This is a genomic window from Streptomyces sp. Ru62 (assembly GCF_002920615.1).
Taxonomy (GTDB): domain Bacteria; phylum Actinomycetota; class Actinomycetes; order Streptomycetales; family Streptomycetaceae; genus Streptomyces.
In genome coordinates this window covers 1-110,093 of record NZ_PQSU01000001.1, presented here as the reverse complement: position 1 = coordinate 110,093, position 110,093 = coordinate 1, and the positions used below count along the sequence as shown (strand labels likewise).

At 70.9% G+C, this 110,093-nt stretch carries 120 protein-coding genes and 1 pseudogene; 55 read left to right on the top strand and 66 right to left on the bottom strand.

Annotated features, from left to right (window positions below):
• Positions 1-73: 73 nt before the first annotated feature.
• The 6 genes from rlmB to C3492_RS00575 form a co-directional block, all read right to left on the bottom strand.
• Positions 74-1,015, bottom strand: a complete 942-nt coding sequence (gene rlmB, locus C3492_RS00600) for a 23S rRNA (guanosine(2251)-2'-O)-methyltransferase RlmB (protein WP_103809721.1) — start codon at positions 1,013-1,015, stop codon at positions 74-76.
• Positions 1,016-1,104: 89 nt separating this feature from the next.
• Positions 1,105-2,508: a cysteine--tRNA ligase gene (gene cysS, locus C3492_RS00595; RefSeq protein WP_103809720.1), complete on the bottom strand. Its 1,404-nt coding sequence runs from the start codon at positions 2,506-2,508 to the stop codon at positions 1,105-1,107.
• 94 nt (positions 2,509-2,602) lie between these two features.
• On the bottom strand, positions 2,603-3,007 hold the full coding sequence (locus C3492_RS00590) for a PPOX class F420-dependent oxidoreductase (protein ID WP_103809719.1): 405 nt from the start codon (positions 3,005-3,007) through the stop codon (positions 2,603-2,605).
• A gap of 56 nt (positions 3,008-3,063) precedes the next feature.
• Positions 3,064-3,561 carry a 2-C-methyl-D-erythritol 2,4-cyclodiphosphate synthase gene (ispF, locus tag C3492_RS00585; RefSeq protein ID WP_103809718.1) on the bottom strand — a complete coding sequence of 166 codons (498 nt, stop codon included), beginning with the start codon at positions 3,559-3,561 and terminating at the stop codon, positions 3,064-3,066.
• Positions 3,551-4,303: a 2-C-methyl-D-erythritol 4-phosphate cytidylyltransferase gene (gene ispD / locus C3492_RS00580; protein ID WP_103809717.1), complete on the bottom strand. Its 753-nt coding sequence runs from the start codon at positions 4,301-4,303 to the stop codon at positions 3,551-3,553. Before ispD ends, ispF begins: the two co-directional genes overlap by 11 nt.
• Before the next feature lie 341 nt (positions 4,304-4,644).
• The gene (locus tag C3492_RS00575; RefSeq protein ID WP_003953493.1) at positions 4,645-5,127 is read right to left on the bottom strand and encodes a CarD family transcriptional regulator; all 483 of its coding nucleotides are present in this window, start codon (positions 5,125-5,127) and stop codon (positions 4,645-4,647) included.
• A gap of 626 nt (positions 5,128-5,753) precedes the next feature.
• Here C3492_RS00575 and C3492_RS00565 point away from each other — a divergent pair.
• Positions 5,754-6,437 carry a DUF461 domain-containing protein gene (locus C3492_RS00565; protein WP_103809716.1) on the top strand — a complete coding sequence of 228 codons (684 nt, stop codon included), beginning with the start codon at positions 5,754-5,756 and terminating at the stop codon, positions 6,435-6,437.
• Positions 6,438-6,528: 91 nt separating this feature from the next.
• On the opposite strand, the gene C3492_RS00560 is transcribed toward C3492_RS00565, so the two are convergent.
• Complete coding sequence (locus C3492_RS00560) at positions 6,529-7,209, bottom strand: response regulator transcription factor (RefSeq protein ID WP_014673455.1); 681 nt, start codon at positions 7,207-7,209, stop codon at positions 6,529-6,531.
• Positions 7,206-8,456 carry a cell wall metabolism sensor histidine kinase WalK gene (locus C3492_RS00555; protein ID WP_103809715.1) on the bottom strand — a complete coding sequence of 417 codons (1,251 nt, stop codon included), beginning with the start codon at positions 8,454-8,456 and terminating at the stop codon, positions 7,206-7,208. The genes C3492_RS00560 and C3492_RS00555 overlap by 4 nt, the downstream gene beginning before the upstream one ends.
• 180 nt (positions 8,457-8,636) lie before the next feature.
• Between C3492_RS00555 and phoU the strand changes: the two genes are divergently transcribed.
• The 3 genes from phoU (at position 8,637) to C3492_RS00545 (ending at position 9,975) form a co-directional block, all read left to right on the top strand.
• On the top strand, positions 8,637-9,326 hold the full coding sequence (phoU, locus tag C3492_RS00550) for a phosphate signaling complex protein PhoU (protein WP_103809714.1): 690 nt from the start codon (positions 8,637-8,639) through the stop codon (positions 9,324-9,326).
• 114 nt (positions 9,327-9,440) lie between these two features.
• Positions 9,441-9,596: a hypothetical protein gene (locus tag C3492_RS44420; protein WP_165951611.1), complete on the top strand. Its 156-nt coding sequence runs from the start codon at positions 9,441-9,443 to the stop codon at positions 9,594-9,596.
• A gap of 130 nt (positions 9,597-9,726) precedes the next feature.
• Positions 9,727-9,975: an SCO4226 family nickel-binding protein gene (locus C3492_RS00545; protein ID WP_103809713.1), complete on the top strand. Its 249-nt coding sequence runs from the start codon at positions 9,727-9,729 to the stop codon at positions 9,973-9,975.
• A 69-nt stretch (positions 9,976-10,044) separates the two neighbouring features.
• Here C3492_RS00545 and C3492_RS00540 read toward each other — a convergent pair whose 3' ends face one another.
• Positions 10,045-10,920 carry a GAF and ANTAR domain-containing protein gene (locus C3492_RS00540; protein ID WP_258055414.1) on the bottom strand — a complete coding sequence of 292 codons (876 nt, stop codon included), beginning with the start codon at positions 10,918-10,920 and terminating at the stop codon, positions 10,045-10,047.
• A gap of 444 nt (positions 10,921-11,364) precedes the next feature.
• On the opposite strand from C3492_RS00540, the gene C3492_RS00535 reads away from it, so the two are divergent.
• Positions 11,365-11,748 (top strand): hypothetical protein, encoded by a 384-nt coding sequence (locus C3492_RS00535; protein WP_103809712.1) that lies wholly within the window; start codon positions 11,365-11,367, stop codon positions 11,746-11,748.
• A gap of 30 nt (positions 11,749-11,778) precedes the next feature.
• Here the strand turns inward: C3492_RS00535 and C3492_RS00530 are convergent, their stop codons facing one another.
• A complete protein-coding gene (locus C3492_RS00530) occupies positions 11,779-13,032 on the bottom strand; it encodes an MFS transporter (protein WP_181140120.1) in 1,254 nt (417 codons plus the stop codon).
• Positions 13,033-13,221: 189 nt separating this feature from the next.
• Between C3492_RS00530 and C3492_RS00525 the strand changes: the two genes are divergently transcribed.
• Positions 13,222-13,983, top strand: a complete 762-nt coding sequence (locus tag C3492_RS00525; protein WP_014673463.1) for a phosphoglyceromutase — start codon at positions 13,222-13,224, stop codon at positions 13,981-13,983.
• An 80-nt stretch (positions 13,984-14,063) separates the two neighbouring features.
• On the opposite strand, the gene C3492_RS00520 is transcribed toward C3492_RS00525, so the two are convergent.
• The 9 genes from C3492_RS00520 to C3492_RS00480 form a co-directional block, all read right to left on the bottom strand.
• Positions 14,064-15,308, bottom strand: coding sequence for a tyrosine-type recombinase/integrase (locus C3492_RS00520; RefSeq protein ID WP_103809710.1), 1,245 nt, complete (start codon positions 15,306-15,308; stop codon positions 14,064-14,066).
• Complete coding sequence (locus C3492_RS00515) at positions 15,308-15,547, bottom strand: AlpA family transcriptional regulator (RefSeq protein WP_103809709.1); 240 nt, start codon at positions 15,545-15,547, stop codon at positions 15,308-15,310. The genes C3492_RS00520 and C3492_RS00515 overlap by 1 nt, the downstream gene beginning before the upstream one ends.
• Positions 15,540-16,841, bottom strand: coding sequence for a replication initiator (locus C3492_RS00510; protein ID WP_103809708.1), 1,302 nt, complete (start codon positions 16,839-16,841; stop codon positions 15,540-15,542). Before C3492_RS00510 ends, C3492_RS00515 begins: the two co-directional genes overlap by 8 nt.
• A 140-nt stretch (positions 16,842-16,981) precedes the next feature.
• Positions 16,982-17,227: a SpdD protein gene (locus C3492_RS00505; RefSeq protein ID WP_103809707.1), complete on the bottom strand. Its 246-nt coding sequence runs from the start codon at positions 17,225-17,227 to the stop codon at positions 16,982-16,984.
• Positions 17,228-17,236: 9 nt separating this feature from the next.
• Entirely contained in the window at positions 17,237-17,446 is a 210-nt protein-coding gene (locus C3492_RS00500; protein WP_103809706.1) for a hypothetical protein, read from the bottom strand.
• Between the two features lie 16 nt (positions 17,447-17,462).
• Positions 17,463-17,654 carry a mobile element transfer protein gene (locus tag C3492_RS00495; protein ID WP_103809705.1) on the bottom strand — a complete coding sequence of 64 codons (192 nt, stop codon included), beginning with the start codon at positions 17,652-17,654 and terminating at the stop codon, positions 17,463-17,465.
• An 11-nt stretch (positions 17,655-17,665) separates the two neighbouring features.
• Positions 17,666-18,286, bottom strand: a complete 621-nt coding sequence (locus C3492_RS00490) for a DUF2637 domain-containing protein (protein WP_103809704.1) — start codon at positions 18,284-18,286, stop codon at positions 17,666-17,668.
• Between the two features lie 34 nt (positions 18,287-18,320).
• Positions 18,321-19,697, bottom strand: coding sequence for an FtsK/SpoIIIE domain-containing protein (locus tag C3492_RS00485; protein WP_103809703.1), 1,377 nt, complete (start codon positions 19,695-19,697; stop codon positions 18,321-18,323).
• A complete protein-coding gene (locus C3492_RS00480; RefSeq protein ID WP_103809702.1) occupies positions 19,697-20,053 on the bottom strand; it encodes a hypothetical protein in 357 nt (118 codons plus the stop codon). Before C3492_RS00480 ends, C3492_RS00485 begins: the two co-directional genes overlap by 1 nt.
• 177 nt (positions 20,054-20,230) lie before the next feature.
• Here C3492_RS00480 and C3492_RS00475 point away from each other — a divergent pair, with 177 nt between their 5' ends.
• Positions 20,231-20,596 carry a hypothetical protein gene (locus tag C3492_RS00475; RefSeq protein WP_258055412.1) on the top strand — a complete coding sequence of 122 codons (366 nt, stop codon included), beginning with the start codon at positions 20,231-20,233 and terminating at the stop codon, positions 20,594-20,596.
• 22 nt (positions 20,597-20,618) lie between these two features.
• Here the strand turns inward: C3492_RS00475 and C3492_RS00470 are convergent, their stop codons facing one another.
• Positions 20,619-21,407 (bottom strand): GntR family transcriptional regulator, encoded by a 789-nt coding sequence (locus tag C3492_RS00470; RefSeq protein ID WP_028421051.1) that lies wholly within the window; start codon positions 21,405-21,407, stop codon positions 20,619-20,621.
• A gap of 109 nt (positions 21,408-21,516) precedes the next feature.
• On the opposite strand from C3492_RS00470, the gene C3492_RS00465 reads away from it, so the two are divergent.
• Genes C3492_RS00465 through C3492_RS00455 form a run of 3 tightly spaced genes read left to right on the top strand, consistent with a single transcriptional unit; the run spans position 21,517 to position 22,773 of the window.
• Positions 21,517-21,924 (top strand): NUDIX hydrolase, encoded by a 408-nt coding sequence (locus C3492_RS00465; protein ID WP_103809700.1) that lies wholly within the window; start codon positions 21,517-21,519, stop codon positions 21,922-21,924.
• Between the two features lie 46 nt (positions 21,925-21,970).
• Positions 21,971-22,399: an ATP-binding protein gene (locus C3492_RS00460; protein ID WP_103809699.1), complete on the top strand. Its 429-nt coding sequence runs from the start codon at positions 21,971-21,973 to the stop codon at positions 22,397-22,399.
• Entirely contained in the window at positions 22,393-22,773 is a 381-nt protein-coding gene (locus C3492_RS00455; protein WP_103809698.1) for a hypothetical protein, read from the top strand. Before C3492_RS00460 ends, C3492_RS00455 begins: the two co-directional genes overlap by 7 nt.
• 506 nt (positions 22,774-23,279) lie before the next feature.
• Here the strand turns inward: C3492_RS00455 and C3492_RS44065 are convergent.
• Complete coding sequence (locus tag C3492_RS44065) at positions 23,280-24,008, bottom strand: hypothetical protein (RefSeq protein ID WP_146075636.1); 729 nt, start codon at positions 24,006-24,008, stop codon at positions 23,280-23,282.
• A 1,672-nt stretch (positions 24,009-25,680) separates the two neighbouring features.
• Between C3492_RS44065 and C3492_RS00450 the strand changes: the two genes are divergently transcribed.
• Positions 25,681-26,562, top strand: a complete 882-nt coding sequence (locus tag C3492_RS00450; RefSeq protein ID WP_219822049.1) for a DUF4365 domain-containing protein — start codon at positions 25,681-25,683, stop codon at positions 26,560-26,562.
• 438 nt (positions 26,563-27,000) lie between these two features.
• On the opposite strand, the gene C3492_RS00440 is transcribed toward C3492_RS00450, so the two are convergent.
• Positions 27,001-27,648 carry a hypothetical protein gene (locus C3492_RS00440; RefSeq protein WP_146075635.1) on the bottom strand — a complete coding sequence of 216 codons (648 nt, stop codon included), beginning with the start codon at positions 27,646-27,648 and terminating at the stop codon, positions 27,001-27,003.
• Between the two features lie 578 nt (positions 27,649-28,226).
• Between C3492_RS00440 and C3492_RS00435 the strand changes: the two genes are divergently transcribed.
• Together C3492_RS00435 and C3492_RS45285 are read left to right on the top strand one after the other, a co-directional pair.
• A complete protein-coding gene (locus C3492_RS00435) occupies positions 28,227-28,598 on the top strand; it encodes a GIY-YIG nuclease family protein (RefSeq protein WP_258055411.1) in 372 nt (123 codons plus the stop codon).
• A 416-nt stretch (positions 28,599-29,014) separates the two neighbouring features.
• Positions 29,015-29,242 (top strand): annotated as a pseudogene (locus C3492_RS45285) (hypothetical protein); the annotation flags it as partial.
• Here the strand turns inward: C3492_RS45285 and C3492_RS00425 are convergent.
• Both C3492_RS00425 and C3492_RS00420 read right to left on the bottom strand, forming a co-directional pair.
• Positions 29,133-29,471, bottom strand: a complete 339-nt coding sequence (locus C3492_RS00425; protein WP_258055443.1) for a hypothetical protein — start codon at positions 29,469-29,471, stop codon at positions 29,133-29,135. The pseudogene C3492_RS45285 and the gene C3492_RS00425 sit on opposite strands and share 110 nt — an antisense overlap.
• Positions 29,472-29,810: 339 nt before the next feature.
• Entirely contained in the window at positions 29,811-30,011 is a 201-nt protein-coding gene (locus C3492_RS00420) for a hypothetical protein (protein WP_103809693.1), read from the bottom strand.
• Between the two features lie 356 nt (positions 30,012-30,367).
• On the opposite strand from C3492_RS00420, the gene C3492_RS00415 reads away from it, so the two are divergent.
• Together C3492_RS00415 and C3492_RS44415 are read left to right on the top strand one after the other, a co-directional pair.
• Positions 30,368-30,688 (top strand): GYD domain-containing protein, encoded by a 321-nt coding sequence (locus C3492_RS00415; RefSeq protein ID WP_103809692.1) that lies wholly within the window; start codon positions 30,368-30,370, stop codon positions 30,686-30,688.
• Positions 30,689-30,787: 99 nt separating this feature from the next.
• Positions 30,788-30,961, top strand: coding sequence for a hypothetical protein (locus C3492_RS44415; RefSeq protein ID WP_181140118.1), 174 nt, complete (start codon positions 30,788-30,790; stop codon positions 30,959-30,961).
• Between the two features lie 153 nt (positions 30,962-31,114).
• Here C3492_RS44415 and C3492_RS45280 read toward each other — a convergent pair whose 3' ends face one another.
• Entirely contained in the window at positions 31,115-31,549 is a 435-nt protein-coding gene (locus C3492_RS45280; protein ID WP_258055410.1) for a hypothetical protein, read from the bottom strand.
• A gap of 83 nt (positions 31,550-31,632) precedes the next feature.
• Complete coding sequence (locus tag C3492_RS00405; RefSeq protein ID WP_103809691.1) at positions 31,633-32,004, bottom strand: hypothetical protein; 372 nt, start codon at positions 32,002-32,004, stop codon at positions 31,633-31,635.
• A gap of 309 nt (positions 32,005-32,313) precedes the next feature.
• Here C3492_RS00405 and C3492_RS00400 point away from each other — a divergent pair, with 309 nt between their 5' ends.
• Entirely contained in the window at positions 32,314-32,787 is a 474-nt protein-coding gene (locus tag C3492_RS00400; RefSeq protein ID WP_103809690.1) for a carboxymuconolactone decarboxylase family protein, read from the top strand.
• A 12-nt stretch (positions 32,788-32,799) separates the two neighbouring features.
• Here C3492_RS00400 and C3492_RS00395 read toward each other — a convergent pair whose 3' ends face one another.
• The gene (locus C3492_RS00395) at positions 32,800-33,225 is read right to left on the bottom strand and encodes a DUF2000 domain-containing protein (RefSeq protein ID WP_258055409.1); all 426 of its coding nucleotides are present in this window, start codon (positions 33,223-33,225) and stop codon (positions 32,800-32,802) included.
• Between the two features lie 49 nt (positions 33,226-33,274).
• On the opposite strand from C3492_RS00395, the gene C3492_RS00390 reads away from it, so the two are divergent.
• A complete protein-coding gene (locus C3492_RS00390) occupies positions 33,275-34,072 on the top strand; it encodes an AraC family transcriptional regulator (RefSeq protein WP_103809689.1) in 798 nt (265 codons plus the stop codon).
• Here C3492_RS00390 and C3492_RS00385 read toward each other — a convergent pair.
• The 3 genes from C3492_RS00385 to C3492_RS00375 form a co-directional block, all read right to left on the bottom strand.
• Positions 34,051-35,700, bottom strand: coding sequence for a glycosyl hydrolase family 28-related protein (locus C3492_RS00385; RefSeq protein ID WP_181140116.1), 1,650 nt, complete (start codon positions 35,698-35,700; stop codon positions 34,051-34,053). The two genes, C3492_RS00390 and C3492_RS00385, sit on opposite strands and share 22 nt — an antisense overlap.
• Positions 35,701-35,823: 123 nt before the next feature.
• Positions 35,824-36,324 (bottom strand): YbjN domain-containing protein, encoded by a 501-nt coding sequence (locus C3492_RS00380; RefSeq protein ID WP_103809687.1) that lies wholly within the window; start codon positions 36,322-36,324, stop codon positions 35,824-35,826.
• The gene (locus tag C3492_RS00375) at positions 36,317-37,774 is read right to left on the bottom strand and encodes a glycosyltransferase (RefSeq protein WP_103809686.1); all 1,458 of its coding nucleotides are present in this window, start codon (positions 37,772-37,774) and stop codon (positions 36,317-36,319) included. Before C3492_RS00375 ends, C3492_RS00380 begins: the two co-directional genes overlap by 8 nt.
• A 212-nt stretch (positions 37,775-37,986) precedes the next feature.
• Here C3492_RS00375 and C3492_RS00370 point away from each other — a divergent pair, with 212 nt between their 5' ends.
• The 3 genes from C3492_RS00370 to C3492_RS00360 all read left to right on the top strand — a co-directional run bounded on the left by C3492_RS00370 (position 37,987) and on the right by C3492_RS00360 (position 41,738).
• Positions 37,987-38,799 (top strand): SAM-dependent methyltransferase, encoded by an 813-nt coding sequence (locus C3492_RS00370; protein ID WP_103809685.1) that lies wholly within the window; start codon positions 37,987-37,989, stop codon positions 38,797-38,799.
• A gap of 244 nt (positions 38,800-39,043) precedes the next feature.
• Positions 39,044-40,147 (top strand): C40 family peptidase, encoded by a 1,104-nt coding sequence (locus C3492_RS00365; protein WP_103809684.1) that lies wholly within the window; start codon positions 39,044-39,046, stop codon positions 40,145-40,147.
• Positions 40,148-40,436: 289 nt separating this feature from the next.
• The gene (locus C3492_RS00360) at positions 40,437-41,738 is read left to right on the top strand and encodes a PP2C family protein-serine/threonine phosphatase (protein ID WP_181140115.1); all 1,302 of its coding nucleotides are present in this window, start codon (positions 40,437-40,439) and stop codon (positions 41,736-41,738) included.
• A gap of 104 nt (positions 41,739-41,842) precedes the next feature.
• Here the strand turns inward: C3492_RS00360 and C3492_RS00355 are convergent, their stop codons facing one another.
• The 3 genes from C3492_RS00355 to C3492_RS00345 all read right to left on the bottom strand — a co-directional run bounded on the left by C3492_RS00355 (position 41,843) and on the right by C3492_RS00345 (position 43,476).
• On the bottom strand, positions 41,843-42,190 hold the full coding sequence (locus C3492_RS00355) for a DUF2516 family protein (RefSeq protein ID WP_181140114.1): 348 nt from the start codon (positions 42,188-42,190) through the stop codon (positions 41,843-41,845).
• A 109-nt stretch (positions 42,191-42,299) separates the two neighbouring features.
• Positions 42,300-42,911 carry a hypothetical protein gene (locus tag C3492_RS00350; protein WP_103809681.1) on the bottom strand — a complete coding sequence of 204 codons (612 nt, stop codon included), beginning with the start codon at positions 42,909-42,911 and terminating at the stop codon, positions 42,300-42,302.
• Between the two features lie 82 nt (positions 42,912-42,993).
• Entirely contained in the window at positions 42,994-43,476 is a 483-nt protein-coding gene (locus C3492_RS00345; protein WP_103809680.1) for a helix-turn-helix domain-containing protein, read from the bottom strand.
• Between the two features lie 126 nt (positions 43,477-43,602).
• Between C3492_RS00345 and C3492_RS00340 the strand changes: the two genes are divergently transcribed.
• A complete protein-coding gene (locus C3492_RS00340) occupies positions 43,603-45,972 on the top strand; it encodes an excinuclease ABC subunit UvrA (protein WP_103809679.1) in 2,370 nt (789 codons plus the stop codon).
• A 102-nt stretch (positions 45,973-46,074) separates the two neighbouring features.
• Here the strand turns inward: C3492_RS00340 and C3492_RS00335 are convergent, their stop codons facing one another.
• The 7 genes from C3492_RS00335 to C3492_RS00305 all read right to left on the bottom strand — a co-directional run bounded on the left by C3492_RS00335 (position 46,075) and on the right by C3492_RS00305 (position 54,675).
• Complete coding sequence (locus C3492_RS00335) at positions 46,075-46,572, bottom strand: HAD domain-containing protein (protein WP_103809678.1); 498 nt, start codon at positions 46,570-46,572, stop codon at positions 46,075-46,077.
• 52 nt (positions 46,573-46,624) lie between these two features.
• Positions 46,625-48,655 (bottom strand): AAA family ATPase, encoded by a 2,031-nt coding sequence (locus C3492_RS00330; RefSeq protein WP_103809677.1) that lies wholly within the window; start codon positions 48,653-48,655, stop codon positions 46,625-46,627.
• Between the two features lie 48 nt (positions 48,656-48,703).
• Positions 48,704-49,321 carry a TetR family transcriptional regulator gene (locus tag C3492_RS00325; protein ID WP_181140113.1) on the bottom strand — a complete coding sequence of 206 codons (618 nt, stop codon included), beginning with the start codon at positions 49,319-49,321 and terminating at the stop codon, positions 48,704-48,706.
• Positions 49,322-49,331: 10 nt separating this feature from the next.
• Positions 49,332-51,590: a phosphotransferase family protein gene (locus C3492_RS00320; RefSeq protein ID WP_103809675.1), complete on the bottom strand. Its 2,259-nt coding sequence runs from the start codon at positions 51,588-51,590 to the stop codon at positions 49,332-49,334.
• 187 nt (positions 51,591-51,777) lie between these two features.
• A complete protein-coding gene (locus C3492_RS00315) occupies positions 51,778-52,713 on the bottom strand; it encodes a winged helix-turn-helix domain-containing protein (protein WP_103809674.1) in 936 nt (311 codons plus the stop codon).
• Positions 52,714-53,053: 340 nt separating this feature from the next.
• Positions 53,054-53,797: an HAD family hydrolase gene (locus C3492_RS00310; protein WP_374938315.1), complete on the bottom strand. Its 744-nt coding sequence runs from the start codon at positions 53,795-53,797 to the stop codon at positions 53,054-53,056.
• Positions 53,797-54,675 carry a winged helix-turn-helix domain-containing protein gene (locus C3492_RS00305; protein WP_181140112.1) on the bottom strand — a complete coding sequence of 293 codons (879 nt, stop codon included), beginning with the start codon at positions 54,673-54,675 and terminating at the stop codon, positions 53,797-53,799. Before C3492_RS00305 ends, C3492_RS00310 begins: the two co-directional genes overlap by 1 nt.
• A gap of 130 nt (positions 54,676-54,805) precedes the next feature.
• Between C3492_RS00305 and C3492_RS00300 the strand changes: the two genes are divergently transcribed.
• Positions 54,806-54,994 carry a hypothetical protein gene (locus tag C3492_RS00300; protein ID WP_014673494.1) on the top strand — a complete coding sequence of 63 codons (189 nt, stop codon included), beginning with the start codon at positions 54,806-54,808 and terminating at the stop codon, positions 54,992-54,994.
• 23 nt (positions 54,995-55,017) lie between these two features.
• On the opposite strand, the gene C3492_RS00295 is transcribed toward C3492_RS00300, so the two are convergent.
• Together C3492_RS00295 and C3492_RS00290 are read right to left on the bottom strand one after the other, a co-directional pair.
• Complete coding sequence (locus C3492_RS00295; protein WP_103809671.1) at positions 55,018-55,932, bottom strand: winged helix-turn-helix domain-containing protein; 915 nt, start codon at positions 55,930-55,932, stop codon at positions 55,018-55,020.
• A gap of 360 nt (positions 55,933-56,292) precedes the next feature.
• A complete protein-coding gene (locus tag C3492_RS00290; protein ID WP_103809670.1) occupies positions 56,293-56,895 on the bottom strand; it encodes an aerial mycelium formation protein in 603 nt (200 codons plus the stop codon).
• 161 nt (positions 56,896-57,056) lie between these two features.
• Here C3492_RS00290 and dtd point away from each other — a divergent pair, with 161 nt between their 5' ends.
• Positions 57,057-57,482: a D-aminoacyl-tRNA deacylase gene (gene dtd, locus C3492_RS00285; protein WP_103810013.1), complete on the top strand. Its 426-nt coding sequence runs from the start codon at positions 57,057-57,059 to the stop codon at positions 57,480-57,482.
• Here dtd and C3492_RS00280 read toward each other — a convergent pair.
• Positions 57,479-57,682: a DUF397 domain-containing protein gene (locus C3492_RS00280; RefSeq protein ID WP_103809669.1), complete on the bottom strand. Its 204-nt coding sequence runs from the start codon at positions 57,680-57,682 to the stop codon at positions 57,479-57,481. The genes dtd and C3492_RS00280 overlap by 4 nt on opposite strands.
• Positions 57,664-58,506 (bottom strand): helix-turn-helix transcriptional regulator, encoded by an 843-nt coding sequence (locus C3492_RS00275; RefSeq protein ID WP_103809668.1) that lies wholly within the window; start codon positions 58,504-58,506, stop codon positions 57,664-57,666. Before C3492_RS00275 ends, C3492_RS00280 begins: the two co-directional genes overlap by 19 nt.
• 169 nt (positions 58,507-58,675) lie before the next feature.
• Between C3492_RS00275 and C3492_RS00270 the strand changes: the two genes are divergently transcribed.
• Positions 58,676-59,077 carry a hypothetical protein gene (locus C3492_RS00270; RefSeq protein ID WP_103809667.1) on the top strand — a complete coding sequence of 134 codons (402 nt, stop codon included), beginning with the start codon at positions 58,676-58,678 and terminating at the stop codon, positions 59,075-59,077.
• The gene (locus C3492_RS00265) at positions 59,074-59,385 is read left to right on the top strand and encodes a hypothetical protein (protein ID WP_181140110.1); all 312 of its coding nucleotides are present in this window, start codon (positions 59,074-59,076) and stop codon (positions 59,383-59,385) included. The genes C3492_RS00270 and C3492_RS00265 overlap by 4 nt, the downstream gene beginning before the upstream one ends.
• 99 nt (positions 59,386-59,484) lie before the next feature.
• Here the strand turns inward: C3492_RS00265 and C3492_RS00260 are convergent, their stop codons facing one another.
• The 4 genes from C3492_RS00260 to C3492_RS00245 all read right to left on the bottom strand — a co-directional run bounded on the left by C3492_RS00260 (position 59,485) and on the right by C3492_RS00245 (position 61,867).
• Positions 59,485-59,772 (bottom strand): DUF1416 domain-containing protein, encoded by a 288-nt coding sequence (locus C3492_RS00260; protein ID WP_043441578.1) that lies wholly within the window; start codon positions 59,770-59,772, stop codon positions 59,485-59,487.
• A 46-nt stretch (positions 59,773-59,818) separates the two neighbouring features.
• The gene (locus C3492_RS00255; RefSeq protein ID WP_030653589.1) at positions 59,819-60,664 is read right to left on the bottom strand and encodes a sulfurtransferase; all 846 of its coding nucleotides are present in this window, start codon (positions 60,662-60,664) and stop codon (positions 59,819-59,821) included.
• Positions 60,665-60,787: 123 nt separating this feature from the next.
• Entirely contained in the window at positions 60,788-60,868 is an 81-nt protein-coding gene (locus C3492_RS46765) for an Ms5788A family Cys-rich leader peptide (RefSeq protein ID WP_350751515.1), read from the bottom strand.
• Between the two features lie 261 nt (positions 60,869-61,129).
• The gene (locus C3492_RS00245) at positions 61,130-61,867 is read right to left on the bottom strand and encodes a DUF2993 domain-containing protein (protein ID WP_103809666.1); all 738 of its coding nucleotides are present in this window, start codon (positions 61,865-61,867) and stop codon (positions 61,130-61,132) included.
• Between the two features lie 145 nt (positions 61,868-62,012).
• Here C3492_RS00245 and C3492_RS00240 point away from each other — a divergent pair, with 145 nt between their 5' ends.
• The gene (locus C3492_RS00240) at positions 62,013-62,276 is read left to right on the top strand and encodes a DUF3099 domain-containing protein (RefSeq protein ID WP_103809665.1); all 264 of its coding nucleotides are present in this window, start codon (positions 62,013-62,015) and stop codon (positions 62,274-62,276) included.
• Positions 62,277-62,315: 39 nt separating this feature from the next.
• Here C3492_RS00240 and C3492_RS00235 read toward each other — a convergent pair whose 3' ends face one another.
• Complete coding sequence (locus C3492_RS00235) at positions 62,316-62,678, bottom strand: DsrE family protein (protein WP_103809664.1); 363 nt, start codon at positions 62,676-62,678, stop codon at positions 62,316-62,318.
• A gap of 235 nt (positions 62,679-62,913) precedes the next feature.
• Between C3492_RS00235 and C3492_RS00225 the strand changes: the two genes are divergently transcribed.
• The 6 genes from C3492_RS00225 to C3492_RS00200 all read left to right on the top strand — a co-directional run bounded on the left by C3492_RS00225 (position 62,914) and on the right by C3492_RS00200 (position 68,314).
• Positions 62,914-63,489, top strand: coding sequence for an FABP family protein (locus tag C3492_RS00225; protein WP_103809662.1), 576 nt, complete (start codon positions 62,914-62,916; stop codon positions 63,487-63,489).
• 372 nt (positions 63,490-63,861) lie between these two features.
• Entirely contained in the window at positions 63,862-64,530 is a 669-nt protein-coding gene (locus C3492_RS00220; protein ID WP_103809661.1) for a hypothetical protein, read from the top strand.
• 15 nt (positions 64,531-64,545) lie between these two features.
• Positions 64,546-66,234, top strand: a complete 1,689-nt coding sequence (locus C3492_RS00215; protein WP_103809660.1) for an N-6 DNA methylase — start codon at positions 64,546-64,548, stop codon at positions 66,232-66,234.
• An 8-nt stretch (positions 66,235-66,242) separates the two neighbouring features.
• Complete coding sequence (locus C3492_RS00210; RefSeq protein ID WP_258055442.1) at positions 66,243-66,872, top strand: restriction endonuclease subunit S; 630 nt, start codon at positions 66,243-66,245, stop codon at positions 66,870-66,872.
• A gap of 29 nt (positions 66,873-66,901) precedes the next feature.
• Positions 66,902-67,339, top strand: coding sequence for a Fur family transcriptional regulator (locus C3492_RS00205; protein ID WP_030653614.1), 438 nt, complete (start codon positions 66,902-66,904; stop codon positions 67,337-67,339).
• Positions 67,340-67,348: 9 nt separating this feature from the next.
• Positions 67,349-68,314 (top strand): folate-binding protein YgfZ, encoded by a 966-nt coding sequence (locus C3492_RS00200; RefSeq protein ID WP_103809658.1) that lies wholly within the window; start codon positions 67,349-67,351, stop codon positions 68,312-68,314.
• A 12-nt stretch (positions 68,315-68,326) separates the two neighbouring features.
• Here C3492_RS00200 and C3492_RS00195 read toward each other — a convergent pair whose 3' ends face one another.
• The 4 genes from C3492_RS00195 to C3492_RS00180 form a co-directional block, all read right to left on the bottom strand.
• Entirely contained in the window at positions 68,327-69,511 is a 1,185-nt protein-coding gene (locus tag C3492_RS00195; protein ID WP_103809657.1) for a serine hydrolase, read from the bottom strand.
• 75 nt (positions 69,512-69,586) lie between these two features.
• Complete coding sequence (locus C3492_RS00190; RefSeq protein WP_103809656.1) at positions 69,587-70,939, bottom strand: hypothetical protein; 1,353 nt, start codon at positions 70,937-70,939, stop codon at positions 69,587-69,589.
• Between the two features lie 3 nt (positions 70,940-70,942).
• Positions 70,943-71,197, bottom strand: a complete 255-nt coding sequence (locus tag C3492_RS00185) for a MoaD/ThiS family protein (RefSeq protein WP_030653626.1) — start codon at positions 71,195-71,197, stop codon at positions 70,943-70,945.
• A gap of 57 nt (positions 71,198-71,254) precedes the next feature.
• Entirely contained in the window at positions 71,255-72,103 is an 849-nt protein-coding gene (locus tag C3492_RS00180) for an alpha/beta hydrolase (RefSeq protein WP_181140109.1), read from the bottom strand.
• Positions 72,104-72,283: 180 nt separating this feature from the next.
• Here C3492_RS00180 and C3492_RS00175 point away from each other — a divergent pair, with 180 nt between their 5' ends.
• From C3492_RS00175 to C3492_RS00150, 6 genes are all read left to right on the top strand, one after another.
• The gene (locus C3492_RS00175; protein WP_103809654.1) at positions 72,284-73,063 is read left to right on the top strand and encodes a response regulator transcription factor; all 780 of its coding nucleotides are present in this window, start codon (positions 72,284-72,286) and stop codon (positions 73,061-73,063) included.
• 108 nt (positions 73,064-73,171) lie between these two features.
• Positions 73,172-74,194 carry a LacI family DNA-binding transcriptional regulator gene (locus tag C3492_RS00170; protein ID WP_103809653.1) on the top strand — a complete coding sequence of 341 codons (1,023 nt, stop codon included), beginning with the start codon at positions 73,172-73,174 and terminating at the stop codon, positions 74,192-74,194.
• A 188-nt stretch (positions 74,195-74,382) separates the two neighbouring features.
• Entirely contained in the window at positions 74,383-75,366 is a 984-nt protein-coding gene (locus C3492_RS00165) for a S1C family serine protease (RefSeq protein ID WP_103809652.1), read from the top strand.
• 25 nt (positions 75,367-75,391) lie between these two features.
• On the top strand, positions 75,392-75,616 hold the full coding sequence (locus tag C3492_RS00160; protein WP_103809651.1) for a hypothetical protein: 225 nt from the start codon (positions 75,392-75,394) through the stop codon (positions 75,614-75,616).
• 119 nt (positions 75,617-75,735) lie between these two features.
• Complete coding sequence (locus C3492_RS00155) at positions 75,736-76,470, top strand: response regulator transcription factor (protein WP_103809650.1); 735 nt, start codon at positions 75,736-75,738, stop codon at positions 76,468-76,470.
• On the top strand, positions 76,467-77,921 hold the full coding sequence (locus C3492_RS00150; RefSeq protein WP_103809649.1) for a cell wall metabolism sensor histidine kinase WalK: 1,455 nt from the start codon (positions 76,467-76,469) through the stop codon (positions 77,919-77,921). The genes C3492_RS00155 and C3492_RS00150 overlap by 4 nt, the downstream gene beginning before the upstream one ends.
• A 7-nt stretch (positions 77,922-77,928) precedes the next feature.
• Here C3492_RS00150 and C3492_RS00145 read toward each other — a convergent pair whose 3' ends face one another.
• Positions 77,929-78,417 carry a MarR family winged helix-turn-helix transcriptional regulator gene (locus C3492_RS00145; protein ID WP_103809648.1) on the bottom strand — a complete coding sequence of 163 codons (489 nt, stop codon included), beginning with the start codon at positions 78,415-78,417 and terminating at the stop codon, positions 77,929-77,931.
• Between the two features lie 108 nt (positions 78,418-78,525).
• On the opposite strand from C3492_RS00145, the gene C3492_RS00140 reads away from it, so the two are divergent.
• Positions 78,526-79,434: an NmrA/HSCARG family protein gene (locus tag C3492_RS00140; protein ID WP_103809647.1), complete on the top strand. Its 909-nt coding sequence runs from the start codon at positions 78,526-78,528 to the stop codon at positions 79,432-79,434.
• Positions 79,435-79,592: 158 nt separating this feature from the next.
• Here C3492_RS00140 and C3492_RS00135 read toward each other — a convergent pair whose 3' ends face one another.
• A complete protein-coding gene (locus C3492_RS00135; RefSeq protein ID WP_103809646.1) occupies positions 79,593-81,377 on the bottom strand; it encodes a bifunctional UDP-sugar hydrolase/5'-nucleotidase in 1,785 nt (594 codons plus the stop codon).
• A gap of 175 nt (positions 81,378-81,552) precedes the next feature.
• On the opposite strand from C3492_RS00135, the gene mshD reads away from it, so the two are divergent.
• The 4 genes from mshD (at position 81,553) to C3492_RS00115 (ending at position 86,708) form a co-directional block, all read left to right on the top strand.
• Complete coding sequence (mshD, locus tag C3492_RS00130) at positions 81,553-82,479, top strand: mycothiol synthase (protein ID WP_103809645.1); 927 nt, start codon at positions 81,553-81,555, stop codon at positions 82,477-82,479.
• Positions 82,480-82,877: 398 nt separating this feature from the next.
• Positions 82,878-85,238: an RNA degradosome polyphosphate kinase gene (locus tag C3492_RS00125; RefSeq protein ID WP_181140108.1), complete on the top strand. Its 2,361-nt coding sequence runs from the start codon at positions 82,878-82,880 to the stop codon at positions 85,236-85,238.
• Complete coding sequence (locus C3492_RS00120) at positions 85,219-86,277, top strand: CHAD domain-containing protein (protein ID WP_103809643.1); 1,059 nt, start codon at positions 85,219-85,221, stop codon at positions 86,275-86,277. Before C3492_RS00125 ends, C3492_RS00120 begins: the two co-directional genes overlap by 20 nt.
• 17 nt (positions 86,278-86,294) lie before the next feature.
• On the top strand, positions 86,295-86,708 hold the full coding sequence (locus C3492_RS00115) for an NUDIX hydrolase (RefSeq protein ID WP_103809642.1): 414 nt from the start codon (positions 86,295-86,297) through the stop codon (positions 86,706-86,708).
• A gap of 3 nt (positions 86,709-86,711) precedes the next feature.
• Here the strand turns inward: C3492_RS00115 and C3492_RS00110 are convergent, their stop codons facing one another.
• Positions 86,712-86,897: a hypothetical protein gene (locus tag C3492_RS00110; RefSeq protein WP_103809641.1), complete on the bottom strand. Its 186-nt coding sequence runs from the start codon at positions 86,895-86,897 to the stop codon at positions 86,712-86,714.
• A 490-nt stretch (positions 86,898-87,387) separates the two neighbouring features.
• On the opposite strand from C3492_RS00110, the gene C3492_RS00105 reads away from it, so the two are divergent.
• Positions 87,388-88,251, top strand: coding sequence for a hypothetical protein (locus tag C3492_RS00105; RefSeq protein WP_103809640.1), 864 nt, complete (start codon positions 87,388-87,390; stop codon positions 88,249-88,251).
• A 117-nt stretch (positions 88,252-88,368) separates the two neighbouring features.
• Complete coding sequence (locus C3492_RS44410; protein ID WP_014673530.1) at positions 88,369-88,530, top strand: hypothetical protein; 162 nt, start codon at positions 88,369-88,371, stop codon at positions 88,528-88,530.
• 5 nt (positions 88,531-88,535) lie between these two features.
• Here C3492_RS44410 and C3492_RS00100 read toward each other — a convergent pair whose 3' ends face one another.
• On the bottom strand, positions 88,536-88,841 hold the full coding sequence (locus tag C3492_RS00100; RefSeq protein WP_103809639.1) for a metal-sensitive transcriptional regulator: 306 nt from the start codon (positions 88,839-88,841) through the stop codon (positions 88,536-88,538).
• A gap of 215 nt (positions 88,842-89,056) precedes the next feature.
• On the opposite strand from C3492_RS00100, the gene C3492_RS00095 reads away from it, so the two are divergent.
• Together C3492_RS00095 and C3492_RS00090 are read left to right on the top strand one after the other, a co-directional pair.
• Entirely contained in the window at positions 89,057-89,677 is a 621-nt protein-coding gene (locus tag C3492_RS00095; protein WP_015493282.1) for a DUF47 domain-containing protein, read from the top strand.
• Between the two features lie 7 nt (positions 89,678-89,684).
• Entirely contained in the window at positions 89,685-90,683 is a 999-nt protein-coding gene (locus tag C3492_RS00090) for an inorganic phosphate transporter (protein ID WP_103809638.1), read from the top strand.
• A 237-nt stretch (positions 90,684-90,920) separates the two neighbouring features.
• Here the strand turns inward: C3492_RS00090 and pstB are convergent, their stop codons facing one another.
• From pstB to pstS, 4 genes are all read right to left on the bottom strand, one after another.
• The gene (gene pstB / locus C3492_RS00085; RefSeq protein ID WP_103809637.1) at positions 90,921-91,697 is read right to left on the bottom strand and encodes a phosphate ABC transporter ATP-binding protein PstB; all 777 of its coding nucleotides are present in this window, start codon (positions 91,695-91,697) and stop codon (positions 90,921-90,923) included.
• A 73-nt stretch (positions 91,698-91,770) separates the two neighbouring features.
• Positions 91,771-92,832 (bottom strand): phosphate ABC transporter permease PstA, encoded by a 1,062-nt coding sequence (gene pstA / locus C3492_RS00080; RefSeq protein ID WP_103809636.1) that lies wholly within the window; start codon positions 92,830-92,832, stop codon positions 91,771-91,773.
• Positions 92,829-93,833, bottom strand: coding sequence for a phosphate ABC transporter permease subunit PstC (pstC, locus tag C3492_RS00075; RefSeq protein ID WP_103809635.1), 1,005 nt, complete (start codon positions 93,831-93,833; stop codon positions 92,829-92,831). Before pstC ends, pstA begins: the two co-directional genes overlap by 4 nt.
• 114 nt (positions 93,834-93,947) lie before the next feature.
• Complete coding sequence (gene pstS / locus C3492_RS00070; RefSeq protein WP_181140107.1) at positions 93,948-95,081, bottom strand: phosphate ABC transporter substrate-binding protein PstS; 1,134 nt, start codon at positions 95,079-95,081, stop codon at positions 93,948-93,950.
• Between the two features lie 322 nt (positions 95,082-95,403).
• Here pstS and C3492_RS00065 point away from each other — a divergent pair, with 322 nt between their 5' ends.
• On the top strand, positions 95,404-96,975 hold the full coding sequence (locus tag C3492_RS00065; RefSeq protein WP_103809633.1) for an FAD-binding oxidoreductase: 1,572 nt from the start codon (positions 95,404-95,406) through the stop codon (positions 96,973-96,975).
• An 80-nt stretch (positions 96,976-97,055) separates the two neighbouring features.
• Here C3492_RS00065 and C3492_RS00060 read toward each other — a convergent pair whose 3' ends face one another.
• The 4 genes from C3492_RS00060 to C3492_RS00045 form a co-directional block, all read right to left on the bottom strand.
• Positions 97,056-97,763 carry a phosphatase PAP2 family protein gene (locus C3492_RS00060; RefSeq protein WP_103809632.1) on the bottom strand — a complete coding sequence of 236 codons (708 nt, stop codon included), beginning with the start codon at positions 97,761-97,763 and terminating at the stop codon, positions 97,056-97,058.
• 230 nt (positions 97,764-97,993) lie between these two features.
• Positions 97,994-98,995, bottom strand: coding sequence for a bifunctional lytic transglycosylase/C40 family peptidase (locus C3492_RS00055; RefSeq protein ID WP_103809631.1), 1,002 nt, complete (start codon positions 98,993-98,995; stop codon positions 97,994-97,996).
• A 113-nt stretch (positions 98,996-99,108) separates the two neighbouring features.
• Positions 99,109-99,879 (bottom strand): serine protease, encoded by a 771-nt coding sequence (locus C3492_RS00050; RefSeq protein ID WP_103809630.1) that lies wholly within the window; start codon positions 99,877-99,879, stop codon positions 99,109-99,111.
• Positions 99,880-100,046: 167 nt separating this feature from the next.
• The gene (locus tag C3492_RS00045) at positions 100,047-100,973 is read right to left on the bottom strand and encodes an oxidoreductase (protein WP_103809629.1); all 927 of its coding nucleotides are present in this window, start codon (positions 100,971-100,973) and stop codon (positions 100,047-100,049) included.
• A gap of 89 nt (positions 100,974-101,062) precedes the next feature.
• Here C3492_RS00045 and C3492_RS00040 point away from each other — a divergent pair, with 89 nt between their 5' ends.
• From C3492_RS00040 to C3492_RS00010, 7 genes are all read left to right on the top strand, one after another.
• A complete protein-coding gene (locus C3492_RS00040; RefSeq protein WP_103809628.1) occupies positions 101,063-101,665 on the top strand; it encodes a TetR/AcrR family transcriptional regulator in 603 nt (200 codons plus the stop codon).
• Between the two features lie 554 nt (positions 101,666-102,219).
• Positions 102,220-102,528 (top strand): hypothetical protein, encoded by a 309-nt coding sequence (locus tag C3492_RS00035; RefSeq protein ID WP_014673544.1) that lies wholly within the window; start codon positions 102,220-102,222, stop codon positions 102,526-102,528.
• 141 nt (positions 102,529-102,669) lie between these two features.
• Positions 102,670-103,494 (top strand): hypothetical protein, encoded by an 825-nt coding sequence (locus tag C3492_RS00030; protein ID WP_103809627.1) that lies wholly within the window; start codon positions 102,670-102,672, stop codon positions 103,492-103,494.
• Positions 103,484-104,803 (top strand): hypothetical protein, encoded by a 1,320-nt coding sequence (locus tag C3492_RS00025; RefSeq protein WP_103809626.1) that lies wholly within the window; start codon positions 103,484-103,486, stop codon positions 104,801-104,803. Before C3492_RS00030 ends, C3492_RS00025 begins: the two co-directional genes overlap by 11 nt.
• Entirely contained in the window at positions 104,800-106,356 is a 1,557-nt protein-coding gene (locus C3492_RS00020; protein ID WP_103809625.1) for an SCO6880 family protein, read from the top strand. The genes C3492_RS00025 and C3492_RS00020 overlap by 4 nt, the downstream gene beginning before the upstream one ends.
• A 14-nt stretch (positions 106,357-106,370) precedes the next feature.
• A complete protein-coding gene (locus C3492_RS00015; protein ID WP_103809624.1) occupies positions 106,371-107,783 on the top strand; it encodes an ATP-binding protein in 1,413 nt (470 codons plus the stop codon).
• A gap of 63 nt (positions 107,784-107,846) precedes the next feature.
• Complete coding sequence (locus tag C3492_RS00010) at positions 107,847-109,523, top strand: type IV secretory system conjugative DNA transfer family protein (protein ID WP_103809623.1); 1,677 nt, start codon at positions 107,847-107,849, stop codon at positions 109,521-109,523.
• Here the strand turns inward: C3492_RS00010 and C3492_RS00005 are convergent.
• The gene (locus C3492_RS00005) at positions 109,520-110,086 is read right to left on the bottom strand and encodes a GNAT family N-acetyltransferase (RefSeq protein ID WP_258055440.1); all 567 of its coding nucleotides are present in this window, start codon (positions 110,084-110,086) and stop codon (positions 109,520-109,522) included. The genes C3492_RS00010 and C3492_RS00005 overlap by 4 nt on opposite strands.
• Positions 110,087-110,093: the final 7 nt, after the last annotated feature.

The window sequence follows — 110,093 nt, the reverse complement described above, 5'->3', positions numbered from 1 at the left end:
GCCATACGGCCGCCAGAATTCCCCCGTGACGGTGAATTTCCGGACGGGTGTTCAGACCCGCCCGGACGGGTGTTCAGCTCCGTCGGCGTGCGGCCTCGTACAGCACGATCCCGGCCGCCACACCCGCGTTGAGCGACTCGGCGCCGCCCGGCATCGGGATGCGGACACGGAAGTCGCAGGTCTCGCCGACCAGACGGGACAGGCCCTTGCCCTCGCTGCCGACCACGATGGCGACCGGGCCCTGAAGGGCCTCCAGGTCACCGAGTTCGACCTCGCCGTCCGCCGCCAGACCGACCACCGTGAGGCCGGCCTTCTTGTATGCCTCCAGTGTCCGGGTGAGATTGGTGGCGCGGGCGACCGGCGTACGGGCGGCCGTACCGGCGGAGGTCTTCCAGGCGCCGGCGGTCATGCCGGCCGAGCGGCGCTCGGGCACGACCACGCCGTGGCCGCCGAAGGCGGAGACGGAACGGACGACGGCGCCGAGGTTGCGCGGGTCGGTGACCCCGTCCAGGGCCACGACCAGCGGGTCCTCCCCCTCGTCGGCGGCGGCGCCGAGCAGGTCCTCCGGGTGCGCGTACTCGTACGGCGGGACCTGGAGGACCAGGCCCTGGTGGTTGAGGCCGTTCGTCATGCGGTCCAGCTCGGGACGCGGGGCCTCCATGAGGTTGATGCCCCCGCGCTCGGCGGCGAGCTGGAGGGCCTCGCGGACGCGCTCGTCGTTGTCGATGAACTGCTGGACGTACAGGGTGGAGGCCGGGACGCCCTCGCGGAGCGCCTCGACGACCGGGTTGCGGCCCACCACCAGCTCGGAGGTGGACCTGCCGCCGCCCCGGCGCTGCTGTGTGCGGCCCTGCGCGCGGCGGGCCTTGGCCGCCGCGGCACGCTGCTTGGCGTGCCCCTTGCGCATCTCGGCGGGCGGGGTCGGCCCCTTGCCCTCCAGGCCCCGGCGCCGCTGGCCGCCACTGCCGACCTGCGCGCCCTTCTTGCCGGACATGCGACGGTTGTTCGCGGCCATGACCTACCTGTCTTCGTGAGCTTTCGTACGTACGTCTTATGCAGTGTGCCGCCCGGAGGGCCGGGCGGCACAATCGATCAAGCGGGGGGCTAGCGCGGACCGAGGCTCCAGCGCGGGCCCTGCGGGCTGTCCTCGATGGCCAGCCCGGCCTGGCCGAGCTGGTCGCGGATGGCGTCGGCGGTGGCCCAGTCCTTGCGGGCGCGGGCGGACTCGCGCTGGTCGAGGACGAGGCGCACGAGGCTGTCGACCACGCCGTTCAGGTCCTCGCCCCGGTCGCCGCCCTCGCCGGCCCAGTGCGGGTCGAGCGGGTCGAGGCCGAGGACGCCGAGCATGGCCCGCACCTCGGCGAGCCGGGCGACGGCGGCCTCCTTGTCGTCGGCGGCCAGCGCGCTGTTGCCCTGCCGGACGGTGGTGTGCACGACGGCGAGGGCCTGCGGGACGCCCAGGTCGTCGTCCATCGCCTCGGCGAAGGCGGGCGGGACCTCGGCGGCCGGCTCGACCGTCTTCCCGGCCAGCTCGGTGACCCGCTGCACGAAGCCCTCGATCCGCCCGAACGCGGACTCGGCCTCGCGCAGGGACTCCTCGCTGTACTCGATCATCGAGCGGTAGTGCGGGGTGCCCAGGTAGTAGCGCAGCACGACGGGCCGCCACTGCTTGACCATCTCACTGACCAGGACGCTGTTGCCGAGCGACTTGGACATCTTGTCGCCGGCCATGGTCACCCAGGCGTTGTGCACCCAGTACCGGGCGAAGTCGTCGCCGTAGGCCTTGGCCTGGGCGATCTCGTTCTCGTGGTGCGGGAAGATCAGGTCGAGGCCGCCGCCGTGGATGTCGAAGGCGCTGCCCAGGTACTTGTGGGCCATCGCCGAGCACTCCAGGTGCCAGCCGGGGCGGCCGGGTCCCCAGGGGGTTGGCCAGGTCGGCTCGCCCGGCTTCGCCGCCTTCCACATGGCGAAGTCGCGCGGGTCCCGCTTGCCGGTCTCGCCCTCGGCGGACGGCTGGAGCAGGTTGTCCAGCTCCTGCCGGGACAGCTCCAGGTACTGCGGGAAGGACCGTACGTCGAAGTAGACGTTGCCGTCGGCCTCGTAGGCGTGCCCGCGCTCGATGAGGCCCCGCATCATCTCGACCATCTCGGTGATGTGGCCGGTGGCGCGGGGCTCGTAGGTCGGCGGGAGGCAGCCGAGGGCGGTGTAGCCCTCGTCGAACGCGCGCTCGTTCTCGTACCCGATCGACCACCAGGGCCGGTTCTGCTCGCGGCTCTTGGTGATGATCTTGTCGTCGATGTCGGTGACGTTGCGGATGAACGTCACCTCGTAGCCGCGGTACGCGAACCAGCGCCGCATGATGTCGAAGTTCAGGCCCGAGCGGATGTGGCCGATGTGGGGTGCCGCCTGCACGGTGGCGCCACAGAGGTAGATCGAGACACAGCCCGGCTTGAGCGGGGTGAAGTCACGGATCTGCCGGGCGCTGGTGTCGTACAGGCGAATAGTCACGACTCCAGAGTAGTGGGCGCCGGGCAGTGCCATGCGCCTTCCCACCGGGAACGCGCCTCACCGCCCGGGCCCGCCCCGCCAGGCCCCGCCGCCGTCACAAACGTCCCACGACCTTCCGCGGCCGGATCCGCACGACCACCCGCTCCGCGTCCTGGCCCGACGCGGGGTTGAAGTCCGCGTAGTCCTTGCCGGTGTACTTGCGGCTGAGTTCGTCGATGAGTTCCTGGCCGCCCTCGGTCGTGGTCTCGACGGTGCCGCGGATCTCGGCGTACTCGTAGGGCTCGTCCGGGTTCACGACGACGACCGACACCCGGGGCTCGCGCTCCAGGTTGTGGTACTTGCGGCGGTCGACCGTCGTGGAGATCAGGAGGTCGTCGCCGTCGCGCTTCACCCAGACCGGGGACATCTGCGGGCTGCCGTCGGGCTGGACGGTGCCGACGACGACGAACACCTTGCCGTCGAGCACGGACTTCAGGCGGTCGGACAGTACGGCGGACATGGGCACCCTCCGGAGTACACGATCACTGGTGGTCGTGTGGGTACCCTGCCACGCCGTCAGCTCACGCGCACCACGAGTGCCGTGGCCACCGCCATCAGCCCCTCCTCGCGGCCGGGGAAGCCGAGCCCGTCGGTCGTGGCGCCGGAGACCGACACGGGCGCGCCGGCCGCCTCCGAGAGGATCTTCTGCGCCTCGTCGCGCCGCTTGCCGATCTTCGGGCGGGGTCCGATCACCTGGACGGCGACGTTGCCGATGGTGAAGCCCGCCGCGCGCACGATCCGGGCGGCCTCGGTGAGCAGGGTGACCCCGGACGCGCCGGACCACTCGGGGCGGCCGGTGCCGAAGTGCTGGCCCAGGTCACCGAGCCCGGCGGCGGAGAAGAGGGCGTTGCAGGCCGCGTGGGCGACGACGTCGGCGTCGGAGTGGCCGGCCAGACCGGGTCCCTCGCCCTCCCACCTCAGGCCCGCGCACCACAGCTCGCGGCCCTCCTCGAAGGCGTGGATGTCGGTGCCGATGCCGACCTGGGGAAGCACGGAACCGGCCTCAGAAGCCATCGGTCAGCCTCCTGCGCGCCAGGACCGCCTCGGCGAGGATCAGGTCGAGGGGGCGGGTGACCTTGAAGGCCTCCTCGTGGCCGGGGACGGCCACGACCGGCAGCCCCAGCTGCTCCACCATGCTCGCGTCGTCGGTGACGTTCTCGGTGACGCTCTCGTGGGCCCGGACCAGGGTCGCCCGGTCGAAGCCCTGCGGGGTCTGGACGGCCCGCAGCCGGGCCCGCTCGGGGGTGGCGACGACCGGCTCCGGGTCGCCGGCCACGGCCGCGGGCGCGACCTCCTTGACCGTGTCGGCCAGTGGCAGCGCGGGCACCACGGCGGGGGCGCCGTCGCGTACGGCCTCGATGACCGCGTCCACCGTGTCGACCGGGACGAGCGGCCGGGCCGCGTCGTGGACCAGGACGATCCGGTAGTGCGGCGGCAGGGCGTCCAGGCCGATGCGGACCGACTCCTGACGGGACTGGCCGCCGGGGACGACCTGGAAGTCCGTCCTCTCCGGCAGCGCGTGCGCGTCGAGCAGCGACTTGACCTCGGCAGCGCCGTCCGGCGGGGCCACGACGACCACCAGCGAGACATGGCGGGACGCGGCGAGGGCGCGGACCGCGTGGATGAGCATGGGTGTGCCGTTCAGCGCGCGGAGCGCCTTGGGGGCGCCCGGACCGAGCCGTACGCCCCGGCCGGCGGCGGGAATCACGGCGGCGACGGGGGTCTGCGCGGGCGTGGGGCGCGATTCGTCAGACATCGGTTCCTGTCAGGTTTGTGTGCTCGACCTAGGTGGGTATGGCCTGGAGGAGTGCCGGGCGCGACGCCTTGACCGGACCCTTTCCGTGACCCTGGTCGAGCGATCCGCCCGGGCCGGCACATCGAGTACCGGCACATGGGGTACCGGGGGATCGCGTATCGACCGGGGATCGATTATCGGGGGATCGCGTGTCGGGGGGTCGGTCCACAGGCTTCCCGAGGAGCACCCGCTGCGGGGACGCAACATGCCGCAGCGCCCGGCGACAGGATCAGTGTCATCGGGCACCGCGGCATTTCAGTGTGCTGAGCGTGCCGGAAGCGAAGGTTCGCCGCCGTTGCGCGTCAGGAGGCGAGCACCTCGTCGAGCAGGGCCTCGGCCTTGTCCTCGTTCGTGTTCTCCGCGAGAGCCAGCTCGCTCACCAGGATCTGGCGGGCCTTGGCGAGCATGCGCTTCTCACCGGCGGACAGTCCACGCTCGCGCTCGCGACGCCACAGGTCACGCACGACTTCCGCGACCTTGATGACATCGCCGGAGGCGAGCTTCTCCAGGTTTGCCTTGTAGCGACGGGACCAGTTCGTGGGCTCCTCGGCGTACGGCGCGCGCAGCACCTCGAAGACCCGGTCCAGCCCGTCCTGACCGACCACATCACGCACGCCGACGAACTCCGCATTGTCCGCTGGCACACGCACCGTCAGGTCACCCTGGGCGACCTTCAGCACCAAGTAGGTCTTGTCCACGCCTTTGATCTGGCGAGTTTCGATGGCCTCGATCAGCGCGGCCCCGTGATGGGGATAGACCACGGTGTCGCCAACCTTGAACGTCATGTGACAGGTACCCCTTCCGTGGCTATCCAGGGTAACACGGATACGGCGTCTTCTGAATGGCGTTTTCGCAGGTCAGGGCATATCTCGGGGCTTGACAACAGCAACCGGAACGTGCTGCGGGGAGCCTCCGGAACCGGGTATTCGCAGGTGGGAGGGGCTCTCCGGGCGGGGTGAAACACGTACGTCACACGCCCCGGGAGGCCGTTCGAAGTGGCGGAACATCCCGGTTTGTCTGGTCTCAAGCGTGCGACTTCCGCTACTCCGTTCGGTGGCCATGGCCGGATGCGAGACGAATCCAAAATTGATCAACGGCTGCCGGAGGGGCGCTCCGTGATCAATATCGGGGAGGCTCGCGCATTCCTTCACGGAAATTTTGCGAGCGTCGTTGTGAGGGGCCGAGAGGGGGTCACGGTCGCGTTATGTGAATGACAGACCAGCGGCTCCGCAATGTGACCGCGGAGTCAGGTGCACCGCCCGGAGTACCCCCAGCCGGACGGAAGCCCGGGGTCAGGGGGAGGGTCGGGTGCGACGCCGTGGGAACGGCTCGGTAGCCTGAAGCCGCTGACAGACACTTAGGGCGGCTTTACAAGGGGAGCCGCCCGCGCGTTCAAGGAGTTGCCGCCGCCGTGAGCAGCAGCCTTCGACGCGGCGCCCTCGCCGCCTCCGCCATCGTCTTCTCGATCGCCTCGCTCGCCGCCTGCGGCGCCGGAAACAACGCCCAGACCCTGGAGATCAAGCCGGACAACGCGGCGACCAGCGTGGGCGACATCAAGATTCAGAATGCTCTGGTCATCACCCAGCCCGACCTCCAGTCGACGGGTCCCGCAGTGATCTCCGCGACCCTGTTCAACTCCGGGAGCACCGACCAGACCCTCCAGTCGATCACCCTGGACGGCAGCGGGACGTCCGCCGAGCTGAAGCCCGCCAAGGGCCAGAGCCTGACCGTTCCCGCGCACGGCTCGCTGATCCTCGGCGGCAAGGACAACGCGTCCGCGACGCTGCCCAGTGGCCGTGAGGCCGTCCAGGACGGCAACGCCCAGAAGATCACCTTCACCCTCAGCAAGACCGGCAAGGTGAGCCTGCGCGCCTTCGTCGTCCCGGCCACCAGCTACTTCGACAAGTGGGGCCCGAGCCAGGTCCCGTCCGCCCCGGCCGGCGCCGGCGGTGCCACGGCCACCCCGTCCGGCAGCGCGAGCGCGTCCGGCAGCGGCAAGCCGGAGAGCGGCCACGGGACGAGCCCGTCGGCCACCGCTTCCGGTGCGGCCGCCACCCCGCACGACTCGGCGTCGGCGTCGGCCGCCGGCCACTGACCCGTCGTACGTATGCCGAAGGGCGGCACCCGCGCGGGTGCCGCCCTTCGGCATACGTACGAGCGCTCACCGGTCCACGAGCGCTTACCGTTTACGGCTCGAACTTGTAGCCCAGACCCCGCACCGTCACCAGGTACCGCGGCGCGCCCGGGTCCGGCTCGATCTTGGCGCGCAGGCGCTTGACGTGGACGTCGAGGGTCTTGGTGTCGCCCACGTAGTCGGCGCCCCACACGCGGTCGATGAGCTGCATGCGGGTGAGCACGCGGCCCGCGTTGCGCAGCAGCATCTCCAGGAGGTCGAACTCCTTGAGCGGGAGGTCGACCTTGGAGCCGCCGACGGTGACCACGTGCCGGTCGACGTCCATGCGGACCGGCCCCGCCTCCAGCGCGGCCGGGGTGACCTCCTCCGGCTCGCCGCGCCGGCGCAGCACCGCGCGGATGCGGGCGACCAGCTCACGGGAGGAGAACGGCTTGGTGACGTAGTCGTCCGCTCCTATTTCCAGCCCGACAACCTTGTCGATCTCGCTGTCCTTGGCGGTCACCATGATCACGGGGACGTTGGAACGGCCGCGCAGCTGACGGCAGACCTCGGTGCCGGGCAGGCCCGGCAGCATCAGGTCGAGGAGGACCAGGTCGGCGCCGTTGCGCTCGAACTCGTCCAGGCCGTCAGGGCCGGTCGCCGCGACGGCGACCTCGAAGCCCTCCTTGCGGAGCATGTACGACAGGGCGTCGGAGAAGGACTCCTCGTCCTCGACGACGAGCACACGGGTCACGGAAGGACCTCCGGGGCGGGAAGCGATGCGTACGGGGGTGGATCGGTGGGTCCGGCCTCGTCGTCGAGGTCGGGGTGCTGCTGTGCGCGGTCGCGGGCCGCGCCCGCCTCCGGCAGCCTGAGAGTGAAGGTCGAGCCCTGGCCCTCGGCGCTCCAGACCGTGACCTCCCCGCCGTGCGAGGCGACCACGTGCTTGACGATGGCGAGACCCAGACCGGTGCCGCCGGTGGCCCGGGAGCGGGCCGGGTCGACGCGGTAGAAGCGCTCGAAGATGCGCTCCTTGTCCTTGTCCGAGATGCCGATGCCCTGGTCGGTCACCGCCAGCTCGATCATGTCGCCGCCGGGCGCGTTGATCCGGCGCGCGGCTATGCCGACGCGGGTGCGGGCCGGGGAGTAGTTGACCGCGTTCTCGACCAGGTTGCCCAGGGCGGCGGCGAGCTGGCCCCGGTTCCCCCAGACATGCAGGTCGGCGGTGCCCCCGGCGGCCATGGTGATCTGCTTCGTGCCCGCCTGGTGGCGGCAGCGGTCCATGGCCTCGGCGACGAGCTCGTCCACCCGGACGGGCTCGGCGTCCTCCAGCGGGTCGTCGTTCTGCACCCGGGAGAGGTCGATCAGCTCCTGCACCAGGTTGGTCAGGCGGGTCGCCTCGATCTGCATCCGGCCGGCGAAGCGCTGCACGGCCTCGGGGTCGTCGGAGGCGTCCATCACGGCCTCGGAGAGCAGGGACAGCGCGCCGACGGGCGTCTTCAGCTCATGGCTGACGTTCGCCACGAAATCGCGGCGCACCGCCTCGATCCGGCGGGCCTCCGTCAGGTCCTCGACCAGCAGCAGGACCAGGCGGGAGCCGAGCGGGGCCACGCGCGCGGAGACGGCGAGGGCCTCGCCGCGTCCGGTGCCGCGCCGGGGCAGGTCCAGCTCGACCTGTCTTATCTCCCCGTCACGTCGGGTGTCCCGGGCCATCTGGAGCATGGGCTCCACGGAGAGCTTGCCGCCCCGGACCAGCCCGAGGGCATAGGCGGCGGAACTGGCCTTGACCACGGCGTCGGCCTCGTCGAGGACGACGGCGGAGGAGCGGAGCACGGACAGTACGGTGTCCACGCCGGGCGGGAGTACGGGATCAGTGTGCAAGGAAGTCCTGGTCGGTCGCTTCTGGTCGCGTTCGCTCCAGCGGAACGCCAGCATGGCGATGACACCGGTGAGCACCCCGGCGATCGCTGCCGCTGCGGCGACCGCCGCGTTCACGTCCATGCCTCCAGGTTAGGCACGGGGTACGACATGACCACAGCCGTCACGGTGCGACCTCGAACACTCGTCGCCCAGAGTTCACCTTGCAGCCAGTATTGGTTCATTTGGGGTGGCGGAAACGGACGGGTGCGGGGCACAACGTGGGAGCGTGGGGACCAAGCACACCGATGAGAGGGAACCCTGATGCGGGACGCGTACCACGAGGAACTGGACTCGATCGGCGACGGACTGGTGGAGATGGCCCGGCTGGTCGGATCGGCGATCGGGCGCGCCACGACCGCCATCCTCGACTCCGACCTCAAGCTGGCCGAGAGCGTGATCGAGGCCGACAAGAAGGTCGACGAACTCCAGCACGACCTGGAGGCCCGGGCGATAGCCCTGCTGGCCCGGCAGCAGCCGGTGGCGACGGACCTGCGGATCGTCGTCACGTCGCTGCGGATGTCCGCCGACCTGGAGCGCTCCGGCGACCTCGCCCAGCACGTGGCGAAGCTGGCGCGGCTGCGCTTCCCGGACCGGGCCGTTCCGTACGACCTGCACGCCACCATCCTGGAGATGGGCCAGCTCGCGCAGCGCCTGATGGCCAAGGCGGCCGAAGTGCTCGTGACCAAGGACGTCGACCTCGCCCTCCAGCTGGAGCAGGACGACGACGAGATGGACCTGCTGCACCGCACGCTCTTCCAGCACCTGATCGACGAACGCTGGAAGCACGGCATCGAGACGGCCGTGGACGTCACCCTGCTGGGCCGCTACTACGAGCGGTACGCCGACCACGCCGTGGCCGTCGCCAAGCGCGTGGTCTACCTGGTGACCGGTGAGCACGCGGACGAGCTGCAGCCGGACATCCAGCCGGTGACGGGCACCGAGGGGGCGTAACCCTCCGTGCCGGGGCGGCCCGGGTCCGCGAACGCCTCCGTGCGCCGTTGATGCGCCCGGCGCGACGGGCATGAAATGGGCGAGGGCACCCTGCCCCAGGTCTAGGAGGGACCCATGGCCGAATCCCCCAGCACCACGCCCGACCCGACGCAGGAGCGCGAGAGCGGGCAGCCCGCCGAGATCAGGACCCTTCCGCTGTTCGGCGCGTGCGGCTGCGGCTCCGGCTGCGGCTGCGGCTGCCAGTCGGGCAACCCCTGCCAGTGCGGCTGACCGGCACGTCCGGGCCGGTGTGAGCGGTGTTCACACCGGCCCCCGCCGTACCGGATGCCCCTGCCTCCCCTCGGGCGCAGCATGGAAGGTGCGGGTGGGAAGGACGACCGGCGACAGGAGGTGGCGGGCCATGGCCAAGTTCATCGACGTGCACCGTGGCATGGAGGGCATCACGGCCGACCAGTTGATGGAGGCGCACCGGGCCGACCTCGCCATCGAGGCGGACGAGTCCGTGCACTTCCAGCACGCCTGGGCGGATCCGGAGTCCGGCATCGTCTACTGCCTCTCCGAGGCACCCTCGGCGGAGGCCGTCCAGCGCGTCCACGAGCGCGCCGGCCACCGGGCGGACGAGGTGCATCCGGTGCCGCTGGAGGTGTGAGAGCGACGCCGTTCCGCGTCAGCAGACGGGGGGCGTTCCGCGTCAGCGGACGGGCGGCGCCGTTGCGCGTCAGCGGACGTCACGCCCGTCCCCCCAAGGGGGCGCGGGGCCCCCGCCGTACGGACGGGCCGGGTCACCGCCGTCCGTCTCCGGCCGGAAGCTCAGCCGGCGGGTCAGGACCTCCCGGGCCACCTGGCTGACCGTGCGTCCGTCGGCGTACGCGCGGGCCCGCAGCCGGTCCAGGGCCTGCTCGGGGTCCACGTCCAACTGCACCATCACCATGCCGACCGCCTGGTAGACCTCGGTGTGGCCGGCCTCGGAGGCCGCCACCCAGGACGCCACCTCACCCTCGGTGTCCTCATCAATGCACCCGCCCGGGGTGCCGTGGCGGGCGGCCTGGAGGTTCATCAGCGCCAGGGTGACCGCGTCCCGCACCCACAGCGCGACCCGCAGATCGGGTTCGGCCAGCCCGCCGGCCTGTTCGCTGTACAGGTCGAGGGTGCCGATGGCGGCGCCGCTGACGCCGAGCGGCAGCGAGAACACCGCGCGGACGCCGAGACCCACCGCCTCGTGCGCGAAGATCGGCCAGCGGCGGACGTCGGGACCCTGGGTGAGGTCGCACGCGAGGACGGGGAAGCCGCGGTCGAGGGCGGCCTGGCAGGGGCCGTCGCCCACCGTGTACTGCAACTCCGCCAGCCGGGCCGCGACCCGGTCACTGGCGCACCAGGTCATGCGGACGCCCTTGCCGCCGGAGATCGACACCGACGAACCGGTGACCGGCAGCAGCCGCACACACGCCGCACACAGCGCGCCGGGCACCTCCCGGGGCTCGTCGGCACCCCGCGCGGCGGCGGCCAGCGCCTCACGGACCCGCATCCGCACCTCGGCGTCGGGCGCCCCGCCGCCACCCGCGGACGACCCGGACTTCTCGGGCGGCATGGTCATCACTCCCGCCACGGCACGCTCTGCGCCGGCATGATCCACCGGCATCCGCCTGCCGAGTTCCCAGAAAGGGGAAGGTAACTGCGCGTTTCCGCCGACGTGAGCACCGGACGCGGGCAGCCACTCTGCTGGGCCCCGAGCCGATGAGTCCCCCACGTCGGTGCACCTGCCCTCCGGGCCTCCGCGTCGCGAACCCCGCACACCGACGGCGCCCCCTCCCGGACCCCCGCGCCACGAGCCCCGCACGCCCACGGCACCCCCTCCCGGGCCCCCGCGCCGACCAGTCCTGCACACCGACCCCGGGGCACGTCGGCAAGCCTCGCACGCCGGCGCACCTCCCCTCCGGGCCCACGCGCCGCGAACCCCGCACGCCGGCGGCACCCCCCTCCCAAGCCCCCAGCGGCACCCTCCTCCCGAGCCCCGCGCCGGTCCTGGGATCGTGGGGTCATGCTGCTGGATCCCGAGAAGACCCTGTTCGTCCGTGGGGCCACGCCCGTGCTGCTGCTGGCCGAGGCGCCTGTCCACGAGGCGCTGCCCGTGCTGAGCGCGCCCGACGGGGCGGTGCCGGTGTGCGAGGGGTGGAGCATCGCGCCCCGGCTCACCCTGTGTGTCGTGGACGGACCCGGCGATCACGGCCTGGTCGTGCCGGCCCTCGCCGCCCCGGTGATCGGCGCGCAGGGAGCCCCCGGTGACATGGGCGACTGGTGCGGGGACGCCGAGGCGGCGGGCGGAGCGGTCGTGCTGTCCGTGGACCGGCTGCCCGAGACCCTCGACTGGTCCGCCCTGCTCTCCTCGGGCACGGCCCGCGGCGGTTTCCTGCCCGCCCTGTGAGGCGCGCGTAGCGGCGCGAGCGGCGCCTGACTAGGCCGTACGGACCTCGGCCCCGGCGTCCGTCCGCGCCCTGGCCGGCGCCGGCTGCTCCGGGGGCAGGCGGCGCATCAGGACGCCGTAGCCGAGCCCGGCCGCCGTACCCACCACCGCGCACGTCCCCCACAGCCACCCGGCGCCGAGGTGGTCGATGACCATGCCCGACATCAGGGGCGCGATCAGGGCGGCGACGGACCAGGAGAGGGTGTACATGCCCTGGTAGCGCCCGCGGCCGTGGAGCGGGGAGAGGCGGACGACGAGACCCGTCTGGGTCGGGGCGTTGACGATCTCGGCCAGCGTCCACACGCACACCGTGATCATGAAGACGCCGACCGAGCCGGCGAACGCGGTGAGCCCGAAGCCGTATCCCGCGAGGAGCGAGGAAGCGACCAGGAGGGTGCGCGGGTCGCGGTGCTCGATGAACCGGGTGACGGGGATCTGGAGGACGACGATCAGGATGCCGTTGACGGCGATGGCGAGGCCGTAGTCGGCCGGGGAGAACCCGGCCCGCCCCATGGCCACCGGCAGTCCGACCGAGCCCTGCTGGAAGACCAGGGCGACGAGGAAGGACAGCCCTACGACGGCCATGTACCGCCCGTCCCGCAGCACCGTGCCCAGGCTGACGCTGTCCGCCGCCTGCCTGGCCGTGACCGCCGGCCGCGATTCCGGCACCTTGGCGAAGACGACGACCGCGCAGGCCAGGGTCATCCCCGCCTCGATCAGGAACCCGGCGAGATAGCTGAACTCCGCGATGAACCCGGCGGCCATGGAGGAGACGGCGAAGCCCAGGTTGATCGCCCAGTAGTTGAGGGAGAAGGCCCGCACCCGGTCCTCGGGGCGGACGATGTCGGCCATCATCGCCTGCACGGCCGGCCGGGAGGCGTTGGAGGCCATGCCGACGAGGAAGGCGACGGCGGCGATGGCGACCGGGTCGGTCATGAAGCCGAGCAGGGCGACCGAGCCGGCGGTGGCGGTCTGCGCGATGAGCAGCGTGGGCCGCCGGCCGAGCCGGTCGGCCATCACCCCGCCGCCCAGCGAGGAGACGACCCCGCCGAGCCCGTGCAGGGAGGCGACCAGACCGGCGTACGAGGCGGAGTAGCCCCGGTCGAGCGTGAGGTAGAGGGCCATGAACGTGGCCACGAAGGCACCCAGCCGATTGACGAGGGTGCTGGTCCACAGCCACCAGAACTCTCTGGGAAGCCCGGAGACGGATTCGTGGACGGCACGTCTCACACGGGCTGGTGACATCGAGGATCCCCCACGTCTGTAAGCGGCTCAAGCGGTGAGCACACGTTACGAGCGGGGGCCTCGGAGACGCCAATCAATTAGCAGGTCGCGTCAATCGGGCCACGGCCGGGCCGCGCCTCGGCCACCCGGCGTGCCACTCCCCCACCATGCCCGGCACGGCCCCCATTCCCCTTAGGTAGGCTCAAGGCCATGGCCGACGCACCGTACAAGCTGATCCTCCTCCGCCACGGCGAGAGCGAGTGGAACGCGAAGAACCTGTTCACCGGCTGGGTGGACGTGAACCTGAACGAGAAGGGCGAGAAGGAGGCAGTCCGCGGTGGCGAGCTCCTGAAGGACGCCGATCTCCTCCCCGACGTGGTCCACACGTCCCTCCAGAAGCGCGCGATCCGCACGGCCCAGCTGGCGCTGGAGGCCGCGGACCGCCACTGGATCCCGGTCCACCGCTCCTGGCGCCTGAACGAGCGCCACTACGGCGCCCTCCAGGGCAAGGACAAGGCGGCGACGCTGGCCGAGTTCGGCGAGGAGCAGTTCATGCTCTGGCGCCGCTCGTACGACACCCCGCCCCCGCCGCTGTCGGACGACTCGGAGTTCTCCCAGGCCCACGACGCGCGCTACGCCACCATCCCGCCGGAGTTGCGCCCGCGCACGGAGTGCCTGAAGGACGTCGTCTTCCGGATGCTCCCGTACTGGTACGACGCGATCGTCCCCGACCTGCTGACCGGCCGCACGGTCCTGATCGCCGCCCACGGCAACAGCCTGCGTGCCCTGGTCAAGCACCTGGACGGCATCTCCGACGCGGACATCGCGGGCCTGAACATCCCGACGGGCATCCCCCTCTACTACGAGCTGGACGCCGACTTCAAGCCGGTCACCCCCGGCGGCAAGTACCTCGACCCGGAGGCGGCGGCGGCCGCGATCGAGGCGGTCAAGAACCAGGGCAAGAAGAAGTAACCGCTGACGAGTAAGCCCCCTGCCTGCGGTTTCTCCGCTGGGAGGGGGCTTTTCGCTGCCGCTGGGCCGTCTCTGGGCCGTCAGGTGCTGGAGGAGGACGACCGGGCCGTGTCGAAGACGGCGGCGACCGCCTTGCGGGTGCGCTCCTGGCTCGACGGCATGAGATGCGCGTACACGCGGAGGGTCAGGCCCGGGTCCGAGTGGCCGAGGTACTCGGCGAGGGCCTTGATGTTCTCGCCCGCGTCCAGGAGCACCGAGGCGTAGAAGTGGCGGAGGGCATGCATGCCGTTCTCGCGGGACTCGGCGTACGACCCTCCCGGCTTCCGCTCGGGGATCACGCCAGCCAAGGCAAGGGCACGCTTCCACACCTCCTCGTTGAGCGACGTACGCCAGACGTGCCCGCCGCGCGGCCCGGTGAAGATCAGCCGCTTGGTCACCGGAGGACCGTCCGCCACCTTCCACGGCAAGGTGATCTCTACCGGTGGGAATCGCTTCATGTGAGCGCGAAGAGCGTCAGCGACTGGACCGGGGAGCGGTACGTCCCGAAGCTTGCCGCCCTTCGGCGGGGCGAAGACCGGCTTGCTGCGGCTCAGCTTGAGCTGCTGGACCACGTGGAGGGTGTCCGACTCGAAGTCGATCGCGTCGACGGCCACGCCCAGGATCTCGCCCTGTCGAAGGCCGCAGCCGCCGCCCAGGTCGACCATGGCTTGGTAGCGCTCGGGCATGCCGGCTCGGACGGCGAAGACCCGTTCCGGCGTCCAGGGCACCACGCGCTTGTTGTCCACAGTCGGTGGACGGACTGAGCGGGCGGCACACGGGTTCCGGGGAAGGTGCCCGTCGTCCACGGCCGCGCTGAGTGCGGCGCGCACGTTGGAGTAGATCGTCCGGGCATACGAGCCGCGGACACCGTTCTCCTGAAGCTGCCGCACCCAGTCGCGGATGTGAGCGGGCTGGAAGGAGCCGAGAGGGCGGGACCCCAGGTAGGGATAGGCGTGCAACCGGAGCTGCGACTCCATCGAGGCCTGAGTGTTCGGGTCCGGCGCGTGGGTCACCCACTTCTCGGCGTACTGCTGGAAGGTGATCCGAGCCGCGCGGGGGTCGATGTACTGCCCCCGCGCCATGTCTGCCTCAGTCTGCGAGAGCCACTGTTCAGCAAGCCGCTTCTGACGGTCGGGGAAGCTCTTGGACTTCTCGGTGCCGTCCGGGCCGACGTAGCGGGCGCGGTAGCGCATGCCCGTGCCATAGCGCTCGGTCTTGACCTTGCGAGTCTTGCCGTCCGGTCCCTTCTCTTCCTTGTACCAGCGGTCTTGGATGTGTCCGGCCATCAGGCAGCGGCCTCCTTGATCTGGGACTCCACCCAGGCGCGTACGTCGTCCGGATCGAACCGCAGGTGCCGGCCGACCCGAAAGCCCCGAGGACCGGTGCGCTTACGGCGCCACTGGTAGACCGTCTCGACACTGGGCAGCTCGAACATCTCCACCAGGTCTTCAGGAGTCAGGAACCGCCTGGGCAGGGTGCGCGGTGCGGCGGCTACATCGGCCGATGCGCGGCGTCGATCAGCCATGCGTGGGCTCTCCTTCCGTTCCGGGGGCGGGTTCGAGGGATGCGGCAAGCCAGGCTTCGGCGTCGGATAGGCCGGTGCCGGCGAAGACCCAGTGGGCGAGGACGTACGTCGTCTCGGGCTCCGGGCCGTTGGCTGCTGCGGCTTGTACTCGGCGCCATTCGGCGCGTGCGTCGCGGAGGGCGCCGAGGGTGGTGGAGTAGCGGCGGGACTTGGTGGAGAAGTGGCCGCGGAAGCCGAGCATGTGGGCCCAGGCCCGCAGGCGGAGGTGTTCCAGGTCCTTGCGTGCGCCGAGGGTCCAGGCGGTTCGGATGAGGCGGCGGGCGTGGTCGCTGATGTCGAGCTGGGCGAGTTCGGCGGCGAACTTCAGCGGGCGGTCGAGGGCACCCGTCGCGGTCTCCGCGCCCTTGGTGGCGTACTTGGCGATGTACGCCGCTACGGCCCGCTCGGTCAGTTCCTGGCCGTCGTTGAAGTCGGCGGAGCGGATGGTACGGACGTCGAGCTGGCGGCCGAAGGCGAAGGTGTGAGCACGGCCGTCGATGACCAGGCCGTCGACGCGGACCTTGGCGGCAGCGGCCTCGATGGCGTCGGTGAGGAGTTCGGCCGTTGCCCAGGCCGGAGGCGGGGTGTCTCCTCCGCCGGGGCCGTCGAGGCGGATGACCGCGTGGAAGTGGACGGCTCCGCGCTTTTGGTACTCGGCGACCTTGGCGAAGGACACGCGAGCGTGCTCGCGGAATCGCCGCTGTGACAGGCCCGCTCGCTTGGCCACCTCCCGGCGCAGGTAGACGGAGAAGCGCCGCCAGAGCTGCCCGGCGTGAGCGTTCCAGAGGACGGCCGCCTCGTAGTCGTAGGTGTCCGGGTCGAGCGGGGTACCAAGGGCGTCGTCGTCCTGGACGTGGTGGGTGCCGCAGCGGCAGGAGCGGCCGTCGGTGCGGCGGTTGTGGACCGGGCCGAAGCCGGGGGCGGTGAAGGTGGCGAAGACGCGGGGGTGGGCGGCGACGTGTTCCGGGGTGCCCTTGCCGCCGCGCAGCCCGGCGGTGATGAGGTGGAAGGTGTCGCGGCGGTAGACCTCGGCGCAGGCCGGGCAGCGAGTGGTGCGGCGGTTGTTGCAGCGGACGAGGAGTTGGCCGGCCGGGAGGGCGGTCGAGTCGAGGTGGTGGACGACGCGGCCGATCTCACCGGTGGTGGTGTCGATGTCGTACTCGGTGCGGTGGCCGTCGAGGCGGATCGGGTTGGTGCAACCGCCGAGCCCGGAGAGCTGCCGGAGGATACCGGGCAGGGTGCCGCCTTCGGCCAGCCTTGCGAGTTCCGGGAGCGGGGGCGGGGTGGTGCGGGTGAAGATGGCGGTCTCCTTCTGACTGGATCGGTCAGGAGTGATGGCCCGGGGCGGCCGGATGCTTGGCCGTGTCGTGGCCGCCCCGGGTGCGGTTCGGCTTGTCAGCGCCGGTACTGGTCGCGGAGCAGGGAGCGCACGACGACAGCGGCGACGGCCACGGATATGGCCGTGACGGCGACGGCGGCCAGAAGCGCGGTGAGGACCACGCCGGCGACGAGCACCGTCGCGACCGTCTTCTGATCCACGGGGAGCGACGGGAGGCCGCGTCGGGCGGGAGCCGGGTCGGTCGGCGCGTGGGTGTGGACGGGCGGCGGGGTGGGGCTGTCCGGGTACTTGGGCAGGAACACGGCAGGCCTCTACTTATCTACTCGTCTAGGCATGTGAGCCGTTACGACGCTCACGCCGGAGCGCGTGCCGGACTCGATGGCGGGAGCCAGGAAGGTGTGCGAGAGCCAGAAGCCGAACAGGGCGATCAGGACGACGATCCAGGTGCGGACGCCGAGGAACTTGATCGCTCCCCAGGCGAAGAAGCCGAGGACGACGACGAGCGGCAGGCTGACGGTCACGGTTGTCCGGGTCCTTTCAGCGGACGGGGCAGCGGTGGGTGCGGGCGGCCAGTTCGGCGGCGGCGCGGCTGTCGTAGTCGGCGGAGAAGCCGCAGCGCGGGGCGGTGCAGGCCGCGGTGTGCTTCTCACGGCCCCGGCTGTCGTAAGCGGTGCCGACCTGAACGGGGCCGATGCGGGTGACGTTGCGGAAGCTGCGGTTGGCGGACACGGGGTCTCCTCTCAGAGGTGGGCGGCGATGGCTTCGGCCATCGGGGCCGGGACGCCGAGGCGGGCGCGGAGGGTGGGGGTGTCGATCGGGACGCCAGTACGGGCTTGGTGCTCGGCGGCGACCTTGCGGGCGTGGTGGACCAGGGCGGACGGGACGGGTACGGGCGAGGGTTGCGGTGGTGCCTCGATGGCCGGTTGGGCAGGTGGCTCGGGCGCGGTTTCGGGCTCGTCCTCCTGGTCCTCGATGACCTCGGGCTCGGAGTCCGTCTTGGGCGCGGTGTGAGCGAGGAGGGTTCCGCCGAGGAAGGCGATTGCGGGCCAGCCCGCGACGAGGATGCGCAGCCAGGCCGGGACGTTGCCGAGGTCGAGGAGGCCGGCGGTGGCGACGTTGGCACCGAGGGAGGCGGCGAGTGCGATGACGAACCAGCACCAGGCCGCCGCTTTGCCGTGCCCGGAGCGCAGTCGACGCCAGGCGGCGACCAGCAGCAGGTCGACGGAGACGGGGTAGGCCCACGCCTTCCATCCGTCCTGTCCGGCCGCCACGGCGACGTCATGCAGGTGGGCGAAGGACAGTGCGGCGGCGATGAGCGCCTGGACGAGCACCGCGTCGACGCGGGCCAGGTGGGCACGCATGATGCGGCTCCTTCCGGAGTCGGGCAGGGGAAGGTCAGTCGGTGACCGGGTGCGGCAGGACGACCGGCGGCGTGCTCTCGACCGGATGCTCGGGCACGTCGGGCCGGAAGGGCTTCAGGGCGGGGAGGTCGGGGACCAGGGGGGCCGACTCGCGGCAGGTCTTGGCAGCGTCGCCGAGGGAGAGGTACGGCGTGCGGATGCGGGACCAGCCGCCGGAGGTGTCGCCCGCCACGGCCAGACCGGGCCGTTCCGGGGCGATGGAGCAGGCGGCGGAGACCGCTTCGGGGGCGATGTCGCCCAGGGCCATCTTGGCGGAGGCTTCGTCGTTGACGCGGTGGCAAACGCGGCCGGTGAGCTGGGCGCGGAGCATGGTGGCGCCCTTGCCAAGTTCGGCGCCGAAGCGCTGTCCGCACACTTCCAGGTAGATGCCGGCGGCGCGGCCGAGCTGGGCGAGGCGGATGAGCTGGGTGACCATCTCGTCGCGCCGTTCCTCGTCCTTCTTTGTGGCGACCATGAAGAGTTCGGCCACCTCGTCCACGAACAGCACCACCGGCACCGGGCGTTCGTGCTCGGGCAGGCCCCAGATGTCGGAGGTGATTTCCTCGTCCGGGGTGCCGGGGGCAATGCCCTGTCGGGCCTTGATCAGGTCGTACCGGTCCTCCATTTCCTTGACCAGCACCGGCAGCAGTTCAGCCGCCTGTTCCGGGTCGGTCGCGAGTGCGGAGAGCCGGGGCGCGAAGGGAGCCAGCTCGACACCCCGTTTGCAGTCGATGCCGACGAGGGCGACCGGCTGAGGAGCGAGTCCGGCGATGAGGTGCCGCAGGTACATGGACTTGCCGGACAGCGTGGCACCGAGGGTGAGTTGGTGGGGGATGGTGCGGTAGTCGCGGACGAACGGTGTGGCGTCCTCTCGCAGTGCGACCGGCACCTTCAGGAAGCCGCCCGCGATCTTTCGCGGCATACGCACCCGCCGTAAGACGTCGTAACCCACGAGCCGCAGCTCGACGACACCCGGCTTGACGGTGGTGACGTACACGGCGTGAACGCCCCACGCGTGCCGTAGCCGTTCGGCCGAGGCGGCGACGTCGGCGGGTTCCTGGCCCGGCGCCAGGCGGAGGCGTATCCGCAGCCCGGTCGTGGTGGGCCGGATGAGGCCCCGACGCGGCGGCACGGGCCGTACCTCGCGCTGCGTCATGGCCTTCACGGCGAGCACCCGCAGCCGGGAGGGCGCCACCGTCAGGCCACACGCCTCCATGACCGAGCCGTACGAGCTGAGCAACCGGAACGTGGACACCGGCAGACCGACCGTGGACCAGTACGCCGCCGGGTGCTTGGCCCGGGCGTAGGCGGCCCCGCCGCCGAGTGCGGCGACAGGACCACCCACCTCCAGAAGCGTCGTCAGGTCGGACATCAGGCGGCGGCCCCGGTCGCGGCCGGGAAGGCGGCCGGAGTGACGGCGGCAGCGCGGTAGGCGATGCCGTGGCGCTGCTGGCCGTTGAAGACGGACTCCCACGGCCGGGCGACGAGGCCCGGCAGCGAGACCGGCGACCCGAGGGCCAGCCCCTCGGAGATGCCGCCTTCCGGAACGGTGACCTTGATCAGCGACGACTCGCCGTCCTCGATGTAGACGACGCCAATGGTCATCAGCGCCTCACCGCTGTTGGCGTCCTTGGCGATCTCGCCGGTCTGCCGGTCGCGGACCTTCGGCTCGGGGGCCTCGGTGAGGAGGATCGTCGCTCCGGAGGTCTCCACGCGGATGGTGCGCAAGGCACACTCCTATCTACTCGTCTATACAAGATGGGTGCTGCGAGTCCCTTGTTCGGATCGCGCACTCACCTTGCCACACAACTTGCCCACTCGTCTATACGAGTAAGCGTGTTGGGGTGTACGAGTTCGGAGAAGCGGCCTACGCCCGATGTCAGACCCACCCGCCAGAATCCACCCATGCTGATAGCGACCAACGGCCGTGGATCCGAGCTGAAGCGCCCCACGAAGCCGGCAGTAGGAACCATGCTCGCCAACCTGAGACGCGGCAACGAGTACTTGATCCTTGAGCGCCGGGACGAGGAGCGGGAGGGCGACTGGTACATCCAGGTCTGGTTCCGCGACAACAACACCTACCAGCTGGAGTACCGCGACGGTGTCCCGGCGGAGCACTACCAGACCCGAACGGTGTCGCAGGAGAAGGTGTTGCAGGCTCTCCTCGGCTGGATGCTCGACAAGCCGGACTGGCGAGAGGGCTTCATGTGGACCAACATCGGCCACATGTTCGCGCCGGCCGCCGACGGCGAGGACGAGCCGACCGCCTAGAGCTGTGCCGTCGCCCATCTGATCACGTGGCGGGAAGCTGGTACGACAGGACGTACGCGTCCGCCGCCATCACGGTGTCGCAGACCTCGACGGCGCGGCCCTCGGTGTCAAAGGCCGTCCGGATGAGGTGGATGACAGGGACGCCGGCGGCCAGCCGGAGCGTCTTGACCTCTGCGGGCGAGGGCATCCGGGCGCGGATCTCTTCTTCGAAGTGGTCGAGGCGGTGGCCCAGCTCTTCCAGGCGGGCGTAGATGCCGCCGGGGCCGGGGTTGGGTTCGGCGATGGGGGTTCCGCGGGCGATGTCGAGTGGAAGGTAGGAGGTGGCGAACTCGACGGGCCGTCCGTCGAGCAGGTACCGGCGCCGACGAGCCAGCACACGCCGCACGGACCCCAGCCGGGCGGAGACGTCCTGACTGGCCTTCTCCTCCTTGACCTCCAGGCTGTCCACTTGGGGGTGACTGCCGGCCGCGTCGGCCTCCACGATGAACGCGGACTTGCCCTGCTCCCTGTGCCGGCGGGCGAAACGGTCTGAGGCGAGGCGCCTGACGGGCGGGCGTGGTCGTACGAAGACTCCCCTGCCGTGTTCGGCGTGCACCAGGCCCTCACCCTGGAGGATGGAGAAGGCGTTGCGGACCGTCATCCGGGACACCCCGAAGTGGTCGACAAGGTCGGCTTCGGAGGGCAGCTTCTCGCCCTCGCGGAATCGCCCACGGTCGATGGCCTCGCGCAACTGGTCGGCGATCTGCCGGAAGACCGCACGATCGCTCGTGGGGTCGAGATCACCGAGGAGGCCCGAAGGGAGAGGGCTCACGTGAGTACTCCTTTAGGTATCTAGACGAGTGGGCGAGTGTTGTTGCTACGGTGGAGAGCCTAGTCAGCCGAGAGGGCCGAGGAACGTGAGCACTGAACGCCCGCACTCCGTGAGCGTCGCAGGGGTCGTCGTGGACGACCAGGGCCGGGCCCTCCTGATCCAGCGCCGGGACAACGGCCACTGGGAGCCGCCGGGCGGTGTCCTCGAACGCGAGGAGACCATCCCGGAAGCCCTCCAGCGCGAAGTCCTCGAAGAGACCGGCATCAAGATCGCCCTTCCCGCGACCCTGACCGGCGTCTACAAGAACATGACGGGCCTCATCGTCTCGCTGGTCTTCCGCTGTGAAGCCGCCGATGGTGTGCCCACCACCGGTGACGAGACCCGCGCACTGCGCTGGGCCACCCGCGAAGAGGTCACCGAGCTTGCCGACGAGGCATACGCGATCCGCGTCCTGGACGCACTCGATGCCATGACCCCGCCGGCGATCCGCGCCCACGACGGCGTGAAACTCGTCTAGCCCGAACCCGCTGCACATGGCGGCCTACCAGCACGAAGGAACTTGTATGCACGAGTATACGAGTACAGCCCGGGTCTGGGGACTGAGTTGCCCAGGATTCCCCGAAGAAGTGAGCCGGGCCCGCCGCTGGACCCGCGACATCCTGCGCGGCTCCCCCTTAGCCGAAGACGCCGAACTGATCGTGAGCGAGCTGAGCGCGAACGCGATCCTCCACACGGCCAGCGGCCGGGAGTACGGCAGCTTCCACCTGGCGGTCGCCGTCTCCGCTCAGGTGGTCGCGGTGTCCGTCACGGACGACGGCGGCACGGCCACGGCCCCGAAGGTCGAGCGCCAGGACCAGGACGCCGAACACGGCCGAGGACTGGGCATGGTCAGTGCCATCGCCCACCGGGTCGTCGTGCACGACACCGACCAGGGCCACACGGTCACCGCGGAGCTGTACGCGGACGCCCGCCAAGGGGGCCACCCATGCTGAAGCCGCAGCAGTGGGGCTACTGGTGTGAGTGCTGGACGGAGGACCTGACCGAGCAGCGGGGGCCGGCACTGCTGGGGTCGTTCGACGCCTACTCGGCACCTCAGGCAGACCGTTGGGTAGCGGTCGCACTCCGCACGATCTCACCGGCCCTGGACGCTGACGCCTCCGACGAGGCTTGGGAGTGGCTGTACGAGGGCCGCATCGAAACCCGCCGAGCCCTGTTGCGTGCCGAGCCGTGCACAGTGTCAGTGACCCACGCCCAGACCCGCATCACCTGGACGATCCGACCAGTGCTCTTCCTGCCGTTCGCGCACCGCCAGGCGGCCAAACTCCCATCGTGCGCATACGACTTCAAGCCCCGCCCGGCAGACTGAGTTACAACTTTCTCTACTGGTTCAAGGCGGCTCGCTCCGCTCCCCGCGCGCGGCCCGGCCCCCGGCCGGGCCTGCGCTCCTGTCTCCGCCCCGCTCCAGCCCGGCCGGCGCCCGCACCGCGTACGTGGCAGCGAACCTAAGGCCCCAGGGCGAGTGCTACCGAGAGCGGCCATGGGTCAGAACGATGCCTCCGGCGGGGGATCGGCCGGCACCGGGATGGAGGGGGCGCCGTCGCCGACTGCGGGTTCGTCATGGCGGGCGAGAGGGCTCCCATCCCGTACGCCGTCGACCCAGGCAGAGCCGAGCAGACGCGGCCCCTGGCGTCCAGGTCGTTCGTACAGTGGCGCGCTCCACCTGGACGCCAGGAACCACGCCTGCTCCACGGTGTGTGGGTCGACGGCGTACGGGATGGGAGCTGGGGTGTGGTGGGCAAGGGTCGAGGTAAGCGTCGGCCCATGCAGCAAAGCGCCACTGGGCCGAATGATTAATCAGCCCTTTCGCTCATCTCAAGGAGAGGGTGACGGCTCCTCCTCCAACAGTGTCAACAAACGCTGACCGAGGCCCGACAGTGCATACGGCCGGTAGGTTCCCCCATAAATCACGCCGTGGAGGGCGCTTTCGATCAGTCCCAGCGAAAGAAGCCTCTGAAGGATTGCATGCCCGCCTAGTTCCAGACCTGGGTCGATCTTGCACACATCCTGCAACAACATGCCGTACTTCACTCCATCCACGGGGCGCTCAGGAGGCTGAGGCAAGGGTGTCGCTGACGAGATGACATGCATGAACCTGATATGAGGAGGATCTATCTCCTCGATAGCTTTTTGTAGCAGTTCCCACACGTCGAGTCGTGCTGGCGCCGGGTCCGCTACCGCCGCCGCCAGCGCACGAGCGAGTGCGTGCCGCTTCTGAGTGAGTGAGATGTCTTGCGCCGCGCCCACTACTCTGCCTGCGAACTCGAGTAGTCGTTCATCGGCCAGGAGCCGTTCTTGCAGCTCACTTGCCTCGATGCCCAAGACGCGGGTGACCTCATTCACCAGCTGAGCACTTCGGTCGGCACGGTATGCCGCCACCCGATCTGCGACCAGGCCAAAGCTAGTAGCCAAGGCGGGGCCAGCGGCGGCCCCGATGAGCGCCCCTCCAGGGCCACCGGCCGCAGTACCTGCCGTTGTTCCGGCCACGGCAGCAGCTATCTGTTGCAGGCCGCTGATGATCTGACCTTCTGTCCGCTTCTTCACGGCATCGACTGTAAGCACTTGCGTGGTGGCGCGTTCCCTCTTTCCGCCTCGCTTTACAGAAAAGATATGTAGCAGTTGATGTTAGCTACCCAGTCCCTTTCTGTGCCTCTTCAGCGGCCCGTGCTCGTTCAGCTTGTCGAGCCACTCTTTGTCTTGCCGATAGGTCTCTCACCTGCAAGGAGTCGAGGATCACCTCTAGGGTCATTATCCCGGGAATCATATAACCCATGAGGTAATTATTAATCGCGTACGCGGGAATGCCTGTACGATTGCTCACGTCTTTCCAGTAAAAGGGGCTGTCGTTAAGTATTGACTGAAGCATTTCGGCTAGGCGTGTGGCCTGTGGGGTAAGTGGAGGTTGCTGTATGTCGTCCCATGCGCGCCGTTCGTAAAACTCCCTGTGGCGAGCTTCCCATTGCGGGAGCGATTCCACTCCTGCCCAGGCTGAGACGAGAGCCCTCAGTGTTTGAGGCGTGCAATTCCGCTTACCGGCCAAAACTCCATAAATGGTGGCCCGGGAAATTTGGTAAGCATTTGAAATTTCCGCCACACTCGGTGAATTGGATGCCGCGCCACGCAGTTGGCGAAGCTCCAGCGCGAACGCTTGCGTCGGGCCGGTGTTCGGGTTGGCTGGCTGAGGCCGTGCAGGCATGGTCTGGTCCCCCCTTCGATGTCTCATGATGTCTCATGAGAGTCCTTACTTCGAGAAGGGTCGGGCCTGGACGCTGAGACGCGAAAGGGAACGCCCGCTGCTCTAGGTTCCGAGGCCAGCGAGCAGCGGGCGAACGGGCGCCGACAAGGGACACCCAGGATGAGCATTCCACGCCTGCACGAGACGGCAAGCCGTGACGAGGAACCGCAGGGCTCCTCACTGCGCAGAGAGATCAAGGTGCCTATGCCATCCGCGCGCGGAGTGCCAACTTGCACTGCCGTGCTGGGTGCCAGCTCGCTCGCTGGCGCCCTCCTTCACGGAGACATCGCTGCAGAGTCGAGAGCGGTTTGGCCTTTGGTGGTCCTTGTGATCGCCTGCATGGGTTACGACCTCGGACTACGGGCCCTGCGCCGTAGAAGGCAGTGAACGGTCTGGCTGGCAAGGGAAGGTCATGGCCCAGCATCAATGGGTACATCGGACGCCGTCGCGCTGGGCGACCACTCTGTCAAGGTAGAGACAATCGGCTGACACCAACGGCTGACACCAACAGCGGCGAACTGGGCCGGACGAGAGCGGCCCGCGGTGGTCATCACACCCTCGCGGAGCCAGCATCCCTCCGACCTCCAAGGAGTCAGTGATCGACCTGATAAGGATGAGGCCAGGCTTCAAGGCCTTGACCTCGTACGGGCGCCGTCCTCACTGCGGGGCGGCGCCTTCGCCTTGGCTAGGTCATCGAGACTCCACTAGGCCGCGCTGTGATGTGCCCCGCGTGAACGCGTGACCCTTTCCGCGGAGCGCCTGTCAGTGAGGGGCTCTACGTTTCTTCCCGTGCCTGAAGACCGTCCTGCAATTCCCGCCGAGCTGCGGCGGCGTGTCCTGGTCAAGGCTGGGCACCGCTGCGCGATCCCGACCTGTCGCCGGCACCCAGTCGAAGGCCAAGACGCCTTGGTCGTTCTCCCAACGAGTGTCAGTGGGGGATGGCACGCTGGCAGACATCAACGCGCGGAAGAGGAGGGGGCATTGACGAAGATTCCCAAGGGGCGACGGATGGAGCAGGCGGCCGTGAACGCCTTGCGTTCGCTCTTCCAGAGTTATGACCACGTGGTGGAGGAGATCTCGGGGCAGAACGACTACGGCGAGGACCTGTTCGTCACTTTCACCAACGCCGGCCGCGTCACCAACGACGTCATCAAGGTTCAGGTCAAGGGCGGTGCCTCATGGCGAAGATCCTACGGCTACGCCGTACCAGTACGACAGCATGGCGACACCTGGTCGAACGGGAACGTACCCGTGTTCTGCGTTGTCTTCGATCCAGGCACGGAGCAGTTGTACTGGGCGAACGCCACCGAACAACTTCGTCGTGGGGTGCGAGAGGGTCGTCAGGTACGCACCGTGAAGGTGCCTGCCACAGCGGTTCTGGACGACACAACCCTGACACTTTTCGTAGATACGGCCCGCGCGTACGTGGGCGGGTACCGGGGCCGAAACGCCGTCTTGGCGCACCTCGGTGAGATGGCTGGGGTGGTCTTCAGTCCTTCTGATCATGTCCTCCACTGGGTCAACGAGTACGAGGAGCAGTTGATCTTCTGGCAACGCCCTGGAGAGTCGCACGCGACCCTTCTCCACAGCGACCTCGACTGGGATCCCGTCCCGATCACCCCCGGCAAACTGCTCATCCCGGGTGGCTCGCCTCCGGGGCTCAAGTTCGGCGAGGACTTCCCCGAGGATCTCCGACGGATGGCCCCCTTCCCGGTGGTCGGTGGGATCATCCTCAACATGCCCGAGGCCCTGTGGCTAGCCTCCTGTTTCTCCGCCACAGAGTGGGCGCGACGAGAAGCGGAGTCGGGAGCGAGTTTCCCGACCGGCACGGGCATAGATGAATCAGGCACGGTCGCTCCGTGAGCCACAAGCGAGCGAGTCGACCGTGGCGGCAGGGCGGCAGGGTTGGCCTCGCTGAGTGTCTAACTGCGTGACAACGCCGATGTACACCGGCGGACGAGCACGGACGCTCACGGACCATCAACGCAGGTGAGTCGCACGCCACCCCTAGGCAAAACGTCTGCACAAATTGCTTCGGGACGAAGCGGTCGCTCCGTTAGGGTGCGCCGCATGACCGACGACGCCCCGGCGTGTCCCGAGTGCAGTCAGCCCATGCAGTCCGGCGGCATCGTCCTCTCCACGCGGGAGGACGATGGCCGGCGGATGTGTCGGACGCTATGGAGGTGTGCTGGTCGCCATGTCTGGTGGCGTTGGGCCGATCGGCCGGATGAGCCTTTGGAGGCCTGTCCGGTGCCGGAGCTGTTCCGCTGACATCCAACGATGATGCGGCAGGCGGTACGCCTACTCGAAAGTCGGAGCGGCTGCCACCAGCATGCTGCTGATCGAGCCTGTGCCGGCGGCGGCGCTCGTGGGATCAATGCTCGATTCCTCCGCGACCGTCGTGGCCCAGCAATCCCCCCAAGTGGCTGCCCAGTCGCCGGCCAGGTCGCTGTCGGGATCGAGATCCTCGGGCTTGCCCGTGATCCCGTAGGCATCGAGGAGTCGTCGCTCCACGCCGAACGGTTCGCCCATGGCGAGCTCCGGGTACTCACTGATCCAGCGCCTGAGAATCCGTCCGCCTTCGGCGATCAGCCACGCCTCTCCGTCGTTCTGTTCACTGTGGAAGAAGAGTTGGGCCTTACCGAAGACGGCGCTCAAATCTCGGCACAGGTTGGTGACGTGCGCCGTCTGCTGTGTATGCGGCAGGCCGAAGTACGGTCCGACGACCAGGGTCCATCCCTGCATGGGCGGCGTGACTACAACGGTGGAGAACGGCTCCTCCCCGTCGTGCGCCACCTCGTCGATGAGTGCCACACCCTCGGCCCAGCTCGTCTCCTGTACCTCCGTCAAGCCGAGGGCCTTCACTACCTCCGCCTGATCGACAGTCTCGATCGCGAGCCATGAAAGCCAGCAGGCGCGTATGAGCGGTGCGGCATCAGATGTCCCCATGGCCCGCATCGTAGAGGCGTAGGCGTTCGCCGACCTGAGGCCGTCGCTGGGCATCTGCGGTGGTTGCTGTACAGCAGCGGAGTACAGCAACCACCGCAACCGCAACCGACCGCCAAAGGCCGTCGAAGACCCCACGAGCTGCGTGCTGGACCGCAATGGCCGTCCAGCCGATAGTTCGGGACGAAGGGGTCGTGCCAGCTCCTACGGGGAACCAGGGGGAACAGCGGGGAAGCAATGGAGCCGGCCATCACGTCGACACCCTTCCACTGCAGGTCAGCCACGCAACGAGCCCTAGATCACCTTAGCTTCCCAAGCTGATGTCGCGTGGCTACGTAGGCGAGGCATCTTCTGTGAGCGTCGACCAGTAGCCTGCGGCGATCAGCCGTGACACGCCTGGAGGGTTCGTGGAAGTTACCGGTCTCGTCAGTCCAGATCGGTTGTGGTCGGCGCGGGAAGTTCTGATGCGCCCGAGCCCTGTCCCGGCGGCGGCAGGGGTCTACGGGTGGCACTTCGAGCAGCCGCCCCACCCGGGCCTGGACGCTGGGCGTCTGCTCTACGTCGGGATAGCCCCGCGGTACATGGCGAACCGGACCAGCACGCAGAACCTGCGCAAACGGGTGCGCTACCACTACCGGGGCAACGCGGCCGGCTCGACGCTGCGGCTCACTCTCGGATGTCTGCTCGGTCTTGAACTACGCCGCGTAGGCAGCGGCAAGCGGATGACCTTCGGCAGAGCCGGCGAAACCATCCTGAGCCAGTGGATGGCGGACAACGCGCGAGTGTGCTGGATCGAGCGAAGCGAACCGTGGGACCTGGAGTCACAGCTCATCTCTCAACTCGATCTCCCGCTGAACCTTGACCAGAACCGCCACAACCCGTTCCACAGCCGCTTGAAGGAGCTACGGGCCCAAGCACGCCAACGAGCCAGGGAGTTGCCTGTCAGCTCGTAGGCCGCCGAACGGGCCGCCGGTCCGTTGTCTGGGCCGTCCCTGGGCCGTCCGAGGCCGCTCAACAGTGGGCAATGACGACCAACGACGACCACCAGGCGCGCGAGCCCACGGGCCCTGACCAGCAAAAACCCAGCTCACCAAGATCTCCGGCAAGACCCAGGGCAAGAAGAAGTAACTCCGCATCATCAGGCCCCCGACCCGCGAAATCCTCGCGGAGCGGGGGCTTTTTGATGGGGGTTGCCCAGGATTTCCCCGGAGAAGTGAGCCGGGCCCGCCGCTGGACCCGTGACATCCTGCGCGGCTCCCCTTTGACCTCCACACCGCCAGCGGCCCGGGAGTACGGCAGCTCGCACCCGGCGGTCGCCGTTGTCTCCGCTCAGTGGTCGCCGGGCAGGCAGGGGCGACCGCCGACCGGGAGGTCGTCAAGGTACAGCGACGGGGGACGGCCCGTGGAGACGGCGGACATCGCGGTGCCCGCCGCCCACTGCGAGATCGTCCACGAGATTCCGAGGACAGAATGGAAGGTCAACTCACTCACTGACCGCCCCTGGTCTCGATATGGATCCGCGTCAACGCAAACAGGATCAGGAGGTCGAGTGTCATCACGGGGATGGCCCACAACGGGTAGTACGGAACGAACATGAACTGGGTGATCAGGCTGATCGCCGCCACTGCCCCACCGGCCCCGCGACCCCAGCTCTGGCCTGACAGAACGCCCAGGCCGGCGACGACGAGTGCCACTCCGATCACAAGGTGGATCCAGCCCCAAGCCGTCAGGTCGAACCGGTAGGCGTACCGGGACGCGGCGAACAAGGTGTCATGCGCGATTCCAGCCGCGCCCATCAGAATGCTGGCGGGCCCGCTGAGCAGCATCAAGACCCCAGCGAAGTTGGAGGCGTCATCGACCGTTTCCCTGCCGTCGGGCCCTCCGCGTCCGCGCTGTGTCCTGGTCGGCACCGTTGTCATGGCAGCAGCCTTCCTGTGCAGCGCAATCGCTTCCCCGTTTTCATGATGGATCTTCCTGGGACGCCCCGCCTCCCGGGCGACCCGCACGGCCGACGTCCGCGAGAACCAGGGGGCTACTTGAGTGGTGCCCCGTTCCGCAGCAAGACGAGCGCCGCAAGAAGTGAGCCGGAGTCGCAGGGTGAGTGTCTGTGCGCGGAAGCGCCCCGCGCCGCGTGGCTGCGGGGCGCCTGGGGGCGCCTGGGGGGGTCAGTCGATCTTCTCCCCGTCGTGCGTGCCGCCCTTGCAGAGGTTGTCCGTCAGGTCGGCCATTCCGCCGCCCTGCTTGCACTCGGAAGGGGTGACGTAGGAGTGGGCACCCTGTGCGATGGCGGTGGCGGCGCCTGTGAGGCCGAGTCCGGCGAGGGCTGCCGTGGCGATGACGGTGGCGAGGATTCGTCGAATGCGCATGTGGTTCGCCTTTCACGGATTGCCTCGGTTGGGGCACTAGTCAGCTTCACCTTCGCCCATGTGGGTGGCACGTCGTATTGCGCCATTCGGGTGACATTGCTGTCGGGGGTGCGGGGCAGAAGACGGGCCCGCCAGAGCCAGGGGAAGAAGGAGCAATCTTCGCCTTTCATTGCCCTCCAGGTCTCCTACCTGCGGCTTTCTCTCGGGCCGCGCGCCTGCTGCCGTAATCGGCCACTCAACGGAGAAGGAAGGACCTTCGGCTTCCGGGTGAATCAAGCCGTTCGCCGAGTGGCGTCCGATGTGGCAGCGGGTAGGCAGTCGTGCTGTCGGACAAGAAGCGGACAGGGAGCAGCCCGATGCCGAAGTTCCTCATCCAGGCCACCTACACGCCAGAGGGCACGAAGGGGCTGCTCAAGGAAGGCGCCAGCGGCCGCCGCGAAGCCGTCGACCGGGTCGTGGCCGACCTCGGCGGGACGGTCGAGGCCATGTACTTCGCCTTCGGGGAGGACGACCTCGTGTGCATCATCGACCTCCCCGACCCGGCGTCGATGGCCGCCGCCAGCCTCACCGTCAAGGCCAGCGGCGCCCTCCGCACCCGGGCCACTCCCCTCCTCACACTCGAAGAGATCGACGAGGCCGCCCGCCGCCAGGTTCCCTTCCGGGCTCCCGGCGCGTGAGCCGGACACGGCCTGGCGGGAGGTCGTGCACCGAGGGCGCACGGAGACATGCCTCCTCGCCCTGAAGGGCACTCGGTCAGTGAGCGTGGAGGTCCTGAGATGAGTGCCGGAGACAAGGCCAAGGCAAAGGCCGAACAGGTTGTGGGAAAGGCCGTGCGAACGCTGGCTCACGCGGTGCACAAGGATGATCTCGCGGTGAAGGGTGCCGCCCTCGAAGCGCGGGGCAGGATGCGGGGTGCGAAGGAGGGGGCCAAGGGGGCCTTCAAACACTGAGAACGCCACCACCTCCCAGGGTGGTCCCGTGGCGGTGGCCGGGCTGTGCGGTGGCCGGACCCGAGGTGTCATCCGACCAAGCCGCGCAGCAGCGCCGAGCGCACGGTGGGCGCATCGCAGATGCCGCCCGCTGATCGAGTGGCCGTCCGCTGATCAAGCCGGAATCCAGTCGGGCCACCCCGGCGGCACGTTGTTCGCGGGGCAGAGGCCCGAGTCGCCGGGGTAGTCGGCCAGCGTTCCCCGGGCAGCGAAGAACCACCAGGCCAGGCACACCGTCGTGACGATCACCAGCACGGTCGGCAGTGCGGCGCGGATCGCCCTCGGCGCGGCCGGTGCCAGTCGTCGGCCGGCGGCCCGTGCCAGAAGCGCCACCACCGCGCCCGCTCCGGGGACCACGGGGAGCAGGACGTTGAGTTCCAGGCGTCCGCCGGCGTCGTATCCCGCGTCGCAGTACGCGCGGGCCCAGACGGTCAGGGCCCAGGCGGCGCAGCCCATGGCGGCCCCGAACAGGGCGGAGGCCGCCCAGGGGAGGCAGGAGGCGGAGCTCCGGTCGGCTGGGTTCGCGACGCCCGGCTTGGCTGTGTTCACGTCATGACATGACAGCGAGCGCACCCGGCGCGGTTGCGCCGCGCCGGGTGCGTGTCCCACCGCGCACCTCGTGTCGGGTCCGGTCAGGACAGATCCGGTACGCAGCCGAACCAGTTCACCGCGTGCTCGTCCTTGGTGTAGCCCATGCATCGCATCGTCTTGTCGTGCAGGGTGCTGGTCCCGGCGATGTCCTCGTCCAGGTAGTCCGTCTTGTGGCGCGGCTGGACGAGGGTGTCGATGTCGATGACGTACCAGCGGTGTCTCTGCTCCGGGATGTCGCAGCCGTGCGCGGTGACGTTGCGGCTCGGCCCTTCACTCCATATGGGGCGCTCGGCGCGCTCGCAGTGTGCCTTTTCGGATGCGGCGGCGGTGCCGGCGCCGGTGCCGAGCAGCGCCGCGGCGCCCATGGCCACCGCCGCGGCGGCGCCCAGCAGGCGGTGCGGGGTGCGGTTCATCAAGTGGTTCTCCCTGGCGATCACAATGGCGGAACGGCGATCACGGAACGGCATGACGGGACGGCGATCACGGGACGGCGATCCCGGGACGGCGATGCCGCACCCGTGAACACCCCGTCAGCTTCTGTGATCGTCACACCCGGTCCGGCGCCCGTCCTGGCGAGCACCTCACCCGTCCCACGTCCCGGTGACCGGTGTGGTGCCAATGCAGCAGCGGGAGTGACGCGGGTCACTTTTCGGCGCGTCACATCTCCCGCTCGCCCTCCGTCAATGAGGTGCAAGCAGCCGCAACCCACTGAGGAGCACACCATGGACGCTCGGCTCAACCTCTTCGCCAGCCCCGTCGCCGGCAAGGTGTTCAAGCACTTCAACGCGGCCGGCAAGGCGATCGCGGAGTCCACGCTGCCCGCCGCCACGCAGGAGCTGGTGAAGATCCGTGCCAGCCAGATCAACGGGTGCGGGTTCTGCACCGACATGCACACCAAGGACGCCCTGGAGGCCGGGGAGAACCAGACCCGGCTGCACCTCGTCGCGGTCTGGCGTGAGGCCACCGTGTTCAGCGACGCGGAGCGGGCCGCGCTGGAGCTGGTGGAGCAGGGCACCCGGATCGCCGACGCGGCCGGCGGGGTCCCGGACGAGGTCTGGGCGAACGCCGCCAAGCACTACGACGAGGAGCAGCTCGCCGCCCTGGTGGCCCTCGTCGCCGTGATCAACGCCTACAACCGCGTCAACGTCATCGTCCGGCAGCCCGCCGGCGACTACGTGCCCGGCATGTTCGGCTGAGACGAACACCCCTCACGGGTGCATGCGCGCGCCCTTGAGGACCTTGTCCACTCCGTTCTTCGGGCCGTACACCGCCAGGCCCACCAGGTCCAGCTCGGCGGTCGGGACGGCGCGGACGGCCGCGCGGTTGTCGCGGTCGTTGCCCGTGGTGAACAGGTCCGCTGTGAACACCGCGCACGGCAGGACACGGGTCAGCGCCCTGCCGTGCGCCGCCTTCAGGGTCTCCTTGGTGCCCTCGAAGACCAGCACCGGCTGGCGGAACATGGGCAGGTACGACACGCCGTCCGCGTCCTCGTACGGGTCGCCGACCACCTCGGGGAGCGTCGGGCCCAGGCCGCTGACCAGGAACGCGGTCACGTTCAGGCGCTGCCAGGGTTCCAGGTCCTCGCGCAGCAGCACGGCGATCTTCGTGTCGAAACGGATGGGTTCAGTGTTCATGGACTGAGACTCGCGGCCGGGTCCCGGCCCCGTCTTGTACGTTTTTTGCATGACCGCCGGGCAAGAAGTGAGCGCGTGGCGTCCCCGGGTCCCGGGCGTCACCGAGGTCTTCCACGCCCGCTTCACCGAGTACGCCTATCCGATGCACGTCCACGACGCCTGGACGCTGCTCATCGTGGACGACGGGGCCGTACGGTACGACCTCGACCGGCATGAGCACGGCACGCCGCTCGACACCGTGTCGCTGCTGCCGCCGCACGTGCCGCACAACGGGTCGCCGGCCACGCCGGGGGGTTTCCGCAAGCGGGTCGTCTATCTGGACAGCAGCCGGCTCGGGGAGGAGTTCATCGGGCCGGCCGTGGACTCCCCCGACCTCCGGGACCCGGTGCTGCGGCTGCGCGTCGGGCAGTTGCACTCCGCCCTCGCGCGGCCCGGCGACGAGCTGGAGGCGGAGAGCAGGCTGACCCTCGTCGCGGAGCAGCTGCGGCACCGACTGCGGCGGCGGTCCACGGACGGGGGACGGCACGAGAGTCCCGTACTCGCCCGCCGGCTGCGGGAGTTGCTGGACGCGCGGGTCGTCGAGGGGGTCTCGCTGGAGGAGGCCGGCCGGTTGCTGCACGCCCATCCGGCGCACCTCATCCGGGCGTTCAGCGGCGCGTACGGCATCGCCCCGCACCAGTACCTGATGTCGCGGCGGGTCGGGCGGGCCCGGCGGCTGCTGCTGGACGGGGTGCCGCCGGGCGAGGCGGCCCCGGTCGCCGGGTTCTACGACCAGGCCCATCTCACCCGGCACTTCAAGAAGCTGGTCGGGGTGACCCCGGGGCGTTACCGGAGCAGGGCGCGCTGAGCCTCGTGCAGGTTGCGCGGGCGTACGGCGTCCGTGGTGCCGTACAGCTCCAGGCGGGAGTGCAGGTCGCCGGCGAAGTCGGGGACGTCGGTCTGGTCGAATTCGCGGACCTCGTTGATGCCGACGGTCGCCGAGTACGGGGCGAGGCCGTCGATCTTCACGAGGCCGGCCCGGCCGTTGGTGACCCGGATGTTCCAGTGGGTGAACCGGGCGCCGAAGAGCGGGCCGGCGCTGGCGTCCCCGCCGTGGCGGCCGTTGTTGTTCACGGTGATGTCGGTGCGGACGTTGGCGAAGGGCAGGCCGCGGTGGCTGTCGAAGGTGCCCATCCGCATGTCGCCGCGTGACCAGACGTTGTGGGAGGAGAGTCCTTCGACGTTGATGCCGTGCAGTTGGGTGTTCGCGGGGGCGGGGACCGTGCGCTCCTCGATGGTGAAGTCCTCGACCAGGTTGTCGTGGGAGCCCTCCCGGCAGAAGTAGGGGTGGTGCGAGCCCCGGCCGGCGACCCGGGTGCGGCGCAGGGTGCAGGCGGAGGCGGCGACCAGGCCGAAGCCGTTGTCGACGTGGCGGACCGTGACGTCGTCCACCCAGCAGTCGTAGGCGCACTGGAGGACGACGCCGTTGTAGCCCTTGTCGAGGAGGTGGGGGGACTGCGGGGTCTGAACCGCCTCCAGGGTCAGGCCCTCGACGCCCGAGCCGGTCAGTTCCGGCACGTGCGTGGTCAGGCGCGGGTCCCACTCCGGGCGGATGTCGAGGGGCAGGGGGCGTTCCAGGGTGACGCGCCGGCCGTGGACGCGGTGGACGCGGACGGGCCATTCGTAGGGGACGTACGACGTCAGTTTCGTCTTGTCGTCCCAGACGTACGCCGCCGGGCCGGTGCCGTCGCCCGCCATGTGCTGGAGGAGGGTGTGGGCGGCGTCGTCGGCGAGGCGCAGGAGGACGAGCCGGCCGGGGCGGAGGGCGGAGGGGTCGGCGACCGTGACCGTCCACGATCCGCGTTTCGCCGGGGCGACGGTGGTGAGGGTCGTCCACTCGTCCCGCCCGTTGCCGGTCCAGCCCTCGAAGGGCCAGGCCCGGTCCCGGATGGCGGCGGTCAGGGATTCCCAACGGGCTCTCGGCGCCAGCCAGATGAGGCCGCCCGCCCAGGACCAGGAGGACTTGTCGCCGCCGTAGCGGGAGCCGTAGACGCCGATCAGCTCGGTGAGGTTCTTCGTCGCGTACAGGGTCGTACGGCCGCTGCCGGCGCCGCGCAGGACGACGTTCGAGTCGCCGAGGCGGATGACGTCGTCGATGCGGTAGGTGCCGGGCGGGATGGTGACCGTGCCACCGCCGGCCCTTCCGGCGGCGGCGATGGCACGGTTGATCGCGGGGGCGCAGTCCGTGGTGCCGTCGGGTACGGCGCCGTACGCGGTGACGTCGGCGACGACCCGGGGGCGGGGGAAGCGGCTCGCCCCGGCCCGGCAGCCCGCCCGGCCGATGTACGGGATCTGCGGGTGGGTGAGCGGGATGCGGGTGAACTCCCGCCAGAGGGTGGGCGGTTCGGCCGCCCGCGCGGTGCCGGTCGCGGCGCCCAGGGCCACCGCGGTGGCTCCGGCGAGCAGGGCCCGTCTGGTGAGGTGCGCGTTGCTCATGTCCACCCGCCCCTATCTCTTCCTGGTTCATGCTCATGAACGATGTTCAGGAATGCGTTGGCGGTGAGCATGCCACCGTGCCCGGCGGGCGGGAAAGGGGTCGTACGGAAGAAAAGCGAGACGTCAGTCCGCGGGGCGGTCGATCAGGTGCATGAACGCCTCCAGGTTGCGCGTGGACTCGCCGCGCGCCACCCGCCAGGCGTACTCCTTGCGGATCGAGGAGGCGAAGCCGAGCTCCAGCAGGGTGTTGAAGGCGCCGTCGGCCGCTTCCAGGACCTGGCCGAGGAGCCGGTCCACCCCGTCCGGGGTGACGGCGGCTAGGGGCAGCCGGGCGGTGACGTAGACGTCGCCGAGGTGGTCCACGGCGTAACTCACGCCGTACAGCTTGAGGTTGCGCTCCAGCAGCCAGCGGTGGACGCCCGCCTCGTTCTCGTCGGGGTGGCGGATGACGAAGGCGTTGAGGGAGAGGGAGTGGCGGCCGACGAGGAAGGACACCGTGGTGGACAGCTTGCGCGTGCCGGGCAGCTTGACCACGTAGTTCCCGGGCTCGGGGCTCTCCCACTCCAGTTCCGCGTCCTCAAGGACGCTCTCCAGGACCTGTCCGGCCTTCTCGACATCACCCATGGTGGGAGCGTACGCGACGGCGGTGGGACTGGGTCGCGGCCGTGTAGACGTCGGCGGTGGCGGCGGCGGCCGCGTCCCAGCCGAAGCACTGGGCGTGCCGTGCGGCGGCCCGGCCCATGCGCGCGCAGAGCTCCGGTTCGTCGGCGAACCGGCGCAGCACGCGCGCGTAGTCGGCCGGGTCGTGGCCCTGGACCAGGAAGCCGGTCTCGCCGTCCCGCACGGCCACCGGCAGACCGCCGACCGAGGCCGCGAGCACCGGCGTCCCGGACGCCTGCGCCTCGATGGCGACCAGCCCGAAGGACTCGCTGTACGACGGCATGACCAGGACGGACGCGGCCCGGAACCAGTCCGCCAGCTGCTCCTGGCCGACCGGCGGGCGGAACCGCACGACGTCCGCGATGCCCAGCCGGGCCGCGAGCTTCTGCAGCCCCTCCGGCTTGGCCAGCCCGCTGCCGCTGGGGCCGCCGACGACCGGGACGAGGATGCGGGAGCGCAGCTCCGGGCGCTCGTCCAGCAGGACGGCCACGGCGCGCAGCAGGATGTCCGGTGCCTTGAGGGGCTGTATGCGGCCCGCGAAGAGGGGGATCAGGGCGTCCCGCGGGAGACCGAGCCGGGCGCGGGCGGCGGCACGGGCGTCGTCCACGGGGGCGGGCGAGCCGTCCTTCGGCGAGCCGTCCGTCAGGGAGCCGCCCTCCAGCGAGCCGTCCACCGGAGAGCCGCCCTCCAGCGAGCCATCCGTCGGGAAGTCGCCCCTCGGGAAGGGGCGGAAGCGGTCCAGGTTCACGCCGGGGTGGACGACGGCGACCTTCGCGGGGTCGGCGGCGTAGTACTGGACCAGCTCGCCGGCCTCCTCGGCGGTGTTGGCGATCAGCCGGTCGGCGGCGGCCACGATCTGGGTCTCGCCGATGACCCGGGCGGCGGGCTCGGGGGTGTCGCCGTCGGCCAGGTTGGCGTTCTTGACCTTGGCCATGGTGTGCATGGCGTGCACCAGCGGCACGCCCCAGCGCTGGGCGGCGAGCCAGCCGACGTGGCCGGAGAGCCAGTAGTGGGAGTGGACGAGGTCGTAGTAGCCGGGTCGGTGGCCGGCCCAGGCCTGCATCACGCCGTGCGTGAAGGCGCACAGCTGGGCCGGGAGGTCCTCCTTGGCCAGGCCCTCGTACGGACCCGCGTCGATGTGCCGGACGAGGACGCCGGGGGCCAGCTCGACGACGGGGGGCAGGCCGCCTGCCGTGGCCCGGGTGAAGATCTCGACCTCGATGTTGATCGCGGCCAGCCGCTGGGCGAGCTCCACGATGTAGACGTTCATGCCGCCCGCGTCGCCGGTGCCGGGCTGGTGGAGCGGGGAGGTGTGCACGGAGAGCATGGCGACCCGGCGGGGCCTGCGGTACAGCCGGAGCCGCGTGCCGGCCGCCGGGGAGCGTCGCCCGAGCCTGCTGACGTACTGGCTCACCTGGCGTTCCTCCTTGTTGCGGGCATGCCTGACGAGGGCCCACCTCGCCCTCCAAGCTGGTCCAACAGTGAGCGGGTGCCCGCCCATTTCCTGCTCAGGCGGCTTTGCCGAATCATTACCCAGGATCGATCAACGGTTCGAATGCGGATGGCGTCGGCGGCGGTGCGCCCCGAGGGGCAGGCCCGCGGCGGCGTCCGCTTACCCTCGTACTCATGACAGCCCGCGCCGCCACCCGCCCCGTGGGAACGGTGACGCGCGGGACCACCAACCCCAACCGGCTGCGCCGCATGGACCGCTGGATCGCGGCCACGCACGGCGCCGAGCTGCGCCGCGCGAGCGAGCCGGTGGCGGTCGACCTGGGATACGGTGCCGCTCCCTGGACCGCCGTGGAACTGCTGACCCGGCTGCGCGCGGCAGCGCCCCGCGCGCGTGTCGTCGGTGTCGAGATCGAACCGGAGCGGGTCGCGGCGGCCCGGCCGTACGAGCGGGAGGGGCTGACCTTCCGGCACGGCGGCTTCGAGATCCCGGTGCCCGGGCGCCCGGTGCTCATCCGGGCCGCCAACGTGCTGCGCCAGTACGACGAGGACGAGGTCGCGGCGGTCTGGGAGCGGCTGCGCGCGCGGCTCGCCCCGGCGGCCGGCGGCTCGCGTGGCGGGCTGCTGGTGGAGGGGACGTGTGACGAGATCGGGCGGCGGCACGTGTGGGTGGCGCTCGGCCCGGAGGGTCCGCGCACGGTCACCTTCGCCACCCGGCTGGGCTCCCTGGACCGCCCCTCCGACCTCGCCGAGCGCCTGCCGAAGGCACTGATCCACCGCAACGTCCCGGGCGAGCCGGTGCACTCCTTCCTGCGTGACTTCGACCGTGCCTGGGCCGCCGCCGCGCCCTACGCCTCCTACGGCGCCCGGCAGCGCTGGCTGCGCGCGGTGCGGGACCTGACCGCCGACTGGCCCGTCACCGACTCCCCGGCCCGCTGGCGGCAGGGCGAAGTGACGGTGGCCTGGGCGGCGTTGGCGCCCCGGGTCTGATCCCGGCACCCGGGCCGGACAGCGGGGCCCGCGTCTGACGCCGCGTCGGTATCACCCGTTCGGGGCACCGGAGACGGAACGATCTCCGTGCGTCGTTCGTCACACCGGCGAGGAGATCGTCGTATCCGGTGGCGAGCGGGGGAATTCCGGTTTCCGACGGCCTCTGTCGCTTTGCGCGCGGCCGTGGCACGATCCCTCAGACGCCCGTAAGTTACTGACGGTAAATCAGTTTGGGGGAAGACGTATGGGACCGGGCAAGCGCGGCCTGCTCACGGCCGCCCTGACCGTGATCTGCGCGGTGACCGTCCTGTCGGCGCCCGGCACCGCGTTCGCGGTTCCCGAGCCCTCCCGCACCCCGTCCGGGACCCCCACACCCACGGCGACTCCCATACCGACCCCGACTCCCGCGCCCAGCAAGGATCTTGAAGAGGTCCGCGCGAAGCTCGACAAGCTCTACCACGACGCCGCCGTGGCCACCGACGCGTACAACGCGGCCGAGGAGAAGGCGGAGAAGCAGTCCGCCGAGATCGTGGAGCTGGCGAAGAAGATCGTGGCCGGCCGGCGGAAACTGGACGAGCTCAAGGACCAGGCGGGCGCCGCCGCCCGCGACCAGTACCGCACCGGTGGCCTGTCCGACACCGCCCGGTTCCTGCTCAGTGACGACCCGGGCCGGTTCCTGGACGGCGCCGGACGGGTGCTCCAGGGCCAGCAGGCGGCGAAGAAGCTGATGGCGGAAAAGGCCCGCACCCAGCAGGAGTTGCAGAGTTACGCCGACGACGCCTCCGACCGCTGGAAGGAGCTGGAGGCGAACCGCAAGGCCAAGGACGCCGCCAAGAAGAAGATCGAGAAGCAGATCGACGCGGCCGAGAAGCTCCAGTCCCGGCTGGAGAAGAAGGAGAAGGAGCGGCTCGCCGAGCTGGAGCGGGAGGCCGCGGCCAGGGCGCAGACCGCCTGGCTGGACACCGGCGCCCTGAAGGACGTCCACGGAAAGGCCTCCGCACAGGGCGAGAAGGCCGTGCAGTACGCCACCCGGCAGCTCGGCAAGCCGTATGTGTGGGGCGCCGAGGGCCCGGACTCCTTCGACTGCTCGGGCCTGACCTCCCAGGCCTGGGCGGCGGCCGGCCATCCCGTGCCGCGCACCTCGCAGGAGCAGTGGAAGCAGCTCAAGCACGTCGAGGTGAAGGACATGCGCCCCGGTGACCTCGTCATCTACTTCGACGACGCCAGCCACGTCGGGATGTACATCGGCGACGGCACGATCATCCACGCGCCGCGCCCCGGGCGGACGGTGACGATCGCGGGTGCCGGCTCGATGCCGATCCTGGGGGTCGTACGACCGGACGCGTGACCGGTCGCGCGCGGTGCGGTGCGGGTCATCTCCCCGGTGACGTACGTCATGTGACCCACCGCACGCACGATCCGCCCCAAACTCCCCCAGGACGTGAGCTTCGTCATCCCGCCGGGGCCGTCGGTGTGTCCAACTGCGGTACGGAACGCGGCATATGACAGTGGCGCGCACGGGAGCGACGCGGCTCACACCATTCCGTCGGGGCGGTCCCAGCCGCTATGGTCCCGGTCGGTGGGTCGAGACCCCTCGACGCCGCCGTGCCCTCGGGGGGAGGGAAGGAACCCAGGAAATGCCCGTACCCGTACCGCGGCAGAGAGCGATCCCGGCCGTGGAGAGTGGTCAGGCGCAGGCCGCCCGCGCAGTCGGCGGCCCCCTCAAGGAAGAGGCCCACCGCGACGCCACGGCCGTGAACGGCACCGGCGCCACTCTCACCCTGCTGCTGATCGAGGACGATCCGGCCGGCTCGCCGATCGTGCCCGACCTGTTGGACTCGGCCGGCAAGCCGATCCGCGTCCGCACCGCCCGCAACCTCACCGAGGCCGAGCGGCTGCTCACCGACGACGTCCACTGCATCCTGCTGGACCTGGCGCTCCCGGCGCCGGGCGGCAGCGGCACCGACGACGAGCTGGCCGTGCTCAGGCACGTCCTCCAGCTCGCGCCCCGGCACGCCGTGCTCGCGCTGACCGCCTCCGGCGACGCCGAGCGCGGCGCCGAGGCCGTGCGCGTGGGCGCCCAGGACTACCTCTTCCGGGACGAGCTGGACGGCCGGCTGCTCAGCCGCGCCATCCGGTACGCGGTGGAGCGCAAGCGGTCCGACACCGCCGAGCGGCGGCTCGCCGAGGGCAAGATGCGCGCGCAGGAGAACCGCCGGCTGGAGCGCGGCCTGCTGCCGACCCCGCTGCTGGAGGGCTCCTCGCTGCGGTTCGCCGCCCGCTACCGCCCCGGCCGGTCCCGAGCGCTGCTCGGGGGCGACTTCTACGACGCCGTCCGCACCCCCGACGGCACCGTGCACGCCATGATCGGCGATGTCTGCGGACACGGCCCGGACGAGGCCGCACTCGGCGTGGAGCTGCGCATCGCCTGGCGGGCGCTGACCCTGGCCGGGCTGTGCGGGGACGAGCTGCTGAACACCATGCAGCAGGTGCTGGAGCACGAGCGCGCGGACGAGGAGATCTTCGCGACGCTGTGCACGGTGGACATCGCGCCCGACGGCCGCCGGGCCGGTCTGTGCCTGGCCGGCCATCCGGCCCCGCTGATCGCCCGCCCCGGCCGGCCGGCGCGGCTGCTCCCCTACGAGAACAACGGCCCCGCGCTGGGGCTGCTGCCCGGCGCCCGCTGGCCGCGGATGCAGGTCGAGCTGGGTGCCGAGTGGAGCCTGATGCTCTACACCGACGGGCTGATCGAGGGCCGGGTCGGTGAGGGCGGGGAACGGCTCGGTCAGGACGGCATGCTGGAGATGATCCGCCGGCAGCTGTCCGAGGGACTGCGGGGGGAGGCGCTGCTGCGGGCCGCGGTGAGCGAGGTGCGGGACCTCAACGGGGGCGAGCTGACCGACGACGTCGCGGTGGTGCTGCTGGATCGGACGCGGTAGGCGGAATCCCGCCGTGCGCGGTTCCGCGCCGTCGGCCGGGTACCGGCAGCTCCTGGCTGTTCCCACACACGCACTCGGCGAGCGGTCCCGCCGGCGGGATGCCGTCAGCGGCCGCCGTTGTACGGGCCGTACGGGCCGTCGCTGCTGCTTCCGCCCCGGCGGCGGCCCCACCCGCGGCCGCCGCCCACCTGCTGGAGGGCGGGGCGGACGTCGACGAGGTAGACGATGCTCGCCACCGCGCCGGCGATGGGGAGGATGGACAGGAGCGAGAACAGGTAGCTGACCACGAGGGCGATGGCGAGGATGATCAGCCAGAAGACCTTGTTCTGCTTGTCGGCGGCGCGGAAGGCGTCCTCGCGCCGGAACGCGGCGTCGAACAGCCCGAACGCGGCCAGGGCCATCAGAATGATCTTCAAGATGCCCATGAAACCCGCGAAGCCCAACATCAGCATGCTGTCCACCGCCCGTTGTCTGCCGATCCCTGCTACGCCGCCACCGTACCCATAGAACGGGCCGGACACCCCAAAGGTGCCCGGCCCGGACCCGTCTCGTCGGCCATGGTCACTTGGCCGGCGGGGTCGTCTTCTTCGCCGTGGTGGTCGGGGTGGTGGTCTTGCGGGGAGCCGGGGCCTTCTTCGCCACGGGCTTCCTGTCCGCGGCCGGGTCGGCCTTCGCCTCGGCCGGCTTCGGCTGGTCGTCCTTGACCTCGACCGGCTCGGGCTTGCCCTCGACCGCGATCGCCAGCTCCTCGATCTCCTCGGCGGCCTCGCCGCGCCAGGTCTTCACGGCCTGCTCGCCGTGCTCGGCGACCCGCTCGTAGGTCTCGCGGGCCTTGACGGCGTACTCGGCGGCGACGCCGACGCTGCGCAGGGCGAGGTCCTGGGCGGTCTCGCCGAGCTTCTTGAGGTCGACGTCGATGGTCCCGATGAACTCGTTGACCTTGGCCTGAAGGGTCTCCTGCGCCTCCTTGGCGCGGGCGGTGGCCTTCTCCTGCACGGCCTTCGGGTCGGTGTTGCGCACGGCCTCGATGCGCGCCGGGGCCTCGGCGCGCAGCTGCTCGACCAGGGCCGGCACCTTCTTGGCCTGCTGAAGCGCCAGGTCGGCGGTGCCGGCGGCGAAGTAGAGCGGGGTCGGGTCGCTGAGGGTCTTGCGCAGGTCGTCGGTGATGGCCATGGTGAGGGTCCTCCCGGATCGGATTCGCGTTCGGCTGGGTTGGTGTGGTCCGCGGCGGGCGTCCGGAGCCCTGGTCCGGCTTTTATCCGGCCGTCCGCCGCGGGCCGGCGTCCGTGTCACTTCCGGCGGCATCGCCTGAGCCGGCCGTACGGCTGCCGCCGCCGGTCCCCTGGTCCACGTTCCCGGGGCCGTCGTCCTCGGCACGCTCGCCGATCCCGAAGCCGTTCTCCTTGCGGAAGGACTCGTAGATCTGGAGCAGCACCTGCTTCTGCCGCTCGTTGAGCGTGGGGTCGGCGAGGATGACGGCGCGCGTCTCGACCTCGTCCCGGTCCCGCTCGGCGTCGAGGATGCCGGCGCGGACGTACAGCGTCTCGGCGGAGATGCGCAGGGCCTTGGCGACCTGCTGGAGCACCTCCGCGCTGGGCTTGCGCAGTCCACGCTCGATCTGGCTCAGGTACGGATTGGACACCCCGGCGGCGTCGGCGAGCTGCCGCAGCGACAGCTGGGCGTTCCGCCGCTGTTCGCGCAGGTACTCACCGAGGTTGCCGACGTTCAGCGATGCCATGCCTCCACCTTGCCCCACCCACGCTAACAATTGCAAGCACCCCGCTTGCAAGAGTGTGTCGTGTCACCGGGAAGGCGTCAGGAATGGAGAAGCGCCCGCCGTCGGGGCGCCGCTACGGTTGCCGGCATGGACGACGCCATCGCACAGCATGCCGCCGACAGTCATGACCTGATCCGTGTGCACGGGGCACGCGAGAACAACCTCAAGGACGTGAGCGTCGAGATCCCCAAGCGCCGGCTCACGGTGTTCACCGGGGTCTCCGGCTCGGGCAAGAGCTCGCTGGTGTTCGACACCATCGCCGCCGAGTCGCAGCGGCTGATCAACGAGACGTACAGCGCGTTCGTCCAGGGCTTCATGCCCACGCTGGCGCGGCCCGAGGTCGACGTGCTCGACGGGCTGACCACCGCGATCATCGTCGACCAGCAGCGGATGGGCGCCGACCCGCGCTCCACGGTCGGCACCGCGACCGACGCCCACGCGATGCTGCGCATCCTGTTCAGCCGGCTCGGCACCCCGCACATCGGCTCGCCCAAGGCGTTCTCCTTCAACGTCGCCTCGATCAGCGGCGCGGGCGCGGTCACCGTGGAGCGCGGCGGGAAGACGGTGAAGGAGCGCCGCGCGTTCAGCATCACCGGCGGCATGTGCCCACGCTGCGAGGGCCGGGGCACGGTCACGGACATCGACCTGTCCCAGCTCTACGACGAGGACAAGTCGCTCAGCGAAGGCGCGCTCACCATCCCCGGTTACAAGCCGGGCGGCTGGAACCACCGCCTCTACACCGAGTCGGGCCTCTTCGACCCGGACAAGCCGATCCGCACGTTCAGCCGGCGGCAGTTGGACGACTTCCTGTACCGCGAGCCGGTCCGGATGAAGATCGCGGGCATCAACATGACCTACGAGGGTCTCGTGCCGCGCATCCAGAAGTCGATGCTCGCCAAGGACCGGGAGGCGATGCAGCCGCACATCCGGGAGTTCGTGGACCGCGCGGTCACCTTCACGACCTGCCCCGACTGCGACGGCACCCGGCTCAGCGCGGCGGCCCGGTCCTCGAAGATCGAGGGGATCAGCATCGCCGACGCCTGCGCGATGCAGATCAGCGACCTGGCCGCGTGGGTGCGCGGCCTGGCCGAGCCGTCCGTGGCGCCGCTGCTCACCGCGCTCGGCGAGACCCTGGACTCGTTCGTGGAGATCGGCCTCGGCTATCTCTCCCTGGACCGTCCCGCGGGCACGCTCTCGGGCGGCGAGGCGCAGCGCACGAAGATGATCCGTCACCTCGGCTCCTCGCTGACCGACGTCACGTACGTCTTCGACGAGCCGACCACCGGCCTGCACCCGCATGACATCCGGCGGATGAACGACCTGCTGCTGCGGCTGCGCGACAAGGGCAACACGGTGCTGGTGGTGGAGCACAAGCCGGAGGTCATCGCGATCGCCGACCACGTGGTGGACCTCGGCCCGGGCGCCGGTACGGCGGGCGGCACCGTCTGCTTCGAGGGCACCGTCGCCGGGCTGCGGGCGAGCGGCACGCTCACCGGGCGGCACCTGGACGACCGGGCGGCGCTGAAGAAGACGGTGCGCAAGCCGACCGGGGCCCTGGAGATCCGCGGCGCCACGACCCACAACCTGCGGAACGTGGACGTCGACATCCCGCTCGGTGTGCTCACCGTCGTCACCGGCGTCGCCGGCTCCGGCAAGAGTTCGCTGGTCCACGGCTCGATCCCGGCCCGCGAGGGTGTGGTGTCGGTGGACCAGGCGCCCATCCGTGGCTCGCGGCGCAGCAACCCGGCGACGTACACCGGTCTGCTGGAGCCCATCCGCAAGGCGTTCGCCAAGGCCAACGGGGTGAAGCCGGCGCTGTTCAGCGCCAACTCCGAGGGCGCCTGCCCCTCCTGCAACGGCGCCGGGGTCGTCTACACCGACCTGGCGATGATGGCCGGGGTGGCCACCACCTGCGAGGAGTGCGAGGGCAAGCGGTTCGACGCCTCGGTGCTGGAGTACCACCTGGGCGGGCGGGACATCAGCGAGGTGCTGGCGATGCCGGTCACCGAGGCCGAGGAGTTCTTCGGGGGCGGCGAGGCCCGCACCCCGGCCGCCCACCGCATCCTGCGGAACATGGCCGACGTGGGCCTCGGGTACCTCACCCTCGGCCAGCCGCTGACCACCCTCTCCGGCGGCGAGCGGCAGCGGCTGAAGCTGGCCACGCACATGGCGGAGAAGGGCGGGGTCTACGTCCTGGACGAGCCGACCACCGGCCTCCATCTCGCCGACGTGGAGCAGCTGCTGGGCCTGCTGGACCGGCTGGTCGACGCCGGCAAATCGGTGATCGTCATCGAGCACCACCAGGCGGTCATGGCGCACGCCGACTGGATCATCGACCTCGGCCCCGGCGCGGGCCACGACGGCGGCCGCGTCGTTTTCGAGGGCACCCCGGCCGACCTGGTCGCCGCGCGCTCCACCGTCACCGGCGAGCACCTCGCGGAGTACGTGGGCGCCTGACGCGCTGCGGGGCGGGCGTGCGGCGCCGTGTCGCCGGACCACCGGCCATCGCCGACCGCGGGCGTGCCCTGGCTGGACGCGCCCCCGGGCCGGAGCCGCGTGTCAGACACGGCCACGCGCCCCTCCGGCGTGCTCCCCCAGCCACTCCTCCAGCACCGCGAAGTCGGCCTCCGTCAGCCCGTACCGGTGGTCGACGCGGTGCGGGAGGGTCGGGGCCGGGTGGTGGACGGCGATCCAGGCGCGGTCGGCCTCGGTGATCTCGTCGTCCACCCAGACGAAGGGCCGGCCCGCCGCCCAGTCGGCCAGCGTCCGGGTCTTCCAGTACTGCGGGCCCGGCCGCTCGTCCGCGTCCGGCCACCGCACGACCGGCAGCGGCGGCAGGCCAAGCCAGGGCGCGATGCAGTCGTTGGCGTCGTCCATCCAGGTCGTGGCCCACACCAGTGCGCAGCCCAGCGCCGTCAGCCGTGGCCCCAGCGCGGGGTCGAGGCGGGGCAGCAGCGGGTGGCCGGCCGGCACCGGCGGGCCGTCGTGGAGCGGGTAGGCGCGGTCCGCCGCCCCGAAGGGGATGAGCGGACCGTCCACGTCGAGGAAGAGCAGCATCACCCTTCAGGTTCGTGCCCGGAGCACCGGCCGTCCAGGGCCCCGCCCCCGGTCAGAACGGCAGCGGCCGGCTGTGTACGACGTCCAGCCGGGACACCGCCCGGGTGAGCACCACGTAGAGCCGGTGGGCGCCCCGTTCCTCCGCCTCGGCCACGGCCGCCGGTTCCACGGCGACGACGTGGTCGTACTCCAGGCCCTTGACCACGCTCGCGGGGACGACGGTCAGCCGGGCGGCGGGCGTGTCGGGGCCGGCCGGGTCGAGGCCGGCCCGGCCGAGTGCCGCGCGCACCCGGTCGGCGTCCGCGTCGGCCGTGACCACGCCGACCGAGCCCTCCCGGTCGAGGGCGTCGCGCACGGCGGTCACGGTGGTGCCGAGCAGGTCCTCGGTGGGCCGCAGGGTCAGCTCCCCGTCCGTGCGCAGCGAGGTGGCGGCGGGCACGGCGACGTCGAGGCGGGCGAGCAACCGGTTGGCGAGCTCCAGCACGGCCGCCGGCACCCGGAACCCGGTGGTCAGCGGCACCACGGCCGCGTCCGGCCGGCCCAGGTGGCGCAGTTGGACGGACCAGTCGCGGGCGGCCCACGGGGTGGTGCCCTGGGCGAGGTCGCCGAGGACGGTCAGGGATCCGAACACGGCGCGGCGGGCGATGGCCCGGCACTCCATCGGCGACAGGTCCTGCGCCTCGTCCACGACGAGGTGGCCGTAGCCCTCGGGGTGTTCGACGAGCCCGGCGAGTTCGTCGAGCAGGACCAGGTCGGCGGCCGACCAGCGGGCCGACTTGTACGAGCGCGGCGGGCGGGCCCAGAGCAGTGCCGCCCGCTCGTCCGGGTCCAGCAGGCCGTCGGCCGCCCGGGCCAGCGCCTCGGCGTCGGTGAGGAGTTCGGCGAGGACCTCCTCGGGGCGGACCTTCGGCCACACGGCGTCGAGCCGCTCGGTCAGTGGCCGGCAGCGCTCGACGCGGCGCACCCAGGAGGCGGGCAGCACCCCGGAGCGCCGTTCGGCCCGGTCGCGCAGCCGCCGCACCACCCGGGTGCGCACCCGCTCCCGTCCGACGGCGTACGGCGGTTCATCGGCGCGCACCTGAGCGACCAGGTCGGCGAGTTCGGCGGCGGGGACCCGCCAGCGGTAGGAGCCGTCGGGCACGACGAGGTCGGCGGCGCCGTCGGTGGTCACGCGCGCGTACAGCGCCCGGCGCAGCACCTCGGCCATGCGCGGGTCGTGCTTGACCGCCGCGGTCTCCAGCGGATCGGTGCCGGTGACCGGGTGGCGGGCGATCTCGTCCAGCAGGGTCGACTGGCGGACGCCCGTCTCGCCGAGGGAGGGCAGCACTTCGGCGATGTAGCCGAGGAAGGTGCGGTTGGGGCCGAGGATCAGCAGGCCGGAGCGCTGGAGCCGCTTGGGGTGGGTGTAGAGCAGGTACGCGGCCCGGTGCAGGCCGACGGCGGTCTTGCCGGTGCCGGGGGCGCCCTGCACGCACACGGAGTCGGTGAGGGCGGCGCGGACGAGGTCGTCCTGCTCGGGCTGGATGGTCGCGGCGATGTCCCGCATGGGGCCGACGCGGGGCCGTTCGATCTCGCGGGCCACGATGTCGCTGGTCCGGGACTCGCCCCGGCCCAGGTGCTCGTCCTCCAGGCCGGTGAGGTCGGCGGAGTCGCCGCGGCTGCCGGGCGCCCAGCCGAACCGGCGCCGGACCGCCACACCCTGCGGTTCGCGGGCGCTCGCCTGGTAGAAGGCGCGGGAGACGGGAGCCCGCCAGTCGACCACGAGCGGTGGTGCGGCCGGGTCCTCGGTGATGCGGACCCGGCCGACGTGGTAGCTCTCCCCGCCGTGCCCGGGGTCGCCGTCGGCGAAGTCGAGCCGGCCGAAGAACAGCGGACCGGCCGGGAGTTCGCGCAGGGCCTTGGCCTGGCTGCGCAGCCGGTGGCCGAGGACTTCGGCGTCGGCTCCGGAGGCGGAGACGTCCTCTCCGATGACGACCTGTTCCGCGGCGCCCTCGACCATCGCGGCGAGGGCCGTACGGCAGGTCTCGTGGTAGGCGCGCTCGGTGTGCAGGGTGTCCTTGAGGGCGGAGTCGAGTGACGTCATGGCGCCAGCGTACCGCCAGAACGTTACCGAGTTACATTTTTTACCGAGTCACATACGCTGGCCCCGGAGCTCCGGCAGCGCCTCCGCCAGCCGCCGGAACGCCCGCTCCGCGGCCTCCACCGCGTCCGGCGCCACCTCCGCCACCGGCTCCCCCGCCGCGATCCGCCGCCAGTTCTCCAGGGCGAGGACGCGCTGCACGGCGATGATCTGCGCGGCGGCCAGCCGCGCCGGCAGATCGCCCCCCAGGACCTCGGCGAGCGCCGCCTCCGACCGCTCCTGGTGGGCGTACGCCCGCGCCACCAGGGACGGGGTGCCGTAGAGCAGACGGTGGAAGGCGAGCACGCCCGGGTGGTCGTTCAGCCCGGTGACCGGGTCGCGCCGCTCCAGGCCGGCGAGGAAGTGCCGGCGCAGCGCGTCCACCGGGTCGGCCGCCCCGGCGACCACCCGCGCGGCCTCCGTCTCGTGGTCCGCGATCCGGTGCAGGACCAGGTCCTCCTTGGCCGGGAAGTACCGGAAGAGGGTCGGCTTGGAGATCCCGGCCGCGGCGGCGACCTCCGCCACGGACACGGCGTCGAAGCCCCGCTCCAGGAACAGCCGTACGGCGATGTCCGACACATCCTGGTACATCCGCTGCTTCTTGCGCTCGCGCAGGCCCATCTCACCCATGGGGGCGAGCCTACGCAGGGCTGTCCGGACCGGTCCGCAGACCCAGCGCCCGGGTCAGGTAGGGATTCGACCGGGGCGGGATGGTCAGGCCCAGCGACGCGGTGGCCGCCGCCAGGGTCATCGCGTACGAGTCGAGCGCCCGGCGGACGTTGGGTGCCTCCCGGCTCGCTCCGGTGACCAGCCGGTCGAGATCGACGTACGCCGAGCGGACGGTCTCGATCCACCGGTACACCCGCCAGTCCTGACGCCAGTTCCGGGTGCACTCCCGCGGCAGGCGGCGCTCCCAGCGGCGGAACATGCGGTCCCGGATCTCCGGCCGGGTGGGGGTGAGGTGCATGTGCCGGACCAGGTCGTAGAGCGGGTCCCCGACCAGCGCCATCTCCCAGTCGATCAGGGTCAGCGCCAGACCGTCGTCCCGGCGCACCAGGTTCCAGGGGTTGAGGTCGCCGTGCAGCAGGGCCGGGGTACGGCGGGTGAGCCGGTGCCGGCCGAGGATCTCACGCAGCCGGGACGCGCCGGGCAGACCGAGGAAGCGGGCCAGTTGCTGTGACTCCTGGGGCAGACCGGCGACGAGCAGGACGAGCTGGTCGCTGAGCCAGTCGTAGAAGTCCAGGCCGACGGCGACCGGGTCGAGCTGGGCGTGGTCGACCTCGGTGAGCGCGGCGAGCTGGTCCACGAGTCCGTCCGCCTCCTGCGGAAGCAGCCCGTGGACCGGGTGGGCGGGCTGGCGGCCGGGGTCGCGCGGCCCCTCGTAGGTGTGGATCGCGAAGCGGTCCCCGGAGTACGCCCGGTTGCCGGAGTGGCTCTCCCCCAGCGCGAGGATCCTGGGCGCGGCCACCGCCGCCCGGGACTGCTCGATCGCCCGCAGCACGGCGTGCTCGCTGAGGAAGCTGCGTTCGAGCCGGCGGGCGTCCGCCACCTTGCGCCGCACGATGACGGGGAACGCGGTGCCGGGGGCCCACACCACCGTGTTGAGGTGCACCGTGCCCTTGAACACCCGCTCGGCCGGGGCCGCGCCCTCCAGGAGCAGGGCGTTCCCGACGGCCGAGTGGGGGAAGTCGGGATGCTCCGAGACGCGCCCGTCCGGCTTCCAGTCGATGGCCCGGGTGACCCGGCCGCCGCGGCCCGCGCCGCCGCGCCACACCGCGTCGCTCGCCGCGGCCCGCCAGCGGTAGAGGATGCCCTCGATCTCCCGTTCCCCGGGCACCTGCCCCAGCCGCAGCGGCTCGGCGGCGAGTTCCAGGGCGCGGTGCACACGGGCCGTCGCCTCGTCCAGGCTCTTCTGGTCGAAGGAGTCCTGGAGGGACTGCGCCGCCCTCATCACATCGGGGTACACCGACTGGGCCCGCTCGAAGGCGAGGTAGTGGGGCAGGTCCCGGACCACCCCGTTGACGGCGGCGGGCCGCACCGCCTGCACGGCGTGCGCCCAGGCGTCGACGACCTCCTTCTCCTGGTGGTCCGGGTAGCGCATCCGGACCAGGTGGGTGGCGAGGTCGTGCAGCGGGTCGCCGTAGCTCGCCAGCTCCCAGTCGACACAGATCAGGGGCGGGTCGCCGCCGTACGACATGATCACGTTGTCGCGGTGCAGATCGGCGTGGAGCAGGCTGTACGGCCGGCGTGCCATGGCCGGGACGCGTTCGGCCAGCCGCACCAGCGCGTCCTCCGGGATGCCCAGGGCGGCGAACAGCCCGCCGAACGCCGTCCAGTTGGGCTGCCGGATCTGTAGGTCGGCCATGCGGGCGAGGGTCTGGAGGAAGCCCTGGCTGTCGGTGTAGTTGCGCGGCCACAGCGACGGCAGGGGCGGGAGCGTGGCGCTGCTGCGCACCTGGGCCGTCTCGGCGAGCAGACCCGCCAGCGCTCTTATCAGCAGGCCGTCGACCGGCTTGCCGTCGCCGCACACGCTGGACAGCGGTACGCCGTCCACATAGCTGTGGATGGCGAAGCCGTCGCCCTCGGCGAGGCACTCGGGCACGTTGGGCAGCACGCCGTGGACGGCCCGCAGGATCGCCGACTCGTTCTGCCAGGTGCGGATCACCACCGGCAGCGCGCCCTTGCGCCGCACCCGCACGGTCACGGGGACGCCCGGCTCCCGGCCGAGCAGCCGCGCCACCGGCTCGGACAGCGGGACCACGTAGTTCTGGTTGTGGAACCCGCCGCTGGCCGCCCCCTCGGCGGCGGCGTACTCCAGGAACGTCCGGAAGACGGCCCGGCTCCGGGCTCCGTCGGCGCGGCCCCCGGTCGTGTCGAGGGGGACGGAAGGTGCGCCCACTGGCCGCTCCGGAGGTCGATCGCGCGAGAACACGAGAAGGGGAAGGCTGGGGAAAGGTTAAGTCCGCGTGACAGCCGGCACGACCGGGCGCCCAGCCGAGTAGCCCAACGGTGGTCTGCCACTCACCTGTGCGGGGTCGTCCGAGGCCGGCTCGTTCGCCATCCCTCGCGCAGGGACGAGCGGTCGCTCAGTCTGCGTGCGCGGATGCTATCGCATGGGCACGGGCCTCGTCGGTGAGCAACGTCCAGACTCCCTCGAACCAGCCCGTCATCTTGTCCACGAAGGTGGAGCCGGGGGAGTCGGGACGGCCGTCACGGACGTGGTGGGTGAGCGTGGCACCGAGGCCCAGGACGTCGACGGCCTCGATCTCCTCACCCGTCTCCAGCATCACCGGGCGTTCCACCGGCGTGTAGGTGCCGTGCAGCACCTCCTCGCCGTTGATGACGTACAGCTTGAACGACGGGGCCAGGGAGACGTGCCGGAACTCGTACTCCACCGACCTCACCAGCTTCTCGGTGCGCAGTTCGCCGAGGACCTTGCGCAGCGAGGCGGTGTGCCGTTCGGTGATGCCGCGCAGCCGGTCCAGCAGCCGGGCGTCGTCCCCGGGGTCCTTGCCCCGCGGGTAGGGCAGCAGCTCGATGACGGACGGGGACGGGAGCACCATGCGCAGGGCGATGCGCTCGGGCGCGATGATGCGGGCCCGGATGCGCTCGGCCTGCGCGTGGATGTGGGTGTCCAGGCTCTCGGAGGTCAGGGTGTAGATGTCCAGCGTCACCTCGTTGCGCTCGAACGCCTCGGCGATCAGCGGGCCCAGGGTCATCGGGTGCCGGGAGCGGCTGGCGCGGGGCGCGGCCGAGTGGATGCGCTGGTTCCTGACGACCCGTGAGCGCTTGCCCTGCTGCGACTCGATCCAGCCCTCGTTGCCCAGCTCGGTCAGCACCCGCTGCACGGTGAACCGCGAGACCCCGAACTCCTGCGCGAGCGCGTTCTGCGAGGGCAGCTCGGTGCCCAGCGGATAGCCGCCGTCGGCGATCCGCACCCGCAGCTCGTCGGAGACCCGGCGGAACGCCTTGCCGCCGGCCTCGTCGTCCTTCCTGCCCGTCCTGCCCGCGCTGCCCGTCACAGCCGGTACGTACCTCTGGCGGCCCTGCGGCAAACACCGGCGAGCAGTCAACCAGTCAAGTCAACATGCCGGTTACTGGATCTAGTTGACAGGGAATGCAGCAACAAGCAGTCAACTTCACCAGTCAACAGGCAGGACCTGAGCGGTTGACTGATCAGCGGCGGCGCACGGGGGGTGGAAGCCTTGACGGTCCATGTGCTCGGGGTGGACGTGCGGACAGAGGACCTGGTGCAACTGGCCTTCTGGGGCATCGGCCTGCTGACGTCCCTCACCGCGTGGGCCCGCAGGTGGGCACGGCGACGGCGGGCGGCCGGGCTCCCGGACCCGGCACGGACCGCGGTCACCGGCGGCGCAGCGCCAGCAGCAGGGGCTCCAGCGACCCGACGACGCACTCGGCTCCGGCCTCCCGCAAAAGCTTCCCCTTCTGTTCGTTACGCGCGTAGCCGAGGAACGGCACGCCGGCGTCGCGCGCGGCGGTCAGGTCGGAGGGAGAGTCACCGATCATCAGGGCGGCCGAGGGGGCGGCGCCCATCGCGCTCAGGGCCCGGTTGAGACAGTGCGGGTCGGGCTTGAGCAGGTGCAGGTCGGTGGTGCGGCCGTAGATGTGGGGGGCGAAGCAGGCGGTGAGGCCGCGGGTGTCGAGGTAGGCGCGGACCACCCGTGGGGAGTTGTTCGTGGTGATGGCCAGGCGGGAGCCGACCGCGGTCCAGGTGCGGATCAGCGGGTCGGCGTAGGCGGTGGGCAGCGCGGAGGCGGCGGCCCGCAGTTCCTCCTTGGTGAGACGTTCCTCCAGTTCGGCGACGAGATCGCTGCCGGGGTGCCGGCGGTCCACGGCGCGCAGCACCCCGTGCGGGTCCATCGCCTCGCGCTCGGTGTCGTCGAGGAGGCCGTGCAGCCCCCGCCCGGCCAGCCACTCCACCAGTCCGGCCGCTACCCGTTCCGCCTTGTGCCCGGCGAACAGGCGGCAGATGGGCCCGTCGAAGTCCCAGAGAACCACCCGGCCGCGGCGCAGCAGTTCTCGTAGCTGCGTGGCCGTACCGGCCGCTGTACCGGTCGTCGTGTCAGTCGTTGTCTCTGTGGTCACTAGGAGAGTGTCAGGTCCGTGGTGATGGTTTCCCAGAGGGCGTCGAACCACTTCTGGGACTGTTCCACGAACGCGGCGTCCCGGCGCCCGGTCCGCTTCTCGAAGGAGAACAGCAGCGATTCGGAGCCGAGCGTGTCGTACATCTCCAGCGTCCCGCTCTCGGTGGGCTCCGCACGGCGCGTGACCATGTAGTACGCGTACAGCGCCTCCGCGCCGTTGAGCAGGTACAACTTCGCCGGTGGGGTGAACGGCAGCGCCCGGAAGGCGACGTGGACGTCGATGTCGTGGGTGCCGCGCAGGGCCTGGAGGTTGTACTGGAGCACCTGCCCCTGGGCGTTGCGCATCGCCAGCCACCGCTGGTGGACGGCGTCGTCGTCGCTGCCGGCGTCGACCGAGACCGGGAAGGCGAGGTTGATGTCCCGGGACGGCAGCAGGATGCGGACGTCGATCCGCTCCGGCCGCAGCCGGCCGTCGTGGATCAGGCGCAGGGGCTCGCCGAGGGCGGGGATCAGGCTCTGCGCGGTCAGGCAGACGGCGTCGATGCGCACGTGGGGCGCGGCGAAGGCATCGGTCAGCCGGGGGGCGAGGGCCACCATGGTCGGCTGCGGCTCCTCGCGCGCGGGGCCCGGTTCGGCGACCCGGGGCGGGCTGCCCTTGCTGACGTTGCTGAGCAGGCCGTCCTCCTGGAGCACGCGCAGGGCCTGGCGTACGGCGCCCCGCTCCACACCGAACTCCTCGGCCAGCTCGGCCTGGGTGGGCAGCCGCTCGCCGACGCGGAGGACGCCGGTCCGGATGCGTTCGCGCAGGGTGTCGGCGATCTGCTGGGGCGTGAGCCGCCCGCTGCCATTCACTGCCACGTTCTCCTGAGTCACGACCAAACGCTACAACCCTGAACCGTCTACGGGGAGTTGTTGGAAAGTTGTTTGCGGATGGGTGCCAAGTGGGGACAACCTAATCAGAGTTGGCTGCCAACTTGGTCAAGTTGGCAGACCGAAAGGGGGAACGTCCATGCCTGTCCTCGCGCTCCTCTCCGCCCTCTTCGTGGTCGGCTTCGAGCAGCTCGTCCAGTGGCGGTTCGGGGCCGCCGGCCTCGTCGGCCTGCTCCTGCTCACCGTCGGCGTCAAGGCCAAGAGCCCGGCCGTCAGCTCGGCCGGCGCGGTCCTGCTGGCGGTCCTGCTGGCCGGTCCCGCGCTGTAGCGCCGGCCGGCCCCGGCCCGCTTCTAGGGCGTCAGCACCAGATCCGAACTGATCGTCTCCCACAGCGCCTCGAACCACAGGCGCGACTGCTCCACGAACGCCGCGTCCCGCTGCCCGGCCCGCCGCTCGAAGGCGAACAGCATGGACCGGGTGCCGTCGGCGTCGTACAGCTCCACGTGCTCGTGCTCGATCTCCCGCTCCCGGCGCCCCAGCGTGTAGTACGCGAACAGCGCCTCGGAGTCGCCCAGCAGGTAGAGCTTCACCGGCGGGGTGAACGGCAGCGCCCGGAAGGAGACCTGGACGTCGACCCCGTGCGTGGTGCACAGCGCCAGCAGGTTCTGCCGCAGGACCAGGCCCTGGGCGTTGCGCTGGGCCAGCCACCGCCGGTGCAGCAGACCGCCGTCGTCGGCGTCCACCGGCGTCGGGAAGGCCAGGTCGATGTCACGGCTGGGCAGCAGCAGCCGCACGTCGATCTTGGCCGGTTTCAGCCGTCCCGCGTGGATCTGTCGCAGCGGCTCGCCGATCGCCAGGGTGAGCGAGACCGAGGTCAGGCAGAGGGCGTCGATCCGCACGTGGGGGGCGGCGAAGGCGGCGGCGACGCGTGGCGCGAGGCCGACCATGGTGGGCTGTGGCGGCGCGGCGGGGCCCGCCGGGGGGCGCGCCGGCCCCGGGACCGCCGCCACGGTGGCCGGGCTGCCCTTGGAAACGCCGGTGAGCAGATGCTCCGACTGAAGGATGCGCAGGGCCTGCCGCACCGCGCCGCGTTCGACCCCGAACTCGTCGGCCAGCTTGGCCTGCGTGGGCATGCGCTCGCCCGGCCGCAGCACACCGGACCTGATCCGGCTGCGGAGTTCGTCGGCGATCTCGCGGTGGGACGAGCGGTGCCGCTGGGGCCTCGTCCGCCCACTGGAGGAGGCGTGCTCCGGGTCCACGAACAAACACTACAACTTCCCGCCAACTTACGGCAGTTCCCCGACAGCTGGTTATAAGCCGCATTGCAGCGGACATAAGTACAGTGAAGTTGGCAACCAACTTGTAGTACATGGTCGAACTTCCCAGTGGTTGGCCGCTCGGGTTCCCTTCCGGAGGGGAGCCGGGAGCCCGGACAGGGGACGGCCACCGGAGCGCACAGTCACAACTGAACAGCGACATCTGAATACCGACATCGCACAGCCACAACTGAACAGCTCGCTACGGATGACCAGCATGTGAAGGGAACCACAGCAGACAGGGCGCCGACCTCGAACGAGGCGGCGCCCTTTCGTCCACGGCCCACGGCCTGCCGGTCGGCCTGCCGGTCACATCAACAGGTCGTCCACCTGGGCCTCACCCACGCGGTACCGGCGGGCGATCTCCCCGCTGCAGTCGTCGGCCGTACGCTGCAACCGCTGGCGGCGCCGCGAGACCTCCTGCTCGTAGCGGACCAACCGCCCCATGGCGGCGCTCAGTTCCAGGTCCGTACGTGCCGTCAGATCCGACAGCTCCACCTCGGCGAGCATCTCGGCGGCCAGCTGCCCGTACTCCTCGTTGTGCGGGGTGCCGAGCGTGACATGACGGGCGGAGGAGCGCTGCCGGGCCGGGGCGTCCTTCAGGATCTCCGGGAGCCGGTCGACCACGGAGCCGTCCGCCGGCGCCGGCACGGACGCTCGGCCGCGCCGGCCCAGCTCCGCGCGCAGGATGTCGATCCGCCCCTGGAGCAGCCGCCGCACATAGCTGAGGTCGGCCTCGTCGCGCTGGGCGTCGCGGCGCAGGGTGCGCAGCTCGGGCAGGCTCAGTCGCGCCAGGTCGTGCTCGGGAGGCTCGGCGGGCAGCGCCGGCCCGGTGGTGCCGTCGGCGCGCTGCGCGGGCGGCCGGTACGTCCCCTGCGTCCCCAGCCGCCCGCTGGTACTCGGTGTGCTCATCTTGCGTGTGACCGTCCCCTCGACCGGCGTGTGGGAAGCATCGTGCCACCCCAACCAGCCGCAATGTGACCGAGAGCCCCCGAACATCCCCAGATGGGCGGTAAGAGATCCATAGTGGACCCCGTGCGGGCTAGTGCGGGACACCGGGCATGATGGTCCGCATGCGTGCGGTGGTGCAGAGGGTGGACGGCGCGAGCGTCGTCGTGGACGGCGAGACGGTCGGCGCGATCGAGGGCGAGGGGCTGTGCGTCCTCGTCGGGGTGACCCATGAGGACACCAAGGAGAAGGCGGCGCAGCTTGCCCGCAAGCTGTGGACGATCCGGATGCTGCACGACGAGAAGTCGTGCAGCGACATCGCCGCCCCGCTCCTGGTGATCAGCCAGTTCACCCTCTACGGCGACGCCCGCAAGGGCCGCCGTCCCACCTGGAACGCGGCGGCCCCGGGCGACGTCGCCGAGCCCCTGGTCGACGAGGTGGTGGCCCAGCTGCGCGCCCTGGGCGCGACGGTGGCGACGGGCCGCTTCGGGGCTCAGATGAGGGTGTCACTGACGAACGACGGACCCTTCACGGTGCTGCTGGAGATCTAGCGGGCGGCCCCCTTGACCCCGCCCACGAACGCCGCCCAGGCCTCCGGCCCGAAGACGAGGGTTCCGCGGGCGGGGGCCTTGCTGTCGCGGACAGGGATGGCGGAGGGGACGTTGTCGGCGACCTCCACGCACTGGCCGCCGTCCGAGTTGCTGTAGCTGCTCTTGCGCCACGTCAGCGTGTTCAGGTCGATGGCTCGCACGTCACTTCCTCCAACATCCGTAGGATGAACTTCCGCGACTCGACCGGGGTGAGAGCCTTGTCGCGCACCGCATCATAAGTGCGCTGGTAACGCTCAACCCTGCTCGGTTCTGAGATCAGTTCACCGTGTACGTCGTTCTCGGCGTAAGCCACGCTACGGGTGTCCAGCAGCCGCAGGAACATCAAGTCGGTGCTCGCCAGACCGTGGAAGCTCGTGCTGAACGGCAGCACTTGGAGCGTGACGTTCGGGCGCTCCGACATCTCCACCAGGTGCTCCAGTTGCTCCCGCCACTCGCCCCGGTTGGGCAACGGAGTCCGCAGCACGGCCTCGGAGAGGATGCTGCGGAACGTCGGCGCTTCGCCTCCTCCCAGCAGCTCCCGCCGACCGAGGCGCGCTTCTACCTGCTGCTCCAGCTCCTCTCCCTTGAGTCCGCCAGCCATGAGCGCTTCACGGGCGTACGCCTCCGTCTGGAGAAGCCCCGGCGGTCTGCTCACGCCGTAGTGCCACAGGCTCACCGCCTCGGCCTCCAGCACCATGTACCGCCGGTACTGCTCCTTGAACTGCGTCGGGTCGGCGACCGCCAGCTCCCACAGCGTGACCAGCAACCCCGGCGTTCCGTAGAACTGGTCCAGCGCCTGGACGATCTCCGGCCCGCCCAGCGTCTGCCCGCTCTCCATCTTGCTGAACTGGGACGCGTCCCAGCCGACCTCCTTCGCCAACTCCCGCAGGCTCAGACCCCGTTCCACCCTCAGGCGCCGTAACTCCTCCGTGAACCGCGCCCTCGGCTCCTGGCTCCGCCCCGTGATCACCAACCGCTGCGGCATCGCGCTCCCGCTCCTGTTGAATTTGTTGAATTTGACGGGCCCGGCGTTGAATTTGGCCCGCTCAGCAGCCCGGACGCCGTTTCCGTGCGCCATGCTCTTGGACACCGCCCGAACACGCAGCGTAGCTGCCACTTCGCGCTGCGCACACGTTTCTTGGAAAGGAGCAGCCGTGATGACGACGTCGGAGTCCCACGAGCCGGGACGTCTTCTCTACGACCCCGCCACCGACAGGGTCGGCGAGTACCGGGACCGGGCCGGCCCCTACGTGATGCTGCGCCCCGTCGGCGGCGGGGTGGAGTGGCAGGCGGATCCGGAGAGGGTGCGTCCGGCCACGGACCGGGAGCGGATCGGGGCGGGGGTGCGGGCCGTCAACCAGCGCGCCAGGGGCGTTCCGTCGCTGCCGCCGCCCCTGGACGAGGCGAGCCGGCCACCGCGTCCCGTGCCGGGCTGTGCCGCCTGCCTGGAGCTGGCGGAGCGGCGGGAGGCGGCACGGGTGGCGTACGACCGCAGCGCCGAGACCGACGCGAACGTGCTGCTGCGCCAGCACCAGCGGACGGAGCACCGCGCATGACGGACGGGCGGGGCGGTCTGCCGTACGAGGAGTGCAAGCGGCGGCAGCGGGAGGACCCGGCGCCGCGGGACCGGACCACGACCCCGCCGGCCTACGCGCTCCCGCCGTTCCATCCCGCGTTCCATCCCGGCGTGCGTGCTGTGCCCGGCCCCACCGGCCCTGCTCCCGCCCCGGGTTCCCCGCCCCGCCCCCGGCGCCGTCCCCGGCGTCGCGTGCCCGACGGCGCGGCCGTCAGCGGCTTCCTCGCCGCACTCTGCGTCGGCGCGCTGCTCGCGGCGATCGGGCTCGCGGCCGTCCGGCGCTGCTGACGGAACCGGGAACAGCCCAAGGGCCGCACCCCCCACTGGCGTCCAACCCAGGGGATGCGGCCCTCAGCCGTCACTGAGCCCGCGCACGGGCGAGGTCGCTCAGACCGCGATGGCGACCTCGGCCAGTCCGCCCTTCTGGGCGACGACCGTGCGGTCGGCGGTCGCACCCGGCACCAGCGCCCGCAGCGTCCACGTGCCCTCGGCCGCGTAGAAGCGGAACTGGCCGGTCGCGGAGGTGGGCACCTCCGCGGTGAACTCACCGGTCGAGTCGAGCAGTCGGACGTATCCGACCACCGGCTCGCCGTCGCGGGTCACCTGGCCCTGGATCGTGGTCTCACCGGGCTTGATCGTCGAGGCGTCCGGGCCGCCGGCCTTCGCTCCACACATGCATTTCTCCAGAGGGGTCTCGGTCTGACCAGAAGGTCGGTCGGGGTTACTTGGCGGCGCCGAGCTCGATCGGCACGCCGACGAGGGAGCCGTACTCGGTCCAGGAGCCGTCGTAGTTCTTGACGTTCTCCACGCCGAGCAGCTCGTGCAGCACGAACCAGGTCAGGGCCGAGCGCTCACCGATGCGGCAGTAGGCGATCGTGTCCTTGGCGAGGTCCACGTTCTCCTCGGTGTAGAGCTCCTTGAGCTCCTCGTCCGACTTGAAGGTGCCGTCGTCGTTGGCGTTCTTCGACCACGGGATGTTCTTCGCGGTCGGCACGTGGCCCGGGCGCTGCGACTGCTCCTGCGGCAGGTGCGCCGGGGCGAGCAGCTTGCCGGAGAACTCGTCGGGCGAGCGGACGTCGACGAGGTTCTGCGAGCCGATGGCCGCCACGACGTCGTCGCGGAAGGCGCGGATCGAGGTGTCCTGCGCCTTGGCCTTGTAGTCGGTCTTCGGGCGCTCGGGGACCTCGTCGCCGGCGACCAGCTCGCGGGCGTCCAGCTCCCACTTCTTCCGGCCGCCGTCGAGGAGCTTGACGTTCTCGTGGCCGTACAGCTTGAAGTACCAGTAGGCGTACGACGCGAACCAGTTGTTGTTGCCGCCGTAGAGGATCACCGTGTGGTCGTTGGCGATGCCCTTCTCCGACAGGAGCTTCTCGAAGCCCTCCTGGTCGATGAAGTCACGGCGGACCGGATCCTGGAGGTCCTTGGTCCAGTCGATGCGGATCGCGTTCTTGATGTGGTTCTTGTCGTAGGCGGACGTGTCCTCGTCCACCTCGACGATCGCGATGGTCGGGTCGTCCAGGTGCTCCTGGAGCCAGTCGGCGTCGACCAGGACGTCGCTGCGGCTCATGCTCTTTCTCCTCCGGGGCAGTCGCGGCGGGGCGTGCGAGTAGAGAGGGGCGCGCTCGGTGCCGAGCGGCGCACGGATGCCCTGGCAGCAGGGCGGGTGAGACGCGGGAGCCGGGGCTTCCGCTCAGAAGGGGCGACAGAGCATGGCGGCAACGCGGCACAGGTCCACTGCCCGCCGCTTCGTGAGATCCGCCTGTCGCTTCATGGGATCGATCGTAGGGACGTCCGGGCGGGCGTGTCACCGGTGTGTCACATGGCGAGATGGGATCGTCCGAATGGCGGAATACGCACGGCGCCCGGAGAACCGTCCGACGGCTCCCGGGCGCTCGCTCCGGTCATCGCATCTGCGCTACGGACTTGATCGTCTCGCCAGTCGGACAGGTCCGGTCCCGTCCCCGGTCCACCGGCGCCCGTTTCCGTCGGCGCCCGTTCCCGTCCGCGTCCGTTCCCGGCGGTGTCCGACCCCCTACCCCGCCAGCTTGACGTCCGAACCCTTCACGCTGATCTGCACGCCCTTCGGCGCGGCCTCCACCTTGTCCAGCTTGATGCCGCCGGGAAGCTGGTCGATGACCTGCTGGAAGTCGGTGATCTCGCGGATGCGGTCCTCGGCGATCGCGGCGGCGCCCAGCTGCGGCAGCGAGTCCGCGTGCACCTCGACCTTGTTGTTGACCACGGCCACCGTGCTGAGCACGGACACCGTCTGCTTGATCCCGAGGGACGAGACGGTCCCCTCCACCGCGACCTTGATCTTCCCGTTGCCGCCGTCGGAGAGGCCGACGACCCGGGCCGTCACGCCGGGGGCCACCTCGGTCGGCTCGGACTTGGCCGTCTTCAGCAGCTCGGCGTAGGAGATCGACGCCGTGCCGGTCGCGGTGGACGCGGTGGCCGAGCTGTAGTCGCCGGAGAACTCGACGCCCTTCATGTCGGCCTTCAGGTCGTCGATCCGGATGGTCTGGCCGGGCTTGCCGGTGGCCGCCTCGTAGTCCTCGATGCCGACCTCGACGTCGTCGAGCGAACCGCCCGCGACCTGCGTGAGGAACGGGAAGCCCTTGATGTCCACGCTCGGGGTCGAGGACAGGTTCTCGGTCGCCTTCAGCTTGTCCGCGGCCTCGCCCTCGGCGAAGTGCACGGCGACCCGGTCCACGACCACGAAGAGTCCGCCCAGGATCACGACGATGATCAGGAGTATTCGCAGGGCGCGCATGTGGTGGTTCCCCCGGGTCGGCGGCGGTGTTCGTGGATCCGGTACGGAAATCCGGTACGGATACGCCACGGTAACCCCGCCGGGCCCGGTCGCAGGGATTTTGTGGATCAGTTGTGACAGGCCCCGCCGGACCTACAGTGGACGTATGTACGCCCGGCGTCGGCACGTCTACTTCGCCATGATGGGGACCTGCATCGGCCTCTTCGTCCTGGCCTGGGGGGTCATCCGCATCTGGTCGGTGCCGGCTGCCGTCGGCATGTGCGTGGTGGCCATGGTCATCCCGCCGGTCGCCGCGATGATCGCCAACCGCCGTGGCCCGGAGGACCGCTGGTGGGACGACCCCTCCGGCGACCCGCAGTCCGACGAGTGGTGGGACGAGCTGGACGGCAAGAAGCGCCCGCGCCCCTAGAGACGTCGGCGAGGTCGCGGCCGGCCGCCGGTGGAGGGCTCAGTAGACGAGCGCCTGCGTCTCGTCCCCCAGCGCCTCCTGCACGAAGACCTGCGCGCCGGCGATCCGTACGCCCTCGATGACGTCCTTCTCCGTGATCTCCCGGCGGGCGGCGCACTGCGTGCACAGCGTGACGCTTCCCGCGGCGAGGACCGACTCCAGCAGATCGGGCAGCGGCGCGGCGTGCGGCAGCTCGAACTCGGCGGCCCGGCCCGGCAGCGCGAACCAGGAGGACTCCCCGGTGAGCCACAGCGAGACCTCGACCCCGCTGGCCACGGCCACCGCGGCCACCGTGAACGCCTGCGAGCACCGCTCGGGGGCGTCCGCCCCGGCCGTCACCTTGATCACGAGCTTCTTCGCCATGCCGGAAGCGTAGCCCTCGGGGGGGCCGCCCCTCATAAGGAGCGCCCCGGCCAGGCCGCGTAAGCTGGGCTGCGGCTCTGTCGTCCGCTCACCCTCGCTCAAGGAGCACCCGTGGAAGCATTCTTCGAAGTCCTGTTGGTCCTGGTCTGCGTCGGCGTGCTCGCCTTCGCCGGTCTGACCGTGAAGAAGCTGTTCCAGGGCCAGCGCTGATCCACACCCACGAAAGCCTCCGCTCATGATCGAGATCCCGTCCGACCTGCACAAGGACCTCGTCCCGCTCGCCTTCCTGCTCGGCAACTGGGCCGGCGCGGGCGTGCATGACTTCCCCGGCTCTGAGAAGTGCAACTTCGGGCAGGAGGTCAGCTTCACCCACGACGGCCGGGACTTCCTGGAGTACCGCTCCCGCACCTGGGTGCTCGACCAGGACGGCAACAAGGTCCGCCCCCTGGAGTCCGAGTCCGGCTTCTGGCGGATCCGCCCCGACCGCAAGGTCGAGGTCACGATGACCCGCGACGACGGCGTGATCGAGATCTGGTACGGCGAGATGGCCGACAAGAAGCCGCAGATCGACCTGGTGACGGACGCCGTCGCCCGCACCGCGGACTCGCGGCCGTACAGCGGCGGCAAGCGGCTCTACGGCTACGTCAAGAGCGACCTGATGTGGGTCGGCGAGAAGCAGACCCCCGAGGTCCCGCTGCGCCCCTACATGTCCGCCCAGCTCAAGAAGGTCGTCACCCCGGAGGACGTCGAACGCTGGGCGAAGGCCCTCCCCGACGACCTCCCGGACGACGGCATCGCCTTCTTCAAGTAGGCCGTCGCCTGTTTCTGATCTTCCACAGGGCCCCGCGCGCTGCGCCGGGGCCCTGTGCTGTTTCCGTCCCCTCGGGCACATGCCGACCGAGGGGTTAACACTTTGGATGCGCAGTGCACTGCGCTTGCGCACTAGATGCCGACGAGGCTACCGTGGGCACAACGGCGGGGCGGCTCAACCGAGTTGGGATGCGTCTCGAAGCAGAAACCCCCGGCTGCCTGAAAGGCAGCCGGGGGCCTGAATGCCGTGCCCTGGGTGGCGTGCTGAGCAGAGGCGGGCCCAGGGCGTTCATCACCCAACGTATCACGGCGGGTCCGTTCCTGTATCGAAACGTGTTCCGGGCCGCGGTGTGCCCGGAAAAAGGGGGGTTCGATGACCAACCATCTGCCGGAGTGGATGCTGCGTGCCTTCTCCCGGCTTCGACTGGGACGTTACGTCAGTGCGGCGCGCGGCAATGCCCTCGTGGCGCGGCGGCTGTACTGGTGGAACGTCGAGGCCTCGGCCGCGCTGTACGGCTCTCTGCACTGCCTGGAACTGGCCCTGCGTAACGCGTTGCACCAGCAGCTCGCCCTCAGCTACCGGAGGGACGACTGGTGGACGACAGCACCCCTCAATCCGAACGGACAGCGGCTCGTGGCCAAGGCTCGGAGCAAGTGTGAACGCCGCGGTCTGGTGCCGGCCCCACCCGACAGCATGGTCGCCGAGCTGTCGTTCGGCTTCTGGGCGTCTCTCGTGAGCGGGGGGTCCGGCTATGACCGACTGTTCTGGGTGCCCACCGTGCACAAGGCGTTCCCGCACTACTCCGGTCGCCGTGGCGCCCTGTACGACGGCCTGTGGTCGTTGGTGCTGTTGCGCAACCGGATCATGCACCATGAGCCGATCCATCACCGCGACCTCGCCGCCGACCATGCCAAGATCTACCGCATGCTCGGGTACCTCGACCCCGAGCTGGCCAAAGAAGCCCAGGCCATGGACCGGTTCCCGGCCGTGCTCGCAGGCAAGGCGGACACGCTGCGCGGAGCCAGGCCTTCCCGGTTCTGAGTGGTGGGAGGAACGGTGAGCGACTTCGAAGGGGTCCTCGTGACGCGGGCCGACATCGCCCGGTTCGCCGGCGTGAAGCGGCCCGCCGTCACGAACTGGGAGCGGCGGCACGCGGACTTTCCCCGACCGCTTGAGAAGCCCGTCGATGCTCCTTCGGGCGTCGAGGTCTTCTCCGCCGCTGAGGTGCTGGCCTGGCTGGCGCAGCGCACCATTCCCGCGAATGCCCGGCAGCCCGGTGAGCCCGAGGGGACCACGTACGGCGACCGGTTCCGGATCTCGCTCGGCGGAACGCGGTCCGGAGCGCTGTTCAAGGCTGTGGACCTGTTGAGCGTTCAGCAGGCGGAACGATTCCGTGGCGAGCTGTCCCACGCCGACTACCTCACCGTGCTGCTGACCCTCGTATACCTCCGGGGGTGCCGCCCCGAGGAGTGGCGGCGGATCGTGGCCGAGGCGAGCCGGTACCAGTTCCCGCACTCCGGCGGGCTTCTGGTGCACTTCCTCGCGAGCGCGGTCCGTGAAGACCTGGGAGCCGCGCATGAGCAGCTTCTTCTCGCTCTGTCGCAGAACCTCGGAGGCGCCCGCGTGGCCGACGTGGTCCGTCTGCTCGACGACACCGGTCCAGTGGACAAGGCGGAACACGCCGAAGGCTTCGAAAGGGTGCTGGCGCGCTACAGCGATCTGCTGGGAAAGAGAGCGGGAGACTTCTTCACACCACGAGCCGCCGTCCATGTGATCGCTGGGCTCATCGCCGAGGGCGCCCAAGACGTGCACAGCGTGCATGACCCCTTCGTCCGTGCCGGTGAGCTGGTGTCGGCGGCATGGGAGGCCGTGGCTTCGGCGCAGCAGACACCCGGACGAGTCGAAGTCAGCGGCGCGGGTGTGGGCGAGCACCCGCTGGCGCTGGCGGGCATGAACCTCGCCCTGCACGGCATCCCGGACGCCGGGCTGTGGACAGGAGACGTCGCTCCCTCGGCCGGGGGCGGTCCCTGGCACCTCGATGCCCGGACGTTCGACCGGGTCGTCACGAACCCCCCGTTCAACGCGAAGTTCGATCGTCCCGTCGACGAAAGGTACTGGCGCTACGGCCCGCCGCCCCGGCACAACGCCAATTTCGCCTGGCTCCAGCACGTCGTCGCCAGTCTGAGGCCGGATGGCCGGGCGGCCATCATCATGCCTGACATCGCGGCCTTCTCGGCCAACCCGTCGGAACGCAGGATCAGAGCTGGGATGGTGGAGGACGGAGCGGTGGAGGCGTTGATCGCCCTCCCTGCGCAACTCTTCGCGAGCACCGGCATCTCGGTCACTGTGTGGCTGCTACGGCATCCGACTGGCTCGTGCGACGAGATTCTGTTTGTGGACGCGAGCCACTTCGGCTCTCTGACGACACGGGTTCGGCGTGAACTGTCCCCGGACGAGGTTCGACGCATTCACGAGGAACACCGGTCCTGGGCCGGGGCCAGGGCCGACAGGCGCGGGTTCACGGGAACCGACGGACTGAGCAGAGCCGTTTCCATCGAGAAGCTCAGGCAGATGGATTACACGCTCAGCCCTGCCTTCCATGTGCCGAGCGGCAAACGGTCTGACACCAGGCCTGCCGACCGGGCAGACCTGGCGACTCTGGCCCGGCACCTGGCCGAAGTGCACGCGCGGACGCGGGAAGCGGACGCCGCGGTAGAGGAGCTGCTGGGGAGGTACGGCCTGTGAGTGAGGAAATGATCGACGCTCTCCCACACGGCTGGCGGCGGGTGTCCCTCGGCGACATCTGCGAGATTCAGGGGGGCGGTCCAGCCGTGCGCAGGACCGAGCAGGTCGAGGCAGGAGTGCCGCTGATCCGTCCGGCCGACCTGCGCGATCGAAGGATCGCGGACCGGTCCGACAAAGTGTGCGTCGACTCCCGGACGGCACGTGACCTGTCCAAGTACCGGGTGCTCACCGACGACATCCTGGTGACGCGCACCGGGGCGGTGGGCCGAGTTGCGCTCGTAACCGCTGAGGAAAGCGGTTGGCTGTACAACACCCATCTGTTCCGGGTGCGCGCACACGAACCCACGCAGGCCGCGTACCTGCTCGCTCACCTCTCGCGTCGGGGAGTCGGAGAGTGGCTGGAGCGGCGAGCGGCCGGCACCACCGGCATGCGGTCCATCACCACGCGTTCGCTCCATGACCTGCCGGTGCCGCTGCCCCCCCTCGACCAGCAGAGGGAGATCGGAGCTGCCCTCCACGCGATCGACGAGAAGATCAGAGCACACCAGGAGATCATCCGAGCGACCGCGGATCTGCGTGAGGCCCTGTCCGACCTTTTGATGTCGGGCGACCTGCCCACAGGCTCTCCGGCTCCTTGATGGGCGTCGGCCCTCCTACACTGGACGCCGTGGTGAGCACCGACTGGAAGAGCGACCTCAGGCAGCGCGGCTACCGGCTGACGCCGCAGCGGCAGCTTGTCCTGGAAGCCGTGGACACCCTTGAGCACGCGACCCCCGACGACATCCTCGTGGAAGTGAGGAAGACGGCGTCGGGGGTCAACATTTCCACCGTCTACCGCACGCTGGAGCTGCTGGAGGAACTGGGGCTGGTCAGCCACGCCCACCTCGGGCACGGTGCACCGACCTACCACCTCGCCGACCGCCACCACCATCTGCACCTGGTGTGCCGGGACTGCGACAACGTCATCGAGGCCGACGTGGACGTGGCCGCGGAGTTCACGGACAAGCTGCGCCGGCAGTTCGGTTTCGACACCGACATGAAGCACTTCGCGATCTTCGGCCGGTGCCAGGACTGTTCCCTGAAGGGTTCAAGTACCACGTCGTAGGCTTGCGGTATGAAGAGCCCCCTGCTGTCCCTGCCCGGCGCCGTCCCCGCCGAGGGTGTGGACGAAGGTGTCGCCGCCCACTACGGCGACCTGTTCCGCGAACAGCGCGCCCTCGCCGACGGCACCGGTTTCGTCGATCTCTCGCACCGCGGTGTCGTCACCGTCAGCGGCGAGGACCGGCTGAGCTGGTTGCACCTTCTGCTCACCCAGCACGTCAGCGAACTGCCCGTGGGAGAGGCCACCGAGGCCCTGATCCTCTCCGCGCACGGGCACATCGAGCACGCGCTGTACCTGGTGGACGACGGCACGACCGTCTGGGCCCATGTGGAGCCCGGCACCCAGGACGCACTGATCGCGTACCTGGAGTCGATGAAGTTCTTCTACCGGGTGGAGGTCGCCGACCGCACCGCCGACATCGCCGTGGTGCACCTGCCCGCCGGTTCGATCGCCGACGTCCCGGACGGGGCCGTCGTACGCGAGACGCCGTACGGCCGTGACGTCTTCCTGCCCCGGGCCGGCCTGGAGGAGTTCGCCGCCTCCCACGGCCCCGCCGCCGGGCTCCTCGCCTACGAGGCGCTGCGCGTCGAGCAGCACCGGCCCCGGCTCGGCTTCGAGACCGACCACCGCACCATCCCGCACGAGCTGGGCTGGATCGGCTCGGCCGTGCACCTCCAGAAGGGCTGCTACCGGGGTCAGGAGACCGTCGCCCGGGTGCAGAACCTGGGCAAGCCGCCGCGCCGGCTGGTCTTCCTGCACCTGGACGGCAGCGACGTCCACCTCCCGGTCCCCGGCACGGAGATCCGCGTCGCCGACGAGGGCCCGGAGGGCCGCAAGATCGGTTTCGTGACGACGTCGGCACGGCACCACGAGCTGGGACCGGTCGCGCTGGCACTGGTGAAGCGGAACGTCCCGGTCGACGCGCGCCTGCTGGCCGGGGAGACGGCGGCGGCCCAGGAGGTCGTGGTCGAGCCGTAGCCCCGCGCGGGCTCAGGTGGTGAGCACGGCGACCACCGGGTTGATCATGTCCTCCTCCGCGTTCAGCGCGGTCGGCGTGTAGGACAGCACGAAGCGGGTCGACAGGTCGCGCGTGGCGAACACACGGGTGCGGTAGCCGTAGGTCTCGCCGGTCTTCCCCCAGAAGGTCGTGCCGTTCACCGTGGCCGCCTGCAGGCCCATGCCGTAGCGGGCCGGGGCGCCGTTCAGCATGGGCACGGCGGGCAGGGTGACCATCTTCCGCAGGGCCCGCCCCGGCAGGAGCACCCCGCTGAACAGGGCCTCCTGGAACCGGAAGAGGTCGTCCGCGGTGGAGACCAGTTCGCCTTCGCCCCAGGCGGCGGACTGGTCGTAGACCGTGACGTCGCGCAGGCCGCCGTCCGTCATGCGCAGGAAGCCGTGGACGTGCGGGCCGTGCAGGCGGGGATCGTCGCCCGGTATCCGTGTGCCGGTCAGTCCCAGGGGCCGCAGGATCCGGGAGGCGATCACCTCGCCGTAGGGGCGCCCTGCCAGTTCCTCGATCAGGAGGGCGAGGAACACGTAGTTGATCCCCCGGTACTCCTGCGCGCGGCCGGGACGGAACTTGAGGCGGTCCTGCGTCACCGTGGCGACCAGGGCCGGCGCTGTCCAGTGGTCGGAGCGGTGCCGCAGGACCGCCTCCGGTGTGCCGAGGTCCGGCAGGCCCCGGTGGTCGGGCAGCCCGCTGGTGTGCTGGAGCAGGTGCGCCACCTTGACGCGGTCGAAGCGGGAGGGCAGGGCGAGGCCGGGAAGGCAGTGCGTGATCGGGGCGTCGAGGTCCACCCGGCCCTCCGCCCAGAGTTGCAGTACGACCGTGGCCACGAAGGCCTTCGTCACGCTGCCCGCGCGGAAGCGGTCGTCCGCCCGGACGGGCCGGCCGCTCGCCGGGTCGGCCGTGCCCGCGGTGCCGTACCAACGGGTGCCCCGCCGCTCCACCAGAAGCTGGGAGGCGGTCGCCTCCGGGTGCGAGAGATCGCTGATCGCGGCGCGTAAGGCGGCGGGGTCGTCCGAAGCGGTGGGGTCCGGGGCGGCGGGGTCCGGGGCGGTGGGGTCGCCCGCGAACGGCCCGGCCGCCGCCGGGGCCGCGAGGCCCGCGGTGGCCAGCGTCAGTGCGGCGGCCGCGCCCATGCCGGTGAGGGTGCGCCGGGAGAGAGAAGTCATGTGAACGATCTTTCTCCCGCCCGCGCGCCGGGACATCGGGGATGCCCCCGAAACAACCCTGGCCCGCCCCCGGCCTCAGCCCAGGGCACGCCCCAGGACCCACACCACCGGTGCCGCCGCCGACAGGGGCAGGGCCACGCCGGCCGTGAAGTGGACGAAGCGGGACGGGTAGTCGTAGCTGGCCACCCGGTGCCCGATCAGGGCGCACACCCCGGCGGCGGCGCCCAGCAGCGCCCCCTTCGTACCGAAGCCGGTCATGCCGCCCACGGCGATCCCCGCGCCTGCCGCCGCCAGCAGCGCGACCACGACCGACGCCGGGGTCGGCAGGGGCAGCGCGCGGGCCAGCACGGCCACCGCGACCGCCGCGGCGCCGACCGAGACCGCGTGCGGGTCGACGGCCAGGTAGCCGGTGGCCAGGACCGCGAGCGCCGCCGAGGCGACCGTCGCCATCAGGCCGTACATCCGCTCGTCCGGCGAGGCGTGCGAGCGGAGCTGGAGGACGAGGGAGAGCAGCACCCAGAGGCCGAGCGGGCCGAGGATGGCCACCAGGGCGTCGTCGCGGCCGGCCGCGAGGACCGCCACGTCGGAGGTCAGCGCGCCCGCGAAGGCCAGCGCGATGCCCTGCCGGGCGGGCCACATGCCGTTCAGCCGGAACCAGCCCGCGGCCGTCACCGCCTGGAGCACCACCAGCGGCACGGCCAGGGCGTACGAGGCGACGGGGGCCGCCGCGGCGAGGAGCAGGCCCAGTACGGCGGTGAGCAGCGCCGGCTGCATGCCGGGCTCGATGATCGGGGAACGGCCCTCCAGGCGGGCCCGCTGGGCGTCGGTGATCCGGGCGTTGCCGGCGAGGGTGGCGGGGCCGTAGGCGGGCCCGGACCCCGGGTCGGCCGGGGACGTGGGCGCGGCCGCCGCGGGTGCGGGTGCGGGTGCGGGTGCCGGTTCGGGATCAGGTGCGGGCGCGTACGTTCCCGCCCCCGCGTGCGCCCCGCCGTACGAACCCCCGTGCGCCCCGCCATACGGACCCGCGGGCGTCCCGCCGTACGAACCCGCGTGCGCCCCGCCGTAGGTACCCGGGGGCGTCCCGCAGTGCGTCCCCGCGTACGGCTCGGCGTACGGCTCGGCGTACGGCTGCTGGGGCTGCTGGGGCTGCTGGTACTGCGGTTCCTGGTAAGAGGGCTGCTGGTATCCAGGCTGCGAATACCCCGCCTGCTGGTACCCGCCCTGCTGCTGCTCCTGCCGCGGCAGGTACGCCGTCTCCGCCGCCTGCACCGGCGCGTGCGTCTGCGTCTCCCAGGTCTGGCCCTGCCACTGCTGGGTGAGTTCCGGGTCGTGGCCGGCCTGCCCGTGCTGCGGCTCCTGCGCGGGCCACTGCTGCTGGTAGGGGTCGTAGCCCTCGTAGGGGCCGCCCTGATACGGCTGGTTGGTCATCGCTCACCCTCCTGCGAACGGCGGGAGCACCTCGACCGTGCCGCCCTCGGCCAGCCGTACCGTCTCATGCGCGCGGGTCCCGACAGGGTCGCCGTCGACGAGGAAGGAGCATCGCTGCAGCACGCGGGTGAGTTCGCCGGGGTGTCGCGTACGCACGGCGGCCAGCGCGTCGGCCAGCGTGTCCGCCTCGTACGGCTCCTCGGCGACCTGGGCCGCGGCCTTGGCGGCGGCCCAGTAGCGCACCGTGACCTTGGGCATCTGAATCCTCAATCGACGGCAGGGACAAGAAGAAGACTAAAGACAGTGTGGGTCAGGCTAGCCCGCCGCCGTCACCGACCAGTCCCCGATCCGGGCCATCAGGGCGTCGTCCGCCGCGTTCTCCGCGTGGCCCATGCCCGGTTCGACCCAGAGGTCGCCGTGCTCGCCGGCCGCCTCGGCGAGCATCCGGGGGTGGTCGAGCGGGAAGTAGCCGTCACGGTCGCCGTGGACGATGAGGAGCGGCGTCGGGGCGATCTTCGGCACCGCCTGCACCGGGGAGAGCGGGACCGGGTCCCAGTCCCGGTGGTGGATGCGCGTGCGCAGGCCGTAGCGGCCGACCAGGCGGCCCTCGGGGCGGGTGACCAGCCAGTGCAGGCGGCGCATGGGGGCCGTGCCCCGGTAATACCAGCGGGCCGGTGCGCTGACGGAGACGACGGCGTCGGTGCCGCCTTGCAGCGCCGCGTGCCGCAGGACCACCGAGCCGCCCATGGAGAAGCCGACGGTCACCACGCGCGCGTGCCCGAGACCGCGGGCCCACTCCACGGCGGCGGCGAGGTCCAGCACCTCCTTGTCGCCGACCGTGGACCGTCCGCCGGAGCGGCCGTGGCCGCGGAAGGAGAAGGTGACGACGGCGCCGTAGCCGCGCAGGACGCCCGCCACCCGGCGCACGTGCGGGCGGTCCACGTCCCCGGTGAAGCCGTGCGCGATCACGAACACCAGGTCACGGGAGGCCGGCCGGGAGGCGTCCGGAAGGGTTTCGTATACGGCCGGGGGCGGATCGTATACGGAATCGATCGGAATTCCGTCGGCCGTGCGCAGAAACGTCCGGATAGGGCCCTGTCTGCCTGTCTCGCAATTCGGACGAACGGTGGAACGTGGCCCATGACCTGCCGGACGGTTGCTCATGTGGGCTATTCTGCTGGGCAGAGGACTCGGGCAGCGTAGCCCCCGGGTCCTTTTGTGCTTTCGGAAGCGTTGTATACGAAGCGGCGAACCTCAGGTGACCGCCGGTGTACGGGGCCTTCGGGATCGCAGAGCAGTACCCGTCCGCACTGTCCTCGCAGGGACCGAGGAGGAACCAGACGTATGAGTTCTCTGCTGCTCCTGACCAACGCCCTCCAGCCGTCGACCGAGGTGCTTCCGGCCCTCGGCCTGCTCCTGCACAACGTGCGGGTCGCCCCGGCGGAGGGACCCGCCCTGGTCGACACCCCGGGCGCCGACGTCATCCTCGTCGACGGCCGGCGCGATCTGCCCCAGGTGCGCAGCCTCTGCCAGCTCCTGCGGTCGACCGGCCCCGGCTGTCCGCTGCTCCTCGTCGTCACCGAGGGCGGCCTGGCCGCCGTCACCGCCGACTGGGGCATCGACGACGTGCTCCTGGACACCGCCGGTCCGGCGGAGGTCGAGGCGCGGCTGCGGCTCGCCATGGGGCGCCAGCAGATCGTCAACGACGACTCGCCGATGGAGATCCGCAACGGCGATCTCTCGGTGGACGAGGCGACCTACAGCGCCAAGCTCAAGGGGCGGGTCCTGGACCTGACCTTCAAGGAGTTCGAGCTGCTCAAATACCTCGCCCAGCACCCGGGCCGCGTCTTCACCCGCGCCCAGCTCCTCCAGGAGGTGTGGGGCTACGACTACTTCGGCGGCACGCGCACGGTCGACGTGCACGTACGGCGGCTGCGCGCCAAGCTCGGCCCGGAGCACGAGTCGCTGATCGGCACCGTCCGGAACGTCGGTTATCGATTCGTTACGCCGGAGAAGAGCGACCGGGCCGCCGAGGAGGCCAAGGCCAAGGCGGGCCAGGCAAAGCCGGATGATGCGGACACGACCGCCGCCCTGGACAGCGCCGAGGTCCACGCCGAGGCGTAAGCGGCCCCCGACGGACGCATGAGCGGCGCCCGTGCGGGGCATCGTCCTCGCACAGCCGCCATGTGATACGCCCTGCCCACGGCGGGTCAATCCGCGTAGACTCCGCCCGTGGCGAAGGTGACTCGGGATGACGTGGCACGGCTGGCTGGAACCTCCACGGCCGTCGTCAGTTATGTCATCAACAACGGACCCCGGCCGGTCGCCCCGGCAACGCGCGAGCGTGTCCTCGCCGCGATCAAGGAACTGGGGTACCGGCCCGACCGGGTCGCCCAGGCGATGGCCTCACGGCGCACCGACCTCATAGGCCTCATCATCCCCGACGCCCGCCAGCCCTTCTTCGGCGAGATGGCGCATGCGGTCGAGCAGGCCGCCTCGGAGCGCGGGAAGATGGTCCTGGTCGGCAACACCGACTACATCGGCGAGCGCGAGGTCCACTATCTGCGCGCCTTCCTGGGCATGCGCGTCTCGGGCCTGATCCTCGTCTCGCACGCCCTGAACGACCTGGCCGCAGCCGAGATCGACGCCTGGGACGCCCGGGTGGTGCTGCTGCACGAACGCCCGGAGGCCATCGACGACGTGGCCGTGGTGACGGACGACCTGGGCGGCGCCCAGCTCGCCGTGCGCCACCTGCTGGAGCACGGCTACGACTACGTCGCCTGTATGGGCGGCACGGCGCAGACGCCGGCCGTCGGCGACCCGGTCTCCGACCACGTCGAGGGCTGGAAGCGGGCCATGGCCGAGGCGGGCCTCAGCACCGAGGGCCGGCTGTTCGAGGCGCCGTACAACCGCTACGACGCCTACCGGGTGGCCCTGGACGTCCTGTCCGGCCCCCACCGGCCGCCCGCGATCTTCTGCTCCACCGACGACCAGGCCATCGGCCTGCTGCGGGCCGCGCGCGAGCTGCGCATCGACGTGCCCGGGCAGCTCGGGGTGGCCGGCTTCGACGACATCAAGGAGGCCGCGCTCGCCGACCCGCCGCTGACCACGGTCGCCTCCGACCGCTCGGCGATGGCGCGGGCGGCGGTCGACCTGGTGCTGGACGACGGGCTGCGGATCGCCGGGTCCCGGCGCGAGCGGCTGAAGACGTTCCCGTCGCGCCTGGTGGTGCGCACGAGCTGCGGCTGCGTGTAGCCGCGCCGGCCCGGCCCTCCGGCCCGGCCGTCGTGCGTCTCACGGCTCGTCGGTGGCCGGTCGCGCAGTTCCCCGCGCCCCTCCGGGGGCGCGTCCCCTGAGCCCCTTTATATGGGGCAAACGAGCTTCTGCCGGGCTTCTCAGGCGGCACTCAGGAAGCTCTCATGGTCACGGGGGACTCTTCTGTCATGACCGAGAGCCAGGGCACCTACGAGCAGCCGCACTCCTACTCCGCTCCTGTGAACCCCGAGTGGCCGCCCCCGCCGCCGTACCAGCCGGCGGTCGCGGCCCCCGAGCCCAGGAGGAAGCGCACCCGCGGGCCGATCGGCCTGCTCGCGGCGGTCGCGATCGTCGCGGCGGCGGTCGGCGGCGGTACCGCGTACGCCTTCCAGGAGCTGACCGGCAAGGACACGGTCGCCACCGCCGGCAGCACCACCCCCGTGGTGCCGTCGAGCAAGAAGGGTGACGTCGCCGCCATCGCCGCGGCTGTCAGCCCGAGCGTGGTCGAGATCAACGCGACGCTCCAGAACGGCTCCGCCACCGGCTCCGGCGTGATCATCACGTCGAACGGCGAGATCATCACCAACAACCACGTCGTCTCCGGCGCCACCTCGGTCAAGGTGCGCACCAGCGACGGCAAGAGCTACACCGCCGAGGTCGTCGGCACCGACAGCTCCAAGGACCTCGCGCTGATCAAGCTGAAGGGCGCCTCCGGTCTGAAGCCGGCCGCGCTCGGCAACTCCAGCGGCGTCCAGGTCGGCGACACGGTCGTCGCGATCGGCTCCCCCGAGGGCCTGACCGGCACGGTCACCAGCGGCATCGTCTCCGCCCTGAACCGGGACGTCACCGTCCCCACCGACGAGAACCAGGGGCAGAACCCGGACGGCGAGGGCCAGTGGCCCTTCCAGTTCGGCGGCCGCGAGTTCAACGGCGACACCGGCTCCTCCACCACCACCTACAAGGCCATCCAGACCGACGCGCCCATCAACCCCGGCAACTCCGGCGGCGCGCTGATCGACGCGAGCGGTCGCGTCATAGGCATCAACTCCGCGATGTACTCCTCCGCCTCGTCCTCGTCCTCGGACGCGGGCAGCATCGGCCTCGGCTTCGCCATCCCCATCGACACGGTGAAGTCCGACCTGGCCAAGCTGCGGGCGGGCTCCGACAGCTAGCAACATCAAGTGCAAGGAGCAGGTCATGATCAAGCACGTCCCCCACCGGTTCAGTGAGCGTGGTCCGGCCGGCCTCACCCTGGCCCTGTCCATCGCGTCCGAGCTGCACGTGCCCGTCCCGGCGCCCCGGGCCCCCGAGGTGGCCGCGCCCGTGACGCCGGTCCCCCAGCTGATGGGCCTGCGCACCTCCGCCGCCCGTCCGCACCGCCGCAAGGTCCCGCTGCACCGCCTGAACACGGTCCGGGTCTGACCGGCGCGCGTGTCCCCGGCCCCCGGACATGGGACGCTGAGAGGCACCGACCCCGGCCGGGAGATCCCCATCCCGGCCGGCAGACCCCGACCACCCCGCACCCCGAGGAAACGCGAGCGATGAGTCCCGCCGAAGGCGACCGTGACCCCCAGCGCATCCTGATCGTCGACGACGAGCCGGCCGTACGCGAGGCCCTCCAGCGCAGCCTCGCCTTCGAGGGGTACGACACCGAGGTCGCCGTCGACGGCGCGGACGCCCTGGAGAAGGCCACGGCCTACCAGCCGGACCTGGTCGTGCTGGACATCCAGATGCCGCGCATGGACGGGCTGACCGCGGCCCGCCGCATCCGGGGTGCGGGGGACACCACCCCGATCCTGATGCTCACCGCCCGCGACACGGTCGGCGACCGGGTCACCGGCCTGGACGCGGGCGCCGACGACTACCTGGTCAAGCCGTTCGAGCTGGACGAGCTCTTCGCCCGTATCCGCGCCCTGCTGCGCCGCAGCTCCTACGCGGCGGCGGTGTCCGCCGAGGCCCAGGCGGACGAGGCCCTCACCTTCGCCGACCTGCGCATGGACCTCGCGACCCGGGAGGTCACGCGCGGCGGCCGGCCGGTCGAGCTGACCCGCACGGAGTTCACCCTGCTGGAGATGTTCATGGCGCATCCGCGTCAGGTGCTCACCCGTGAGCAGATCCTGAAGGCGGTGTGGGGCTTCGACTTCGAGCCCTCGTCCAACTCGCTCGACGTCTACGTCATGTACCTGCGCCGCAAGACCGAGGCCGGCGGCGAGCCGCGCCTGGTGCACACCGTGCGCGGTGTGGGCTACGTCCTGCGGCAGGGCGGCGCCGAGTGAGGCAGCTCGCGCGCCGGTACCGGGCGCTGCCGCTGCGGGCGCGACTGGCGATGCTGGTCGCGGCCGCGGTGGCGTTCGCGGTGGCGGCGGTCTCGGTGACCTGCTGGTTCCTCGTCGAGCGGAAGCTGTACGACCAGCTCGACGAGGATCTGCAGAAGTCCCTGCGGAACACGACGCAGACGGACCAGTTGCAGTTCACCCTCGACAACTGCACCGACACCCCCCAGGCCAACAGCTTCCTGCTGCGCGACCGGTACTCCCAGCTCGTCACGGAGGACGGCAAGGTCTGTCTGTTCGGGGCCGCCTCGGGCAAGATCAAGGTCACGCAGGCCGACAAGACCGAGATCAAGAACCTCGACCCCAGCATCCTGTACTTCCGCAACGGGAGCGACGACGAGGGCAACGAGCTGCGGGTGCTCACCAAGCCCATCAGCCCCACGGCGACCGCGAGCGGCGGGCCCGGCCCGAACGTCGGCGTGCTCATCGCCGTGCCCCTCAAGAGCACGCAGAAGACCCTCAACGACCTCGCCCTGGTCCTCCTGCTCGTCTCCGCCGTCGGTGTCGTCGGCGCCGGTGCGGCCGGTCTCGCCGTCGCGCGGGCCGGGCTGCGCCCCGTCGACAAGCTCACCGAGGCCGTGGAGCACGTGGCCCGCACGGAGGACCTGACCATTCGCATCCCCGTGGAGGACGTCAGCGAGGACGAGGTGGCCCGGCTGTCGAGGTCGTTCAACTCGATGACCGCCTCGCTGGCCAGCTCCCGCGACCTCCAGCAGCAGCTGATCGCGGACGCCGGCCACGAACTGCGCACGCCCCTGACGTCGCTCCGGACGAACATCGAACTGCTCACCCGCAGCGAGGAGACCGGCCGACCGCTTCCGCCCGAGGACCACAAGGCGCTGCTCGCCTCGGTCAAGGCGCAGGTGACGGAACTGGCCGCGCTGATCGGTGACCTCCAGGAGCTGTCCCGCTCGGAGGGGCAGCACGGCGAGCGCGTCCAGGTGGTCGCCCTCCAGGACACCGTCGAGGCGGCGCTGCGCCGGGCCCGGCTGCGCGGCCCCGAGCTGTCGATCACGGCGGACCTGGAGCCCTGGTTCGTCCGGGCGGAGCCCTCCGCGCTGGAGCGGGCGATCGTCAACGTCCTGGACAACGCGGTGAAGTTCAGCCCCGAGGGCGGCACGGTCGAGGTGCGGCTCAGCGAGGGCGTGCTGACGGTCCGCGATCACGGTCCCGGCATCGCCGAGGACGAACTCCCGCACGTCTTCGACCGGTTCTGGCGCTCCCCCAGTGCCCGTGCCCTGCCGGGCTCGGGCCTCGGCCTGTCCATCGTCGCCCGTACGGTGAAGCAGGCGGGCGGCGAGGTCTCCCTGGCCCCCGCCGAGGGCGGCGGCACGGTGGCGACGGTCCGGCTGCCGGGGGCGCCGACCCCGCCACCGGAGACACCGGCCGTCTGACCCCCGCTCAGTCCGGCCGGGGCATGGCGCGCAGGCGCTGGATCTGGGTGTGGCTGAGGTCGTGGGCCCGGCGCAGGTGCCGGGTGATCGCCCGCAGCTCGTCCTCGGTGTGGTCGTCCAGCAGGGTCTGCCAGGTCTGCCCGAGGTCGTCCCACAGCGCGGTGACACGGGCGAGGCGCTCCGGGACGGGGGTGACCAGCACCCGGCGGCGGTCCTGCCGGTCGGGGGTGCGGGTGACGTAGCCGCCGCGCTCCAGCCGGTCCACCAGACGGGTGGCCGAGCCGGTGGTGAGACCGGTGCGGTCGGCGATCTGCCGGACGGTGAGCGGTTCGGGCTCGGCGGTCAGCAGGCTCAGGCACTGCACGTCGGTCGGGTGCAGGCCGAGGTGGTCGGCGACGGCCTGGTTGAACAGCACGTAGGCGGCCAGGTAGCGCCGGGACTCCAGGGCCAGCTCCTCGTACAGGCGGGCCCGGTCGGGGTCTGTCTCGTCGGTCACGGGGTCTCCTCGCCGAAATTACTGCGCGACGCAGCAACTCTCCCTCTAATCTGCTGTGCGGCGCAGCAAATGCGCCACACAGCAATCGTATCGATCAGGGGGACACCCATGCTCACCATCGCCGTCACCGGCGCCACCGGGGCCCAGGGCGGGGCCACCGCCCGCGCCCTGCTGACCGCCGGTCACCACGTCCGCGCGCTGACCCGCCGGCCCGGCTCACCCGCCGCCGAGGCGCTGCGCGGCCTGGGCGCCGAGGTCCGCCACGCCGACTTCGACGACCCCGGCCCGCTCGCCGCCGCCCTCGCCGGCGCCGACGCGCTCTTCGCGGTGACCACCCCGTTCGGCACCGACACCCGGACGGAGGTCCGGCAGGGCACGGCCCTCGTGGACGCGGCCACCCGGGCCCGCCTCGGCCATGTGGTCCTCACCTCCGCCGCCCATGCCGACCGCGGCACCGGCGTCCCGCACTTCGAGAGCAAGTGGGCGGTCGAACAGCACCTGCGCTCCTCCGGTCTGCCCTGGACGGTGATCGCCCCGGCCGCGTTCATGGACAACTACGCGAGCGGCTGGACCCTCGACGGGCTGCGCACCGGCGTCTTCGCCTGGCCCATGCCGGCCGACCGGCCGCTGACTCTCATCCCGGCCACCGACATCGGCGCGTTCGCCGCGCTGGCCCTCCAGCGCCGGGACGACTTCGCGGGCCTGCGCGTCGACATCGCCTCCGACACCTGCACCCCCGCGCAGATCGCGGCCACCCTCAGCACCGTCCTGTCCCGCCCGGTCATCCACACACAGCCGCCCCTCACCCAGGTCCGCACCCACTCCCCCGACCTGGCGGCGATGTTCGCCTACTTCACCGACACGGGCCTCGACGTGGACGTCGCCGGCCTGCGCCACGCCCACCCCGAGATCGCCTGGCACACGTTCGCGGACTGGGCGGGCGAGCAGAACTGGGCGGCGCTGCTGGACCATTGGCGCGAGCAGGTCCGGCAACCTTCCCCGCGGCCTGGGCGATGACCATCGCGAGCCCGCACCCCGGGCTCTGCGCACCGCGTCCACCCGGCGCGGTCCGCTGCGGTCCCGCCGGTACGGGCAGCGGAGGGCGGCCGAGATGCTCGCCTCACTCGAAGCGTCGCCTCCCGCCGCCCCCGCCAGTGCCACCGGTCCCGCCGGGGCTACTGCACGACCGTGATCCGGTCCGCCTTCGGCGGCGTGATCGGGGACGTGGCCGACGAGTTGGCCGTCAGGTACTTCTCCAGTGCCGTCAGATCGTCCGCGCCGACCAGGTCACCCGTGCCCTGGGCCAGCGTGGGGAAGCCGTCGCCGCCGCCCGCGAGGAAGCTGTTGGTGGCGACCCGGTAGGTGGCCGACGGGTCGATCGGGGCGCCGTTCAGGCGGATGGAGCCGGTGACCACACGGTCCGCGCCGGACTTGGTGAGGTCCAGGGTGTAGGTGAGGCCGGCGGACGGCTGGAGGATCTTCGGGGCCGCCGCGTTGGCGCCGCTGACCTGCTCCTTGAGGACCTGGATGAGCTGGGCGCCGGTGAGGTCCTGGAGGTTCACGGTGTTGGCGAACGGCTGGACCGTGAAGCCCTCGGCGTAGGTGACCACGCCGTCGCCCTCGGCGCCCTTGGCCGCGTAGGTGAGGCCGGCCCGGACCCCGCCGGGGTTCATCAGCGCGAGGCTGGTCCTCGGGTCCAGCTCCCGGCCGTGGGCGAGCTGGGCGTCGGCGATGAGGTCGCCCATCGGGGACTCGGTGCCGCTGTTGTTGATGTCGGCGGAGATCCAGCCGATGGGGCGGTTGCCGATCGGGGCGGCCAGGGTGTTCCAGCGCGAGATCAGGTCGGTCATGTCCGGCGCCTTGGGGACGTCCCGGGTGACCACGTGGTTCGCGGACTTCACGGCCGTACGCGCGATGTCGCCGGTGCGGCGGTCGTACGTCAGCGTGGTGTCCGTGTAGAGGCGGCCGAAGGAGGACGCCGAGGTGACCATGCGGGGGCGGCCCGACGGGTCCGGGATCGTGCAGACGTACGCCTGGTGGGTGTGGCCGGTGACCAGGGCGTCCACCGCCGGGGTCACGTTCTTGGCGATGTCCACGATCGGGCCGGAGATGCCGCTGCCCGCGCCCGGGGAGTCGCAGTCGTAGTTGTAGGAGCCGGAGGCCGGGAAGCCGCCCTCGTGGATCAGGGCCACGATCGACTGCACGCCCTGGCGCTGGAGCACCTTGGCGTACTTGTTGATGGTCTCGGCCTCGTCCTTGAAGGTCAGGCCCTTGACGCCGTCGGCGGAGACGATGCCGGGGGTGCCCTCCAGCGTGACCCCGATGAAGCCGATCCTGACGTCCTTCTTCTTCCAGACCCAGTACGGCTTCAGGACCGGCTTGCCGGTCCTGTCGTCCAGGACGTTCGCGGCCAGGTACGGGAAGTCGGCGCCCTGGAACTCCTGGTCCGTGTAGCAGCCGTCCGTGGGGTGGCAGCCGCCGTTCTGCAGGCGGGCCAGCTCCCTCGCGCCCTCGTCGAACTCGTGGTTGCCGACCGAGGTGACGTCCAGGTCCAGCTTGTTCAGCGCCTCGACGGTGGGCTCGTCGTGGAAGAGGCCCGACAGCAGCGGGGAGGCGCCGACCAGGTCGCCGCCGGCCGCGGTGATCGAGTACGGGTGGCCGGTGCGGGCCTGGCGGAGGTGGGTCGCGAGGTACTCGACACCGCCCGCGTCGATCGTCTTCGTCGTGCCGTCCGGCTGCAGTTCGGTGACCCGGCCGGAGGAGCCGGACGGGGGCTCCAGGTTGCCGTGCAGGTCGTTGAAGGAGAGCAGCTGGACGTCCTGGTAGCGGCCCGGACGGTGGTGGCTCTGGTGCGCGTCCGCCGGGAGCGCGGCGGTCAGCGCCGCGGCCGTGGCGAGAGTGGCTGCGCTCGCGAGAAGGGCGTACGTACGACGTCCGGTGCGCCGGGGCGCGGCTGGCATGGGACCCCCCTGTGGATCGGCTGTGGTGGCTCGGCGCAGCCTAGAGTCAACGCGCGTAGCACGACAGGGGGTTCATGGTCACATCCTGGTTTCCCTTTGCCGGTGCCTTGACCGGGGCTCCCTCCCCGGCCGGTGTGCCGGGAATTCGCCCCGGCCGCCCCGTACTCTCATACGCATGAGCAGCGACGACACCGTACGGGCCTTCCCCGCCCGCTCCATCGAGACCTACTCCGCGCTCACTCCGGACCGGGCCGAGGCCGTGCTGCGCCTCCTCGGCGAGGCCGCCCGGGTCGACGGGCAGCAGCCGGTGTCCGAGCAGGGCAGGCTGCAACTGCGCGGCGGAGCCCGCGAGGGCGTCTCGCACCTGCTGCTGGCCGTCGACGGCGAACTCGTCGGTTACGCCCAGCTTGAGGACACCGACCCGGTGGAGGCGCCGGCCGCCGAACTGGTCGTGCATCCCGCGCACCGCGGGCACGGTCACGGCCGGGCGCTCGGCGCGGCCCTGCTCGCCGCCTCCGGCAAGCGGCTGCGGGTGTGGGCGCACGGCGGGCACCCCGCCGCCCGGCACCTCGCCCAGGTGCTCGGCCTGACCCTGTTCCGCGAACTGCGCCAGATGCGCCGGTCGTTGACCGATCTGGAGCTGCCCGAGCCGGTGCTGCCCGAGGGCGTCACCGTGCGCGCCTTCGTGCCCGGCAAGGACGACTCCGCCTGGCTCGCCGTGAACGCCGCCGCCTTCGCCCACCACCCGGAACAGGGCACGCTCACCCAGCGGGACCTGGACGACCGCAAGGCCGAGCCGTGGTTCGACCCGGCCGGGTTCTTCCTCGCCGAGCGGCGCGGCGAGCTGATCGGCTTCCACTGGACGAAGGTGCACGCCGAGGAGGGGCTGGGCGAGGTGTACGTCCTCGGGGTCCGGCCCGGTGAACAGGGCGGCGGCCTCGGCAAGGCCCTCACCACGATCGGGCTGCGCCACCTGGCGGCCCAGCAGCTGCCGACCGCGATGCTCTACGTCGACGCCGACAACAAGGCGGCGGTGTCGGTGTACGAGCGCCTGGGCTTCACGATCCACGAGACGGACCTCATGTACCGCACGGAGACCTGACAACTCCCCGGGTCAGGGGCGGTCGTCCTTGACGGCCGCCCCTCTTGCGCACCACCTTTCAGGCCCCGGGCGGCGCGGCACGGCCCGATCGACACCGCCAAGCCCTGGGAGGACCTGCCCACCTTCTGCGCGGGCGGCCCGCTGATCACCGCTCCCGCACCGGCCGGGCTGTTCCACAGTCGCTGACTGGTCACCCTGTGCGTCCCGTCGTACTCAGGCCGTGGTCGGCTTCCACGCCGACTCGCCTCTGGTCCCACCGCCGGGCCCTCCACCCGGCCACGACCGGAGCCCCCCGGCCCCCGCCCGCCCGGCCGGGAACCCCTTCGGGCCGCCCCCCGCTATCCCGCACGTCATGTCGCCGTAACCATTGATTCAGCCAGGCTTGCGACGCTCGGGCAATGAAGCCCGCCGTGCCAGAGCCTTCGCCGCCCCCCGAGGGGCCCGCGGGGAACGGGGCCGTCACGCTCCCGCCCGCACGTTCCGACGCGCTTGTGTCACCCGTTGCGCGGAAGAATGGGTTCATGAGTCAGCAAGACACCCAGGCAGAGGTACAGCACCCCCAGCCCTCCGTGGGCTCCATCGCCGCGCACCGCCAGCACGCCGTGGCCGCCGTGGTCTCCGACCTGGAACCCGATCTCGACGCGGGTCTCGACACCTACGAGGAGGCGCCGACCGACGGCGCGCCCCTGCCCCAGGGCCGCTTCCTCGACCGGGAACGCAGCTGGCTCGCCTTCAACGAGCGCGTCCTGGAGCTGGCCGAGGACCCGAACACGCCGCTGCTGGAGCGCGCGAACTTCCTCGCGATCTTCGCCAGCAACCTGGACGAGTTCTTCATGGTCCGGGTGGCCGGTCTGAAGCGCCGTATCGCCACCGGCGTCGCCACCCGCTCCGCCTCCGGCCTCCAGCCCCGCGAGGTGCTGGAGATGATCTGGGCCCGCTCCCGCGAGCTGATGGCACGGCACGCCGCCTGCTACCACGAGGACGTCGCCCCCGCGCTCGCGGACGAGGGCATCCACCTGGTCCGCTGGTCCGAGCTGACCGACAAGGAACAGGCCCGGCTCTTCACGCTCTTCCGGCACCAGATCTTCCCGGTCCTCACGCCCCTGGCCGTCGACCCCGCGCACCCCTTCCCGTACATCTCCGGCCTCTCCCTGAACCTGGCCGTCGTGGTGCGGAACCCGGTCAGCGGCCACAAGCACTTCGCGCGCGTGAAGGTGCCCCCGCTGCTGTCCCGCTTCCTGGAGGCCTCCCCCGGCCGCTACGTCCCCATCGAGGACGTCATCGCGGCCCCCAACCACCTGGAAGAGCTTTTCCCGGGCATGGAGATCCTGGAGCACCACGCCTTCCGGATCACCCGCAACGAGGACCTGGAGGTCGAGGAGGACGACGCCGAGAACCTCCTCCAGGCCCTGGAGAAGGAACTCATGCGGCGCCGCTTCGGGCCGCCGGTGCGCCTGGAGGTCGAGGAGTCCATCGACCGCGAGGTGCTGGACCTCCTGGTGCGCGAGCTGAAGATCTCCGAGGCGGAGGTCTACCCGCTGCCCGGCCCGCTCGACCTCACCGGCCTCTTCCGCATCCACAGCCTCGACCGGCCGGAGCTGAAGTACCCCAAGTTCATCGCCGGCACCCACCGCGACCTCGCCGAGGTCGAGTCGGCGTCCGCGCCCGACATCTTCGCGGCGCTGCGCGCGCGGGACGTGCTCCTGCACCACCCCTACGACAGCTTCTCCACCTCCGTGCAGGCGTTCCTGGAGCAGGCCGCGGCCGACCCGGACGTCCTCGCCATCAAGCAGACCCTGTACCGCACCTCCGGCGACTCCCCGATAGTCGACGCGCTCATCGACGCCGCCGAGTCCGGCAAGCAGGTCCTCGTCCTGGTCGAGATCAAGGCCCGCTTCGACGAGCACGCCAACATCAAGTGGGCGCGCAAGCTGGAGGAGGCCGGCTGCCACGTCGTCTACGGCCTGGTCGGCCTGAAGACGCACTGCAAGCTGTCGCTGGTGGTCCGCCAGGAGGGCGAGACGCTGCGCCGCTACAGCCACGTCGGCACCGGCAACTACCACCCGAAGACGGCCCGCCTGTACGAGGACCTCGGGCTGCTCACCGCCGACCCGCAGGTCGGCGCGGACCTCTCCGACCTCTTCAACCGGCTGTCCGGCTACTCGCGCCGCGAGACCTACCGCCGCCTGCTGGTCGCCCCCAAGTCCCTCCGGGACGGCCTGGTCGCGCGGATCGACAAGGAGGTGCAGCACCACCGTGCGGGCCGTCCGGCCTTCGTCCGCATCAAGGTCAACTCGATGGTGGACGAGGCGGTCATCGACGCCCTCTACCGGGCCTCCCAGGCGGGCGTGCCGGTCGACATCTGGGTGCGGGGCATCTGCGCCGTCCGCCCGGGCGTCACGGGCCTGTCCGAGAACATACGGGTCCGCTCGATCCTCGGCCGCTTCCTCGAACACTCCCGGGTGTTCGCCTTCGGCAACGGCGGCGAGCCCGAGGTGTGGATCGGCAGCGCCGACATGATGCACCGCAACCTCGACCGCCGGATAGAAGCCCTGGTCCGGGTGGTCGACCCCGGCCACCGCGCGGCCCTCAACCGGCTGTTGGACACCGGCATGTCCGACAGCACCGCCTCCTGGCACCTCGGCCCGGACGGCGAGTGGACGCGGCACGCGACCGACGCGGACGGCCAACCCCTGCGCAACGTCCAGGAGATGCTCATAGACGCCCGGAGGCGCCGGCGTGGCACAGCAACACCTTGACCCGACGAACCCCGCGGCCGAGGCGGTGACGGGGGACGCCCTGGCGGGCTACCTGCGCGCCCAGGCCACGGAGTTCCTCCGCGCCCTGCGCCTGCACCGGGAGACCGGGGGCCAGGCGGCCGGCCCGGAGGAGCCCGTCGACGCGGCCCGCGCCCTGCGCCGCTCGGCCCGCCGCATCAGCGCCAGCCTGCACACCTTCCGCCCCCTCCTGGACCCCGGCTGGTCGGAGGAGATGCGCCCGGAACTCGCATGGCTGTCCGGCACACTGGGTCTGGAACACGCCTACGAGGCCCGCCTGGAACGCCTGTTGCTGGCGTTGCACCGGCTGTCGGGCACGACCGTGTTCCCGGCGCAGGCCGTGACGGCGCCGGAGAACACCGGCGGTCCGGCCACCGCGACGGCGACGGCGGAGCGCGCCAACCTCACGGTCGGCGCGGCGAAGGCGGGCGCCCTGCTCGAACGCCAGCTCACCCTCGCCCGGACGAGGGCCCACTCGACCGCCCTCCAGGCCCTCGGCTCCTCCCGCTTCCACGCCGTGGCCGACAAGGTGGCCGTACTCGCCAGCGAGGTCCCCCTCACCCCCACCGCCCCCGCCACCACCCTGCACCCCCTGGCCGCCGCGGCCGAGGAACGCCTCACGGACGCCGTCACCGCGCTCCCCCTGGTCACCGCCGGCCACCCCTACAACGCGGAGACCCTGGTCCACGGCCTGTCCCCGGACCCGTCCCCGCACCCCCAGGACAGCCCCTGGCACCAGGTACGCCTGCTGCTGCGCCTGCACCGGTACGCCCGCGAGGTGCTGCTCGGCGGCAACGCCCCGGTGGACGTGCGGCTGCTGACGGCTGGCCAGGCACTGAACCGGCACCGGGACGCCTCGGAGGCGGCAGCGGCGGCGGCGCAGGCGGCCCGCACCCCCCGGATCACCCCGGCGACGGCGTACGCGCTCGGTGTGCTCCACGCCGACCAGCGGCACGAGGTCGAGGCGGCCCGGTTCGCGTTCCAGCAGGCGTGGCAGAAGCAGACCGTCCCCGCGCCCTGACCCCACGAGGAGGCGGTGTGAACGACACCGTGGTCCAGGCGGCCGGCTGTGTGCTGTGGCGCCGCTCCCCGGCCTCCGGCGACCTGGAGATCTGTCTCGTCCACCGGCCGAAGTACGACGACTGGTCCCACCCCAAGGGCAAGCTGAAGCGGGGCGAGGACCCGCTCGCCGGCGCGCTGCGCGAGGTCGCGGAGGAGACCGGGTACACCGCGGAGCCGGGCGGCGAGCTGCCGACCCTGCACTATTCGGCCAACGGCCGCCCGAAGCGGGTGCGGTACTGGGCCGCGGAGGCGGTTTCCGGCCACTTCACGCCGAACGCCGAGGTGGACCGCATCCTCTGGCTGGCCCCGGCGGCGGCCCGGGCCCGGCTGACCCAGCCGCGCGACGGGGACCTGGTGGACGCGCTCCTGCGGGCCCTGGAGCGCCGCTGACGGTCAGAGGCCCGTCATGTGCCCCTCCGCGTCCGTACGGGCCTGGCTGCGGGCCCGGCGGGCGGGGCCGCGCCAGCCGCAACTGCATCTGGCCACGCAGAAGGGGCCCTGCTCGGTCGTCGTCGTGAGGTGCTCCTGCCCGGACCGGGCGCGTTCCGACCCGTCCTCCGGTACCGCGGTGACTGCCACACCGTCAAAGGTACCCAGACCTGGGCGAAGAGTTGGTCTGCCACCCGACGGCACCGGTCCGCCCGACTCCTGCCGGCGTCGGCCGCATCCCCGTCACCGGGGGACTCGCCCCTGTTGCCGCCGTACTCGCCCCCGTCGGCGCCACCCCACCCTCACCGGCGCCGCACCCGCCCCCGGCGCCAGTCTCGCCCCCGCGGCTTCACTTTCGCCCTCACCGGCGCCGGGCCCACCCCCGCCGGCGCCGTACTCGCCCGTGGCTCCGGACTCCCCCCGTCGGCGCCACCCACCCTCACCCGTGCCGCACTCGCCCTCATCGGCGCCAGTCGCGCCCCCGCGGCTTCCCTCTCGCCCCACCGGCGCCGGTCCCGCTCCCCTCGCCCCGGCGCGCCCCCGCCGCCGCTCCCGGCGGCGCGTGACGGCGCCCCCGAGCCGTCGTTATCCGGACGACAGGGGGCCCGTGACGGACACTCCGGCTGGGGGTAGGCAGGCGATGGATCGGCGGCAGCACAGGCGCGCGGGCGGCGCGGTCGTCGCGGCGGGTGTCCTCCTCGCCCTCGGGACGGGCGCCACGGGCTGTTCCGGCAGCGGGGCCGCCGCCGAGGACGTCAAAGGCGCGGGCGACCCCGTCGCCACCCTGCACCGGGCCGCCGACGCGCTGCGGGACGCGGGCAGTTCCAAAGCGGGCACCTCCATGGAGATGGCCACCGGCGGCACCCGGGTCACCATCCGCGGCAAGGGCGTCTACGACTACCGGCGCCGCCTCGGCCGGCTCACGGTGGTGCTGCCCGAGGACCCGACGGGCGCCTCCCGACACCGGCCCATCACCGAACTCCTCGCCCCGGGTGCGCTGTTCATGAAGAACCGGGGCGCGGGCGTGCCCGCCGACAAGTGGGTGCGGGTGGAGACCGCGACGCTGTCCGACGGCAATCTGGTCACCGGCGGCGCGACCGACCCGTACGCGGCGGCCGAGGTGCTGCGCGGCACGCGGGAGGCGGTCCTCGTCGGCCGGACCGAGGTCGCCGGGACGGCGGTGCGGCACTACCGGGGCACCGCCGACCTGCGCCGCGCGGCCCGGTACGCCTCCGCCGCGAACAGGGCGGCCCTGGCGGCGGCGGCGAAAGGCTTCGCCACGGCCGAGGTGCCGTTCGACGCGTACCTGGACGACCAGGGCCGCATCCGCAAGCTGCGGCAGCGCTTCAGCTTCGTCAACGGCCGCCAGAAGGCCACCGTGGCGGTCGCCTCCACCCTGCTGCTGTACGACTTCGGCACCCCCGCCGACGTACGGCTGCCGGCCCCGGAGGACATCTACGCGGGCCGGATCGCCGAGGAGGGCGGGACCGGCGGCGGGGCCTGAAACCGGCCAGTCACTAGTCCGGGTCGCCACCCCGTAAGTAGCCCGTCCGTGCCATGCGCGGTGTGTAGAGCGCTGCCTACTCTAGGGAGCGGTGACGTCCGAGAAGAGGTGAGGCGGGTGGCTGCGGTCGGCGGCACGGCGGTTCAGGACCACGTGGCCCTCGCCGAGATCGAGCTGTGCGGAGAGCTGATCATCGCGGCCTCCGCCGCCGAGGACCGGCTCAGCCTGGAGAGCATCGACGAGGTGCTGCGGGTCGCCGAGGAGCGGAACGCGGCCTGATCCGCTCAGCTGCGCAGCAGCCGGCCGATCGCCTTCGTCGCCTCGTCCACCTTGGCGTCGATCGCGTCACCGCCCTTGACGGCCGCGTCCGCGACGCAGTGCCGCAGGTGCTCCTCCAGCAGCTGGAGCGCGAAGGACTGCAGGGCCTTCGTGGAGGCGGAGACCTGCGTGAGTATGTCGATGCAGTACGTGTCCTCCTCCACCATCCGCTGCAAGCCGCGGATCTGGCCCTCGATCCGGCGCAGCCGCTTGAGGTGCTCGTCCTTCTGCTTGTGGTAGCCGTGCGTGGCGCCGGCCTCGGTCGTCGTCATCGCGGGCCTCCGTCTCGGGACGAGTCAGGGACAAAAGGGACACATACCCCTACTGGGTATATGGTAACGAACTTTCCGGGGTAGACGGCCCTTCGTACGCCCCCGTGCTGACCACTGTGCTCGATGGGCGACACTGGGATGCGGCCCATTAGCCGTGGCCGGATGATGCGCCTAGCATCAGCCTGACCGAAACCGAAGCACCCCGAGGACCCCACGTGCGCTTTCGTCTGACCCCCAGGGAGACGAGCTTCTACGACATGTTCGCCGCGTCCGCGGACAACATCGTCACCGGCTCGAAACTCCTGATGGAACTGCTCGGGGCGGACTCCTCCGCCCGGGCCGAGATCGCAGAGCGTATGCGGGCCGCCGAACACGCAGGTGACGACGCCACGCACGCGATCTTCCACCAGCTGAACTCCTCGTTCATCACGCCGTTCGACCGGGAGGACATCTACGCCCTCGCCGGTTCCCTGGACGACATCATGGACTTCATGGAGGAGGCGGTCGACCTGGTCGTCCTCTACAACGTCGAGGAACTGCCGAAGGGCGTCGAGCAGCAGATCGAGGTTCTGGCCAGGGCGGCCGAGCTGACCGCGGAGGCCATGCCGAACCTCCGCACCATGGACAACCTCACCGAGTACTGGATCGAGGTCAACCGGCTGGAGAACCAGGCCGACCAGATCCACCGCAAGCTGCTCGCCCACCTCTTCAACGGCAAGTACGACGCGATCGAGGTGCTGAAGCTCAAGCAGATCGTGGACGTCCTGGAAGAGGCGGCGGACGCGTTCGAGCACGTGGCGAACACGGTGGAGACCATCGCCGTCAAGGAGTCCTGAGGCGTCGATGGACACCTTCGCCCTGGTCGTGACCATCGCGGTCGCGCTCTTCTTCACGTACACCAACGGTTTCCACGACTCGGCGAACGCCATCGCGACGTCGGTGTCGACGCGGGCGCTGACCCCGCGTGCGGCCCTCGCCATGGCGGCCGTGATGAACCTCGCCGGTGCCTTCCTGGGCTCCGGCGTCGCCAAGACGGTCAGCGAGGGCCTGATCGAGACGCCCCAGGGCTCGACCGGCATGGGGATCCTCTTCGCGGCCCTGCTCGGCGCGATCGTCTGGAACCTGGTCACCTGGTACTTCGGCCTGCCGTCCTCCTCCTCGCACGCCCTGTTCGGCGGCCTGGTGGGCGCGGCGCTGGCGGGCGGTACGACGGTGATCTGGCACGGGGTGGTCGACAAGGTCATCATCCCGATGTTCGTGTCCCCGGTCGTGGGCCTGATCGTCGGCTACCTGGTCATGACGGCGATCCTGTGGATCTTCCGCAGGGCCAACCCGCACAAGGCCAAGCGCGGCTTCCGCATAGCCCAGACCGTCTCGGCGGCCGGCATGGCGCTGGGCCACGGTCTCCAGGACGCCCAGAAGACGATGGGCGTCGTCGTCATGGCACTGGTGATTTCCGGCCATGAGACGTACGGCGACCCGATCCCGGTCTGGGTGAAGATCGTCTGCGCGATCATGCTGTCCCTCGGCACCTACGCGGGCGGCTGGCGGATCATGCGCACGCTGGGTCGCAAGATCATCGAGCTGGACCCGCCGCAGGGCTTCGCCGCCGAGACGACCGGCGCGTCGATCATGTTCACCACGGCGTTCCTCTTCAAGGCGCCGATCTCCACGACCCACGTCATCACGTCGGCCATCATGGGCGTGGGCGCGACCAAGCGCGTCAACGCCGTCCGCTGGGGCGTGGCCAAGAACATCATCCTCGGCTGGTTCATCACGATGCCGGCAGCGGCCCTGGTCGCCGCCCTGGCCTTCGGGGTGGTCAAGCTGGTGGCGCTGTAACCGGGCCCACCCGGTCCCGGCCGACCGAGCCGAACCCCGCCTCACTCCCGCCCTCCAGCCGGACCGAGTCCGGTGGGCGGGTGGGAAGCACCGGGGCGAGGGGCGAAGCCCCGAAGACCCCCGGCCCCGAAGCCGAACGCAGTGACAACGCAGTGGGCCCGCCCCCGGGAGCCAGGGGCGGGCCCTTTGCGTCCTCGCGGTGGCACCGCCATGCAGCACCGCGAGGGGATCGTGGGATCAGCCGAAGCGGCCGGAGATGTAGTCCTCCGTGGCCTGGACCGACGGGTTGGAGAAGATCCGCTCCGTGTCGTCGATCTCGATCAGCCGGCCGGGCTGTCCGACCGCCGCGAGGTTGAAGAACGCCGTACGGTCCGAGACTCGGGCCGCCTGCTGCATGTTGTGCGTCACGATGACGATCGTGAACCGCTCCTTCAGCTCACCGATCAGGTCCTCGATGGCGAGGGTGGAGATCGGGTCCAGGGCGGAGCAGGGCTCGTCCATGAGGAGCACCTTCGGCTCGACCGCGATGGCACGGGCGATGCACAGACGCTGCTGCTGACCACCGGACAGACCGGAGCCCGGCTTGTTCAGGCGGTCCTTCACCTCGTTCCAGAGGTTCGCGCCCTTGAGGGACTTCTCGACGATGTCGTTCAGTTCCGACTTCTTGTAGTTGCCGTTCAGCCGCAGGCCCGCGGCCACGTTGTCGAAGATCGACATCGTGGGGAACGGGTTCGGACGCTGGAAGACCATGCCCACCTCACGGCGGACGGACACCGGGTCGACCCCGCTGCCGTACAGGTCCTCGTCGTCCAGGAGCACCTTGCCCTCGACGCGGCCGCCGGGGGTGACCTCGTGCATGCGGTTCAGCGTGCGCAGGAACGTCGACTTGCCGCAGCCGGAGGGGCCGATGAACGCCGTCACCGACCGCGGCTCCACGGTCATCGAGATGTCCTCGATCGCCTTGTGGGAGCCGTAGAAGGCGGTGAGGCCGCTTACGTCGATTCGCTTGGCCATGTCTGCTTCACTTCCAGAAAATTCAAGCTCGGTCGCTGTGTGGCCCCGCTCGGCGGAGCCGGAAGTAGTCGCCTCAGCGACCGGTCTTGGGAGCCTTCCAGCGGGCGATGCCGCGGGCCACCAGGTTGAGGATCATCACGAAGGCGATCAGCGTGAGGGACGCCGCCCACGCGCGGTCGTAGGCCGCACCGGAGCCAGCGCTGTTGGCGAACTGCTGGTAGATGTACAGCGGCAGCGACGCCTGCGCGCCCTCGAAGGGGTTGTTGTTGATGAACGGGTTGCCGAACACCAGCAGCAGCACCGGCGCGGTCTCGCCGGCGATACGGGCGACCGCCAGCATGATGCCGGTCGTGATGCCTCCGATGGAGGTCGGCAGGACCACCTTCAGGATGGTCCGCCACTTGGGCACGCCGAGCGCCAGGGACGCCTCGCGCAGCTCGTTCGGGACGAGCTTGAGCATCTCCTCGGTGGAGCGGACGACGACCGGCATCATCAGGATGGCCAGGGCCAGCGAGCCGGCGAAGCCGAACGGCTGCATCTCGAAGATGAGCATCAGGCTGAGGATGAACAGGCCCGCGACGATCGACGGGATGCCCGTCATGACGTCGACGAAGAACGTGACGGCCTTGGCGAGCCGGCCACGGCCGTACTCGACGAGGTAGATCGCGGTGAGCACGCCGATCGGGGCGCCGATGAGGGTGGCGAGGCCGACCTGCTCCAGGCTGCCGATGATGGCGTGGTAGATGCCCCCGCCGGGCTCGGTGTCGGCGACGACCCCCATCGAGTGGGTCAGGAAGTAGACGTCGAGGACCTTCACACCGCGCGCGGCGGTCACCCAGATCAGGGAGACCAGCGGCACCACGGCGAGCAGGAAGGCCACCCAGACGAGGCTGGTGGCGACGCGGTCCTTGGCCTGGCGGCGGCCCTCGACCCGCGCGGCGATGCCGAAGGTGCCGAGGACGAAGAGGACGGCGGCGATCAGACCCCACTGGATCTGGCTGTCGAGGCCGGCGGCCAGGCTGATGCCGATGCCCAGGACGAGGGAGCCGGCGGCGATGGCCCACGGCGTCCACCGGGGCAGGCTCGCGGCCCGCAGCGTGCTGGGCCGCTTGTCGGTGACGGCTGCGGTGCTCATGCGTTGGCCCCCGAGTACTCCGCGCGACGGGCGATGATCAGCCGGGCCGCGCCGTTGACCAGCAGGGTGATCACGAACAGGACCAGACCGGAGGCGATGAGCGCGTCCCGGCCGAACTCGTTCGCCTCGCTGAACTTGCTGGCGATGTTCTGGGCGAAGGTGCCGCCACCCGGGTTGAGGAGGCTGGCCTGGATGTCGAAGGACGGCGAGAGCACGGTGGCGACGGCCATCGTCTCGCCGAGCGCGCGGCCGAGGCCGAGCATGGAGGCGGAGATCACGCCGGAGCGGCCGAAGGGCAGCACCGACATGCGGATGACCTCCCAGCGCGTTGCGCCGAGGGCCAGGGCCGCCTCCTCGTGCATCTGCGGGACCTGGCGGAAGACCTCGCGGCTCACGTTGGTGATGATCGGCAGGATCATGATCGCGAGCAGGATGCCGACGGTGAGCATCGAGCGCGGCGCGCCCTGGTCCCAGGAGAAGACGCCGGTCCAGCCGAAGAACTCGTCGAGCCAGCCGAACAGGCCGTTCATGTGCGGGACGAGCACGAGGGCGCCCCACAGGCCGTACACGATGGACGGCACGGCGGCGAGGAGGTCGATCACGTAGGCGACCGGGCCGGACATGCGGCGCGGGGCGTAGTGCGTGATGAACAGCGCGATGGCGACCGCGACCGGGACCGCGATGACCATGGCGACGACCGAGGAGACGATCGTGCCGAAGACCAGGACCGCGATGCCGAACTTCGGTTCGAGGACGTTGGTGTTCCACTCGAACGTGGTCAGGAAGTTCGCGTGGTCCTTGCTGATCGCGAGGGCGGCGCGGTAGGTGAGGAAGACCGCGATGGCGGCCATGATCGCCAGCAGCAGGATGCCGGAGCCTCGGGACAGGCCGAGGAAGATGCGGTCACCGGGGCGGGTGGCGCCACGGGCCGCGCGCTTCTGTTCGGCGATCGTGGGCTGCGAGGCGGGGGGAGGTACGTCGGTTGTCGTCGATATGTCCATCGGGTTCTCCGGTCTGCGGAGCCGTGCCCGCGAGGGGGCGGCGGCTCATGGCGGCGGTGCACCGGACGGTGCGGCCCGGCCCTGTCGGGTACCGGGCCGCACTCTCGGATCAGGTCAGCTCAGGCCCTCGATGGTCGTGCGGACCTTGGAGATGATGTCGGCGGGCACGGGCGCGTAGCCGATGCTCGGGAGGATCTTCTGGCCGTCCTCGCCGGCGATGTAGCGCAGGAAGGCCTTGGTGGCGGGCAGGGTGTCCGCCTTGTTGCCCTTGTCACACACGATCTCGTAGGTGACCAGGGTGATCGGGTAGGCGCCCTCGGCCTTGGTCTTGTAGTCCAGCTTCAGGGAGAGGTCCTTGCCGGTGCCGACGACCTTGGCGGCGGCGATGTCGGCGGTGGCGCTCTCGGAGCTGGGCGCGACCGGCTTGCTGGCGCCGGTGTCGATGGACACGGCCTTGAGGCCGTCCTTGACGTAGGACAGCTCGAAGTAGCCGATGGCACCGGAGGTCTGCTTCACCTGCTGGGCCACGCCCGCGGACTGCGGAGCGGACTGGCCGCCCTTGGCCTGCCAGGCCTTGCCGCCGGAGTACTTCCAGTTGTCCGGGGTGGTGGCGATCAGGTACTTGGTGAAGTTGTCCGTGGTGCCGGACTCGTCCGAGCGGTGGAACGCCTGGATCTTCAGGTCGGGGAGCTTCACGCCCTTGTTCAGGGCGGCGATCGCCGGGTCGTTCCACTTGGTGATCTTGCTGTCGAAGATCTTGGCGAGGGTCGGGGCGTCCAGGACCAGGTTGTCGACACCCGGGACGTTGTAGCCGAGGGCGATCGGGCCGCCGACCATCGGCAGGTCGATGCCCTGGCCGCCCTTGCAGACCTGCTTGGAGGCGGTGACCTCTTCGGGCTTCAGCGCCGAGTCGGAACCGGCGAAGGCGACCTGGCCCTGCGTGAACGCGGTGACACCGGCGCCGGAGCCGCCGCCCTTGTAGTTGATCTGCACACCGCACGCCTGGGAGAAGTTCTTCACCCAGGCGTCGATCGCGTTCTTCTGCGCGGAGGAGCCGTCTGCGAGCAGCTGACCCTTGGCGTCGTCGCACTTGATCGAGCTGGCCTTGGCGGACGTGGACGGGTTGCCCGACGCACTGCCGCCGTCGCCGTTGTCGTCGGAGCCGCACGCCGTCAGGGCCAGGGCGCCGGTGACGGCGACAGCACCGAGAGAAAGGGCGCGCAGCCGGTTCTTGCGCTGAAGCTTCACTTTCGGGAGTTCCTTCCAGGAGCCGCCGCTGTCGGCGGCGCGCGAGGTCATAGAGGTGCGTGAGGGCGTTCATGGCCGCACTCGGCACCCGGTAAGGCCGAAATTAGGCAGATCAGGTGAAGCCGCCGATGGCCGGAAGTGAACGAGGGGTGAACCCCTGCCGTCGGCCTGGTGAGGTCACGGAATGCTCACGGGGAGAGCACGCGAAGGTTCCGACGACCGGGTTGCGCGAACGTGCCTTCGATGTTCGTCACCCGGCCGGGGGAACCCCTCGGTGCGGCGCGTCGTCTCGTTCCACGACAGCCGAGGAAAGGCGACGGACATGGAACGGCGTACGTTCATCTCGGGCGGCGCGGCCGCCCTGGCGACGACCGCACTAGCCGCGTGCGGTGCGGGCGGAGGCTCGTCCGCCCCTGCGGCGGACCACCCCGGTACGCCGTCGCGCCCCTCCTCGCTGACGGACGTCAGGACCGCCAGCGCGACCGCCGCCGCGAACTGGGCGGCCCTCGCCCGTGACCTGGACGGCACCCTGGTGCGGCCCGGCGACGCGAGCTGGAAGACCGCCCACCAGCTGTACAACACCCGCTTCGACGGGCTGAAGCCCGCTGCGGTGGCCTATGTCGCCCACACCGCCGACATCCGCACCACCCTCGCCTACGCCCACGCGCACGGCGTGAAGGTGTCCATACGCAACGGCGGCCACTCCTACGCCGGCTACTCCTCCGGCGACAACCGGCTGATCGTCGACGTGTCCCGGCTGAACCGGGTCCGGGCGAGCGGCGGCCAGGCCGTCGTCGGCGCCGGCGCCAAGCTGATCGACGTCTACCGCGCGCTGGCCGCGAAGGGCGTGACCATTCCGGCGGGCTCCTGCCCCACCGTCGGCGTCTCCGGCCTGGTGCTCGGCGGCGGCCACGGCGTGGCCTCCCGCGCCTACGGCCTGACCTGCGACAGCCTCACCCAGGCCACCCTGATCACCGCGGACGGCAAACTGCTCACGGCGAACGCGAGCACCAACAAGGACCTGTTCTGGGCCCTGCGCGGCGCCGGCAACGGCAACTTCGGCGTCGTCACCGAGCTGCAGTTCCGCACCCATGCCGCACCGCAGGCCGTGACCGCCTACCTGACCTGGCCGTGGTCCAGGGCCGCGAAAGTGCTGAAGGCGTGGCAGGAGTGGGGCCCCAGCCAGCCCGACGAGATCTGGTCCTCGCTGCACCTGTCGTGCTCCCCGGGCCGCACCCCGGCCATCTCGGTGGCCTGCTTCTCCCTCGGCACCTACGGCGAGCTCCAGAACGCCGTGGACCGCCTCGCCCACCTGGCGGGCGCCGACGCCTCCTCCGTCTCCCTGCGCCGCCGGGGCTACGAGGAGGCCATGGAGATCTACGCCGGCTGCTCCTCCTTCTCCACCGACGCCCAGTGCCATCTGCCCGGCTCCACCCCGGGCCGCTCCCCGCAGGGCAGGCTGGGCCGCGAGACGTACGCGGCCCGCTCCGACTTCTTCGACCGCTCGCTGTCCGCGGCCGGCATCCAGACGGTGCTGCGGCAGATCGCCGCCGTGCGGGGCGGCGCGGGCAGCATCGCGTTCACCGCGCTCGGCGGCGCGGTCAACCGGGTCTCCCCGACCGCGACGGCCTTCGTCCACCGCCGCTCGCGGATGCTGGCCCAGTACATCGCCTCCTGGGGCGCGGGGGCCTCCGGCTCCACCGCCCAGTCCTGGCTGACCTCGGCGCACCGGGCGATGCAGCCGTACGCCTCGGGCGCCGCCTACCAGAACTACACCGACCCGACGCTGAAGGACTGGAGGAAGGCGTACTACGGGGACGCGGCGGCCCGGCTCGCCAAGGTGAAGCAGCAGTACGACCCACAGCGGTTCTTCGCCTCCCCGCAGGGTCTGTAGCGGGCGGGCCCGACCCGCCGGCGGCCGTCGGGGAGGCGGCCGGCCAGGCCGCCGACGTGACGGGCCCCCCGGGGAGGCGGCTAGGCCGCCAGGTCCCGTTCCTCGGTCTCCAGGGGGGTGCGGGCGCCGGGCAGCAGGGTGTTGCCCCGGTCGCCGGCCGCCGCGGACCGCCGGCGCACGAGCCACCCGGCGCGCGGCGAGCGCTCCACGGCCCGCATCAGCGGGGTGAGCAGGGCCGTGGCCGGCGGGGACAGCAGCAGGACGACCGCCGTACCGAGGGCGAAGCCGCCGACGACGTCCGTCGGGTAGTGCACGCCCATGTAGACGCGGCAGAAGCCCTCCAGCAGGGCCAGGCCGATGCCGGCGAGGCCGAAGCGGCGGTGGGCGACGAAGAGCCCCACGCCGAGCGCCATGGTGATCGTCGCGTGGTCGCTGACGAAGGAGAAGTCGGTCTTGCCGGAGACGAGGACGTCCAGGCCCCGGTGGTCCACGAACGGGCGGGGGCGCTCCACGAAACCCCGTATCGGCACGTTCACCAGCACCGCGAGGCCGGCCGCGAGCGGCGCCCACACCAGCGCGGCCACCGAGGGCGCGGCCTCCTCGCCGCCCCGGCGCCGCACGGACCACCAGCACCACAGGATCAGCAGCACCATGGCGAGCAGCAGTCCGTACTCACCGACGAACTCCATGACCCGGTCGAACCAGTGCGGCGCGTCCTTGGCCAGGCCGTTGATGTCGTAGAGCAGGTCGACGTCGGGGTTCGATCCGGATTCGGCGAGTACAGCCATCGTGCTGCGGCCCCTTCGTCGTCTTCCCGGACGCACCTCGTGTGCGTCGCTCCTGCCCCCCGTGGTTCGTAGATCCGCTTCCGCTGCACTCCCGCACTGACGTCCGCTCGGCTACGTCAACAGGAACGCATGCCCACCGCCTATACGTTCCACTCTCCACTGAATGATCACGCAGACGTTATCGAAGAGAGACTCATCGCCCCAGCTCAGGGGGTGGGTTCACGCTCGGTTCACACCGTCGTGGGGAGTGCTTTTGCGCCATCTTCGGTGACCCGGGTGGCACCGAAGTAGTCGGGGGTGTCGATGGGGTCGAAGCGGATGACGGCGTTCGTGCGCGGGGCGTCGATCATGTATCCGCCGCCGACGTAGATGCCGACGTGCCGGATGGCCCGGGAGTCGGTGAGGTCGTCGGAGAAGAACACCAGGTCACCCGGGAGCAACTGGTCCCGCGAGGGGTGCGGCCCGGCGTTGTACTGGTCGTTGGCCACGCGCGGCAGGGTGATCCCGACCTTCTCGTACGCGGCCTTGGTCAGCCCCGAGCAGTCGAAGCGCCCGCCCTGGTCGGCGGTGCCGTTGCCGCCCCACAGGTACGGCGTGCCGAGCTTGCTCTGCGCGAAGGCGATGGCGCCGGCGGCCTGCCGGGTGGGGTCGATCCGGGTGACCGGCGCGGCGAAGCTCTTCTCCAGGCTGCGGATCCGCTGGACGTAGTTCTGCGTCTCGCTGATGGCCGGAACGCCACCCGCCCGGATGACGCGGTAGGCGCCCGCGTTGTAGGCGGCGAGCATGTTGTCGGAGACGTTCCCCGGCACGTCTTTCACGTACTTCGCCAGCTCGCAGTCGTACGAGGCGGCCGACGGGATCGCGTCGTCCGGATCCCAGATGTCCCGCTTGCCGTCCCCGTCGCCGTCGATCCCGTGGGTCGCCCAGGTGCTCGGGATGAACTGCGCGATCCCGCGGGCGTCCGCCGGGCTCACGACGGTCGGGTTCCAGCCGCTCTCCTGGTAGAGCTGCGCGGCGAGCAGCGCGGGACTGAGCGCCGGGCACAGGTTGCCCCACTTCTGCACCAGCGACTTGTAGGCGGCCGGAACCGCGCCCTTGGCCAGCCCCCTGCCCCCCGAGGTCACCCCGCCCACCAGGTTCCCGGCCACGAGATAGACCCCGACGACGAGCAGCATGACGAAGCCCATGCCGAGCCCGACGGCCGCCCCACCGATCACCCATACCTTCCGCACGGTTCAACTTTCCCCCATGCGGGCGCGGTTCAAGGCCATTTGTGCGCGAAGTGGCGTCATTTCACAGGTGGCGACGCGCAGGTGACGCTCCCTCAGGGTCCCGGCTGGGCCGCTCAGCGACCGGCCGTGGCGTCCCGGTAGAGCTCCGCCGCCTCACTCCCCAGGACCACGCTGTACGACGTGTCCGCCGTCGAGCCGCCCTGCTCATGGCCGCCGAGCACGCCGACGACCTGGCCGTCACCGTTGACCCAGGGGCTGCCGCTGGTGCCGCTGGTGAAGTCCGGGCAGTCGATGCGCTGTTGGGTACGGCTGTGCGGGACCGGCCTGTTGGTGCAGCTGATGGGCACCTCGCGGGAGTCGGGGTAGCCGGTGACGGTGACCGCGGTGGCGCCGGTGGCCGCCCCGGTCGTGAACCGGTTGGCGCCGGCCACGTCCTCCAGTCGCTCACCGTGCCGCGCGGCGACGGCGGCGAAGGCGACGTCGCTGTCCTCGTCCTGTCCCTTGGCCCACCCGTCCGGCAGGAACCACCGCGTCACCTTCCACACCCCGTACGGCGCCCGCCCGTCCCGGTAGCCCGGCACGAACACCAGATCGCCGTCGGCGCCGGCCACGCAGTGCGCCGCGGTGACGATCAGATCGCCGCGAGGGCTGTGCACCACGGAGGCGGTGCAGAAGTGGCCGCCGGCGAGCCTGCCCGCCCGGCCCGCGTCGAACAGCGCGCCCACACGCGCGCTGTGCCGGGTCGCGACGGTGTCGGCGGTGACCCCGAGGGGCCCCCGCCCGTCGTCCGCGGCGGCCACGGAGGCCGACGTCACCGCCAGCAGCACCACAGCGCCGAGCAACGCGGGCCGTGAGGTGACCGAGATGCGTGAGGTGCGCTTCATCAGGCCCCACTCTGTACGACGAAGGTGAGAATCCCGTTCCGGCTTCGCTGAGATTTTCCTGTGAAACCTCCCGTTCCCCGCCGACGGCGGTCAGAACGTCGCTGTCAGCCCACCGTCAGGATGTCGATCCCGCCCGCTCCGCCACCGCCCACTCGGCCGTCACCCGGTCACCGCACCGTCGCCGTGAGCGGCCACCGAACGCCCGTCAGCTCCTCCGAGAGCGTCCACAGCCGCCGGGCCGCGGCCGGATCGCTCGCCGCCGCACTGCGGCCGACCAGGGCCGGGGCACCGCGCATCTCGACGGGACCGTCGGGGCCGACGTAGGACGCGCCGGGCAGGTTCTGGGTGGCCGCGTAGAGGGTGGGCAGGGCGCCCGCCTCGTCGTCCTGGGCGAGGAACCGGTTGCCGACCCGCATGAACAGCCGGGCGAACGGGTTGGCGGTGTGGCTCTGGAGGTTGGTCGCCGCCCAGCCGGGATGCGCCGCCAGGGCCCGTACGGCCGACCCGGCCTCCGTCAGGCGCCGCTGGAGCTCCAGGGTGAAGAGCAGGTTGGCCAGCTTCGACTGGGCGTAGGCGCGCGCGGGGCTGTAGTTACCGCGCAGGTTCACGTTCTCGAAGTGGATCATCCGGTCGCCCATGCGGTGCGCGCCGGACGCCACGGTCACCACCCGGTCGGTGATCCGGGGCAGCAGCAGGGTGGTCAGCGCGAAGTGCCCCAGGTGGTTGGTGCCGAACTGCAGCTCGAAGCCCTGCTTGGTGCGCTGTTCCGGCACCATCATCACGCCCGCGTTGTTGATCAGCAGATCCAGCGGGCGGTCCCAGCCGGCGGCGAACTCCCGCACCGAGTCGAGGTCCGCCAGGTCCAGCCGGCGCACCTCGGTGCTGCCGGCCACCCGTGCCGCCGCGGCACCGCCCCGGGCGAGGTCCCGCACCGCGAGCACCACATGCGCCCCGGCGCCGGCCAGCGCCCGTGCGGCGGTGAGGCCGATGCCGCTGTTGGCGCCGGTGACGACGGCCGTACGGCCGGTCAGATCGGGGAGACGGGTCGCGTTCCACTTGCCGCGCTTGCCGCGCGCTTCGGTCGTATCAGCCATGGCCACAATGTAGGCAGCGCCAACAATGCTGTCAATGACAACAAAGATGGCGTCGTCAACAAAGATGACGATGACAACATCGAGATACGATGATGCGCATGTCCGCACCCCGCCCCTACCACCACGGAGACCTGCGCGCCGCCCTGCTCAAGAGCGCCGAGCGCACTCTGCGCGACAAGGGGGTCGGCGCGCTCTCGCTGCGCGAACTGGCCCGGGACGTCGGCGTGAGCCACGCCGCCCCCGGCCGGCACTTCAGGGACAAGCAGGCCCTGCTCGACGCCCTGGCGCTGGACGGATACGAGCGCCTGAACCAGGCCCTGGCCACCGCCGACCGCCCGGACCGGCCCTTCGAGGAGCGGATCACCGGCCTCGCCCGCGCCTATCTCGGCTTCGCCGTCGACAACCCCGAGCTGCTGGAGCTGATGTTCGCGCGCAAGCACGACCCCGACAGCTCCGCCCAGCTCGCGGCGGCCGTCGACCGCTCCCTCGGCACCTTCACCCGGCTGGTCGCGGACGCCCAGGAACAGGGCGAGATCGTCCAGGGCGACCCCGAACGCCTCACCACGGTCGCCGCCGCCGGCCTGCACGGCCTGGCCGCCCTGATCGCCGGCTGCGCGCTCGACGCGGAGGAGACCCTGGCCGGCCTGGACACCCACGTCCACCTGCTCCTGCACGGCCTGCGCCCGCGCTGACCGCCGCTCCGGCCGCCTCCGCCACGGCGACTGCGCACGACAGCGGCTGAGCACGACAGCGGATGGGCCGAGGAGAAGTCCCTGTCGCCCTCATCGCCTCCGAGGTACGTCACCGCTGTCGGCGCACCGAGGGCACCGGCTCCGGCTGCTCCTCCTGCGACGCCAAGCCCACCTGACAGACCGACACCGGCTGCGCCAAGTACCCGGTTTCGGGCGTCACCGCCGGCTGGTACACCTTCGGCGGCGCACCGGCACCTTCACCGGCCGAGCACCCACCACGGAGGGGCGGGCCACGGCAACCAGCCGTGCCCGTTTTCCCGTCCCCCCGTGAGAACATCGACACGACGCGTCACCCGACCGGTTCCACTCCGACCTCGTTGCCCAGCGTGACCTGCCGTGATACACAGAGTGACCGATCGGGCTATTCGTACGAAACCCGCCAGTCAATGACGTCAAGTCGACATACGTTGGCGACGTTGTCGGCGACAATGAGGCCTGACCTCTGCACACCGCAGGGGCACTCACGGAACTACCCACCAGGGGCGGTGACTTACATGCTCTTTGCGGCCGACAAGGGAGACATCAACACCATCATCGGCGGGATCGCTCCGGACTGGGGCCCCTTCGGCAGCCTGGGCAACGAGGCCAAGGTGATGATCGAGGTGGTCATGGCCGTGGCCATCCTCCTCTGCCTCGGCATCGCGGTGTGGGGCGCGGCGAAGCAGCGCATCGGCGCCACGGCCCTCCGGGACACCTTCAGCGCCGAACAGGGCAAGGGCCTCATCATCGCCGGGCTCACCGGGGTGTTCATCATCGGATCCCTCGGCACACTGTTCACGATCGTGTACGGCATGGCGGTCTAGCCCGTCCCCTCCACCCCACCCACCCGTCGTGCCCACCGGCTGAGGTTGCGTCCCCCTGATGTCGAGTCACCACACCGCGCCCCCGCGGGAACCAGCACGGCTACCGTCGTATGCCTACGAGGGTGAGGGAGCGCACACGGTATGAGTCCCGGAGACGAACAGGGCTACGACTACCCCGAGACGGGCCACACCCGCACCCGCCTCCCCGACCCCGACCCCTACGGCGGCGCCCCCCGCCGCCCCCACCGCTCCTCCTCCCGCAGCCTGGTCACGGTGGTAGGCGTAGTAGTCCTCCTCATCGCCGCCATCGCCTTCGCGAATCGGGGAGGAGACACATCTGCTGACGAGGCGTCAGGAAAGGCCACCAAGCCACAAACGGCCCCCACCGCCCCCTCAGGTACCCGCCCGGTCGAAACAAAGACCGGCACCATCCCCTCGGGCTTCGCCCATACAGCCCAGGGGGCGCAGAGCGCGGCGGCGAATTATGCGGTGGTTCTGTGGTCCGACGGCATGGTCGACACAGCCAACAGGCACAGCATCATCGAGGCAGTGGCCGACCCGAGCACCGTGAGCCGACTCCAGTCGGTTTTCGACGCCAATTACTCGGCCGACTTCCTCAAGAACATCGGCCTCAACGCCGACGGCAGCGTTCCCAAGGACGTCACCTTCGTCGACCGCACCCTGCCGGCCGGCACGAAGACGACGTCCTACAGCGGCGAGGCGGCAACCGTCGACGTGTGGTGCAACACGCTCTTCGGCGTGGCTGGTGAAGGCTCGAACAACCCTGTGACCAGTGGCTGGTCGACCGTCACCTTCAAGCTGAAGTGGGACGGCAGCGACTGGAAGGTGCTGGAGACCAGCCAGAAGACGGGCCCCACCCCGATCACCGGAGACAACCCCGTCTCTGGTGCCGATGAGATCGGCAAGGCGGTCAAGGAGTTCGGAGGGTTCACATATGCCCGGTAGCCCGCAGCGCGTCCTCAAGCTCGCAGGTCTGGTGGGCGCCGTACAGGCCGCCACCGTGCTCCTGGCCGCGCGAGCCGTGGCGGCACCGTCCCCCACACCCACTCCTAGCAAGAGCGCCGACTGCTCCCTGCTCGCGCCTCCTGCCCGGAAGTTCTGCGAGTCCGGTGACCCCTCCGGCGGCTCCTCCGTCGGCACCCCCAGCAACCCCCTCACCGACACCCTCGACCCCCTCGCCTCCCTGGCCAAGGGCTGTGCCGACGCCGCCGCCTGGACCATCGGGAAGCTCAGTGACGCCGTGAAGGAGACCGCCAACGTCGACTTCACCAATCAGGCGTTCCTGAAGCAGTACGCCGTCGTCTTCGCCGCCTCCACGATCCTCACGCTCCTGCTCTGGCTCCTGGCCGTCGCCAAGCGAGCCGTCCGCGGCGTCCCCCTCACCACCGCCATCTCGGAAGCCGTCGGCTTCCTCTGGCTCACCGTGCTGGCCTCCGCCTTCACCCCCCTGATCCTGTACACCGTCGTATCGGCGACGGACGGCGTCACGGACGTCCTCGCGAAAGCCACCGGCGACCAGGCCGACACCTTCTTCGGCACCTTCTCCGGCGCCCTGAAGAAGGGCAACGACATCGGCGGCGGCCCCATCATGCTGATCGTGGTGTCCCTGGTCAGCATCCTCGCCGCCGGCGTCCTCTGGCTGGAGCTCGTCATCCGCGCCGCCCTGCTCTACGTCGGCGCCCTCCTCGGCACCGTCGTCTACGCCGGCCTGGTCGACAAGAACCTCTGGGGCCACGTCCGCCGCTGGGCCGGCATCATGATCGCCGTCATCCTCGTCAAGCCGGTCATCGTGATCGTCCTCGGCCTGGCCGGTGCCCTCTCCGGCGACAGCGGCCCCGACGCTTTCTCCGCCGTCGTCTCCGGCCTCGCCATCATCCTGCTGGCCATCTTCGCCAGCGCGATGATCTACCGCTTCGTCCCCGGCTTCGGCGACGAACTCGCCGGCTCCCGCAGCAACCGCATCATGCAGGGCGCCGAGAGCAAGGCCGCCGCCGTCATCAGCTCCCCGGCCACCCTCGTCGCCCAGGGCATCAAGACCCACAGCACCCGCGCCGACACCTCCGGCGGGCCGTCCGGCAGCACTCCCCGCCCGGCCAACCCGGCCAGCGGCGGCGTCGCCGCCCACAGCAGCCGCACCCCCACCGGCGGCGGAGCCGTCCCCTCCGCCACGCCCGCGCCCCGCGCGTCCAGCCCGGTCAACACACCGCACGCCAGCAACACCCGCAACAACCGCTCGGGAGGTGAAGGGCGTTGACGACCGAGTCCCACCTGTCCCATCCGGTCACGCCCCGCCGTACGTATCTCATCGGCCGCGCCCGGCCGAACGCGATCGTCGGCCGGAACCGTGAGTCCGGCGAGATCGCCCTGATCATCGCCGGTGCGTTCCTCGGCATGATGTGCGGCCTCCTCGTCCCGGTCCTGCCCCTGCGGATCGTGCTGCTGACCGGCTTCCCGCTGCTCGCGCTCGCCGCGGTCTACGTGCCGTACAAGCGCCGCACGTTCTACAAGTGGTTCGAGATCAACCGCAGCTACAAGCGCACCGTCAAACGGGGCGCCGTCTACCGCTCCACCGCCATGGAGGCCGGGACCCGGCTCGACGGACGCGAGATCGAGATCGGCCCGCCGCCGGGCATCGGCCGCATCACCTGGCTCGCCGCGCCCTTCGGGCCGGACGAGATCGCCGTACTGCTGCACGCCGACCGCAAGACCGTCACCGCCGCCATCGAGATCGAGGGCCCCGGCGTCGGCCTGCGCGACTCGGAGGACCAGGAGGCTTTGGTCGACCGCTTCGGCACCCTGCTCAAGCACGTCGCCAACGGAGACGGCTTCGTCACGCGCCTGCAGATGCTCGCCCGGACCCTGCCCGCCGACCCGGACGCGCACGCCAAGGACGTCGGCCAACGCGGCGACCCGCGCGCCCCCGGCTGGCTCCAGCAGTCGTACGACCAGCTCCAGTCCATGGTGTCCACCAGCAGCGAGCAGCACCGCGCCTACCTCGTCGCCTGTATGCACTACACCCGCGAACTGGCCGCCGAGGCACACGCCATGGCCCGCGCCGTCCGCGCCCGCGGCGGCAAGGTCGACCGGGACGCCGGGCTCGCCGTCGTCATGGCCCGCGAGCTCACCGACATCTGCTCGCGGCTCCAGGAGGCCGACATCCGGGTACGGCAGCCGCTCGGTCAGGGGCGGCTGGCCTCCCTCATCCACTCCATGTACGACCCCGACCACCCCATCGACCACATCCAGGCGATGACCCAGCGCAACGCCTGGCCGGCCGAGCTGGACGCCACGGAGCCCACCTACCTCCAGGCCAAGACCCGCGAGTCCAGCACCCGCGCGCCCTGGTGCCACGCCACCGCCTGGGTGAAGGAGTGGCCGATGACCCCCGTCGGCGTGAACTTCCTCGCGCCGCTCCTCGTCCACACCCCGGACGTCATCCGCACAGTCGCCGTCACCATGGACCTCGAACCCACCGAGGTCGCCATCGAGCGGATGCTCACCGAGAAGACCAACGACGAGGCCGAGGCGTCCCGCGCCGCCAAGATGAACCGCACCGTCGACCCCCGGGACATCGCCGCGCACAACCGCCTCGACCAGCGCGGCGAGGACCTCGCCAGCGGCGCCGCCGGCGTCAACCTGGTCGGCTACATCACGGTCTCCTCCCGTTCCCCGGAGGCCCTCGCCCGCGACAAGCGCACGATAAGGGCCTCCGCCGGCAAGTCGTACCTCAAGCTGGAGTGGTGCGACCGAGAGCACCACCGCGCCTTCGTGAACACACTTCCGTTCGCCACCGGCATCCGAAGGTAGGGGCTGATTCGCCGATGCGGGACCCGCTGTCCGTCCTCACCGAGGCCTTCACCTCCTTCCTCTTCGGGAAGGTGGAGACGACCCGGCTGCCGGTGCGCACCTCCACGGGCCAGGCCCAGGCCGTCTACCTGCCCACGGCCGCGCCCGGCCTCGGCGACTCCGGCGTGATCATCGGCCGCGAGGTGTACTCCGGGAAGGGCTACATCTACGACCCCTTCCAGCTCTACGGCCAGCAGTTGCCGGCCCCGCACTGGCTCGTCCTCGGCGAGTCCGGCAACGGCAAGTCGGCCCTGGAGAAGACCTACGTCCTGCGCCAGCTCCGCTTCAGGGACCGCCAGGTCGTCGTCCTGGACGCCCAGGGCGAGGACGGGGTCGGCGAATGGAACCTCATCGCCGAGGAGCTGGGGATAACGCCGATCCGGCTGGACCCGACGGCCGCCCTGGACCACGGCATCCGCCTGAACCCGCTCGATCCGGCGATCACCACCACCGGTCAGCTGGCACTGCTCCGCACGATCATCGAAGTCGCGATGGGCCACGGCCTGGACGAGCGCTCCGGCTTCGCCCTGAAGGTCGCCCACTCGTACGTCAACGAGACCATCGTGGACCGCCAGCCGGTCCTGTCCGACATCGTGGAGCAGCTACGGCACCCCGAGCCGGAGTCGGCGGAGGCGATGAACGTCGCCATAGACGACGTACGGGCGTGGGGCCTCGACGTCGCCCTGGTCCTGGACCGGTTGGTCGACGGTGACCTGCGGGGCATGTTCGACGGGCCGACGACGGTCGGCATCGACCTGGACGCCCCGCTGATCGTCTTCGACCTCTCCCACATCGACCGCAACTCCATCGCCATGCCGATCCTCATGGCGATCGTCGGCGTGTGGCTGGAGCACACCTGGATCCGCCCCGACCGGAAGAAGCGCATCTTCCTGGTCGAGGAGGCCTGGCACATCATCAACAGCCCGTTCGTGGCCCAGCTCTTCCAGCGGCTGCTGAAGTTCGGCCGCCGGCTCGGCCTCTCCTTCGTGGCGGTGGTCCACCACCTGTCCGACGTCGTCGACGGAGCGGCGGCGAAGGAGGCGGCGGCCATCCTGAAGATGGCGTCGACGAGGACCATCTACGCCCAGAAGGCCGACGAGGCGAGGGCCACGGGCCGGGTCCTCGGCCTCCCCCGCTGGGCGGTCGAGATCATCCCCACGCTCACGCCCGGCATCGCGGTCTGGGACGTCAACGGCAACGTCCAGGTGGTCAAACACCTGATCACGGAGACGGAACGGCCGCTGGTCTTCACCGACCGCGCGATGACCGAGTCCTCCAGCGATCTCGCGGCCGACGACGCCCTGCGCGCGGCCGAACTGGAGGCCGAGCAACGTGCCGCGGCCTTCGTGGAACAGCACGTGGGCGACTCCGAGTCGACGGTGGCGTAAGGGGACACCGGAGCGCGCGAGACGGGCGCAAGGGGACGCGAGGAGATGTAAGGGGACCACAGGGTGAGACCGGACGACCGCCGCGAGGACCGCCGGGACAGCCGCCGGGAGGGCCAGGGCGGCATCCCCGACGGCCTGCTGATCGGCATGCTCGCGTTCCTCCTCGGCATGACGGTGCTGGTCTGGACGGCCACGGGCCTGGCGGCCTGGTTCGCCCAGGGCGCCTGGCCCACCGGCGTCACGTTCACCCGCACGCCCCTGGCCATGCGCCACCTCATCGGCCGCCCCCACGACATCACCGGCGCCTGGCCGGACACCCCACCGTCCCAGCTCTCCGGCTGGGGCCTGTTCTGGGGCCTCTTCATAGCCCAACTGATGATTCTCTTCGTCCTCACGATGTTCGTCCTGGGAACGGTGGCACGGTGGCGAGCCGGGAGGACCCGCAGGGCTGCGGCTGGAGACGCGGGGAACAGGGAAGCTGGACTGGCGGGGGGCGGATCGGTGTGGGCTGGGCCGCCTGGGGCTGGACCGGGGGCTGCTGGGCCGATGGCGGCCGGAACGGGGGCGCCTGGGCCGATGGCGGCCGGAACGGTTACGGCCGGAACGGCGGCCGCTGGGCCGACGCCGGTGGGACCGGTGGGTACAGGGTCGATGAGTGCCGGGGCAGTGGGGGCTGGGGCCGGCGGGCCCGCGGAACCTGTTCTTGAGGGAGCCGCGCACGGACTCGCCCCTCAGCAGGACGTACCGGCACCTCGTAGGGAGGCTGAGCCGCTGGGAGGGGGCGACTTCGCGGCCGACGGTGAACGGGTGGGCGGATGGGAAAGAATCCACATCGCCCCCAGGGAACGCCGCCACACCACCGCGACCCACGCCATCCAGACCGCCCCCGGCCCCACCCTCATCGTCACCTCCAACCCGACCCTCTGGTCGGACACGAAGGACGCGAAGGCGAAACTGGGCCCCACCCTCCTCTACGACCCCACCCACCTCTGCGACACCCCGGCCCGCCTCCACTGGTCCCCCACCAGCGGCTGCGAAGACAAACAGACGGCGCTGCACAGGGCGACAGCCCTGCTGGCCCCCGTACGTCCCACCGCCAAGATCGACCAAGCGGTGGCGGACACAGCGACCACCCTCCTGCGCAGCTACCTGCACGCCGCCGCCCTGGAGAACCGCACCATCCGCCACGTCCACCGCTGGTCCCAGGGCACCCAGGTCCAGGAGGCGGTCCGCACCCTCCGTACCCACCCCAAGGCCGCCCCCGGCGCCGCCGGCGAGCTGGAGGCGGCCCTCACCGCCCACCCCGAACGCCGCGACATCGCCCAGGAACTGACCGGCAGGGCCCTCGCGGCCCTCTCCACGGTCAACATCCGCGAAGCCTGCACTCCCAACCGAAATGATGCGCTCGCCTTGGATTCCTTCATCCAAGAAGGGGGCACGCTTTATGTGGTCGGTGAATCCATCGAGGACCCGAGGAGCAATCCGGGCGCGATGCCGCTCCTGACGGCCCTCGTCTCCAGCGTGGTCGAGCGCGGCCGGCGCATGGCCGAACGGTCATCCTCCGGTCGGCTCGACCCACCACTCACCCTGGTCCTGGACGACATCGCGGCCGTGGCCCCGTTCCCGGAGCTGCCGACCCTGCTCGCCACCGGAACCGACCGCGGCCTGCCCACGCTCGCCCTGCTCCGCTCCCGCGAACAGGCCCGCTCCCGCTGGCCCCACCAGGAACTACCGGTCTAGGCCGGCCGCTCCAGGACGAACTCCCACTCCGTCTCCGCCTCGTCCTTCGAGAAGGAGACCACCAGGCCACTCGGAACGAACCCGATCTTCCGGTACGCCGCCTGCGCCCGCGTGTTGTCCTCATGGACGAACAGCCGCACCCGCTCGGCCGCGCGCTCCCACGCCCAGGCGACACCGGCCTCGAACAGCGCCTCGATCAGTCCGTTCCCCCGGTGCTCGGGCCGCACGAAGACCCCGACGACGTGCCCCTGCCGCCGCTCCACCGCATACCCGGCCCAGTCCTTCGTCCCAGCCTCTTCGACGAGTACGGTGACCGAGCCGGCCCAAGTCCCGTCGCCCGTCTCGGCGATGAACTGCCGGGCGGTCGCTGAGCCCTCCCCGGAGGCGACGGCCCGGTCCTGCCAGAAGGAGTCGGGCTTGGCCGCAGCGTTCTCGTAGGTCTCCAGAAACGCGAGGTGTGCGACAGGATCCCGCAGGGCGTCCAGCCGCAGCTCCTTCACCCGCTCCCAGTCATCGGGCCGTATGGCGCGGACAACATATTCGTTCCTGGCGACAAGACTCATGCGACCA

Bases quoted from the DNA above. Each gene is read 5' to 3' on its own strand.
- rlmB (WP_103809721.1), bottom strand. From the start codon at position 1,015: ATGGCCGCGAACAACCGTCGCATGTCCGGCAAGAAGGGCGCGCAGGTC.
- C3492_RS00590 (WP_103809719.1), bottom strand. From the start codon at position 3,007: ATGTCCGCCGTACTGTCCGACCGCCTGAAGTCCGTGCTCGACGGCAAG.
- ispF (WP_103809718.1), bottom strand. From the start codon at position 3,561: ATGGCTTCTGAGGCCGGTTCCGTGCTTCCCCAGGTCGGCATCGGCACC.
- ispD (WP_103809717.1), bottom strand. From the start codon at position 4,303: ATGTCTGACGAATCGCGCCCCACGCCCGCGCAGACCCCCGTCGCCGCC.
- C3492_RS00575 (WP_003953493.1), bottom strand. From the start codon at position 5,127: ATGACGTTCAAGGTTGGCGACACCGTGGTCTATCCCCATCACGGGGCC.
- C3492_RS00555 (WP_103809715.1), bottom strand. From the start codon at position 8,456: ATGGACGTGAACGCGGCGGTCGCCGCAGCGGCAGCGATCGCCGGGGTG.
- phoU (WP_103809714.1), top strand. From the start codon at position 8,637: ATGCGGGACGCGTACCACGAGGAACTGGACTCGATCGGCGACGGACTG.
- C3492_RS44420 (WP_165951611.1), top strand. From the start codon at position 9,441: ATGGCCGAATCCCCCAGCACCACGCCCGACCCGACGCAGGAGCGCGAG.
- C3492_RS00545 (WP_103809713.1), top strand. From the start codon at position 9,727: ATGGCCAAGTTCATCGACGTGCACCGTGGCATGGAGGGCATCACGGCC.
- C3492_RS00540 (WP_258055414.1), bottom strand. From the start codon at position 10,920: ATGACCATGCCGCCCGAGAAGTCCGGGTCGTCCGCGGGTGGCGGCGGG.
- C3492_RS00535 (WP_103809712.1), top strand. From the start codon at position 11,365: ATGCTGCTGGATCCCGAGAAGACCCTGTTCGTCCGTGGGGCCACGCCC.
- C3492_RS00530 (WP_181140120.1), bottom strand. From the start codon at position 13,032: ATGTCACCAGCCCGTGTGAGACGTGCCGTCCACGAATCCGTCTCCGGG.
- C3492_RS00525 (WP_014673463.1), top strand. From the start codon at position 13,222: ATGGCCGACGCACCGTACAAGCTGATCCTCCTCCGCCACGGCGAGAGC.
- C3492_RS00520 (WP_103809710.1), bottom strand. From the start codon at position 15,308: ATGGCCGGACACATCCAAGACCGCTGGTACAAGGAAGAGAAGGGACCG.
- C3492_RS00515 (WP_103809709.1), bottom strand. From the start codon at position 15,547: ATGGCTGATCGACGCCGCGCATCGGCCGATGTAGCCGCCGCACCGCGC.
- C3492_RS00490 (WP_103809704.1), bottom strand. From the start codon at position 18,286: ATGCGTGCCCACCTGGCCCGCGTCGACGCGGTGCTCGTCCAGGCGCTC.
- C3492_RS00485 (WP_103809703.1), bottom strand. From the start codon at position 19,697: ATGTCCGACCTGACGACGCTTCTGGAGGTGGGTGGTCCTGTCGCCGCA.
- C3492_RS00475 (WP_258055412.1), top strand. From the start codon at position 20,231: ATGCTGATAGCGACCAACGGCCGTGGATCCGAGCTGAAGCGCCCCACG.
- C3492_RS00460 (WP_103809699.1), top strand. From the start codon at position 21,971: ATGCACGAGTATACGAGTACAGCCCGGGTCTGGGGACTGAGTTGCCCA.
- C3492_RS00455 (WP_103809698.1), top strand. From the start codon at position 22,393: ATGCTGAAGCCGCAGCAGTGGGGCTACTGGTGTGAGTGCTGGACGGAG.
- C3492_RS00440 (WP_146075635.1), bottom strand. From the start codon at position 27,648: ATGGGGACATCTGATGCCGCACCGCTCATACGCGCCTGCTGGCTTTCA.
- C3492_RS00435 (WP_258055411.1), top strand. From the start codon at position 28,227: ATGGCGAACCGGACCAGCACGCAGAACCTGCGCAAACGGGTGCGCTAC.
- C3492_RS00425 (WP_258055443.1), bottom strand. From the start codon at position 29,471: ATGCTGCTCAGCGGGCCCGCCAGCATTCTGATGGGCGCGGCTGGAATC.
- C3492_RS00420 (WP_103809693.1), bottom strand. From the start codon at position 30,011: ATGCGCATTCGACGAATCCTCGCCACCGTCATCGCCACGGCAGCCCTC.
- C3492_RS00415 (WP_103809692.1), top strand. From the start codon at position 30,368: ATGCCGAAGTTCCTCATCCAGGCCACCTACACGCCAGAGGGCACGAAG.
- C3492_RS44415 (WP_181140118.1), top strand. From the start codon at position 30,788: ATGAGTGCCGGAGACAAGGCCAAGGCAAAGGCCGAACAGGTTGTGGGA.
- C3492_RS00405 (WP_103809691.1), bottom strand. From the start codon at position 32,004: ATGAACCGCACCCCGCACCGCCTGCTGGGCGCCGCCGCGGCGGTGGCC.
- C3492_RS00400 (WP_103809690.1), top strand. From the start codon at position 32,314: ATGGACGCTCGGCTCAACCTCTTCGCCAGCCCCGTCGCCGGCAAGGTG.
- C3492_RS00395 (WP_258055409.1), bottom strand. From the start codon at position 33,225: ATGAACACTGAACCCATCCGTTTCGACACGAAGATCGCCGTGCTGCTG.
- C3492_RS00390 (WP_103809689.1), top strand. From the start codon at position 33,275: ATGACCGCCGGGCAAGAAGTGAGCGCGTGGCGTCCCCGGGTCCCGGGC.
- C3492_RS00385 (WP_181140116.1), bottom strand. From the start codon at position 35,700: ATGAGCAACGCGCACCTCACCAGACGGGCCCTGCTCGCCGGAGCCACC.
- C3492_RS00380 (WP_103809687.1), bottom strand. From the start codon at position 36,324: ATGGGTGATGTCGAGAAGGCCGGACAGGTCCTGGAGAGCGTCCTTGAG.
- C3492_RS00370 (WP_103809685.1), top strand. From the start codon at position 37,987: ATGACAGCCCGCGCCGCCACCCGCCCCGTGGGAACGGTGACGCGCGGG.
- C3492_RS00365 (WP_103809684.1), top strand. From the start codon at position 39,044: ATGGGACCGGGCAAGCGCGGCCTGCTCACGGCCGCCCTGACCGTGATC.
- C3492_RS00360 (WP_181140115.1), top strand. From the start codon at position 40,437: ATGCCCGTACCCGTACCGCGGCAGAGAGCGATCCCGGCCGTGGAGAGT.
- C3492_RS00355 (WP_181140114.1), bottom strand. From the start codon at position 42,190: ATGCTGATGTTGGGCTTCGCGGGTTTCATGGGCATCTTGAAGATCATT.
- C3492_RS00350 (WP_103809681.1), bottom strand. From the start codon at position 42,911: ATGGCCATCACCGACGACCTGCGCAAGACCCTCAGCGACCCGACCCCG.
- C3492_RS00345 (WP_103809680.1), bottom strand. From the start codon at position 43,476: ATGGCATCGCTGAACGTCGGCAACCTCGGTGAGTACCTGCGCGAACAG.
- C3492_RS00340 (WP_103809679.1), top strand. From the start codon at position 43,603: ATGGACGACGCCATCGCACAGCATGCCGCCGACAGTCATGACCTGATC.
- C3492_RS00335 (WP_103809678.1), bottom strand. From the start codon at position 46,572: ATGCTGCTCTTCCTCGACGTGGACGGTCCGCTCATCCCCTTCGGGGCG.
- C3492_RS00330 (WP_103809677.1), bottom strand. From the start codon at position 48,655: ATGACGTCACTCGACTCCGCCCTCAAGGACACCCTGCACACCGAGCGC.
- C3492_RS00325 (WP_181140113.1), bottom strand. From the start codon at position 49,321: ATGGGTGAGATGGGCCTGCGCGAGCGCAAGAAGCAGCGGATGTACCAG.
- C3492_RS00300 (WP_014673494.1), top strand. From the start codon at position 54,806: ATGCCTGTCCTCGCGCTCCTCTCCGCCCTCTTCGTGGTCGGCTTCGAG.
- C3492_RS00290 (WP_103809670.1), bottom strand. From the start codon at position 56,895: ATGAGCACACCGAGTACCAGCGGGCGGCTGGGGACGCAGGGGACGTAC.
- dtd (WP_103810013.1), top strand. From the start codon at position 57,057: ATGCGTGCGGTGGTGCAGAGGGTGGACGGCGCGAGCGTCGTCGTGGAC.
- C3492_RS00275 (WP_103809668.1), bottom strand. From the start codon at position 58,506: ATGCCGCAGCGGTTGGTGATCACGGGGCGGAGCCAGGAGCCGAGGGCG.
- C3492_RS00265 (WP_181140110.1), top strand. From the start codon at position 59,074: ATGACGGACGGGCGGGGCGGTCTGCCGTACGAGGAGTGCAAGCGGCGG.
- C3492_RS00260 (WP_043441578.1), bottom strand. From the start codon at position 59,772: ATGTGTGGAGCGAAGGCCGGCGGCCCGGACGCCTCGACGATCAAGCCC.
- C3492_RS00255 (WP_030653589.1), bottom strand. From the start codon at position 60,664: ATGAGCCGCAGCGACGTCCTGGTCGACGCCGACTGGCTCCAGGAGCAC.
- C3492_RS46765 (WP_350751515.1), bottom strand. From the start codon at position 60,868: ATGAAGCGACAGGCGGATCTCACGAAGCGGCGGGCAGTGGACCTGTGC.
- C3492_RS00245 (WP_103809666.1), bottom strand. From the start codon at position 61,867: ATGCGCGCCCTGCGAATACTCCTGATCATCGTCGTGATCCTGGGCGGA.
- C3492_RS00240 (WP_103809665.1), top strand. From the start codon at position 62,013: ATGTACGCCCGGCGTCGGCACGTCTACTTCGCCATGATGGGGACCTGC.
- C3492_RS00235 (WP_103809664.1), bottom strand. From the start codon at position 62,678: ATGGCGAAGAAGCTCGTGATCAAGGTGACGGCCGGGGCGGACGCCCCC.
- C3492_RS00225 (WP_103809662.1), top strand. From the start codon at position 62,914: ATGATCGAGATCCCGTCCGACCTGCACAAGGACCTCGTCCCGCTCGCC.
- C3492_RS00220 (WP_103809661.1), top strand. From the start codon at position 63,862: ATGACCAACCATCTGCCGGAGTGGATGCTGCGTGCCTTCTCCCGGCTT.
- C3492_RS00210 (WP_258055442.1), top strand. From the start codon at position 66,243: ATGATCGACGCTCTCCCACACGGCTGGCGGCGGGTGTCCCTCGGCGAC.
- C3492_RS00200 (WP_103809658.1), top strand. From the start codon at position 67,349: ATGAAGAGCCCCCTGCTGTCCCTGCCCGGCGCCGTCCCCGCCGAGGGT.
- C3492_RS00195 (WP_103809657.1), bottom strand. From the start codon at position 69,511: ATGACTTCTCTCTCCCGGCGCACCCTCACCGGCATGGGCGCGGCCGCC.
- C3492_RS00190 (WP_103809656.1), bottom strand. From the start codon at position 70,939: ATGACCAACCAGCCGTATCAGGGCGGCCCCTACGAGGGCTACGACCCC.
- C3492_RS00185 (WP_030653626.1), bottom strand. From the start codon at position 71,197: ATGCCCAAGGTCACGGTGCGCTACTGGGCCGCCGCCAAGGCCGCGGCC.
- C3492_RS00180 (WP_181140109.1), bottom strand. From the start codon at position 72,103: ATGAGCAACCGTCCGGCAGGTCATGGGCCACGTTCCACCGTTCGTCCG.
- C3492_RS00175 (WP_103809654.1), top strand. From the start codon at position 72,284: ATGAGTTCTCTGCTGCTCCTGACCAACGCCCTCCAGCCGTCGACCGAG.
- C3492_RS00165 (WP_103809652.1), top strand. From the start codon at position 74,383: ATGACCGAGAGCCAGGGCACCTACGAGCAGCCGCACTCCTACTCCGCT.
- C3492_RS00160 (WP_103809651.1), top strand. From the start codon at position 75,392: ATGATCAAGCACGTCCCCCACCGGTTCAGTGAGCGTGGTCCGGCCGGC.
- C3492_RS00155 (WP_103809650.1), top strand. From the start codon at position 75,736: ATGAGTCCCGCCGAAGGCGACCGTGACCCCCAGCGCATCCTGATCGTC.
- C3492_RS00140 (WP_103809647.1), top strand. From the start codon at position 78,526: ATGCTCACCATCGCCGTCACCGGCGCCACCGGGGCCCAGGGCGGGGCC.
- C3492_RS00135 (WP_103809646.1), bottom strand. From the start codon at position 81,377: ATGCCAGCCGCGCCCCGGCGCACCGGACGTCGTACGTACGCCCTTCTC.
- mshD (WP_103809645.1), top strand. From the start codon at position 81,553: ATGAGCAGCGACGACACCGTACGGGCCTTCCCCGCCCGCTCCATCGAG.
- C3492_RS00125 (WP_181140108.1), top strand. From the start codon at position 82,878: ATGAAGCCCGCCGTGCCAGAGCCTTCGCCGCCCCCCGAGGGGCCCGCG.
- C3492_RS00105 (WP_103809640.1), top strand. From the start codon at position 87,388: ATGGATCGGCGGCAGCACAGGCGCGCGGGCGGCGCGGTCGTCGCGGCG.
- C3492_RS00100 (WP_103809639.1), bottom strand. From the start codon at position 88,841: ATGACGACGACCGAGGCCGGCGCCACGCACGGCTACCACAAGCAGAAG.
- C3492_RS00090 (WP_103809638.1), top strand. From the start codon at position 89,685: ATGGACACCTTCGCCCTGGTCGTGACCATCGCGGTCGCGCTCTTCTTC.
- pstB (WP_103809637.1), bottom strand. From the start codon at position 91,697: ATGGCCAAGCGAATCGACGTAAGCGGCCTCACCGCCTTCTACGGCTCC.
- pstA (WP_103809636.1), bottom strand. From the start codon at position 92,832: ATGAGCACCGCAGCCGTCACCGACAAGCGGCCCAGCACGCTGCGGGCC.
- pstC (WP_103809635.1), bottom strand. From the start codon at position 93,833: ATGGACATATCGACGACAACCGACGTACCTCCCCCCGCCTCGCAGCCC.
- C3492_RS00065 (WP_103809633.1), top strand. From the start codon at position 95,404: ATGGAACGGCGTACGTTCATCTCGGGCGGCGCGGCCGCCCTGGCGACG.
- C3492_RS00060 (WP_103809632.1), bottom strand. From the start codon at position 97,763: ATGGCTGTACTCGCCGAATCCGGATCGAACCCCGACGTCGACCTGCTC.
- C3492_RS00050 (WP_103809630.1), bottom strand. From the start codon at position 99,879: ATGAAGCGCACCTCACGCATCTCGGTCACCTCACGGCCCGCGTTGCTC.
- C3492_RS00045 (WP_103809629.1), bottom strand. From the start codon at position 100,973: ATGGCTGATACGACCGAAGCGCGCGGCAAGCGCGGCAAGTGGAACGCG.
- C3492_RS00040 (WP_103809628.1), top strand. From the start codon at position 101,063: ATGATGCGCATGTCCGCACCCCGCCCCTACCACCACGGAGACCTGCGC.
- C3492_RS00035 (WP_014673544.1), top strand. From the start codon at position 102,220: ATGCTCTTTGCGGCCGACAAGGGAGACATCAACACCATCATCGGCGGG.
- C3492_RS00030 (WP_103809627.1), top strand. From the start codon at position 102,670: ATGAGTCCCGGAGACGAACAGGGCTACGACTACCCCGAGACGGGCCAC.
- C3492_RS00025 (WP_103809626.1), top strand. From the start codon at position 103,484: ATGCCCGGTAGCCCGCAGCGCGTCCTCAAGCTCGCAGGTCTGGTGGGC.
- C3492_RS00015 (WP_103809624.1), top strand. From the start codon at position 106,371: ATGCGGGACCCGCTGTCCGTCCTCACCGAGGCCTTCACCTCCTTCCTC.
- C3492_RS00005 (WP_258055440.1), bottom strand. From the start codon at position 110,086: ATGAGTCTTGTCGCCAGGAACGAATATGTTGTCCGCGCCATACGGCCC.